Origin of the sequence: Salegentibacter maritimus, assembly GCF_016236975.1 — a bacterium.
In the GTDB taxonomy this organism is placed as follows: domain Bacteria; phylum Bacteroidota; class Bacteroidia; order Flavobacteriales; family Flavobacteriaceae; genus Salegentibacter; species Salegentibacter maritimus.
The window spans coordinates 57,672-141,198 of record NZ_JAEHNY010000013.1; the positions used below are offsets into that span (position 1 = coordinate 57,672).

75 protein-coding genes and 3 tRNA genes (1 of these 78 running past the window's edge) are annotated in these 83,527 nt (G+C 36.8%); 42 read left to right on the plus strand and 36 right to left on the minus strand.

Features of this window, described 5'->3' with window-relative positions:
- The 4 genes from I6U50_RS13610 to I6U50_RS13625 all read right to left on the minus strand — a co-directional run.
- Positions 1–712 carry the 5' portion of an oxygenase MpaB family protein gene (locus I6U50_RS13610; RefSeq protein WP_198639251.1) on the minus strand. It extends 53 nt beyond the left edge of the window, so only the first 712 of its 765 coding nucleotides appear in the window; it begins with the start codon at positions 710–712; the stop codon falls past the left edge of the window.
- Between the two features lie 32 nt (positions 713–744).
- Complete coding sequence (locus I6U50_RS13615; RefSeq protein ID WP_198639252.1) at positions 745–1,029, minus strand: hypothetical protein; 285 nt, start codon at positions 1,027–1,029, stop codon at positions 745–747.
- Positions 1,030–1,098: 69 nt separating this feature from the next.
- Entirely contained in the window at positions 1,099–1,407 is a 309-nt protein-coding gene (locus tag I6U50_RS13620) for a winged helix-turn-helix domain-containing protein (protein WP_193712185.1), read from the minus strand.
- Positions 1,404–2,036, minus strand: coding sequence for a hypothetical protein (locus tag I6U50_RS13625; protein WP_198639253.1), 633 nt, complete (start codon positions 2,034–2,036; stop codon positions 1,404–1,406). Before I6U50_RS13625 ends, I6U50_RS13620 begins: the two co-directional genes overlap by 4 nt.
- A gap of 119 nt (positions 2,037–2,155) precedes the next feature.
- Here I6U50_RS13625 and I6U50_RS13630 point away from each other — a divergent pair, with 119 nt between their 5' ends.
- On the plus strand, positions 2,156–2,986 hold the full coding sequence (locus I6U50_RS13630; RefSeq protein ID WP_198639254.1) for an endonuclease/exonuclease/phosphatase family protein: 831 nt from the start codon (positions 2,156–2,158) through the stop codon (positions 2,984–2,986).
- Positions 2,987–3,171: 185 nt separating this feature from the next.
- Here I6U50_RS13630 and I6U50_RS13635 read toward each other — a convergent pair whose 3' ends face one another.
- The 4 genes from I6U50_RS13635 to kdsA all read right to left on the minus strand — a co-directional run bounded on the left by I6U50_RS13635 (position 3,172) and on the right by kdsA (position 7,977).
- Positions 3,172–4,029, minus strand: coding sequence for a universal stress protein (locus I6U50_RS13635; protein ID WP_198639255.1), 858 nt, complete (start codon positions 4,027–4,029; stop codon positions 3,172–3,174).
- Between the two features lie 12 nt (positions 4,030–4,041).
- Positions 4,042–5,667 carry a BCCT family transporter gene (locus I6U50_RS13640; protein WP_193712189.1) on the minus strand — a complete coding sequence of 542 codons (1,626 nt, stop codon included), beginning with the start codon at positions 5,665–5,667 and terminating at the stop codon, positions 4,042–4,044.
- Between the two features lie 23 nt (positions 5,668–5,690).
- Entirely contained in the window at positions 5,691–6,845 is a 1,155-nt protein-coding gene (locus I6U50_RS13645; RefSeq protein WP_227740427.1) for a hypothetical protein, read from the minus strand.
- Between the two features lie 313 nt (positions 6,846–7,158).
- Positions 7,159–7,977: a 3-deoxy-8-phosphooctulonate synthase gene (gene kdsA, locus I6U50_RS13650; protein ID WP_193712190.1), complete on the minus strand. Its 819-nt coding sequence runs from the start codon at positions 7,975–7,977 to the stop codon at positions 7,159–7,161.
- 146 nt (positions 7,978–8,123) lie between these two features.
- On the opposite strand from kdsA, the gene I6U50_RS13655 reads away from it, so the two are divergent.
- The 3 genes from I6U50_RS13655 (at position 8,124) to I6U50_RS13665 (ending at position 11,188) form a co-directional block, all read left to right on the plus strand.
- Positions 8,124–8,609 (plus strand): DinB family protein, encoded by a 486-nt coding sequence (locus I6U50_RS13655; RefSeq protein WP_198628407.1) that lies wholly within the window; start codon positions 8,124–8,126, stop codon positions 8,607–8,609.
- 373 nt (positions 8,610–8,982) lie between these two features.
- Positions 8,983–10,782: a translational GTPase TypA gene (gene typA / locus I6U50_RS13660; protein WP_193712192.1), complete on the plus strand. Its 1,800-nt coding sequence runs from the start codon at positions 8,983–8,985 to the stop codon at positions 10,780–10,782.
- A 145-nt stretch (positions 10,783–10,927) separates the two neighbouring features.
- Positions 10,928–11,188, plus strand: a complete 261-nt coding sequence (locus tag I6U50_RS13665) for a YgjV family protein (protein ID WP_193712193.1) — start codon at positions 10,928–10,930, stop codon at positions 11,186–11,188.
- Between the two features lie 124 nt (positions 11,189–11,312).
- On the opposite strand, the gene I6U50_RS13670 is transcribed toward I6U50_RS13665, so the two are convergent.
- On the minus strand, positions 11,313–11,996 hold the full coding sequence (locus I6U50_RS13670) for a cell division ATP-binding protein FtsE (protein ID WP_193712194.1): 684 nt from the start codon (positions 11,994–11,996) through the stop codon (positions 11,313–11,315).
- Between the two features lie 160 nt (positions 11,997–12,156).
- Here I6U50_RS13670 and I6U50_RS13675 point away from each other — a divergent pair, with 160 nt between their 5' ends.
- The 5 genes from I6U50_RS13675 (at position 12,157) to I6U50_RS13695 (ending at position 21,156) form a co-directional block, all read left to right on the plus strand.
- Positions 12,157–15,174 carry a tetratricopeptide repeat protein gene (locus I6U50_RS13675; RefSeq protein ID WP_198639256.1) on the plus strand — a complete coding sequence of 1,006 codons (3,018 nt, stop codon included), beginning with the start codon at positions 12,157–12,159 and terminating at the stop codon, positions 15,172–15,174.
- Positions 15,175–15,208: 34 nt separating this feature from the next.
- Complete coding sequence (locus I6U50_RS13680) at positions 15,209–16,939, plus strand: TonB-dependent receptor (RefSeq protein WP_198639257.1); 1,731 nt, start codon at positions 15,209–15,211, stop codon at positions 16,937–16,939.
- Positions 16,940–17,337: 398 nt separating this feature from the next.
- Complete coding sequence (locus tag I6U50_RS13685; protein WP_198628410.1) at positions 17,338–18,465, plus strand: hypothetical protein; 1,128 nt, start codon at positions 17,338–17,340, stop codon at positions 18,463–18,465.
- Between the two features lie 78 nt (positions 18,466–18,543).
- The gene (locus I6U50_RS13690; RefSeq protein WP_198639258.1) at positions 18,544–20,172 is read left to right on the plus strand and encodes an amidohydrolase; all 1,629 of its coding nucleotides are present in this window, start codon (positions 18,544–18,546) and stop codon (positions 20,170–20,172) included.
- A 51-nt stretch (positions 20,173–20,223) separates the two neighbouring features.
- The gene (locus I6U50_RS13695) at positions 20,224–21,156 is read left to right on the plus strand and encodes a peptidylprolyl isomerase (protein ID WP_198639259.1); all 933 of its coding nucleotides are present in this window, start codon (positions 20,224–20,226) and stop codon (positions 21,154–21,156) included.
- A 249-nt stretch (positions 21,157–21,405) separates the two neighbouring features.
- On the opposite strand, the gene I6U50_RS13700 is transcribed toward I6U50_RS13695, so the two are convergent.
- Both I6U50_RS13700 and I6U50_RS13705 read right to left on the minus strand, forming a co-directional pair.
- A complete protein-coding gene (locus I6U50_RS13700; protein ID WP_198628413.1) occupies positions 21,406–22,047 on the minus strand; it encodes a peroxiredoxin in 642 nt (213 codons plus the stop codon).
- Between the two features lie 127 nt (positions 22,048–22,174).
- On the minus strand, positions 22,175–22,744 hold the full coding sequence (locus tag I6U50_RS13705) for a thioredoxin family protein (protein ID WP_198639260.1): 570 nt from the start codon (positions 22,742–22,744) through the stop codon (positions 22,175–22,177).
- A 170-nt stretch (positions 22,745–22,914) separates the two neighbouring features.
- Here I6U50_RS13705 and I6U50_RS13710 point away from each other — a divergent pair, with 170 nt between their 5' ends.
- Positions 22,915–23,250, plus strand: a complete 336-nt coding sequence (locus tag I6U50_RS13710; protein ID WP_193712202.1) for a tRNA-binding protein — start codon at positions 22,915–22,917, stop codon at positions 23,248–23,250.
- 356 nt (positions 23,251–23,606) lie between these two features.
- On the opposite strand, the gene I6U50_RS13715 is transcribed toward I6U50_RS13710, so the two are convergent.
- From I6U50_RS13715 to I6U50_RS13725, 3 genes are all read right to left on the minus strand, one after another.
- On the minus strand, positions 23,607–26,129 hold the full coding sequence (locus I6U50_RS13715) for a M14 family zinc carboxypeptidase (protein WP_198639261.1): 2,523 nt from the start codon (positions 26,127–26,129) through the stop codon (positions 23,607–23,609).
- A gap of 81 nt (positions 26,130–26,210) precedes the next feature.
- Positions 26,211–26,591, minus strand: a complete 381-nt coding sequence (locus I6U50_RS13720) for a PUR family DNA/RNA-binding protein (protein ID WP_193712204.1) — start codon at positions 26,589–26,591, stop codon at positions 26,211–26,213.
- A gap of 75 nt (positions 26,592–26,666) precedes the next feature.
- Positions 26,667–28,424: an ABC transporter ATP-binding protein gene (locus I6U50_RS13725; protein ID WP_198639262.1), complete on the minus strand. Its 1,758-nt coding sequence runs from the start codon at positions 28,422–28,424 to the stop codon at positions 26,667–26,669.
- A 135-nt stretch (positions 28,425–28,559) separates the two neighbouring features.
- On the opposite strand from I6U50_RS13725, the gene I6U50_RS13730 reads away from it, so the two are divergent.
- The 4 genes from I6U50_RS13730 (at position 28,560) to yajC (ending at position 31,533) form a co-directional block, all read left to right on the plus strand.
- On the plus strand, positions 28,560–29,663 hold the full coding sequence (locus I6U50_RS13730) for a Glu/Leu/Phe/Val family dehydrogenase (protein WP_198628418.1): 1,104 nt from the start codon (positions 28,560–28,562) through the stop codon (positions 29,661–29,663).
- A gap of 82 nt (positions 29,664–29,745) precedes the next feature.
- A complete protein-coding gene (nusB, locus tag I6U50_RS13735) occupies positions 29,746–30,690 on the plus strand; it encodes a transcription antitermination factor NusB (RefSeq protein ID WP_198628419.1) in 945 nt (314 codons plus the stop codon).
- Between the two features lie 48 nt (positions 30,691–30,738).
- Entirely contained in the window at positions 30,739–31,203 is a 465-nt protein-coding gene (locus I6U50_RS13740; RefSeq protein WP_198639263.1) for a DUF1573 domain-containing protein, read from the plus strand.
- Between the two features lie 3 nt (positions 31,204–31,206).
- Complete coding sequence (yajC, locus tag I6U50_RS13745) at positions 31,207–31,533, plus strand: preprotein translocase subunit YajC (RefSeq protein WP_198639264.1); 327 nt, start codon at positions 31,207–31,209, stop codon at positions 31,531–31,533.
- A 183-nt stretch (positions 31,534–31,716) separates the two neighbouring features.
- Here yajC and I6U50_RS13750 read toward each other — a convergent pair whose 3' ends face one another.
- On the minus strand, positions 31,717–32,310 hold the full coding sequence (locus I6U50_RS13750) for a YdeI/OmpD-associated family protein (RefSeq protein ID WP_198639265.1): 594 nt from the start codon (positions 32,308–32,310) through the stop codon (positions 31,717–31,719).
- Positions 32,311–32,438: 128 nt separating this feature from the next.
- Positions 32,439–33,680, minus strand: a complete 1,242-nt coding sequence (gene pepT / locus I6U50_RS13755; protein ID WP_198639266.1) for a peptidase T — start codon at positions 33,678–33,680, stop codon at positions 32,439–32,441.
- 98 nt (positions 33,681–33,778) lie between these two features.
- Between pepT and ggt the strand changes: the two genes are divergently transcribed.
- From ggt to guaB, 12 genes are all read left to right on the plus strand, one after another.
- On the plus strand, positions 33,779–35,479 hold the full coding sequence (gene ggt / locus I6U50_RS13760) for a gamma-glutamyltransferase (RefSeq protein WP_198639267.1): 1,701 nt from the start codon (positions 33,779–33,781) through the stop codon (positions 35,477–35,479).
- 70 nt (positions 35,480–35,549) lie between these two features.
- Positions 35,550–36,575, plus strand: coding sequence for a quinone-dependent dihydroorotate dehydrogenase (locus I6U50_RS13765; RefSeq protein WP_198639268.1), 1,026 nt, complete (start codon positions 35,550–35,552; stop codon positions 36,573–36,575).
- A 10-nt stretch (positions 36,576–36,585) separates the two neighbouring features.
- A complete protein-coding gene (locus tag I6U50_RS13770; protein WP_198639269.1) occupies positions 36,586–37,200 on the plus strand; it encodes a LysE family translocator in 615 nt (204 codons plus the stop codon).
- A 121-nt stretch (positions 37,201–37,321) separates the two neighbouring features.
- Positions 37,322–38,185, plus strand: a complete 864-nt coding sequence (locus tag I6U50_RS13775; protein ID WP_198639270.1) for a hydroxymethylglutaryl-CoA lyase — start codon at positions 37,322–37,324, stop codon at positions 38,183–38,185.
- Between the two features lie 129 nt (positions 38,186–38,314).
- A complete protein-coding gene (locus I6U50_RS13780) occupies positions 38,315–39,517 on the plus strand; it encodes a DUF4856 domain-containing protein (protein WP_198639271.1) in 1,203 nt (400 codons plus the stop codon).
- Positions 39,518–39,577: 60 nt separating this feature from the next.
- Positions 39,578–40,690 carry an imelysin family protein gene (locus tag I6U50_RS13785; protein WP_198639272.1) on the plus strand — a complete coding sequence of 371 codons (1,113 nt, stop codon included), beginning with the start codon at positions 39,578–39,580 and terminating at the stop codon, positions 40,688–40,690.
- Between the two features lie 3 nt (positions 40,691–40,693).
- Positions 40,694–42,058 carry an HTTM domain-containing protein gene (locus I6U50_RS13790; protein WP_198639273.1) on the plus strand — a complete coding sequence of 455 codons (1,365 nt, stop codon included), beginning with the start codon at positions 40,694–40,696 and terminating at the stop codon, positions 42,056–42,058.
- Positions 42,039–44,471 carry a TonB-dependent receptor gene (locus tag I6U50_RS13795; RefSeq protein ID WP_198639274.1) on the plus strand — a complete coding sequence of 811 codons (2,433 nt, stop codon included), beginning with the start codon at positions 42,039–42,041 and terminating at the stop codon, positions 44,469–44,471. Before I6U50_RS13790 ends, I6U50_RS13795 begins: the two co-directional genes overlap by 20 nt.
- 138 nt (positions 44,472–44,609) lie before the next feature.
- Positions 44,610–45,656, plus strand: coding sequence for a Fe(3+) ABC transporter substrate-binding protein (locus tag I6U50_RS13800; protein WP_198639275.1), 1,047 nt, complete (start codon positions 44,610–44,612; stop codon positions 45,654–45,656).
- Entirely contained in the window at positions 45,637–47,301 is a 1,665-nt protein-coding gene (locus I6U50_RS13805; protein ID WP_198639276.1) for an ABC transporter permease, read from the plus strand. The genes I6U50_RS13800 and I6U50_RS13805 overlap by 20 nt, the downstream gene beginning before the upstream one ends.
- A 1-nt stretch (position 47,302) precedes the next feature.
- Positions 47,303–48,289 carry an ABC transporter ATP-binding protein gene (locus I6U50_RS13810; protein ID WP_198639277.1) on the plus strand — a complete coding sequence of 329 codons (987 nt, stop codon included), beginning with the start codon at positions 47,303–47,305 and terminating at the stop codon, positions 48,287–48,289.
- Positions 48,290–48,385: 96 nt separating this feature from the next.
- On the plus strand, positions 48,386–49,858 hold the full coding sequence (gene guaB, locus I6U50_RS13815) for an IMP dehydrogenase (RefSeq protein WP_198639293.1): 1,473 nt from the start codon (positions 48,386–48,388) through the stop codon (positions 49,856–49,858).
- A 170-nt stretch (positions 49,859–50,028) separates the two neighbouring features.
- Here guaB and I6U50_RS13820 read toward each other — a convergent pair whose 3' ends face one another.
- Both I6U50_RS13820 and I6U50_RS13825 read right to left on the minus strand, forming a co-directional pair.
- Positions 50,029–50,556: an OmpH family outer membrane protein gene (locus I6U50_RS13820; RefSeq protein WP_198639278.1), complete on the minus strand. Its 528-nt coding sequence runs from the start codon at positions 50,554–50,556 to the stop codon at positions 50,029–50,031.
- A 68-nt stretch (positions 50,557–50,624) separates the two neighbouring features.
- Positions 50,625–51,074 carry an SRPBCC family protein gene (locus I6U50_RS13825; protein WP_193712225.1) on the minus strand — a complete coding sequence of 150 codons (450 nt, stop codon included), beginning with the start codon at positions 51,072–51,074 and terminating at the stop codon, positions 50,625–50,627.
- A gap of 220 nt (positions 51,075–51,294) precedes the next feature.
- Here I6U50_RS13825 and I6U50_RS13830 point away from each other — a divergent pair, with 220 nt between their 5' ends.
- The 6 genes from I6U50_RS13830 (at position 51,295) to I6U50_RS13855 (ending at position 58,426) form a co-directional block, all read left to right on the plus strand.
- Positions 51,295–52,158, plus strand: a complete 864-nt coding sequence (locus I6U50_RS13830; protein ID WP_227740429.1) for a peptidyl-prolyl cis-trans isomerase — start codon at positions 51,295–51,297, stop codon at positions 52,156–52,158.
- On the plus strand, positions 52,121–53,578 hold the full coding sequence (locus tag I6U50_RS13835) for a peptidylprolyl isomerase (RefSeq protein WP_198639294.1): 1,458 nt from the start codon (positions 52,121–52,123) through the stop codon (positions 53,576–53,578). The genes I6U50_RS13830 and I6U50_RS13835 overlap by 38 nt, the downstream gene beginning before the upstream one ends.
- Before the next feature lie 10 nt (positions 53,579–53,588).
- On the plus strand, positions 53,589–54,542 hold the full coding sequence (locus tag I6U50_RS13840; RefSeq protein WP_198639279.1) for an AAA family ATPase: 954 nt from the start codon (positions 53,589–53,591) through the stop codon (positions 54,540–54,542).
- A gap of 134 nt (positions 54,543–54,676) precedes the next feature.
- A complete protein-coding gene (locus tag I6U50_RS16175; RefSeq protein WP_394370626.1) occupies positions 54,677–54,850 on the plus strand; it encodes a PLDc N-terminal domain-containing protein in 174 nt (57 codons plus the stop codon).
- Between the two features lie 533 nt (positions 54,851–55,383).
- Complete coding sequence (locus I6U50_RS13850; protein WP_193712228.1) at positions 55,384–57,651, plus strand: aconitate hydratase; 2,268 nt, start codon at positions 55,384–55,386, stop codon at positions 57,649–57,651.
- Positions 57,652–57,862: 211 nt separating this feature from the next.
- Positions 57,863–58,426: a TlpA family protein disulfide reductase gene (locus tag I6U50_RS13855; protein WP_198639281.1), complete on the plus strand. Its 564-nt coding sequence runs from the start codon at positions 57,863–57,865 to the stop codon at positions 58,424–58,426.
- A 1-nt stretch (position 58,427) separates the two neighbouring features.
- Here the strand turns inward: I6U50_RS13855 and I6U50_RS13860 are convergent, their stop codons facing one another.
- The 5 genes from I6U50_RS13860 to I6U50_RS13880 all read right to left on the minus strand — a co-directional run bounded on the left by I6U50_RS13860 (position 58,428) and on the right by I6U50_RS13880 (position 63,340).
- A complete protein-coding gene (locus tag I6U50_RS13860) occupies positions 58,428–59,564 on the minus strand; it encodes a lycopene cyclase family protein (protein ID WP_198639282.1) in 1,137 nt (378 codons plus the stop codon).
- A 121-nt stretch (positions 59,565–59,685) separates the two neighbouring features.
- A complete protein-coding gene (locus I6U50_RS13865; RefSeq protein WP_198639283.1) occupies positions 59,686–60,135 on the minus strand; it encodes a sterol desaturase family protein in 450 nt (149 codons plus the stop codon).
- A gap of 1 nt (position 60,136) precedes the next feature.
- Entirely contained in the window at positions 60,137–60,976 is an 840-nt protein-coding gene (locus I6U50_RS13870; protein ID WP_198639284.1) for a phytoene/squalene synthase family protein, read from the minus strand.
- 3 nt (positions 60,977–60,979) lie between these two features.
- Complete coding sequence (locus I6U50_RS13875; RefSeq protein WP_198639285.1) at positions 60,980–62,440, minus strand: phytoene desaturase family protein; 1,461 nt, start codon at positions 62,438–62,440, stop codon at positions 60,980–60,982.
- A 6-nt stretch (positions 62,441–62,446) separates the two neighbouring features.
- On the minus strand, positions 62,447–63,340 hold the full coding sequence (locus I6U50_RS13880; RefSeq protein WP_193712234.1) for a MerR family transcriptional regulator: 894 nt from the start codon (positions 63,338–63,340) through the stop codon (positions 62,447–62,449).
- 105 nt (positions 63,341–63,445) lie between these two features.
- On the opposite strand from I6U50_RS13880, the gene I6U50_RS13885 reads away from it, so the two are divergent.
- Positions 63,446–64,243 (plus strand): SDR family oxidoreductase, encoded by a 798-nt coding sequence (locus I6U50_RS13885; protein WP_198639286.1) that lies wholly within the window; start codon positions 63,446–63,448, stop codon positions 64,241–64,243.
- A gap of 10 nt (positions 64,244–64,253) precedes the next feature.
- On the plus strand, positions 64,254–65,630 hold the full coding sequence (locus tag I6U50_RS13890; protein WP_198639287.1) for an aldehyde dehydrogenase: 1,377 nt from the start codon (positions 64,254–64,256) through the stop codon (positions 65,628–65,630).
- A gap of 12 nt (positions 65,631–65,642) precedes the next feature.
- Here I6U50_RS13890 and I6U50_RS13895 read toward each other — a convergent pair.
- The 3 genes from I6U50_RS13895 to I6U50_RS13905 form a co-directional block, all read right to left on the minus strand.
- Positions 65,643–65,726 (minus strand) — tRNA-Leu (locus I6U50_RS13895).
- Between the two features lie 85 nt (positions 65,727–65,811).
- Positions 65,812–65,884 (minus strand) — tRNA-Lys (locus I6U50_RS13900).
- A 33-nt stretch (positions 65,885–65,917) separates the two neighbouring features.
- Positions 65,918–65,990, minus strand: a tRNA-Lys gene (locus tag I6U50_RS13905).
- A gap of 125 nt (positions 65,991–66,115) precedes the next feature.
- Here I6U50_RS13905 and I6U50_RS13910 point away from each other — a divergent pair.
- Positions 66,116–66,634 (plus strand): shikimate kinase, encoded by a 519-nt coding sequence (locus tag I6U50_RS13910; protein ID WP_193712237.1) that lies wholly within the window; start codon positions 66,116–66,118, stop codon positions 66,632–66,634.
- On the opposite strand, the gene I6U50_RS13915 is transcribed toward I6U50_RS13910, so the two are convergent.
- The 3 genes from I6U50_RS13915 to I6U50_RS13925 all read right to left on the minus strand — a co-directional run bounded on the left by I6U50_RS13915 (position 66,629) and on the right by I6U50_RS13925 (position 68,183).
- Positions 66,629–67,129 (minus strand): phosphoribosyltransferase family protein, encoded by a 501-nt coding sequence (locus tag I6U50_RS13915; RefSeq protein WP_193712238.1) that lies wholly within the window; start codon positions 67,127–67,129, stop codon positions 66,629–66,631. The genes I6U50_RS13910 and I6U50_RS13915 overlap by 6 nt on opposite strands.
- Before the next feature lie 78 nt (positions 67,130–67,207).
- The gene (locus I6U50_RS13920; RefSeq protein ID WP_232805948.1) at positions 67,208–67,804 is read right to left on the minus strand and encodes a methyltransferase domain-containing protein; all 597 of its coding nucleotides are present in this window, start codon (positions 67,802–67,804) and stop codon (positions 67,208–67,210) included.
- The gene (locus I6U50_RS13925) at positions 67,791–68,183 is read right to left on the minus strand and encodes an RNA-binding S4 domain-containing protein (RefSeq protein ID WP_193712239.1); all 393 of its coding nucleotides are present in this window, start codon (positions 68,181–68,183) and stop codon (positions 67,791–67,793) included. Before I6U50_RS13925 ends, I6U50_RS13920 begins: the two co-directional genes overlap by 14 nt.
- 80 nt (positions 68,184–68,263) lie before the next feature.
- Here I6U50_RS13925 and I6U50_RS13930 point away from each other — a divergent pair, with 80 nt between their 5' ends.
- On the plus strand, positions 68,264–69,169 hold the full coding sequence (locus I6U50_RS13930) for an FKBP-type peptidyl-prolyl cis-trans isomerase (protein WP_193712240.1): 906 nt from the start codon (positions 68,264–68,266) through the stop codon (positions 69,167–69,169).
- Between the two features lie 221 nt (positions 69,170–69,390).
- On the opposite strand, the gene I6U50_RS13935 is transcribed toward I6U50_RS13930, so the two are convergent.
- The 3 genes from I6U50_RS13935 to I6U50_RS13945 all read right to left on the minus strand — a co-directional run bounded on the left by I6U50_RS13935 (position 69,391) and on the right by I6U50_RS13945 (position 72,188).
- Entirely contained in the window at positions 69,391–69,987 is a 597-nt protein-coding gene (locus I6U50_RS13935) for an outer membrane beta-barrel protein (RefSeq protein WP_198639288.1), read from the minus strand.
- 269 nt (positions 69,988–70,256) lie between these two features.
- Complete coding sequence (locus I6U50_RS13940) at positions 70,257–71,210, minus strand: transketolase family protein (protein WP_193712242.1); 954 nt, start codon at positions 71,208–71,210, stop codon at positions 70,257–70,259.
- Between the two features lie 129 nt (positions 71,211–71,339).
- Entirely contained in the window at positions 71,340–72,188 is an 849-nt protein-coding gene (locus I6U50_RS13945) for a transketolase (RefSeq protein WP_193712243.1), read from the minus strand.
- 364 nt (positions 72,189–72,552) lie between these two features.
- Between I6U50_RS13945 and tgt the strand changes: the two genes are divergently transcribed.
- The 6 genes from tgt to I6U50_RS13975 all read left to right on the plus strand — a co-directional run bounded on the left by tgt (position 72,553) and on the right by I6U50_RS13975 (position 79,465).
- Positions 72,553–73,683 (plus strand): tRNA guanosine(34) transglycosylase Tgt, encoded by a 1,131-nt coding sequence (gene tgt / locus I6U50_RS13950; protein WP_198628442.1) that lies wholly within the window; start codon positions 72,553–72,555, stop codon positions 73,681–73,683.
- 3 nt (positions 73,684–73,686) lie between these two features.
- The gene (locus I6U50_RS13955; RefSeq protein WP_198639289.1) at positions 73,687–74,763 is read left to right on the plus strand and encodes an LptF/LptG family permease; all 1,077 of its coding nucleotides are present in this window, start codon (positions 73,687–73,689) and stop codon (positions 74,761–74,763) included.
- A 98-nt stretch (positions 74,764–74,861) separates the two neighbouring features.
- Positions 74,862–75,815 carry an acetyl-CoA carboxylase carboxyltransferase subunit alpha gene (locus I6U50_RS13960; protein ID WP_193712246.1) on the plus strand — a complete coding sequence of 318 codons (954 nt, stop codon included), beginning with the start codon at positions 74,862–74,864 and terminating at the stop codon, positions 75,813–75,815.
- Positions 75,816–75,983: 168 nt separating this feature from the next.
- Positions 75,984–77,549 carry a replicative DNA helicase gene (gene dnaB / locus I6U50_RS13965; RefSeq protein ID WP_198639290.1) on the plus strand — a complete coding sequence of 522 codons (1,566 nt, stop codon included), beginning with the start codon at positions 75,984–75,986 and terminating at the stop codon, positions 77,547–77,549.
- Positions 77,518–78,861: an asparagine synthetase B gene (locus I6U50_RS13970; protein WP_394370627.1), complete on the plus strand. Its 1,344-nt coding sequence runs from the start codon at positions 77,518–77,520 to the stop codon at positions 78,859–78,861. Before dnaB ends, I6U50_RS13970 begins: the two co-directional genes overlap by 32 nt.
- 181 nt (positions 78,862–79,042) lie before the next feature.
- Positions 79,043–79,465 (plus strand): secondary thiamine-phosphate synthase enzyme YjbQ, encoded by a 423-nt coding sequence (locus I6U50_RS13975; protein ID WP_198639291.1) that lies wholly within the window; start codon positions 79,043–79,045, stop codon positions 79,463–79,465.
- 231 nt (positions 79,466–79,696) lie between these two features.
- On the opposite strand, the gene rplT is transcribed toward I6U50_RS13975, so the two are convergent.
- The 4 genes from rplT to thrS form a co-directional block, all read right to left on the minus strand.
- Positions 79,697–80,044, minus strand: coding sequence for a 50S ribosomal protein L20 (gene rplT / locus I6U50_RS13980; protein WP_193712249.1), 348 nt, complete (start codon positions 80,042–80,044; stop codon positions 79,697–79,699).
- A 133-nt stretch (positions 80,045–80,177) separates the two neighbouring features.
- Entirely contained in the window at positions 80,178–80,375 is a 198-nt protein-coding gene (rpmI, locus tag I6U50_RS13985; RefSeq protein ID WP_011708523.1) for a 50S ribosomal protein L35, read from the minus strand.
- A 35-nt stretch (positions 80,376–80,410) separates the two neighbouring features.
- A complete protein-coding gene (gene infC / locus I6U50_RS13990; RefSeq protein ID WP_289024626.1) occupies positions 80,411–80,962 on the minus strand; it encodes a translation initiation factor IF-3 in 552 nt (183 codons plus the stop codon).
- A gap of 23 nt (positions 80,963–80,985) precedes the next feature.
- On the minus strand, positions 80,986–82,932 hold the full coding sequence (gene thrS / locus I6U50_RS13995) for a threonine--tRNA ligase (protein WP_198639292.1): 1,947 nt from the start codon (positions 82,930–82,932) through the stop codon (positions 80,986–80,988).
- Between the last annotated feature and the right edge of the window lie 595 nt (positions 82,933–83,527).

Genomic DNA, 83,527 nt, shown 5'->3' on the forward strand with positions numbered 1-83,527 from the left:
GAATAAGCCATTTAAAGAAAACATCCAGGGATATAATTTTACCAATTTTGTAAATAGGAAGTACGGGGCTTAGCAGCGAATTTTTTTTCAAATGTAAATATATACAAACCTTGTTGGGAGTGATAAGACTTTGTGTTTCCAATAATAACCTGTACCGAACAATTCCCAAGTGATGCCTGTATTGTTTATAAAGGTCTTTGGTGTAGATACTATATTGCAGGTTTTGATGAAGATGATCTTTTCTCATAATTTCAAACTCTTCAAAATCTTTAGGAAGATCTACTAAATTCATTCGTTTTCCAAGCCGTAAAAAGACATCAAAGACTTCTTGTTTTTCAAAATATTTAAGCTTGCGTTCCAGGATTTCAAAAGATCTTATAGAATAATCTATTAACATAAATAATACATCGCGATAGGCCCAATCGGAAATGCGTTTTCCCCTGTTAGTTTCAACTAATTGATGTATTTCACTTATGCTATCTATAGCTTTAAAAGCCGCGCTTTTTTCAGCAAAAACTATTTCACGCGCATAAGAAACCGTAGAAAAAAGCCTTCCCAATGGGTCATTGGGTAAGCGGCCCGTAGAATATAGCCAGTCTACCGCTTTATTAAGCGCAAACTCGGCCGAGGCACCGGCGAAAATTAAGAGAATTGTGTCGCTTTTACCCCAAATTTCTCGTACAATAGAATTTTTCCCTACAAAATACTGCATTATTCGATTTCAGGATGTTTTATACCAGATCCTTAGCTGCCTGCAAAAGGAGTTCCAAAAATACCCACAGCTAATTCTGCCCAAATTAATAGAAATACAATAAGAATAATGGCACTTAGTATAAATCGGTTTCGCCTGGCAGAAACTTTTACAAAAGTCATATTAATTGCAAGGCCTGTAAGCAGTAGCAAAATGCCCATGATAACAAAATCTGAAGCCGTCCAAACCACTTCGTTGTTAAACTGCATTGCGATAAAGGGAATTAATAAAAGGACGCCCACTATAAATACAGTAATTAGAATTCGGTTAGTTTTCATAAAAAAAGTTTTTAATTATTAGTTATTTAAGTGCTTTGAAATTCAAAGTGAATTCATAAAAAAAGAGTGTTATATTTTTCCGCCGTTTGGGCTCAATAATTTTTCAATGGCATTAATATGTTTTTTAAAATCCTTCCTTCCGGCAGGGGTAATGCTATATCTTGTATTTGGTTTTCTATTTATAAAAGATTTTTCAACTCTTATGTAATCTTTCTTTTCCAAAGCTTTTATATGGCTTGCAATATTACCGTCGGTAACCCCCAATAATTCTTTTAAGCTCGTAAAATCGGCATAATCATTTACCATTAGAACACTCATAATTCCCAGGCGCACCCTATGATCAAAAGCTTTGTTGATATTGTTGATTATATTTTTCATTCGGCGTTTTTCCTGTCATACTTTTTGTACACCCAGATACCATAAACAATATGAAAAAGTCCAAAACCTGTGGCCCAGAAATATAAACCATAACTTAAAAACTGTGTGGCAATAAGTCCCAGTATTGTCTGGATATATCCTAAACTTTTTATATCAATTGCAGCATATTTATCGGCATGAATAAGTGCCAATCCATAGAAAATAAGCATCACTGGAGCTATTAGGCCAATAAGGCTATATTGCAATAGCACCAGGCAAAATAAGCCTCCGACCGTTAAAGGCACAAAAAAATTGATAAGTAAACGTTTACTGGTACTGTTCCAGGCATTTTCAGAAAGTTTTTTGGCTTTTTTAATGCTGAGTAAAATAGCGGTCCCAATAGCCAGAACAAGAACTGCCAGGGCTATAAAAAATAACTGCGTCAATACTTGTGAATCTATGGGATGGGGACTTAGCGACGCGAATACTGCCTGGTGTTTCCATAATAAAACCTGGGCAATGACTGCTCCAATAAGAGCATATATGCCGGCAAATACTCCCGCAAGCCCACTTAGAGAGCCAAAGCGGGAAGACCTACTCATCATAAACTTAATGTCGGATAAATCTTTTAGATACTTTTTATTTTTCATTTTAAAGTACTTTGAAAAACAAAGTAAATAAAAAAATATTATTATTTATACATTTAGGGGAAATTTAAACTGAAATCGGAAACAATTGTTTTCGGAACTTTGTAAAAACTATTCTTTATATGCGTATCTTTTTTAGTCTTTTTATCCTGCTGCTTAGCCTGACGCTTTCAGCCCAGGAACTGGAAGTAATGTCTTACAATATTAAATATGCCAACGAAAATGATGGTGAAAACTCATGGTCTCAGCGCAAAGAGCATATTACCAACCAGATAAAGTTTTACAAACCCGACATTATGGGGGTTCAGGAAGCTTTGCTGGGGCAGTTAAAGCATTTTCAAACTGAAATAGATACTTATAAATATGTTGGAGTAGGACGGGACGATGGTAGGGAGGCCGGAGAGTTTAGTGCCATTTTTTATAATAGCGAAGCTTTTGAAGTTGTGGAAGAAGATACTTTTTGGCTTTCAGAAACACCACAAAAAATATCTGTGGGTTGGGATGCTTCTATGGAGCGTATATGTACGTTTGCTAAATTTAAAGAGCTCAATTCAGGTAAAAACTTTTGGGTTTTTAATACACATTTTGACCATATTGGGGAAAAAGCAAGAGAAAATAGTGCGAAGCTTATTTGGGAGAAAATTTCAGCTTTAAATAAAGAAGGCCTGCCCGTTATTTTAATGGGAGATCTTAACCTGGAGCCACAAAGTAGTGCAATTCAATTTTTATCAGAAAAGATGAACGACACTAGGGTAGTGGCAACGCTTCGTTTTGGTCCAGAAGGTACTTTTAATGCTTATAATTTTAAAGAAGCAGTAACACGTAGAATAGATTATATCTTTACTTCAAAAGATAATATTTACGTAAAGAAATACGCTGTTTTAAGCGATTCCAAAGATTTAAAATATCCCTCAGATCATTTACCGGTTTTTGCGGTACTAGAAATTAAGTGAATTTAAAAAGGAATTCCTTGTGCTGGCATTATTTAGGGGTATACTTCTTATGAATTTAAAATTTGCAAGCCAAAAAAATACCTCATGGTAGGACACGAGGTATTACTTTGTATGTTACTAACAGTTACCTGGCATTAAACTTTGTTTAGTACCTAAGAATTTTCCCGTATCACTATTTATCACCTTTATTTAGAAATCCATAATGGAATTTCTGGCCTTTCTCCAAAAAGTTCTTCGGTTACACTTCCTACCAATAAGTTTGAAATATTATTACTTCCTTTATCGGCAACAATTAAAATATCAACCTTATTATTCTTTGCGAATTCCAGTAAATTGCTGGCTATACTAGAATCCCTTCCGGGGATAATAAGTGAATTTATTCCCTCTTTATTTGTTAGTTTACTTAGAAATTTTTCACTTTTTTGTTTGATATGTTTTTCAATTTTAGGCTCCATGGATTCCTTAGGAATATATGGTGAAAACTGCACCGGCACCGAATAAACATGGGCAGCAGTTATAGGCGATGATGTTGCTTCCCGAAGCATTTGTGCTATGTTGAATATCTTTTTAGACTCCCGGGAAAAATCTGTTCCTACCCAAATATTGTTTACTTGCGCAGAAAAATCTCTTGGAATGGACAAAATATCACACTTAAGCAGCCTAAGGAGTTTGCTGCTAACTATTCCTGTGCCTTTTGTTTTCTTTTTATTTCCAACAATAACCAAATCAATATAATATTTATTGGTAATATAATTGATTAGGGATTCAGTATAGGGGTCTTCAGAAATGAGGACTTCCCAATCTACTTTGCTGGTAAATAGGCTTTCTACTTTTTCATTAAGTTCATCCCCAATAATTTCATCGAGATTAATATCTTTTAATTGTTCCTGAAATAATGCGGTTATTTCGTACTTTTTTATGTTATGCACAAAATATACCTTTTCAACCTTTAAAGTCTCTGCCAGAAACGCGGCGTATTTGATAAGGGTATTATCAATATCTGAAAGGTCTAAGGCAACCAGAATATTATTGAATTTCTCCATAATGCCTGTTTTTTAATGTTGTTCTTTGTTTTTATCTAAATTTCTTTTCTTCACAATCTCATTTACAATTTCTTCGTAGTTTTCCATCTCTTTTTGCTCTTTCTTTTCCTGCAGTTCTAAATGATCTTCTTTTAAACCTTTGTAAAGTGAATAGCACATTACCAGCAAAATAAAGGCAAACGGGAGCCCTGTTACAATGGTGGCTGTTTGTAATGCCTGTAAACCACCGCCTATAAGTAAAACAGCGGCTACAGTACCTTCGGTCACGGCCCAAAATACACGTTGGCCTTTTGGGGCGTCTATTTTCCCTCCCGAAGTTAAACTATCAATTACCAATGAACCGGAGTCGGAAGAGGTAATAAAGAAACCTGCAATAAGAATAACGGCTACCACATTTATTACCATAGAAAGGGGGTAATCTTCAAAAAATACAAATAGCGCTGTGGCTATATCATCGTTAACGGCGTTTACAATGTTCATGTCACCACCTATGGCATCTTGTATTGCTACACTTCCAAAAGCCGACATCCAGAAGAATGTTACCAGGGAAGGAACAAGTAAAACCCCTAATATAAACTCTCTTATGGTTCTTCCTTTAGAGATACGGGCAATAAACATTCCCACAAATGGAGACCATCCAATCCACCAGCCCCAATAGAAAACAGTCGAGTCATTTTGCCAGGAAGTATTGGTAAAGGTTTCGCTCCAGGTAGAAATTTCAATAAAATTATATAAATAGCTGCCTGTATTTTCAACAAAAGATCTAAATATAAAAATGGTAGGGCCTAATATGAGTGCCAGACCTAATAAAATTAAAGCTACACGCATATTCCATTCGCTTAAAAACTTTACTCCTTTATCTACACCCAGTACTACAGAAACCGTAGCTACCAGGGTAATTCCTGCAATTAAAATCACTTGAGTGGTAATCCCGCTGGGAATATTAAAAACATAAGCCAAACCTGAAGCAATTTGTTCTACTCCAAAACCAAGCGAAGTGGCCAGTCCAAAAAGAGTTGCCAAAACAGCAAAAATATCTATAGTATCACCTATTTTTCCGTAAATTTTATCGCCTAAAAAAGGGTAAAAGATAGAGCGAATAGTTAACGGTAATCCTCTTGTATAGGTGAAGTATGCCAGGGCAAGACCTACCAGGGCATAAGCTCCCCAGGCGTGAAAACCCCAGTGTAAAAATGTAAAGTTCATTGCTTCTTTAGCCGCGGCAACAGTACCGGCAGCTTCTCTTGGCGGTTCTGTAAAGTGCATAATAGGTTCTCCTACACTAAAAAATAGTAAGCCAATTCCCATTCCGGCACTAAATAACATAGCAAACCAGGATAGCACTTTAAATTCTGGTTTGGCTTTTTGTCCACCTATGCGCATCTTTCCAAAAGGACTAATTGCGAGATAGAAGAGGAAAATTAAAAATAAATTTACGCATAGTATAAAAAACCAGTCGGCATTATTAGCCACGGCATTTTGGATGTTGGTAAAAGCACTTTCGGCTTTCTTTTCAAATACCAGGGTTAAAACTATACTTGCAATAATGATAAAAGAGGAAATAAAGAAAACGGGTCCGTTTACTTCTAATCCAAAGATTGATTTTTTTTCATCGCTTCTTGTAACTTTTTTAGCCATATAATTGGTTTTCAGAAATTAAATTAAAAATAGTAGCCTATATTTATATTGAATCTTGCTTCCCATTTAGCATCGGAAACGCCTGCTGCAAAATCATCTACAAAATCGCCTCCCAACCAGGAATGGTTATAACCTGCTGCATAATCAATATAGGTATAAACCTGGCCGGCGGTAACCAAAACACCCGTTACGTTCATATAGGAATCGGTAAAATTCTTATGATGTTTTTGCATATACCCAAAATCATTATAGAATTCCAGGTTCGAAATAGGGCCCAGGTTAACAGGTACATTTCTTGAAATTGCCAGGGAATACAGGTTAAAATCGGCGGCAACCTGGTATGGGGCGCCGTAAGCTCCAAAAGCCAGGGCATCTCTACTTTCTCCTTCAGCGTTTTCGGGATTATGCGACGCGGTTAGTGCCTGTGCTTTTAAATTCCATCGATTTTGCGTTATCTCATAATGCGCAGCCAGGCCATAATGGTTTCCTGTTTTTTTGGTGTCTAAATTATAAAGACCGCCATATTGCCCCGAAACTCCCAGTCGATTTGCTGCTTTCTCGCCAAATTTGTAAACAAATTTTCCGTTAAATTGGTTTATTTCCTTGTTTCTTCCTACAACATCATAAGAATAGCGGCTGGTAGAAGATTCGGTATTACTCCCAAATTGTAATTCTTCTGCACCTTTAAAGAATGCTAAATGATATTCATATTTTTTACCGGCGTGAATATATTTTACACCCATATCGTGGTCATCCTCAAGGCCTACATAATAGGTGAGATTAAAAAACCAATTGTGGGAGTTATATTGTTGAATGCCAAATGGTACCTGGGTTAACCCAATTTGTATTTCGTCTAAATCGTTAAATTTATAACCCATCCAGCCTTGTTTCATCACACCACCTCCAAAAGCATCTGAATACAAACGATATTCAGCATTTAGATAAATTCCTTTATATTTTGCATTAAAATTTATTCTGAATATATCATATCCAAAATCTCCACCCCGGGCTTTTTGGCCAGATTTCCAGGAAGATAGGTTGTAATTGTATCGTAGGGCACCACCCACAGAAATTTCGGGTTCTTCCTGCGCAGATAAAGGAGCTATTATAAAAAGACAAAAAATAGCTAATACTGAATTGGAAGAGAAGAAACTCTCTAACATTCGTTGGGTTTTCATTAAGGTTATTTTTGCTTGGTTTGGCATCAAATTAACTTAAATTAAAATGAAAACTCCTAATAACCAATTAGATTAACTTTTATTTAATTTAATAAAAGTACAGTTAAGATAGCTATGGGTTTTGTTTAACCAATCATCGCTACTTAATCTTTCGGGGCTTGCCTTAGAGGATTTATTTGTAAAAGAAAGACTTATATTCCAAATTGAAGGTTGGAAATCATTTTATAATATATCTTATGGCTTTATTACTATAACAAGCCGGGAAAGTTGTTTTAATAATTTTTTTAGCAAATAAATTCCGGCAAATTTTAGATTATAATTTATTGACCGTCTTCCTTATAGCTACCAGGTTACTTAAAAGTTTTTCCAGGTGTTTAAGGTCTAACATGTTGGCACCGTCGCTTTTAGCATTGGCAGGATCAAAATGAGTCTCAATAAATAAGCCGTCTACATTATTTACCACTCCGGCGCGGGCAATGGTTTCAATCATATCCGGTCTTCCACCGGTAACGCCACTGCTTTGGTTGGGTTGTTGTAAAGAATGGGTAACATCTAAAACAGTAGGAGCAAACTCTCGCATGGTGGGGATTCCCCTAAAATCTACGATCATATCCTGGTAGCCAAACATGGTTCCGCGGTCGGTAATCATAACCTGTTCATTATTGCAGTCGGTAACTTTTGTTGCCGCGTGCTTCATACTTTCAGGACTCATAAATTGCCCTTTTTTCAAATTGACTACTTTTCCGGTTTCTGCAGCGGCCACAACCAAATCTGTTTGCCTTACCAGAAAAGCCGGAATTTGAAGCACATCTACATATTCGGCAGCTAATTTCGCATCACTAACCTCGTGAATATCAGTGATAGTTGGGATTTGAAAAGTTTCTGAAACTTTTCGTAAAATTTTTAAAGCTTTTTCATCGCCAATTCCGGTAAAACTATCAATTCTGCTGCGGTTTGCTTTTTTAAAAGATCCTTTAAAAACGTAAGGAATTTCCAGCTTATCAGTGATTTTCACCACCTTTTCGGCAATTCTTAGTGCCATTTCTTCGCCTTCTATGGCGCACGGCCCGGCAAGTAAAAAGAAATTATTGGAGTCTATATGTTTTAACTGCGGGATTTTGTCAAGTTTCATAAAAAAAGAATTGGTTTTGCAAATATAGTGGAATTAAGCGGTAGGAGCAATTCAAAAAATACGCGTTTTCCCGAGTGAATTTAATTGGCTGAACCTGAACTAAAAACGAATTTTTATTGTAATTTTCTATGTTAATTTTTTAAACTATGGAACTTCAAAACATCCTTATATCAGAGCTGCAGCACGAAGTGGTGCTTACCGAGAAATTTTTAAAAAGAATACCTGAAGATAAGATGGGTTGGCGACCACATAAAAAGTCTATGTCTATAAGGCAACTTGCCAATCACCTTGCTGAAATTCCCAGTTGGATTACCGGAACTATGGAAATGGACGATATGGATTTGTCAGGCTACAAAGCTCCAGATTTTGGGACTGTAGAAGAAATTCTAGAAGTTTTGCAAAATAATACCGCAGAAGCTGAAGCCTCTTTACGTAAACCGGACAAAGAATACGAAAAGAATTGGAAAATGATTCAGGATGGGAAAGTTTTAATGGATATGCCAAAATATAGTGTGCTAAGAATGATGGTGTTTAACCAATTGCCCCACCACCGAGCGCAATTAGGAGTGTATTTTAGACTTTTAGATATTCCCGTGCCGGCTACCTATGGCCCATCGGCTGATGAAAGTTAAAGACTGGTTTTAAACCCTGTACTTTCAGAAAAAAAATGGCTGGTATTAGGGAATAATTTAGTAATTGTTACACAATCAGGCGTTTCCTGTTAAATGCAATAATAATGGTGTCTGCCACCGTTTTCTTTATTTACCAGAGACCCGAAGAACCTCTATTGGCTATAGGTTTTGGGACAATTTCTGTGATCTATTTTGCCTTTTTCTTTTGCAGAAAAATGAAAGCCAATTCCTAATTATAGGATACCTGTTTTTAAATGAAGCTTTGATTTACAGTTGGTTTGCTATTAAATATTTTATTTGAATAAGTGGTGTAAGTTAATTATATCTTTAAAAATTGCCGTACATTTGCAGCCTTAAAAAATTAGGCGCTTATATGACAGCTATCAAAAACATCGCGATTATCGCACACGTAGACCATGGTAAAACTACCCTGGTAGACAAAATTATGTACCACTGCCGTTTATTTCGGGAAAATCAAAATACAGGAGATCTTATTCTTGATAATAACGATCAGGAAAGGGAGCGTGGTATTACCATTACTTCTAAAAACGTATCTGTAGTTTATAAAGACACTAAAATTAATATTATTGATACTCCCGGTCACGCCGATTTTGGTGGAGAAGTAGAGCGGGTTTTGAATATGGCCGATGGGGTTTTACTTTTAGTAGATGCTTTTGAAGGCCCAATGCCACAAACACGTTTTGTTTTACAAAAAGCTATTGATTTAGGTTTAAAACCTTGTGTGGTGGTGAATAAAGTAGATAAGCCTAATTGTACGCCAGATGAGGTACACGAAAAGGTTTTTGATTTAATGTTTGAATTGGGGGCTGAAGAATGGCAGCTTGATTTTCCAGCGGTTTATGGTTCTGCCTTAAACAATTGGATGAGCAACGATCCAAATGATAAAACAGAAAATATAGAGCCACTTCTTGATATGGTTTTGGAACATATTCCATCACCGAAGATCGAGGAAGGAACACCCCAAATGCTTATTACTTCTTTAGACTTTTCTTCTTTTACCGGAAGAATTGCTATTGGAAGATTGCAAAGAGGAGAATTAAAAGAAGGAATGCAGGTTTCGCTTGTAAAGCGTGACGGTAGCCTTAAAAAAACAAAAATTAAAGAACTATTTACTTTTGAAGGTCTTGGCCGTAAAAAAGTAGAAGCAGTTCAACCAGGTGATATTTGTGCTTTGGTTGGTCTGGAAGGATTTGAAATTGGTGACACTGTTGCTGATTTTGAGAACCCTGAAGGTCTTGAATCTATTGCTATCGATGAGCCTACAATGAGTATGCTTTTTACCATTAACGATTCGCCTTTCTTTGGGAAAGATGGGAAATTTGTGACTTCAAGACATATTAAAGAAAGACTTACCAAGGAGTTAGAAAAAAATCTTGCATTAAGAGTTGAGGAAACCGATAGTGCCGATAAGTTTTTGGTTTATGGACGTGGGGTAATGCACCTTTCGGTTTTAATAGAAACTATGAGAAGGGAAGGTTATGAGCTTCAAATTGGTCAACCACAGGTTATTATCAAAGAAATTGATGGTGAGAAATGTGAGCCTATAGAAGAGTTAACCATAGATTTACCTGAAGAAGTTTCAGGGAAAGCTGTAGAGATGGTAACCACAAGAAAGGGCGAAATGCTTAGCATGGAAACCCGTGGCGAACGAATGATTATTCAGTTTATGATTCCATCTAGAGGAATTATAGGTTTGCGTAACCAATTGCTTACTGCTACTGCGGGTGAGGCAATTATGGCACATAGGTTTAAAGAATATCAACCATTAAAAGGTGGGATTCCAGAACGTCTTAATGGTTCTTTAATTTCTATGGAACGCGGAAAAGCAATTCCTTATTCTATAGATAAACTTCAGGATAGAGGTAAGTTTTTCGTAGATCCGGGAGAAGAAATTTATGAAGGGCAGGTAATTGGTGAGAACTCCCGCCAGGATGATATGGCTGTGAATATTACCAAAACCAAGAAACTTTCCAATGTGCGCTCTGCCGGTGCAGACGATAAAGCGAAGATTGTTCCTGCAAGAAAGTTTTCTTTAGAAGAAGCTTTAGAATATATTCAAAAAGATGAGTATGTAGAAGTAACTCCCAGTCATTTAAGATTGCGTAAAATTTATCTTACCGAAAACGAACGTAAGAGAAACAAAATAGTATAATTATCTGGTATTAAAGAGTTTGTTTAAAAATTTTCAATAATCGTTATTCTGAATTTAATACCTTAGAAGCTGAAACATGCCCGCCTGAAAGCTTGGGCAGGTTCAGGTTGACGTTTAAAGAACTTTTAAGCAAACTCTTTTTTATATGGAATTTTTAGGGATTAGTCTTACAGAGTGGATTGGTTATCTTTCTTCCTTTTTTATTGCTATTTCTTTCTTTATGAAAAATATCATAAAGCTTAGAATTATAAATACACTGGGCTGTATTTTATTTGTTATCTATGGAATTTTAATAAAATCCTGGCCTGTAATTATTGCCAATGGTATAATTGTTTTTGTAAACTTTTATTACCTCGTTATAGATAGAAGGCCGGAAAGGCTTAAAGAAGATGAGGTGAAACCTTAATCGCCTACTTTTGTAACGTAGAATTCAAGATTTTTTAAAATTGTTTTATTTATTATTTAGGGAGCCTTTCTTAATTAGGGTTTAATAGAACATCAATATATTCCCTCTCTGATTTTAGGTAAGCTTAAACCGATTTTTGAACCACTTCAAAAACGCGCTGTCCATCACATTTTAAAGTCTTGGAAGGATATTTTAATAGTAGCGCATAATCATGCGTGGCCATAAGAATAGTTTTTCCGTTTTTGCTTATATCCTGAAGTACCTCCATTACTTCCACCGAGGTTTGCGGATCGAGGTTCCCGGTAGGTTCATCGGCAAGAATAAGCTCGGGATCATTTAAAAGCGCTCGAGCAATAGCTACTCGCTGCTGCTCGCCTCCAGATAACTGATAAGGATATTTAAAGCCTTTAGATTTCATTCCTACTTTATCCAAAACTTCATCTATTTTATGATCCATAGCTTTTTTGTCTTTCCAGCCGGTGGCTTTCAGAACAAAAAGCAGGTTGTCTTTTACATTTCTATCGGTTAAAAGCTTGAAATCCTGAAAAACCACACCCAGTTTTCTTCTAAGAAAAGGAATATCTTTTTCTTTAAGTGTTCGCAAATTAAAATCAACAATATTCCCTTCACCTTCGGTAAGTGGTAAATCTCCGTAAAGTGTTTTCATAAAACTACTTTTTCCTGTACCGGTCTTACCAATAAGATAAACGAAATCACCTTTATTGATTTCTACATCAACTTCAGATAAAATTAGGCTTTCACGCTGATAAATGGCAGCATTTTTTAATTCCAGGACGGTATTGGACATAAAAATCTAGGCTTTGTTTGGGTTAAAAATATAGGTAAATATACATTTTTCAAAAGCTGCCGGTTCACTTTTTTTTACATTAACATAATTATCACTTTATATGGGCGTTAATAAAGGAAGGTTTAAATTATCTTTGAATCATCAACTTAAAAATTTATAAATGACACCTAACAAAATTTTACTGTTTGTTGTTTTAGTATGTTTCTCTTTTACCGGCATTTCTCAACGATCGGCCAATTTTACACACGATCTGGCCGAATTCAATAAAGCACTTGAATTGTACAATAATCAGCAGTTTCTGGCAGCTCAAAATTTATTTGAAGAAGTAAAAGAGCAAACCAAAGACGAGAAAATTGAAGGAGATTGTGCTTACTATATCGCCAATGCCGCAGTGCGCTTAAACCAACCGGGAGCCGATAGGTTAATGGAACGTTTTGTAAGTAGGTATCCTACCAGTACAAAGACCAATTCTGCTTATCGCGATGTTGCCGATTATTATTTCCAAACCGGAAAATATTCCCTGGCCCGTAAATGGTACAATAAAGTTAATGAAAATAGTATGAGCCGCGCCGAAAAGCAGCGCTTCTACTTTAATAATGGCTATGCTTACTTTAGAGCTAAACAATACGACCAGGCTCGTAAATATCTAGAAAGGGTGAGAGACTCTAAAGAATTTGGCTCCCAGGCTAAATATTATCTGGGCTATATGGCCTATGAGGGCGATGATTATGAAGAAGCCAATAAAAATTTTGAAGCTGTAAGTGGCAACGATAGGTATAGTGAAGACCTTTCTTATTTCCAGGCCGACATGAACTTTAAACTGGGTAAGTTTGAAGAAGCTATAAAATTGGCAAAGGCACAATTACAAAGCTCTAATCGTATAGAACGCTCTCAACTTAATAAAATAATTGGCGAGAGTTATTTCAATTTAGAACAATATGAACAAGCCTTACCTTATTTAAAAGAATATGACGGGGAAAGAGGAAGATGGAATAATACCGATTATTATCAATTGGGCTATGCTTATTATAAACAGGGCGATTATGAAAATGCCATCTCTGAATTCAATAAAATTATAGATGGAAAAAATAAAATTGCCCAAAATGCATATTACCACCTGGCGCAGTCTTATTTAGAATCCAATCAAAAACAGCAGGCTTTAAATGCTTTTAAAAATGCCAGCGAGATGAATTTTAACCCGCAAATTCAGGAAGATGCGTATATGAATTACGCTAAACTGAGTTACGAGATTGGGAATAGCTACGAAAGTCCGTCACAGGTATTAATTAATTATATAGAAAAATATCCCGATTCTGAGAATAGACAGGCTATGGAAAGCTTGCTGATTGATTCTTTCCTTACTTCGGGCAATTTTGAAGAAGCCATGCGTTTGTTGGAGAACAACCGTAACTTTAGCGATAAGCAGGCCTACCAGAAAGTTGCTTACTACTATGGTCTTCAGCTTTATGAAGAAAGCGATTATGAAAATGCTATCTTAAATTTTGAAAAAGCACTTTCTGAACCCAGGGACCAAAAAATAACAGCCAAAGCTACTTTTTGGAAGGCTGAAAGTGAATACAACATCAATAGAATTGACGATGCCATTCTTGGATATCGCGAATTTTCAGGGATGAGTGCTGCAAGAGGAACAGAAGAATTGAACAACCTTGATTATAACCTTGGTTATGCCTACTTTAAAAAGAATGAATACGCGCGAGCTATAGAATTCTTTAAGCGTTATGCTGAAAATAGTTTTAATGAGGTAGCCCGTAGAAATGATGCTTTATTGCGTTTGGGAGATACTTATTTTGTAAGCAGCCAGTATTGGCCGGCAATTGAAGCCTACGATAAGGCACTTTCGTTGAGTGGAACTAACCATTATGCTGCTTTCCAAAAAGCTATGAGTTATGGTTTTATAGATAGAAGGGATACTAAAATTTCTGAACTTAAAAACTTTATAAATCAATATTCACGTTCTTCTTACAGAGATGACGCTATGTATGAATTGGGAAACACCTATGTTTCAGCAAATAATACCAGCCAGGCTTTATCGGCTTACGATAGGCTTATTAGAGAAGTTCCTAAAAGTGCTTTTGTGCCTAAAGCCATGTTGCGACAGGCCTTAATTCATTATAATTCCGATAATGGAAACCGGGCTTTAGAAAGGCTAAAGACAGTAGTGCAGAATTATCCGAATACACCCGAAGCTATGCAAGCAGTATCTACTGCAAGAATGGTGTACGTAGATCTTGGGCGTACAGATGAATATGCAAACTGGGTACAGAACATAGATTTTGTGGAAGTAACCGATGCCGATTTGGATAACACTACCTACGAGTCGGCCGAAAATCAATATTTCAATAATGAGTATGACAGGGCAATTAGCGGTTTTGAAAACTACCTGCAACGTTTCCCTAACGGAATTCATTCCATAAATGCTAATTTTTACTTAGGTCAGTTATATTTCCGAAACGGAAATAAAGCGAAGGCAGCAACAAATTATAGGGTTGTAGCCGATAAACCTAAGAATGAATTTACCGAGCAGGCCCTTTCAAGATTATCTGAAATCTTGCTTGAAAATGAAAATTACCGTGAAGCCGTTGGTTATTTAGAGAAGCTAGAAAAACAAGCCAGTTCTGAACAGAATATAATTTTTGCTCAATCAAACCTGATGAAATCCTATCTGGAATTAGACCAGCCCGGGAAAGCGGCAAATTACGCCGACAAAGTTTTGGCTAATTCAGAGTCAGATTCAGAGGCCCGTAATGATGCCAGGGTAATTGTGGCCCGTGCGGCATTTGCGTCTGGTAATATGAGTAAAGCCAAAAGCGCGTATGCCGAAGTACAAAAAACGGCTAAAGGGGAACTGGCGGCTGAAGCTTTATATTATGATGCCTATTTTAAAAATGAAAGCGGTAACTACGAAGCTTCTAACGCTGCGATTCAAATTTTAGCCAAAGATTTTTCGGGTTATAAACGCTGGGGAGCTAAAGGTTTGGTATTAATGGCCGATAACTTCTACGAGTTAAACGACACCTACCAGGCTACCTATATTTTGGAAAATGTAATTAAAAACTTCCAAAACTATCCTGAAATTGTACAGGAAGCAAAGCAAGAGCTAGCCAGAATAAAGACAGAAGCGGCCAAAACCAATTCTTCGGTAGAAGCAAACAATTAATTCAACTTTCAATCTAACATTTAAGAATTTCTATATGCAAATGATTTCAATAAAAAAGAGCCTTATCCTAAGTATGTTTTTAATTGGCGGGGTTCTTTTTGCTCAGGATCCTATAGATAGTGAAACCGTAACTGTAGTAAAACCCTATACACCTACGGTAAAAGACGCTAATAAGATAAAGCAAACCCCAAGTAGGTCAGATTCTGTTAGAACCCAAAAGAGACCGGTGAAATACAGTATTTTCTCGGTACCTGTAGCCTCAACTTTTACACCTGCCAAAGGTCGTGCAACCACCTTAAAAAGAGAAAGAAGAATTAAGGTGTACGATAATTATGCAAGCCTTGGCTTTGGAAATTATGGTAATTTATTAGCTGAATTCTACAGCAACCTGGAAGTAAACCGCAGCGATAATTTTGGGGTTTATGTAAGCCATAATTCATCCCAGGGCGGTATTAAGGATGTTATTTTAGATGATAAGTTTTATGATACCGAGCTAAACTTAAGCTATAACTCTAAAAATCGCGATTTGGGCTGGAAAACTGAAATTGGTGGCCGTCACCAACTTTTTAATTGGTATGGTTTGCCTTTAAGTGAAGACTTTAGTAACGACGAATTAAATGCTATAGATCCTTCTCAAAATTATTTTTCTGTATATGCTGGTGGGGAAATAGAACTTTATGATTCATTTTTTGATAATGCAAGTGCAAAGTTTAGACATACCGGAGATTCTTATTCAACTTCAGAAAATCATTTTAACGCCAGCGGTAACTTTGAGGTAAATATAGCCGATGAACTTATAACCACTAATATTTATGCAGATATAGTGCAGGGAGAGATGGGGGAACAATTTCTGGCTTCTGAAAACTATAATTACGCTTTTATGAATTTTGGTATTAACCCGAGCTTATTAATCTTAAGGGACGACCTTACTTTAGATCTTGGCGTGGCTTTCTTTTATAGCCAGGATGTAGAAAATAGCGATGGCAATTTCTATATCTATCCAAAAATTACTGCAAGCTACAGGCTTGGTGGCGACTATTTTACCCCTTACGCGGGTCTTGAAGGTGGTTTGCAACAAAATACATACTTTAAATTTGTACAGGAGAACCCCTATGTTTCCCCAAGTTTGGAAGTAAAGCCAACCGATAATGAGTATAATGCCTATGTTGGCGCTAAAGGAAAATTAAGCAATGCTGTTTCTTATAATTTCAAAACCGGGTATCAGTCGCAGTTTAATAAGGCTTTGTTTAAGCGCAATCCGCAGGCCAATACCCTAATCACCGAAAACTATGCCTTCGGAAATTCTTTTGAAATGGTTTATGATGATGTAAACACCCTATCGGTTGCCGGAGAGCTTAATGTTGATGTAAACCAAAACTTTAGACTGGGAATTAATGCCGAATATTTTAATTATAATACAGATGATGAAGCTGAAGCCTGGAACCTACCCGATTTTAAAGCTTCTTTAAATGCCGATTATCAAATTAGTGAGAAGTGGTTTGCCGGTGCTAATTTATTTTATGTGGGAGAACGTTACGACCAGGAACGTGTAGTTGCAATAACTACCGGAGAACCATCTTTAAATACCATTAGCCTGGACAGTTATTTTGATGTAAATGCAAATTTGGGTTACCGTTTTAATGATAGACTTTCGGTATTTGTGAAAGGAAGTAATTTATTGAATAACGATTACCAGCGCTGGACCAACTTTAGGGTTCAGGGATTACAATTGCTTGCCGGGGCTACATATAAGTTTGACTTTTAAAGATTAATTTTTTTGATTAACTATTTAAGTGGCTGTTTAAAAGGTTTTAAAATCGTCTCTTTTAAATTATTTTCAGTGCTTTTCTCAATTAAAATTGGGGTCTAATATCTTGCTGATTAAAATTGTGTTAGAAACTGAAAATGAGTTTATTTTTGATGAGAACAAACTTTTTAAACAGCCACTTTTTTGTGCTTATATAGGTTGTATGTTACCAATATTTTTTTAAGTGATTGTGAATCAGTATTTTTAAATTTATTTTTATTAAAGATTCCTTAACAATAACACAACATTGGAAATTCAAAATTAAGCGTAGAACTAATTAATATTGTACCCAATTTTAAGGAAAAACAATTTATCCCTTAAATTATAATTTTTTACAAATTTAAAAGAGCTAATTAATGGCAAAAGGTAAAAAGTTTCAACGAAGTGACCGTTCCCGTCCATATTTGAATATTCTGGATTATATGGTGCAGGAAAAAGCCTTCCTTGCAATAGTAATTGTAGGTATAATTATGGCCGGAATATTTACCGGTAACCAAACAGCAGCAATGTGGCTTGGTTTTTTCTTTGCAGCCTATGCCACCGTTGCAAATGATAGTATCCAATCTCTTGGAACATTTATTGAGAGTAACAAAGCCAAGCGTTGGTGGATTTTGTGGTTGTATGTAGGCTTCATTTTTTTGGGTGTAGTTAGTTTTAGCTGGTTTTATTTTGATGGGGATGTAACCTATCAACGGCTTTTAAAACCAGATGGTAGTTCTCCTTACCCACATCCGGAATCCTTTAGCTTTTTTCAGATTATAGCACCACTGGTACTGCTTATTTTAACCAGGTTAAAAATGCCGGTTTCTACTACATTCCTTATTTTAAGTGTATTTAGTGCTGATACTTCGGGTATTACATCGGTAGTATGGAAGAGTTGGACAGGCTATATAATGGCGTTTGTACTTTCATTCTTAGTATGGTACCTATCCTATAATTTTATTAAAAAATATTTTAAGAGCCGTAAATTCAATAATAGCTGGACTGCCGTTCAATGGCTTGTAAGTGGTACGCTTTGGGGAGTTTGGGTAATGCAGGATGGTGCTAATATAGCGGTATTCCTTCCTCGTAGTCTAGATACTTTCCAGTTTATAGTGTTCGCTCTTACTATTTTTGGAGGTTTAGGCCTGTTGTTTTACCTAAGGGGAGACAAAATCCAGGAAGTAGTTAGTGAGAAATCTAGAATCTCAGATATTCGGGCAGCAACTCTGGTAGATTTAACTTATGTAATTCTACTTATCTATAAACTATTTATTAGTACGGTACCTATGAGTACTACCTGGGTATTCCTTGGTATTATTGGAGGTAGGGAAATAGCCATAAGCCTGGCTAGAAACAAAAAAGGTAAAAAGCACCGTAAGAAGGCCGGTAAGATGATCTTTAAAGATTTCTCTTACGCTATGATTGGGTTATTCGTTTCGGTAGCACTTGCAGCTGCAGCTAATAAAAGTATACGGGATCAAATTATTAATGCAATATTCTAAATTTGCACAAGTAAATAATTCAACAAAATGCGCCTTTACCGGGCGCATTTTTTATTTTTATATAAAATTATAATCTAGATGAAAAATATATTAATTGCTTGCTTTCTGGGCTTTGCTTTGATTTCGTGTAATTCTGAAAATAAAGCAGAAGTGGATCTCATGGTTTTTAATGCCGAAGTTTATACCGTAGACGAAAATTTCAATACCGCTGAAGCTTTTGTGATAAAAGACGGGAAATTTGTTGAGGTAGGAAATGCTGATGAACTTCAGGAAAAATACAATAGCGCCGAGAAACTTGATGCGGGAGGAAAAAGCGTTTTTCCCGGTTTTATAGATGGACATGCCCATTTTTACGGATTAGGCTTACAGCAACAACGGGTAGACCTGTCAGGCACCAAAAGTTTTGAGGAGGTGGTACAGCGCATTGTTGATTTTCAAAATAAAAGAGATGTTCCATTTATAACCGGTAGGGGATGGGACCAGAACGACTGGGAGAGAAAAGAATTTCCGAACAAAGATACTTTAGATGAATTATTTCCAGATACCCCAATAGCCCTAACCAGAATAGATGGCCACGCACTTTTGGCCAACCAGGCTGCATTAGATAAAGCCGGAATTACAACAGAGACTTCTTTTAATGGTGGGGATATTGAACAAAAAAATGGAAAATTAACCGGTATTATTGTAGATAATCCTATGCAGCTTATTGCTGAAGCACAGCCTGAACCTTCTACAAAAGAACGGGTAAATGCTTTGCTAGATGCTCAGAGGCTATCTTTCAAGTATGGCTTAACCACAGTTGTAGATGCCGGAATTGATAAAGAAATTATACAGCTCATGGATAGCCTTCATAAAGACGAAAGTCTTAAAATAAGGCTATACGCAATGATTAGTAATACTAAAGAAAACCTGGATCACTATCTAGATAAAGACCCTATTAAAACCGAAAGGCTACATGTGCGTTCAGTAAAATTTTATGGCGATGGTGCACTGGGTTCAAGAGGTGCTGCTTTAAAGGAAGAATATAGTGACCGTGCCGGGCATTTTGGAGCCTTGCTCTCACCTGTTGAAGATTTTAAAGCAACTGCAGAGCGGGTAGCGAATTCAAGATTTCAACTGAACACTCACGCTATTGGCGATTCAGCCAACTATATGGTTTTGGAAACTTACGATAAACTTTTAGCCAACGATGAAGACCGTAGATGGAGAGTAGAACACGCGCAGGTAATTGATGAAGAAGATCTTAAATATTTCAGTAAAAATATTATTCCTTCGGTTCAGCCTACACACGCAACCAGCGATATGTATTGGGCAGAAGATCGTTTAGGGGATAAAAGAATACAAGGTGCTTATGCCTATAAGAAGTTATTAGACCAGGCTGGAATTATTGCCCTGGGAACCGACTTTCCGGTTGAAGAAGTAAGCCCTTTTCTTACTTTTTATGCAGCGGTAGCAAGACAGGATACTAATAATTTTCCCCAGGAAGGTTTTATGAAAGAACAGGCCTTATCTCGTGAAGAAACCTTAAAAGGAATGACCATTTGGGCGGCCTATGCGAATTTTGAAGAAGAAGAAAAAGGAAGTATAGAAGCCGGTAAATTTGCCGATTTTATAATTTTAGATAAAGATATTATGAAAGTTGAGCAATCTGAAATTCCCGGAATTAAAGTTTTGGAAACTTATGTAAATGGGGAGCAGGTATATTAAAACCATTAAACGAAAAATAGATATCTTTGTGAATCGAAAAAATATAAGAAAATGAACGACGGATTATACGCTAAATTTTATACCACTAAAGGTCAGATTTTAGTTGAATTGGAATATGAAAAAGTACCCGGTACAGTTGGGAATTTTGTAGGGCTCGCTGAAGGTAAGCTTGAAAATGACGCCTTCCCACAGGGGAAACCTTATTATAACGGACTTAAATTTCATAGGGTGATTCCTAATTTTATGATTCAGGGGGGAGACCCACAGGGTACCGGTGTAGGTGGTCCCGGTTATAAGTTTGAAGATGAAATTCATCCCGAGCTAAAACACGATGCCCCTGGAAAGCTATCTATGGCCAATGCCGGTCCCGGAACTAACGGAAGCCAGTTTTTTATTACACATACCGAAACTGCCTGGTTAGACGGAAAACATACTGTTTTTGGTAGTGTGGTTAAGGGCCAGGAGATTGTAGACAGCATTCAGCAAGGTGATGAAATAGAAAAGTTAGAGATTATTAGAGCCGGAGAGAAAGCAGAAAGCTTTAATGCAGTAGAGTCTTTTAGGCAATTTAATGGGGCTAAAGCAGAAAGAGAAGCAGCAGCAAAGAAAAGAGAAGAAGAATTACTGGGAGAAATATCACAGGGCTTTAAAACCACAGAAAGCGGACTTCGCTATAAAATTGAGAAAAAGGGAGAAGGAGCAAAACCTGAAAAAGGACAAACTGTTTCTGTACACTACAAAGGAATGTTGACTGATGGAAGCGTTTTTGATTCTTCCTATAAAAGAAATCAGCCGCTGGAATTTCCTGTGGGAATGGGCCACGTGATTAGTGGTTGGGACGAAGGTATTTTGCTTTTAAATGTAGGAGACCAGGCCCGCTTTGTGATTCCATCGCATTTGGCGTATGGAGAGCGTGGTGCGGGTGGTGTAATTCCACCAAATGCAGCATTGGTTTTTGATGTGGAGCTTGTAGCGGTAAAGTAAAAGCCCCCTAACCCCCGAAGGGTAATTTAATGATAAAAAATACCTCACAAGTTTCAGAGACCTGTGAGGTATTTTTTTAAGAATGAGTCTAAAAAGCTTGTTTTCGTCAAGCTGAAATTATTCAGACTTTATCCCGCATTAACTTCGGGATTCTAACATGAATAGATTGTCAATATCTTAGATCTCCGAATAAATTTCGGAGCAGGCTCTGAAACAAGTTCAGGATGACGGGCTTAATAGAAGTTAGTTTTATTTAGAATCCGGCTGTGGCGTCATTCTAAGATATGGTTTTACTTCTTTAAAACCTTTAGGGAACATCTCTTTGGCATCTTCGTTAGATACAGAAGGACTAATTACTACATCTTCCCCGTGTTTCCAGTTGGCTGGAGTGGCTACTTTTTGGTAGGCGGTAAGTTGCAGCGAATCTATAACCCTTAATAATTCATCAAAATTTCTACCGGTACTTGCCGGGTAAGTAATCATTAGCTTAATGGTTTTATCTGGTCCAATAACATACACCGAACGCACGGTAAGCGTATCATCGGCTTTTGGATGAATCATGCCATACAGGTTAGAAACCTTCTTATCTTCATCGGCGATAATAGGAAAATTTACCGTGGTATTTTGGGTTTCATTTATATCATCTATCCAGCCTTTATGAGACTCCAGGCCATCTACACTTAATGCCATCACCTTTGTGTTGCGTTTTTCAAACTCATCTTTATATTTTGCAACGGTGCCAAGTTCGGTGGTACAAACCGGGGTGTAATCTGCCGGGTGTGAGAATAAAATCCCCCAACTATCTCCTAAATAATCATAAAAGTTGATTTTCCCTTCCGAAGTTTCAGCATCAAAATTTGGTGCTTTATCCCCTAGTTTTAACTCGCTCATAGTTTTGTTTTTTAGTGATTAGAACTATAAAATTAAAGAATTTTTATTCTAAACAACCTATTAAGTCAATAGGTTTTACTTGGTTTAAGATAAGATTAACTGATAACGCTTATAATAGATTTAGGAATTAAGGTTCTGGTGTATATTTCCATTTAATGTTGCATCCAATGCTCGGTTTTTGGTTTTGCGATACTTTTTTATTGGCAAGAACGGCATCCATAGCATCGCGAAGATGCCTGCCATTAACCGGAATGCCATTTCCCGGTCTTGAATCGTCTAATTGGCCGCGGTAGATTAACTTCAATTCATCGTCAAAAAGATAAAAATCGGGTGTGCAGGAGGCTTTATAAGCTCTGGCCACTTCCTGCGATTCGTCGTAAAGGTATGGGAAAGAATATTGATGTTTTCTTGCTACCTCGTTCATATTATCAGGATGGTCTGCCGGATAGTTTTCTACATCGTTGCTCATAATCGCGGCAAAACCAAAACCCAAAACTCGGTAGTCTCCGGCAAGTCTAACTATTTCTTCATTTACGTGCTTCACAAATGGACAGTGGTTGCTTATAAACATAATTAAAGTCCCCTTGATGCCTCTAATATCTTCGAGTGAATATCTATTGCTTGTTATTACATCTACAAGATTAAAATTTGGAGCCGGTGTTCCTAAAGGAATCATATTTGACGCAGTTCTGGCCATAATGTTTTATAAGTTTACTCGATAATCGAGATTTTTCCTAATAGTTATTGCAACTCCGAGGCATTCCCCGAAGTCAAAAAAACCTTTTCATTTAATTCCTCATTGGCTTACCATGAGGTAATTCCCTTCTGAATATAGTGTTTTTTTCTATTTTTGTTGAAAAATACAATATGGAAATTTCCTGGAAGGATTTTGAAAAAGTTGAAATGCGAGTTGGAACAATCACTGAAGTTTCAGATTTTCCCGAAGCCAGAAATCCTGCTTATAAAATGCTTATTGATTTTGGTGAAGATATTGGCCAGAGAAAGACTTCGGCCCAAATTACCAAACGCTATAAAAAAGAAGAACTATTAAACCGCCAAATTGTGGCGGTTGTTAATTTTCCAAAGAAACAAATCGCAAATATTATGAGTGAATGCCTGGTGTTGGGAGCAGTAGGAAAAGAAAATGATATCGTACTACTAAACCCCGATTTTAAGGTTGAAAATGGACTTCGGATAGGTTAATCATTATTCTATTTTCTCGTATTTACTGCTACAAGCTTCAATACAGGCCGGGCTATATTGATAAAAAAAAGCTGTTTTCATTTAGTTTGTAAGTGAGGCTAATTTTTAAATTTGCGCAATGTGGGCTAATCGTTTTGTTGTAAACATTATAAGAAGCCTCATTAATAGCTTCACCATAACAGAAACTGGTGGTAGGTTTCTATCTTTATAGAGTTTTAGGAGTTCGCGGTTTTATATAGGTTGCCCGGAGATGTCTAAAAAAATACCGGGATTTGCCAGTTTTATCTAATTATTGGCATTTCCCGGTAATTTTGCTTTCTAAAACCTTAGGGCTCTCTATGTGATATAACTAAAATTTACATCTCGTCACCAAAAAAGATAGCATTCATTAAAAGTTTATTGGTACCATACCAGAAAGCGCGAAAGTTCGTATTATCGGTAAATAGTATTACATTTCCGCGACCCAATCCAGTATATTTAAAAGGAACTGTACCGGCAATATCTTCTAAGCGCGGATCACTAATATATCCACTTAGCAAAGGATTTTCCGTGTACCGGATAGGATTGTTGTAACTTTGCTTATCGGCTTCTACAAAAATTGTAGTATTTCTAAACAAGGCAAGTTTATCATTGGTATAACCGAAATTTACCGGATGTGAGCGATCTATCTTTGCTTCAAAAATAGCACCTCCAATACCCTGTGCACCTCTAAAATCTCTTTGTTCCTCAAAGCTAATATCCTTGGCTACCAGGCTGTCTTTTTTGATTTCCAGGTCCATAAAATCTTCCTTTTCAAAAAAGCGCGCGGCATTGCGGTAACCAATTAAAGTTCCGCCGTCACGAATCCAGTCTTTAAGTTTTTCTATGTCTCTTTTTTCCAGAGCACTTCCGCGGGAATTGGGCAAAATTATATCGGTATAACGACTTAAATCTGTACGCGAAAATCTCCTGGTGTCCAGTTTGGTGATTTTCATATCGTAGCGCTGGTCAAATAAATGCCAAATTTCACCGGCATCATAAGGAGTGATTCCGTCGCCAACAATTAAAGCTACTTTTGCCGGTTCAAGGGCTTCAAACTGGTTGCTTCCCAGATTTATTCCTTCGGTTAAACCAGTGTTTATAGCATCAATTTGAACATTCGACTTTTCTACTACATTTTGTAGAAATTGATACATCTTATCTGCATCCAACTTTTGATTTTGAACCGGGATTAGAATGGTGCCGTAATCGTACTCCCTATCGGCTAAAGAAAAAGCTTGCATTCCCACTTTTGCTCGAAGCCCTTCTTCAAGAATCATATTGAGGGCTTTAGGTGAATAATAATCGTGCCACTGCATTACATAAGCGTAATTGCTTTTCTCTAAAGTTTCAATTTTTGGTGCGGAAAGTTCTTTTATTTCTTCTCCCGCATGTTTTAGTTTAACATCCTCAGCAAAATCCAGGTTAAAGGCCAGGGGCAGGGTCCATGCCGAAACATCATAAAATAAACTATCTTCAAATTCGGTACGGCGTTCAAACATTGCCTTTACAAGTCTGTGTTGGCGCTGATTTTTTGGGACCACATAAGCTGAATGTTTTTTGAAACTCTTTCCTTCGGCTTCGAAATCTTCCTTTAAGCTATGAATTTCAACCTGATGCTTTTTAAGGATTTTCGCCAGCTCGTAAGCCGAAGCAGCATCTTTTTCACTTCCAAAAACATAAGCACCATCTTTGGCAGAGTTACGGGCGTTTTTATAGAAATTACGCTGATAGTTGAGGATTTTTTCACGCATATTTTTAGCAGCTTCTAAAGTAGAAAGTGCTGCAGTAAACTGGTTGCGTATGGTGAAGGGAAAGGTTAAAATACCATTGTCGGTTTCCTGGGCGTGGCCACGAGAACTTCCCTGTTCAAAAAGAATTCCAATACTTCCGTTAATATCGGGGAAGGTAGAACCTTTTCCGTAGTAAAAATCGTCGTAATTTTCTTCGGTATAATAAAAAGAGCCTAGCTCGTCAAAAGCCTCAGCATGGTAGTTTCCTATTTCTTTGGTAAGTTCCTGGTTAATTTCTGGCGTTAATGGGTGCGTTCTTGAAGGAATTCCCGGCTGAAAGAAAAAGCTGGAATTAGAACCCATTTCGTGATGATCGGTCAAAATATTGGGCATCCATTTATGGAATGTTGCTATACGCGCCTGAGATTCGGGCAATTGTACCGGTAACCAATCGCGGTTCATATCAAACCAATAATGATTGGTTCTACCGCCCGGCCAAACTTCGCTATACTCTCTATCTTGAGGGTCGGGATTTATATTTTCACTTTTATTGGTGTTGGCCCAGTACGCAAAGCGCTGCAGTCCATCTGGATTAAATGAAGGATCAAATAGAATTATAGTATTGTTCAACAAATCTTTTACTTCTTCACTTTCGGCAGCAGCGAGGTAATAAGCTGCTAAGAGAGCAGCGTTAGAGCCGCTGGCCTCGTTTCCGTGAATAGAAAAACCCTGGTTTACCACTATAGGCATTTCTGCTACATTTAGGGAAGAGGCATTCTCTTGCGTTAATGCCAGATGTTCTTTGCGAATCTCTTCTAAATTTTCGTGGTTTTCTGGAGAAGTTATGGTGAGTAATATAAGTGGGCGACCTTCATAAGTTTCGCCACGATTTTCAATAGCTATTCTTGGTGACACACGGGCAAGCTCACGCATATAATTTACGAGTAAATCGTGTGTAACATGCCATTCCCCGGGAATGTATCCAATTATATCCTGAGGTTTTGGTATGTCGTCGTTATAGTTTATATTCTGGGGCAAATAATAATCCAGGCCAAGCTCTTTATTTTCTTGTTGGGCAAACGAGTTTAAACAAATACAGAAAATTAGAAAGGGTAGAAATTTTTGCATATTTTTTTTATTTGGGATATAAATATAAAAAAACCGTCCTGATTATCTCGGGACGGTTTATAAAATCTTAAAAGCAATAATTTAAATGTCGTCAAAACTTACATCGGTAAATTTCTTTGGTGTATTGTTTTCCTGACTTTCATCTTCAGAAGTTTCATACTCCTTTTTGAAATCTTTTTGATGACGCTCGCTAATTACCTCTTCTCCTTTTTCATTCAAGATAAAATCTGTCATCTCTTGAAGAATTTCGTGGAAACCGGCAAAATCTTCTTTGTAAAGGTAAATTTTGTGTTTCTTGTAGAAGAAAGAACCATCATCGTTAGTAAATTTTTTACTTTCGGTAATTGTTAGGTAATAATCGTTTGCACGTGTTGCCCTAACATCAAAAAAGTAAGTTCTTCTTCCGGCTCTCAGCACTTTAGAGAATATTTCTTCTTTCTCCATCATTCCCTTGTCACTCATAAAATAGATTCTTTAAATATTTTGGTTTAGTACTGCTCAAAAATCTAAAAATTTTTAACATCTAGCAAAAAAATTTCACATTTCTTTTTCATTTAACTGTTTTGCATATAATTCTTTATAATAGCCTGGCTGGTTTAATAATTGGGAATGAGTGCCTTGTTGTACAATAGCACCGTCTTCCAGAATAATTATTTTATCAGCGTTTTTGGCCGAAGAAATTCTGTGGCTTACAATTATGGTAGTTTTATCTTTTGAAATTTTAAAGAGGTTATTTAAAATAGCTTCTTCGGTTTCGGTATCTACCGCCGAGAGGCAATCGTCAAATAATAAAATTTTTGGGTCGTGAATTATAGCACGGGCAATAGAAACTCGTTGTTTTTGACCTCCAGAAAGGGTGATGCCACGTTCGCCAAGAACTGTTTCGTAAGCTTTGCTGAACCCAAGAATATTTTTATGTACCGAGGCATTCTTTGCAGCTTCAAATATCTCCTGGTCGGTAGCATTTGTTTTCCCGAATTTGATGTTGCTTTTAATAGAGTCGCTAAATAAAAATGCATCTTGTGGTACGTAACCAATACTAGTCCTTAGGCTATCCAGGTTAAGCTCTTCTATATTTTTATCATCTATACAAATTTCCCCCTTTTCTACATCGTATAGCCTACCAATAAGTTCCAGAATTGTAGATTTTCCGGCACCGGTTTTTCCTATAATGGCCAGGGTCTCACCGCTATTAATTTCAAATGAAACATTTTTAAGGGCCGTAATATTGGTGTCATCATAGGTGAAACTTACATTTTTAAAAGCAATACTACCGTGAATTTCATCGGGGGTGTCTTTTTTATTTACAATTTCTGGTTTTTCTTTTAAAAATTCGTTGATACGCTCCTGGGATGCATCAGCTTGTTGTACTAAAGAAGTTACCCAACCTATAGAGGCAATGGGCCATGTAAGCATATTTACATATAGCAGAAACTCTACAATAACCCCAATATTTTCAATTTCCCCATTTATATATTGGTTACCGCCAATGTAAATAACCAGTACATTGCTAATTCCTATTAATAACACCATTAGCGGAAAAAAGAAAGCCTGTACCTTAACAAGGTCAATGTTTTTATCACGGCTCCCGTTGGCAAGATTTACAAAGTCGTGGTTTATTTGCTTTTCCATCCCGTAAGATTTTATAACGGCAATTCCGCTAAAGCTTTCCTGGGTAAAAGTATTTAACCTGGAAAGGTACTGCTGTACTACAGTGCTTCGCTTGTGAATTGCCACACTAATTTTATAGATAGAAAACGCCAAAACAGGAAGGGGTGCCACCGTAAATAAGGTAAGTTTTGGGGCTGCCTGAATCATAAAAATTAAGACCACCACAGTAGATGTAAAAGTGGTTACCGTATACATAATTGCCGGGCCAAGATATAATCTTACTTTGCTAACATCTTCGCTAATACGGTTCATTAAATCTCCGGTGCGATTTTTCTTATAAAAATTAAGAGAGAGCTCCTGGTAATGTTTATAGATTTCGTTTTTTAAATCAAACTCAATATCCCTTGAGACCACAATAAATGTTTGTCTCATTAAAAAAGTAAGAAATGCAGCAATTAGGGTAGCTCCAATTATTAATGCTATATTCATGGCAAGTTCGGTTTTAAGTACCTCGAGTGTACTTATCTCACCATTAATAAATTGTTCTATAGCATCTGTAGAATCGCCAATTAGAGGAATATAATACAGTGCGAAAATACGGGCCACTATGGTTATTACCAGGCCTATCAATAGTTTCCACTTATATTTTACAAAATATTTATTGAGATGCTTAAGGTTCTTCATGTAAGAATAAAAAGATAAATTTTAAGAATATGTTATTTTAACACGTTTTAAAAGTCTGTTTATTGAAATATTCTTTATTTTTGCATAGTGATTTTCAGAAAAATGAAAACACTAAATTAAAAAATGTAACAAGTTATGCAAGTTGATGTTCTAAACGCAAATGAACTAAAGAAGTCTGCACCAGTATTCGGTCAACTTTCTTTTGATAACCACGAACAAGTAGTTTTTTGCAACGACAAAGATACAGGTTTAAAGGCAATTATTGGTATTCATAACACGGTTTTAGGACCTGCACTGGGTGGTACCAGAATGTGGGACTACAGTAGTGAATGGGAGGCCTTGAATGATGTTTTGCGCCTTTCGCGTGGAATGACCTTTAAAAGTGCAATTACAGGACTTAATCTTGGTGGAGGAAAGGCTGTTATAATTGGTGATGCCAGGACTCAAAAAACACCTGAACTAATGAGAAGTTTTGGGCGTTTTGTAGATTCTCTTAGCGGAAAATATATCACTGCAGAAGATGTGGGAATGGAAACTGCCGATATGGATACTGTGCGTGAAGTTACTAAATATGTAACTGGGATTTCTGAAGACAAAGGCGGTGCCGGTAATCCATCTCCAATCACGGCCTATGGTGTTTTTATGGGACTTAAAGCGGCTGTAAAGCATAAGTTTGGTAGTGACGACCTGGAAGGGAAATCGGTATTGGTTCAGGGAATAGGTCACGTGGGTGAAACTCTTGTAGAGCATTTAACCCAGGATGGAGCCAGGGTTTTTATTAGTGATATTAATGAAGAACGACTTGAAGCTGTAAAAAATAAATACGGAGCAGTAATTTTTGAAGGTTCCGATGTCTATGCTGCCGATGTAGATATCTATGCACCTTGTGCCCTGGGAGCAACCATTAACGATGATACGGTAAAGCGTATTAATGCAAAGGTTATTGCCGGTGCAGCTAACAACCAATTAGCCGATGAACTTACACACGGTAAGGTTCTTAGGGAAAGAGGAATTGTTTATGCCCCAGATTTTCTTATTAATGCCGGAGGTATTATAAATGTGTATGCAGAACTTGAAAATTACGGGAAGCAAGAGATTATGCGAAAAACAGAGAATATTTATAACACTACTTTAGAAATTCTAAGTAAAGCCGATAAGGAAGATATGACCTCTCACTTTGCAGCACTTAAAATTGCACAACAACGAATTGATGATAGAAAAAAACAAAATTTGAAGTAATCAATTTCAAAAGTTTGATATTTTTGCAAGGCGAAAGAATATTCTTTCGCCTTTTCTAATTCTAAAAAGTTCTTTTACAATTATGTTGACAAGAAGACATATTCGGGTTAAAGTAATGCAATCACTCTACGCCTTTAACCAAAGCCAAAACAACAACCTGGGGACCGAGGAAAAATTCCTCCTTAAAAGTATGGAAGAGATGTACGATCTCTTTCTGGTGCAGCTAAGCCTCATTGAAGAGTTAAAAGGCCAGGCCGAAAACTTTTTAGAAAAATCCCAACAGAAATACCTTGCTACCAGTGAGGAGAAAGATCCCAATAAAAAATTCGTTTCCAATGCTATTTTTAATATTTTCCAGAATAACGAGAGTTTACAGGACGCACTGGAGTCAAGAAAAATAACCCATTGGAAAAGGGATGATGATTATGTGCAGATTATTTGGGAGGCTTTAAAAAATAGCGATATCTATAAAAGCTATATGGAAACCCGGGAGTCGAGTTTCAAAGAAGATAAAGAGTTTATAATTGCCGTTTTTAAAGAGATTATTGCTCCCAACGAAAAACTTTACGACTATCTTGAAGACGCTAAACTTACCTGGATAGACGATTTGCCAATTGTAAATACCGCGGTATTAAAATTTCTTCAGAAATTAAAACCTCATTCTGCCGAAAGTTTAAAACTGGATAAGCTTTATAAAAATGAAGAGGATAAAGATTTTGCGAAAGATTTATTTAGAAAAACCTATCTAAATGATGATGTGTTAGCAAAAGAAATGTTGGGAAAAACCCCAAACTGGGATAAAGACCGAATTGCAGAAATTGATATGATACTTATGAAAATGGCAATTTGTGAATTCCTTAAATTCCCCTCAATTCCGGTAAAAGTAACCATTAATGAATATTTAGAACTTGCCAAAGAATACAGTACTCCAAAGAGTAGTATTTTTATAAATGGTGTTTTAGATAAGTTATCTAAAGAGTATAGGGAACACAATAAATTAAATAAAGTAGGGCGAGGTCTTATGTAATGAAGAAAATTTCTTAATTTTAAAAATTAAATTATAAAGTTCATGATTATGAAAAATGGAATCTTAATGTTGGCTGCAGTAGGGGCGCTGCTTTTTACTTCGTGTAAAGACAACAACAATAACGCCTCGGAAAAAGTAAAAGCGGAAAATGTAGAAAGTGCTGCAGAACGCGATGCACAGGCTACCGTATATCCAAAGATGGAGTTTGAAACTTCAGAGCATGATTTTGGTACTATTCCACAGGGTAAAAATGTAGAGCATACCTTTACATTTACCAATACCGGGCAGGCGCCATTGGTAATTACAAATGCAAGAAGTACTTGCGGTTGTACCGTTCCATCTTACACCAAAGATCCAATTCAACCGGGAGAAACCGGAGAAATGTTGGTGAAATTTAATGGCTCTGGAAAAGGTCAGGTAACAAAAACAGTAACGGTAACTGCCAATACAGAAGCCGGTACAGAGCGTCTTAAAATTAAAGCCTTTGTAGAAACCGATGAAAACGCTAGCTAATAAATGGATCAATTAACCCAATTTGCCCCAATAATTTTAATGTTTTTAGTGGTGTATTTTTTTATGATACGTCCACAAATGAAAAAAGCTAAACAAGAACGCAACTTTGCTTCCGAATTAAAACGCGGAGACCGTATAGTCACTAAAAGTGGAATGCACGGTAAAGTTGTGGATTTTAGCGAAAAAAACAATGCGGTGATTATAGAAACCGGAGCAGGAAAAATAACTTTTGATCGCTCTTCCATATCTATGGAAATGAGTAAAAAACTTAACGAAACAGCCAAGCCGGAAAAAGAAAGCAAGGCAAAAGCCGTTAAGGGGAAGAAATAATTTTCTGTTATAATTTAGAATAGAAAATCCCCAGCGTTAAAGCCTGGGGATTTTTATTTTTAGGGAGATTTAAGAATTGTAAAAAAATACGTCATTCTAAACTCGTTTCAGAATCTAACATTTTAGAACCTGAAACAAGTTGAGATTGACGTAAAAATGAATTTTTTAAATATTCTTTCTCTATTAGCAATTTTTGTATTTATCATGAAGTCCTTCACCATTCTTAATCATTGGTTTAATCTTTTCCAGTCGGGATCTTTTTGTAGCTTCCCTTTTTGCTTCAGCAATATAATTAGCATATTCCCTTTGTTTGCCTTTAGTTAATTGCAGAAAAGATTTTTCTAAACCTTTATCAGCTTTAAAAGCATCTTTTAATTCTGGTGGTAGTAGTAACTTTTTTAAAACAACCGGTTTTATCTCTTTTCCTTCCCGCTGGTTTTGGATAGCTTCTGCTATATATTTCTGAAGAATTTCGGGTCTTATTTTATCTTCTTTTCTAAATCTTATTTGTCTTAGAGCTTTGGTTTTGCCTTCCTGAGCGTTATAGAGTAGCGCGGTATTCTCTTTTAACAAGGCTCCATTAAAAAACCAAAGGGCACAATGATTTTTAAATGCTGCCATGCCAACCACATTTTTGCCGTTAAGCGTGTAAACCGGTGTTCCCCATTTTATACATTCCTCAAGTTCTGTATTTTGTAATACTGCTCTTAAAGCCTGTAGCTCTTTTTCCCAGGAATTATGGGTTACAATATATTCATCTACCGATTTTACAGCCATTTTCCTTTTGCTTGAATATGGTTTTACTCGATAATCGAGATTTATCCCGATAGTTATCGGAAATCCGGGGCTAGCCTTGAAATAAAAATCTTTTTATGTAATGTCTCTTTGTTTTGCCAAAAGCTAATTTACTTATATTTTTCTGAAGTTATTTCTGCAATTTTTACGATTACTTCAGTAGCTTTTTGCATACTTTCTACCGGTACATATTCGTATTTTCCGTGAAAGTTATGGCCGCCGGCAAAAATATTAGGGCAGGGTAACCCCATATAACTTAGTTGAGATCCATCAGTGCCACCGCGAATTGGTTTCAAAATGGGTTCAACATTTACTGCTTTCATAGCTTCTTTGGCAATGTCTACAATATGCATTACCGGTTCAATTTTTTCCCGCATATTAAAATATTGATCGGTGATCTCTACCGAAATACAATCATTTTCATATTGCGAGCATATCTCTGAAGCCAAATTCTGTATCATCTCTTTTCTGGCATTAAAATGCCCTAAATCATGATCTCTAATTATATATTCCAGTTGGGTTTCTTCTACATCTCCTTTTATATTGCTAAGATGAAAAAATCCCTGTCTATCTTCGGTATGTTCGGGTGTTTCCAGTCTTGGTAAAGAATTAATAAAGTCTACCGCAATATACTGGCTGTTTACCATCTTATCTTTGGCATAACCGGGGTGTACGCTTTTTCCATGTACTTTAACTACGGCCCTGGCGGCATTAAAATTTTCATATTCCAATTCTCCTATTTGGCTCCCGTCCATGGTATATGCCCATTCAGCACCAAATTTTTGCACATCAAATTTGTGGGCACCGCGACCAATTTCTTCATCAGGGGTAAAACCTACCCGGATTTTTCCATGGGGAATTTCAGGATTATCCAATAAATATTGCATCGCCGTCATTATTTCTGTAATCCCGGCCTTATCGTCGGCACTTAAAAGACTGGTGCCATCGGTGGTAATTATAGTTTGACCTTTATACTGTTTTAAATCATCAAAATATTCGGGAGAAAGAATAATGTTTTTCTCTTTGTTTAAAATAATATCCCTTCCGTCATAATTCTCAATAATTTGCGGTTTTATATTGGTAGCGTTAAAATCGGGGGAAGTATCAAAATGAGAAATGAAACCAATAACCGGAACTTTATGCGCAACATTAGCAGGTAGCGTGGCCATCACATAGGCGTTATCGTCTATACTAACTTCGGTCATACCCATTGCCTGCAACTCTTCCGCCAGCTTTTTAGCTAATTCCCATTGCTTTTGAGTGCTGGGGGTAGTCTGGCTTTCGGGATCACTTTGGGTATCTATGGTGATATAGCTAATAAATCTATCTATAATCCGCTGTTTGTTAATCATTTGGTTTCCACTTTTATTATTCAGAATTTTAAGAGTATTTTGTAAGCTCATCTCTTCTAAGCAAATATAATTAACGTGAATAGCTATTCCTTGCACTTATGAAAAAACTATTGTTCCTTTTCGTTATTTTAATCCTTTCTTCCTGTATAAAATCTAAAAACCTTGTTGAGGATAATTTTGGTAAAAAAACTTTAATAGCCGATTCTGCCATGGTGGTTTCGGCCAGGGCAGAGGCTTCCATTATTGGTTTGGAAATTCTAAAAAATGGGGGTAATGCTTTTGATGCTATGTTAGCTACCGAAATGGCACTCGCGGTTAGCTTTCCTTTTGCCGGAAATTTAGGCGGCGGCGGATTTATGGTTTATAGAAAAGCAAACGGCGAAACAGGATCTTTAGATTTTAGAGAGAAAGCGCCATTGGCGGCTTCTAAAACAATGTACCTGGATAAAGATGGAAATGTACTATCAGAAAAAAGTATGTACGGCCCACTTGCCGTTGGCGTTCCCGGTACAATTGCCGGAATTTTTGCAGCCCACGAAAAGTTTGGAACTTTACCCATAAATGAAATTTTAGAACCCGTAGTTGCTTTGGCTAAAAACGGATTTGTAGTTACCGAAAAACAAAGTAAAACTCTGGCTCATTACCGCGAATTGTTCTTACGGGAAAATAAGGATACTATTTTATTTGCTAGAACTTACAGGCCGGGAGATACCATTAAAAACCCTCAACTTGCGAAAACCCTGGAGCGAATAATTACTAATGGAAGAGACGAATTTTATACCGGTGAAACCGGCAGGAAAATGATCGCTTATCTCCGGGAAAGAGGTGGTGTTATGAATATGGAAGATTTGCTGAAGTACCAGGCGCATTGGCGGGAGCCCGTAAAACTGGACTATAAAGACCTAAAAATTATATCTATGCCACCACCCTCAAGTGGTGGGATTGTTTTAGGGCAAATTTTAAAAATGTTGGAAACTTTTCCTTTAGCCGAATATGGTCATAATTCGCTTAAAACTATCCAGGTGGTCACCGAAGCCGAACGTAGAGCTTATGCCGATAGAAGTTTTTATCTGGGAGATCCTGATTTTGTGGATATTCCGGTAGATACTTTATTGAGTGACGCATATCTTTCAGGGAGAATGCAGAATTTTAGTTTTGACCAGGCCACACCTTCTTCCAATATTAGTTATGGTGAAATTCCCGGATACGAAAGCGACGAAACCACACATTATTCTATAGTAGATAAATATGGAAATGCCGTAGCTGTAACCACTACATTAAACGGAGCCTATGGTTCTAAAATGTATATTGAGGAACTTGGTTTTTTTCTTAATAATGAAATGAATGATTTTAGTGCAAAACCTGGAGTTCCCGATATGTTTGGGCTTGTAGGAGCCGAAGCAAATGCTATAGCGCCACAAAAGCGAATGCTAAGTTCTATGACGCCCAGTATTGTTGAAAAAAATGGAGAATTATTTATGGTTTTGGGGTCACCGGGTGGTTCTACCATAATTACCTCGGTTTTGCAAACTATTCTTAATGTAAAAGAATTTAAAATGAATATGCAGGAAGCTGTAGACGCACCTCGTTTTCATCATCAATGGTTGCCCGATAAGGTGCTTTTTGAGCCCAATGCATTTGAAGCCAGTTTGTTAGATTCTTTAAGGTTGAAAGCTTATCATATAGATGAAAATGAATCTCGAATTATAGGGAAAGTAGATGCGATTAAAATATTGCCCAATGGCCGTTTGGAAGCTGGTGCCGATAGGAGGGGAGATGATACGGCAAAAGGGTATTGATACTTAAAATAATCGATTTGGACTTTTTGGGCTGTGTAAATTAGTCTATTTTTGTGAAAACCCAGTTATAATGTATAAATCGCTTTTACGCCCTTTCCTTTTTAGGTTTGATCCTGAATGGGTGCATCATTTCACTTTTAACACTTTAAAGAAATTCGGTAAAACTTCCTTTTTTAAAAGCCTGGTAAAAAAGAAGTTCCAGTTGGAAGATTCGAGATTGGAACGAGAGGTTTTCGGACTTAAATTTAAGAATCCGGTGGGGCTTGCCGCTGGTTTCGATAAAGATGCAAAGCTTTTTCAGGAGCTATCAGATTTAGGCTTTGGGTTTATTGAAATAGGCACTGTTACCCCAAAAGCGCAACCCGGTAACGAGAAAAAACGCCTCTTTAGGTTAAAAGAAGATAATGCTATTATTAACCGAATGGGCTTTAATAATGATGGGGTAGAAGCAGCTGTTGCCCGACTTAAGAAGAATAAAAATGTACTTATTGGCGGGAATATTGGGAAAAACAAGATTACTGCAAACGAAAATGCCGTAGAAGATTACAAGATTTGCTTTGAAGCGCTTTACGATTATGTAAATTATTTTGTGGTAAATGTGAGTTCTCCAAATACCCCTAATTTAAGGGAGTTACAGGATAAAGAGCCGCTTACTAATTTGTTGAATACCCTGCAAAATTTAAATGCCGCAAAGCCTAAGCAAAAGCCTATTTTGCTAAAAATAGCTCCCGACCTTACTGATGCGCAGTTACTGGATATTATAGAAATTGTAAAAGAAACAAAAATCGCAGGGGTAATTGCAACTAACACAACCATTTCCCGTGAAGGCTTAAAATCTGAAAATAAGTTAGAAACCGGCGGACTTAGTGGAAAGCCTTTAACAAACCGGGCTACTGAAGTGATTCGTTTTCTTTCTGAAAAAAGTAATAAAGCCTTTCCAATTATTGGAGTTGGGGGTATACACACCGCCGAAGATGCGTTGGAGAAACTTGATGCCGGTGCTAGTTTAGTGCAATTATACACCGGATTTATTTATGAAGGCCCGGCTTTAATAAAAAGAATTAATAAAGCATTGTTAAATAGAAGTAGGGGCTAAGTTATTTTAAATGATAGACCAGCTCATTCCCTTTTTAACGGCTTCAGCTATTTTAACCATCTCACCGGGCCCCGATATTATCTATGTGATGGTTCAGGGAATAGCAAATGGTAAAAAGCATGGTTTTGTCACAGCCCTGGGGCTGGCCACGGGTATTATTGTTCACACCAGTCTGGTGGCTTTTGGGGTGTCGGCGATTATTAAAAGTTCAGATTCACTCTTTTTGATTATTAAATTGCTGGGTGCTATTTATCTGCTGTATTTGGCCTGGTTGGTTTTTAAGAGCGACCCTAAAATTGCTTATTCTTCAAAAGGAATTCAAAAGAAATCTTTGTTGTCGCTTTTCAAACAGGGATTTATAATGAATGTGCTAAACCCAAAAGTGACCATATTTTTTCTGGCCTTTTTTCCCGGTTTTCTTTGGGATCCGGAAGGAAATACCGTGGTTCAATTCTATATTTTAGGCCTACTTTTTATGGGTATTACAATTCTTATCTTTGGAATTGTAGCTTTATTAGCCGGGAAAACCTCTACTTACTTAAAAAAGCATACACACTCTGCCCTTGTTCTAAAATGGTTGCAGATTGTGGTTTTTATAGGAATAGCAACTTTTATACTGATCTAGTTGTATAAAATTAGACTTAACGGAAAATTAGAAGTTATACTTTTTTACTAGTAGGATGCTAATAAAATGAATTAATATGCATTGGTTTTTAGATATTCCTTAAAATACTATCTTTGATGATATGGATAAAATCAAGCTTATTGAGTGTCCGCGAGACGCCATGCAGGGAATTAAAACCTTTATTCCTACTGAAAAAAAAGTACAGTATATTCAGTCTTTATTGCGTTGCGGCTTTGATACCATAGATTTTGGAAGTTTTGTATCTCCTAAGGCTATTCCACAAATGGTAGATACGGCTGAAGTTTTATCTAAATTAGATCTTTCTACCACAAAAAGTAAACTGCTTGCTATTGTAGCAAATACCCGGGGAGCAAAGGATGCTTCAGCGCATCCTGAAATTGATTATTTGGGCTATCCTTTTTCAATTTCCGAAAACTTCCAAATGCGTAATACCCATAAAACCATTACTGAATCTGTAGATATTTTGGGGGAGATTCTTGAAATTGCAGAAAAATCGAATAAAAAAGTAGTAGCATACCTTTCTATGGGCTTTGGGAATCCTTATGGCGATCCCTGGGATGTGGAGATTGTAGGGGAGTGGACAAAAAAGTTATCGGTTATGGGGGTAAAGATTCTTTCCTTATCAGATACTATTGGAAGTTCTACTCCGGAAATTATTAAATACCTATTCTCAAATCTAATTCCTGAATATCCCGAAATAGAATTTGGTGCCCACCTTCATACCATACCTTCCAAATGGCACGAAAAAATTGATGCTGCCTACCAGGCAGGCTGTAGAAGGTTTGATGGAGCAATTCAGGGCTTTGGGGGCTGCCCTATGGCAAAAGATGAGCTTACCGGTAATATGCCTTCCGAAAAAATGCTTTCTTATTTCAACTCTAAAAGGCTGGACTCAAATATTAAAATGACCAGTTTTGAATCTGCTTATAATGAAGCTTCTAAAATCTTTAATGCTTACCATTAATTGTCTTTATTTAAATTTTGCAGTTGATTAATAAAACCTATTTAAAATTAATCTAAATAAACTTGTTCTAACAAAATTCTGTTTTTATATTTGCTGCTCAATAATTTTAATCAGTCTAAATAAAGTAATATGAAAAAGCTGTTCTTATCAGCAATCTTAGGTGGGTTAACGCTTACCTCTTGTTCATCCGACGATGATGTTTCACCAGAAAACCCCAAGTTGGAGGTCCCTGAAACCTATACTTTTGAAAGAGATGCTAATTCTAGCGTAAGTTACTCAGGTCAAACTACAAGGCTGCAAATGACTTCCGAAATATTGGCTAAGTTTACCGATTTTGAAAATGGAAGCGAAACACTTTTGCTGGATATGTTTGCAAATGAAAATGCTCCTTTTGAGAATGCAAGCCTTAATGAATCCTCCAAAAGTATAAAATCTAAAGTAGCGGCTTCTAAATTATATTTTTCAGCAAATACAGTAGAAAGCGCCGAGATTAAAGGTGACTTTGATTCTTATATTTCTGAGCAATTTACAGCAGTAAAAGCTAATAAAGAAGTTTTGGCCGATACCGGTAAAGCGGGCCAAATAGCCCAGGGAACTAAGGTTAGATATGTTAATGAAAAAGGTTTGGAAATGAACCAGGCTTTTGCAAAAGGCCTTATTGGAGGACTGTTGGCCGATCAAATTTTAAATAACTATCTGTCTCGGGAAGTTTTGGATGAAGGCGATAATCGTGTTAATAATGATGCCGGTATGCTTGAAGAAGGTAAAAGTTACACCACCATGGAGCATAAGTGGGATGAGGCTTACGGATACCTTTACGGAGATCCTTCTATTCCACAACAAGATCCCAACTCGGTTTTAAATGAAAGTGATGATGCCCTTTTGTTTAAATATATGGGGAGTGTAAATGACGATAGTGATTTTGAAGGTATAGCCGAAGAAACTTTTGAAGCTTTTAAAACCGGTAGGGCAGCTATTGTTGCTGGAGATTACCAGGCTCGTGATGCCCAGGTAAAAATTATCCGTGAGAATATTTCAAAAATTATTGCTGTAAAGACAGTATATTATCTACAGGCAGGTAAAGAGCAAATGGCTGAGGGGCAAACCGGAGCTGCATTTCATTCGCTTTCTGAAGCTTATGGATTTATCTATAGTCTTAGTTTTACCCATAACCCGGAAACAGGTGCACCCTATATTTCTGCCGATAATGTTGAAAATTATTTAGGACAGTTAATGAGTGGGGATGGTTTTTGGGAAGTGACACCAGAGACTTTAGATACTATTTCTGAAGAAGTTGCTGCTGCCTTCGATTTTACGGTAGCAGAAGCATAATTAAAAAACTTTACCGGAGCTGAATTATTTTTTCTGCTCCGGTTTTTAATATTTATAGCTATGATTAAGATTTCAAAATTTTTATTGATCGCAATGTTAGCATTTGCCGTTGCTTGTAGTACAGATGATGGTGAGGGTGGCGATTCTACCGGTTCAGATAATTTTGACAGGGGCAAAATGCTGGCCAATTGGGCCGATAATATAATTGTGCCATCTTTTGTGGCTTTTCAAGAGGAGACACAAAAGCTGGAAGATATAGCCGGGGCTTTTGCAGAAACTCCAGATCTTGCGGTATTAAAAACGCTTAGGGCCCAATATAAGGTAGCTTATCAGGAGTTTCAAACGGTGGAGATGTTTCAAATTGGAAAAGCTGAAGAATTAGGTTACAGAAATTTCCTAAATACATACCCAACCAAAACAGAAAATATTGAATCTAAAATAGCTTCTGGAAGTTATAATCTTGAATTGCCTTCAAGTTATGCAGAACAAGGTTTTCCTGCTTTAGATTACTTGTTGTACAGCTACGGAACGGCAGAAGAGACCCTGGGGGCTTTAACTGCAAATCCAGAATCTATCAATTATATACTGTCTGTGGCCGAACATATCAATACATTAACTGCTGAGGTTACAACTTCCTGGCAGGGCGATTACAGAGATACTTTTGTAAATAATACCAGTTCTTCAAGTACCGGTTCGGTAGATAGGTTTACGAACGATTATGTAATGTATTATGAAAAAATACTAAGATCCGGAAAGATTGGTTATCCTGCCGGTGCTTTTACCGGTTCACCTTCACCAGGAAATGTTGAAGGGCTTTATGCCGGAGATATTTCGAAGAATTTATACCTGCAGGCGTTGGATAGCTTTGAAGATTTTTACTATGGGGTTACAGTGAATGGAGGTGAAAATGGACCAAGCTATTCCCAGTATTTGAAGTATATGGAAGATAAAACAGATTCAGAGAGTTTAACGGCTTCTATATCAGATCAGTTTTCGGCTATTAGAAATCAAAGTTCAGACCTGAATGATAACCTTAGGTTACAGGTAGAAACCGATAATTCTAAGATGTTAGCGGCTCATGATGAGCTTCAAAAGCTGGTAATTCTCTTAAAAGTAGATATGATGCAAACGCTTTCAATTAGCGTAGATTATGTAGATTCAGACGGTGATTAATTGATGCAAACCGTGCTAAGTAAATATCTAAAAAAATCAACGGAAGCCGCCCCTTTGGCGGTTTTTCGTTTGTTTTTTGGTCTTATGATGTTTGCGAGTATAGTACGTTTTTGGCTAAATGGCTGGATAGAAAAATTATATATCACACCAAAATTCTTCTTTTCTTATTACGGGTTTGAATGGGTTAAACCTTTGGGAGAATATACTTATCTAATTTTTATACTTTGTGGTATTGCGGCTTTAATGGTAGCCGTAGGTTATAAATATCGTTTGGCTATTGTCTTGTTTTTCCTAAGCTTTACCTATATAGAGCTTATGGATAAAACTACTTATCTTAATCATTATTACTTTATTAGTATTCTTAGTTTTTTAATGATTTTTTTACCCGCTAATGTCTATTTTTCTATAGATGCCCGGCAAAATCCGGCCAAAGCTTTTCAAAAAATACCACAGTGGTGCATAGATGTAATTAAATTATTGCTGGGAATTGTGTATTTCTATGCCGGCCTGGCAAAAATTAATTCCGATTGGCTTTTTAGGGCCATGCCTTTAAAAATATGGTTGCCATCAAAATACGATCTTCCTTTCCTGGGCAATCTTATGCAACAGGAATGGGTGCATTATGCCTTTAGCTGGAGTGGAATGTTATACGATCTTTCTATTCCTTTTTTGTTACTATACAGAAGAACCCGCTTTGTAGCGTTTTTAATGGTAATTGTTTTTCATGTATTAACCCGTGTGCTTTTCCCAATAGGCATGTTTCCATTTATTATGATTGTTAGCGCATTGATCTTTTTTAGTCCGAAAATCCATCATGGTATATTAGGTTTAATATCAAAGTGGTTTAGTATATCGAAACAAAAATTTGACAATCTAAAGACCTACCAGTTTTTAGGGGTAAAGAAAAACCTAAGTCTGGGCGTGATTACAGTCTTTTTTATTATTCAGCTTTTATTCCCGTGGCGATATTTACTGTATCCGGGCGAACTGTTTTGGACAGAAGAGGGCTTTAGGTTTTCTTGGCGTGTAATGCTTATGGAAAAAGCCGGCTATGCTCAGTTTAAAGTGGTAAACGCTGAGACTGGAAAACGATTTTATGTAGATAATTCAGATTTTCTTACACCCTTTCAGGAAAAACAAATGTCTTTTCAGCCCGATTTTATTCTTGAATATGCTCATTTTTTAGCCGATCATTTTACTAAAGATGGTCATGAAAATATTGAAATCTACGTAGAAAATTATGTGGCGCTTAACGGAAGAAAGAGCACTCCCTATATAGACCCGCAGGTTAATTTGCTTAATTTCGCGGACTCTTTTAAACATAAAACATTCATTTTACCATTTAAGGATGAAATTAAAGGTCTTTAGTATATTAGTTTTTTTAGTGTCGTTTAGCTATGCCCAACATAGTCTTAGCGGGAAGGTGATTTCTACTGAAACAGGGGCGCCCATACCAAATGCCGAAGTTTGGAATAGAACAACATCTGATGTAGTGGTTACCGATGAAAATGGAAACTTCGAAATTACCGGGATTAGTCAGGGCACCTATAATTTTGCTGTTTTTAGTTACGAATATGCCATCCTGGAACAGCAAATAAGCATAAATGGAGATCTTGTAATGGAGTTTAGCCTCTCGCCATTAGCCGAAAGTCTTAGCGAGGTGATGATTACTAATAGAAGAGAGCAATTATTTGCTTTAAGAAAGCTTAGAAAGGTAGAAGGAACTGCTATCTATGCCGGTAAAAAAAGTGAAGTGGTTCTTATGGATAAAGTTTCCGGAAATCTCGCCGCCAATAATGCCAGGGAGATTTATAACCAGGTGGTTGGTTTAAATATTTATGATAATGGCGATGCGGGGCTTCAATTAAATATTGGTGGGCGCGGCCTTGACCCTAACCGAACCCAGAATTTCAACACCCGGCAAAATGGTTACGATATCTCGGCCGACGTGCTGGGATATCCCGAGAGTTATTATACCCCACCGCCTGAGGCGCTAAGGGAAATTCAAGTAGTGCGAGGTGCAGCTTCCTTACAATATGGGACACAATTTGGCGGTCTCATTAATTTCAAATTTAAAAAGCCTCCGCGCGATAAAAAAATAGAATTGGTTTCAAGGCAGTCGGTAGGTTCTTATAACCTTTTTACTAGTTTTAATAGTTTGGCAGGTACTATTGGTAAGTTTAGCTACTACACTTATTACAACCACAAAACCGGAGAAGGTTTTAGGCCTAATTCAGAATATACCTCTAATAATTTCTTTTCTCATTTTGGATGGGATTTTAGCGATAAAACCAGGCTTAGTTTTGAGTATACTTATTTAGATTATGTAGCCCAGCAACCTGGCGGCCTCACCGATGCACAGTTTTATGAAGACCCTACATTTAGCAATAGGAAGCGAAACTGGTTTGATGTAAACTGGAATTTATATGCGCTAAAATTTAATCATCGCTTTTCTAATAGAACAGACTTTAGTTTAAACCTGTTTGGGTTGGATGCATCGCGTAAAGCCGTTGGTTTTAGGGAAAACCGTGTCTCGCAACCTGATGATCTTTCGGCACCAAGGGAATTATTGGTAGACGATTTTTCTAATTGGGGTGCAGAGGCCAGGTTATTAAGCAGGTATAATTTATTTGATGGGGAATCGGTTTTTTTAATTGGAAGTAAATATTACGATGCCAATAATTTTCAAAAACAAGGTCCGGGAACAGTTTCGGCTAAGCCCGAATTTACTTTTACCAATAATGAATACCCAAATTACCCAAGGCAATCTGAGTACAAATTTCCAAATAAAAACCTTGCCATTTTTGGAGAAAATATCTTTAACCTTACCAATAAATTGTCGGTTACACCCGGTTTTAGGTTAGAGTATATAAATACAAAGGCCAATGGTTTTTATAAAGAAATAGTGTTGGACCTGGCCGATAATCCTTTAATTAATAGAACCAAAGAAGAGGATAAAGACCTGGAAAGAAGCTTTGTGTTATTAGGAATTGGAGCCAGCTATAACCTGGATTCATCTAATGAATTATATGCTAATTTTTCCCAAAATTACAGGTCGGTTACCTTTAGCGATATTAGAATTGTAAATCCGAGTTTTGTGGTAGATCCAAATATTTCAGAAGAACGCGGCTTTACCTCAGATTTTGGAATTAGGGGGAATTTAAAAAACTTCCTGTCTTACGACGCCAGTATATTTGGTTTATGGTATAGAGATAGGATCGGGGAAGTTTTGGGAGTTGAAGATGGCTTTATAGTTAGAAGGCGTGGAAATATTGGAGATGCGTTTATTTATGGTTTAGAAACTTTTGCCGACTGGAACATTAAGAATACTTTTTTTGAACAAGCTAAGAATTACCGATTAAACCTTTTTCTAAACACCGCTTTTACAAATTCTGAATATACCGCCTCAGAAGAAACTAATGTGGAGGGGAATCAGGTAGAGTTTATTCCCTACGTAAACCTAAAAACAGGTTTAAATTTTGGTTATGCTAATTTTCTGGCCGGTCTTCAATATACCTATTTGTCTAAGCAATATACAGATGCTACCAATGCCCCTCAAGATGTTGATGATAACCAACGAGGTATAGAAGGGAGTATTCCGGCTTATGGGATTTTAGATTTTTCGGCTTCCTATAGTTTAGGTAAGTTTAAGTTAGAAACTGGGGTGAATAATCTTTTAGATAACTCCTATTTTACAAGACGAGCTACGGGTTACCCCGGTCCGGGGATTATTCCGGCACAGCCCATAACCTGGTATACAAGTCTTCAATTTAAATTTTAAAGCTTAGGTGGTAGAAATGAATAATTAAAGCCTACTTAGCCTGAATCAAGAATATTATTCGGCTTAAAAAAGTACTTGTTTTTTATTTAAACCTATTCTAAATAATTATATTTGAACAAAATTTTAAAAAAGATAGCAATGAAGAAAACATTAATTGGTCTTCTGGCATTAAGCTTAGTCTTTTCCTGCAAAAACGCAGAAGAGAAAGATAAAAATACTGAGGAAGAAAAAACTCAAGAAGTAAATGTTTATACTCATAGACATTATGAGTCGGACCAGGAGTTGTTTAAACAATTTGAAGAAGAATCAGGGATTACTGTAAATGTAATAAATGCCAACGCCGATGAGCTTATACAAAAAATGAGCATGGAAGGAGAGCAATCTCCCGCCGATGTGCTTATTACTGTAGATGCAGGTAGATTAGAAAGAGCTAAAAGCGGTGGGCTTTTGCAAGCGGTATCATCGAAAACCCTGGAAGAAACCATTCCGTCTCATCTTAAAGATGCCGATAACCATTGGTTCGGACTTACCAAAAGAGCAAGGGTTATAGCCTATGCTAAAGATAGGGTAGATGAGAGTGAATTATCTACTTATGAGGATTTAGCTTCAGAAAAATGGAAAAATAAGCTTTTAATACGTTCTTCCGGGAATATTTACAATCAGTCACTTATGGCTTCTATTATGGTTCATAATGGGGAAGAAGAGGCGAAAAAATGGGCTGCGGCAATCGTTGAAAATATGGCGCGGGCTCCTAAAGGGAATGATCGTGACCAGGTGAAGGCGGTAGTTGCAGGAGAAGGTGATCTTGCTGTTGTAAACACTTATTATATAGGTAAACTTTTAAATTCTGAAGATCCCGAAGAAGTAAAAGCAGGAGAGAGTATTAAACTTTTCTTTCCAAATCAGGATGGTCGTGGCACACACATTAATGTAAGCGGGGCTGGGGTGGCAAAATATGCTCCTAATAAAGAAAATGCTATTAAATTTATAGAGTTTTTAATTTCTGAAAAAGCTCAAAAAGTTTTTGCCCATTCAAACTATGAATACCCGATAAACGAAGCGGTAGCACCTGCAGCATTATTACAGGAATGGGGCGAATTTAAAGAAGATACCCTTAATCTTTCTAAACTTGGCGAAAATAATAAAAAAGCAGTAATGCTATTTGATGAAGCAGGCTGGAAATAATAGTGACATATTCTCAATAAAAGCCAGGTTAAGGAGGCTTAAAAGAGATACAAATCGATGGTCAATTTTTACATTGGCCATCGTTCTTTTTATCACCTTACCGGTAATTGCTATTGCAGTAAAACTATTGGAGGGACCCGGGGAAACCTGGTGGCACCTTGTAGATAATCTATTGGTAGACTACATAGGGAACTCCTTTTTTCTGATTTTTGCCTGTAGTTTGTTAGTGCTTATCACCGGGGTGGGTGCAGCCTGGTTGGTAGCGCGTTTTGAATTCCCCTTTAGAAAACAACTGGAGTGGTTGCTTATACTTCCATTGGCTATTCCATCTTACATCGTAGCCTATGCCTATGCCGGGGTGTTTGATTATGGCGGAAGCCTTGATCTTATTTTTAGATTTCTAAACCTGGAGTTTATTCGAATAGATATTATGAATAAATATGGGCTGGCCTATGTATTAAGTATTTCCCTTTTTCCTTATGTTTATGTTAGTTCGCGTGCCTTTTTCTTAAACCAGGCAGGAAACTTACTGGAAGCTTCAACGATGTTGGGGGTGGGAGAGTTTAAATCTTTTTTTAGACTTATGTTGCCATTAGCAAGACCTGCAATTATTGCGGGGCTCATTTTAGTACTCATGGAGGTTTTAAATGATTATGGTGCGGCACAGTATTTTGGAGTTAATACTTTTACAACCGGTATTTTTAGGGCCTGGTTCTCTCTGGAAGAACCGGAAACTGCTGTTTACCTTTCAGCATTACTCATCTTTATAGTTTTTGCATTAATTTTAATCGAGAAATGGCAGCGAAAAAGTGTTCAGGTTTCCGGAAATAGGGCTTCCAGATATATTCATAGAAAAACCGGTACCCGACTAATGCAAAACCTAAAGTTTTTATTGGTATTAATTCCCGTAATCTTAGGCTTTTTTATTCCTGTGGCGCAATTAGGCTATTGGGCATTTTTAACGGCCGAACAAGTGTTCGATTTTAATTTTATTCAACTTTCATTACAAAGTTTTGGGATAGCTTTCATCACCTCTTTGGTAACGGTGCTTTTTGCTACCTTACTCATTTATTTTGCTAAATGGAGTAATACCAGCGGAATTAAAAGTATATCTAAATTTGGGGTTTTAGGTTATGCAATTCCCGGAGCTGTTGTGGCCATTGGCATTATGATCCCTACGCTTGCTTTTGATAAATGGTTTATAGTTACGATGGATTCACTTTTTGGAATTAAAACCGGATTTTTATTTAACGGTACCCTGGTGGCACTGGTCTATGCCTATAGCGTTAGATTTATGGCCGTAGCGCATAACCCAATAGAATCTACCGCTTTAAAAGTAAGCAATAGTATACCAGATTCGTCTAAGATGCTGGGTGTGGGAAACTTTAAGACCTTTTTTAAAATAGAGTTTCCACTTATTAAAACCGGGATTTTAAGTGCGATGATATTGGTGTTTATTGATGTATTAAAAGAACTACCGCTTACGTTAATTTTAAAACCTTTTCATATTAACACACTCGCAGTGAAGGCTTTTGAATATGCAAGCGATGAAATGGTTATGGAGGCTGCTATTCCTTCATTATTTATTATCTTCACGGCAACAATTCCGGTGATATTTTTGAATAAATTATTGATAAAAGACTAGTATGCTAAGCCTGGACTCCATTTCTAAAAGCTTTGATAAAGGTAGAAATTTTGCCTTAAAGGAGGTTTCTTTTAATTTAGAAAAGGGAAATGTTTGTGCTATTGTTGGTGAAAGCGGAAGCGGAAAAACAACCCTGGTTCGGCTTATTGCGGGCTTGGAAAGGCCAGATCACGGTAGCATTGTGCTAAATGGTAAAGAGCTGTCTTCGGTCAATAAACTAGTGCCGCCCGAAAAACGGAAAATAGGTTTGGTTTTCCAGGAATATGCTTTATTTCCCCACTTTAACCTTTTAAAAAATGTAACCTACGGGATTTCTAAGCTTAAGAATAAAAAAGAACGCGCCCTGGAGATGTTGGATTTGGTTGGCCTAAGCGGATTGGAAAAACGTTATCCGCATCAACTTTCAGGAGGGCAGCAACAACGAGTTGCTCTGGCCCGGGCTTTGGCGCCAGAGCCTTCTTTGTTGATTTTAGATGAACCCTTTAGCAATCTTGATGCGATGCTAAGAATGCAGTTGCGTAGCCAGGTGTTTGAAATTATAAAGAAAACTGGCGTTACCGCAATTTTTGTGACTCACGATACGCAGGATGCTCTTTCTGTGGCCGATGAAATTCTTATTCTTCAACACGGAAAAGTAATTCAAAAAGACCAGGCTTCAAATTTGTATACAAAACCTAATTCGGTGTATGTGGCTTCTCTTTTTGGAAATACTATTCAACTAAATAAAGAATTACAAACCGCTTTTAATTGTCCTTTAAACCCCAATTGTAATCATGCTATACGCAACGAAAATCTTAGTATTAATGAGGAATGCGAGTATATTACCCATGCCAGGGTTTTGAAGAAAACCTTTATGGGGAATACCACCCAATTGTTGTTAAAGTTAGACAACGGTCATCAGGTTTCGGTGGTTACTCAAGAGACTCATGTGGCCGATAGGATAAAGATTGGCTTTAATTCTACCGATGTACTTGAATTTGGTAGCTAAATTTCCCCCAAAGTAATTTTCTGATAACTAATAGGTTTTAAACCTATTTTTTCTATAAAAAACGTATATTTGCACGCAATTAAATCTTTAATTGCTATGATCGCACACGAATCCAAAATTTTAGGAGAAGGCCTTACTTACGATGATGTATTGCTTGTCCCTGCTTATTCTGAAGTACTACCACGGGAAGTAAGCATCCGTACAAAATTCACTAAAAATATTTCTATAAACGTTCCTATTGTATCGGCAGCGATGGATACGGTAACCGAATCCAGAATGGCCATTGCTATGGCCCGTGAAGGTGGAATTGGTGTGCTGCATAAAAATATGACTGTAGAGCAACAAGCTCTAAAGGTACGAAAGGTGAAAAGAGCTGAAAGCGGAATGATTATAGATCCCGTAACCTTGCCTATTAATGCAAGTGTGAGCGATGCTAAAGCAAGTATGCGCGAGCATAGTATTGGGGGAATTCCAATTGTAGATGAAGATGGGAAATTGTTGGGAATTGTAACCAATAGGGATTTGCGTTTCGAGAAAAACCTTAAACGCCCAATCGCTGAGGTAATGACTTCAGAGAACCTGGTAACTGTAGCTGAAGGGACATCCCTGGAACAGGCTGAGGATATTTTACAGGAAAATAAGATTGAAAAACTTCCGGTAGTAAACAATAGCAATAAGTTAGTTGGGCTTATTACTTTTAGGGATATTACTAAACTTACCCTTAAGCCCAACGCCAATAAAGATAGTTTTGGAAGGCTTCGCGTAGCAGCAGCGGTAGGAGTTACTGCTGATGCTGTAGAGAGAGCTGAGGCTCTTGTGAATGCTGGAGTAGATGCCATTATTATTGATACTGCCCATGGCCATACCAAAGGGGTGGTAACAGTGCTAAAAGATGTAAAAGCCAAATTTCCAGACCTGCAAGTGGTTGTAGGAAATATCGCTACCGGTGAGGCTGCAAAATATTTGGTAGAAGCTGGTGCAGATGCGGTTAAAGTAGGAATTGGTCCTGGTTCTATTTGTACTACCAGGGTAGTTGCCGGAGTTGGTTTTCCACAATTTTCAGCGGTACTTGAAGTAGCTTCAGCCCTAAAAGGCAGTGGTGTTCCGGTTATCGCCGATGGAGGAATTCGTTATACGGGAGATATTCCGAAAGCATTGGCTGCGGGAGCTGATTGTGTGATGCTAGGTTCTTTACTTGCCGGGACCAAAGAATCTCCGGGGGAAACTATTATTTACGAAGGAAGAAAATTTAAGTCATACCGCGGAATGGGATCTGTAGAGGCCATGCAAAAAGGATCTAAAGATCGTTATTTCCAGGATGTTGAAGACGATATTAAAAAATTGGTGCCTGAAGGTATTGTGGGACGTGTTCCTTACAAAGGTGAACTTGAAGAAAGTATCCACCAATTTGTGGGAGGCCTAAAAGCGGGAATGGGCTATTGCGGTGCAAAAGATATTGAGACCCTTAAAGAGACAGCAAAGTTTGTGAAAATCACGGCTTCTGGAATTCACGAAAGTCATCCACACGATGTAACTATCACTAACGAATCGCCTAACTATAGTAGGTAGATACGTTTACTTTTATCACAATAAAAAAGTCCCCGTAAGTTTTAAAACTTACGGGGACTTTTTATAAGGAGTAAAGTCTTTATTAAGTTAAAGCTTGTTTCAACCTGTATCACCAATTAAGTGTCATGTTGAAAGCAGGTTGTAACAAACTTCAATTATTTTAAAAGGCACTATTCTTCGTTTGTGCCGGCCGCTTTGGGTTCTACTCCCATTTTAGACATCACTTTTTCGGTAATATCATATTCTTCTGCCGAAAATGCGAGGTTGTTGCCACCTGCGTGAAAGATTTGGGTGAATCCTTCTGCGGCAATTACCTGGCGCATTGCGGCGTCAATTTTCTCATAAAGTGGTTTGGTAAGCTCGTTTCTTCGCATTTGCATCATTAATTGTGCTCTTTGCCTAAACTGCTTTATTTGGTTTTCGAGTTCAATAATTTCAGATTCGCTTTCCTGGCGGGTTTCAGCAGCAAGGCTTTCGGCATTGGCCTGGTATGTTTTTACGAGGGTGTCGTATTGTTTTACATTAGTTTGGAAGTCTTGCTGTAATTTCTTGTCGTAGGCTTCCAGTCCTTTATTTACTTCTTCCATTTCAGGCATTTGGGAAAGAATGTAATCGGTATCTATAGTTCCTATCTTGCTTTGGGCACTAGCAAAAATGCTAAAAGTTAAAAAGGCAATTATTAAACTGCTTCGTATCATAATAAAATTGTTTTTGGCAAATATAATAGCAGCTTTTAATTATTCATATTAAAATGTGAAACTATTTCTTAATCTAACACGCTTTGGTTGTTTTCTACAAAATTTTTAAAATCTTTCATATATTGATTAGTCTGTTTTTTAAAAGCGCCCGGCATAAATAAGCCCATGAGCTTCATAAAACCACTAAAAATAAACTCGTTTTGTGATATCCAAAGCGTATGGTTCTCTTCAGTTTCTTTAAAACTATTTTTCTGAATATTATAGACGCCTTTGGCTGAATAGTTTGCGTGAAAAATAGCCGGAAGCTTATTTTCTACAATGGTCTCTACCATTTCAATTTCTCGCTTTCCCATTTTATATATTAGCATATTTTTGGAGCCTTTATCTCCTAAATTTCCGGAAATAGGTGTCATAGAGATAAATCCGCGCTGCCAATGCTTCATGTTATCTGGATTGCTAAATTTTTTAATTACTTCGGGCAGGGGCTTTTTAATTTTAATTTCACTGGTATATTTCATATTAAAAGCTTTTTATGGAACTTGAATAAAACAATTAATAAATACTTCATTTAAAGATACTTAAGAAAATTCAATTATATACTTATAATTTTTGCTTACTTGTAATCGTTTAAATATAAGCTTGTAGAACCTAAATGAATTCTTATTTTTGCTTACCGGCAATTTACAGGCTCTTAGATATTTAATAATGGTATGTATATTGTTAGTGCAATAATTGAAAATGTTGAAAATAGTACCTGTATTTATAGTTTTTTTACTAAGCGGTTTTATGCTTGCGGGTTGTTCCTATCTTGAAAAAGAGGATGATAGGGAAGTTGTGGTAAGGGTTAATGATACTTATTTGTATAAGGAAGATATTAATGCCTTAATCAATGAGAATACTTCTGCAGAAGACAGTGCAATTATTGTTTCTAATTATATAAATAATTGGGCCACACAGCAATTGCTTATAGATAGGGCACAATTAAATCTTCCGGAGAGTCAACTTAGGGAATTTAAAGACCTAATAGAAAACTATAAGAATGAGCTTTATACCAGTGCCTATAAAGATGCGGTGGTAAGTAGGGAGTTAGATAGTACTTTGTCTATTGAAGAAAAGCAGTCATACTTTGAAGAGAATAAGGGAAATTTTAAGCTTTCAGACGATTTATTGAAACTAAGATATGTAAGCCTGGCTCCAAAAAATACCAAAATAGATGAAATAGCCTCTTACTTGACTAGCTTTGAAGAAGAGGATATAGAGGAACTTGAGAAAATTTCACTTCAGTTTAAGAATTATTCTCTAAACGATTCAGTTTGGGTAAAGTTAAAAACGGTATACAATAAAATTCCTGCGCTCACCATAGAGCATAGAGATAAACTTTTAAACAAATCTAATTTTCTTCAGGTAGAAGATTCATTAGGCGTATATTTGATTTTTATAAAAGATGTGTTGGAGCGTGGGGAAGATGCGCCCTTTGAATATGCCGAGCCAACAATTGAGAAAATTTTGCTGAATAAGCGAAAATTAAACCTGATAAAAGAACTTGAAAAAGATATTACAAAAGATGCAATTAAAAATGAAGAATTTGAAATCTATAATTAAAACCACCGGCTTGCTTTTAGCCATTTTATTTGGCTTTACCGGTTATGCTCAGGATGTAATTGTTACCGATAGTACGGCCATTCAGCCAGAAGATGAAATTGCAAAGAATACTGTTGCCCAGGAAAACAGTTCAGAGCGCAGAAAGGTAGATGGAATTGCCGCAGTAATTGGTGATTATATTATTCTGGACAGCGATGTAGATATGATGTATAAGGATATGCAGAGCCAGGGAATGTCTACCGCTGATGTTACCGATTGCCAACTGGCAGGTTCTTTAATGGAAAATAAGTTGTATGCACACCACGCTATCCAGGATAGTATTATTATTATGGATGCCGAAGTAAATAATTATATAGACCAACAAATTTCTGAAATGGTTCGCCAGGTAGGTTCCATGGAAAAAGTGCTTGAGTTCTATAACAAAGAAAATGAAGCTGAATTTAGAAGTGAGTTGTTCGAGCTAAACAAAGAGCGCCAATTGGCCAGTCGTATGCAGCAACGAATTATTGAAGAGGTAGAAATTACCCCAGAAGAAGTGAGAGCTTATTACGAAAATATTCCTGAAGACGAACGCCCGGTTTTTGGAGAAGAAATAGAGCTTAGTCAAATTGTGATAAAACCAGAAATTCCCGAAAGTGAAAAACAAAAAGTTATAGATCGTTTAAATGAATTTAGGGCAGATGTTTTAGATAATGATGCGAGTTTTGCTACCAAGGCAGTTTTGTATTCACAAGATCCCGTGAGTGCCAGGGAGGGTGGCGCAATTTCGCTCTCCAGAAAAGATAATTTTGTAAAAGAGTTTAAAGATGTTGCTTTTAGTCTTCAGGAAGGTGAAGTAAGTGAGCCTTTTGAAACCGAATTTGGGTATCATATTATTCAAATAGATAGAATTAGGGGACAAAATGTAGATTTAAGACATATACTTCTTATTCCTGATGTGACCAATGCTTCGGTTGAAGAAGCCAAGGCTAAAATAGACAGTATTAGAAAAAGAGTAGATGAAGGTGTTTTGGATTTTGCCGAGGCTGCTCGTGAATTTTCTGATGAAGAGGAAACAAAAAGCGATGGCGGAAAACTTATTAACCCAAGAACCGGTGATACTCGTTTTGAGTTATCTAAAATAGATCCAAAACTTTACGACGAAGTAGGGGATTTGCAAGAAGGGGAGCTTTCCTTGAGAATGCGCGACCAGGATAGAACAGGTCGACCATTTTTTAAAATTATAAAAGTGAACAAAAGAATTGCAGAGCACAAAGCTAATTATGCAACAGATTTTTCTAAAATAAAAGAGTTGGCATTACGAGATAAACAACTGGAAGCTATTGAGGAATGGCAGAAAGAAAAAATTGGAGATACTTACATTAAAGTAAACGGTAAGTTTAAAGATTGTGAGTATAGTAGTAACTGGTTAAAAAAATAGTTTTTTATTAATGTCAGATGTTGCTCTTGTAGAAAATATGGTGCGTAAACACCGCGATTTAAAAAACGAAATTGCTAAAACTATTGTAGGGCAGGATGTGGTTGTAGACCAAATCCTGCTTTCTGTTTTTTCAGGAGGGCATTCTTTGCTTGTGGGTGTTCCCGGTTTGGCAAAAACGTTAATGGTAAATACCATTGCCAGGGCGCTGGGCCTGGATTTTAAAAGAATTCAATTTACACCCGATTTGATGCCCAGTGATATTCTTGGTGCCGAAATCCTGGATGAAAACAGAACCTTTAAATTTATAAAAGGCCCGGTTTTTTCCAATATAATTCTTGCCGACGAGATTAACCGAACTCCGCCCAAAACTCAAGCAGCTTTACTGGAAGCCATGCAAGAAAGGTCTGTAACCGTTGCCGGGCATCATTACCGCCTGGCCAATCCTTATTTTGTACTGGCTACACAAAATCCAATTGAGCAGGAAGGGACTTATCCGTTACCAGAAGCACAATTAGACCGGTTTATGTTTTCTATCTTGTTGGAATATCCTAGTTTTAAGGAAGAAGTAGCTATTGTAAAAAGTACCACAACAGATACAACCCAAAAAATAAACGCCTTATTTACTGCGGAAGAAATTGTGGAAATTCAGCAATTAATTCGTAGAATACCCGTGGCCGATAACGTGGTAGAATATGCAGTGAAACTGGTAGGAAAAACCAGGCCTAATACTGCCGAAGCTCCTGAACTTATAAGAAATTACCTCGATTGGGGAGCAGGACCAAGAGCTTCACAAAACCTAATTCTTGCCGCAAAATCTCACGCTGCCGTAAATGGAAAGTTTTCACCAGATATAGAAGATGTGCAGGCAGTAGCTATAGGTATTTTACGTCACAGAATCATTAAAAACTATAAAGCTGAAGCCGAAGGTATTTCTGAAGAAAAGATAATTCAAAACCTCTTATAATGATTCAGCACTTTATTAAATATAGAGTACTGGTTAGTATTGTTTTCTATATTTTATGGGGGAGTGATTTTATTACAAATGTGCTGGAACTAAGTAAAGAAGTAAGTACTTACTTCAATTGGACTGCACTTGGGATGCTTTTTATATTCTGGTTGTTTATTTTATTTGATATAAGTAAGCAGAATTTAAAAGGTAAAACTTTTTGGATACTCTCTATGTTTCTCCTGCCTTTCTTTTCTCCAATAGTTTATTTATTCAAAAGAAAAAATTTGATACACCTTCGAAACAATAAGTTTAGAAGTTTTTAATGATAAAATACGTTTTATCGTCATTTAGGCCTTGTTGTAATATCATCTGTAAATTGGGGGTGATTCTATAACAGTTGTTATAATTCTGTAGTTTGCCAATTTCCATTCCGGGATTTTAAAGTTTCGCTTGTAATAGTCCTCGTTCCTCTAAATAAGTAAAGTACTTCACTTAGAGCTACCAGTCAAATTTAGAAAAAACTTAGACTTTTAAAAGATATCAGGGTGAAGCCACTTTCAATTTTAAACAAATAAACTTAAGGAATTGCTTTTTTAATCTCGCAGAGCTTATCAAGAATGGGTTTAAATTTTATTTTCTTCCCGGCAACGGATTATATTTTTTTTAATCTTATTAAGTTAATTTATTAAATTCATAAATTTCAACCTAATTATTAGTTTTAGTTGAATTTTAACTATCTATAATTGCGAAATGAAAAATTATTTTCATTAAATTTTGATAATCACTTCTTATTTTCAAAATCCACTCGAAATCCTTATTTTTGCTAGACTTTTTTAGAACTAAAATACATAATAATATGGCATACGATATTGATATGATCAAGAAGGTTTACAGCCAAATGGCCGAGCGTGTAAATACAGCGCGTGAGGTTGTTGGAAAACCTTTAACCCTTTCAGAGAAAATCCTTTATTCGCATTTATGGGATGGTGCGGCCAAAGAGGCCTACCAAAGAGGAAAAGACTATGTAGAATTTGCGCCAGACAGGATTGCCTGCCAGGATGCAACTGCCCAAATGGCTTTATTGCAATTTATGCAAGCCGGGAAAAAGCAGGTTGCAGTACCTACTACAGTGCATTGTGATCATCTTATCCAGGCCAAAATGGGAGCTGCTATAGATTTGCAGGCTGCCAATAAATCCAGTAGTGAGGTTTTTGATTTTCTGGAATCTGTTTCAAATAAATATGGAATAGGATTTTGGAAACCCGGTGCAGGAATTATTCACCAGGTAGTATTAGAAAATTACGCTTTCCCTGGAGGGATGATGATTGGTACCGATTCGCATACGGTAAATGCCGGTGGTTTAGGAATGGTTGCCATTGGTGTTGGTGGAGCCGATGCCGTAGATGTAATGGCCGGAATGCCCTGGGAACTTAAATTCCCTAAACTTATTGGAGTTAAATTAACCGGAAAACTTTCTGGTTGGACGGCTCCTAAAGATGTTATTTTAAAAGTAGCCGGAATACTTACCGTAAAAGGTGGAACCGGTGCAATTATAGAATATTTTGGTGAAGGTGCCCGCTCTATGTCGGCTACCGGAAAAGGAACCATTTGTAATATGGGGGCTGAAGTTGGCGCAACCACTTCAACTTTTGGGTATGATGAGTCTATGGATCGTTACTTGCGTGCTACCAACCGCGCCGATGTTGCTGATGCGGCAAACGAAGTTAGTGAGCACCTAACCGGAGATGATGAAGTTTATGCAAATCCAGAGCAGTATTTTGATGAGTTAATAGAGATTAACCTTTCAGAATTAAAGCCACACCTTAACGGGCCATTTACTCCAGATTTGGCAACGCCTATTTCTGAGATGGGGGCTAAAGCAAAAGAGAACGACTGGCCAATTAACGTAGATTGGGGATTAATAGGTTCGTGTACCAACTCTTCTTACGAAGATCTTACCCGTGCAGCATCTATTGCAAAACAAGCAGTAGAGAAAAAAGTAAAAGCAAAATCTGATTTTGGTATTAATCCGGGGTCTGAGCAAATTAGATATACCGCAGAGCGTGACGGCTTACTTCAAATATTTGAAGATTTAGATGCAACTGTATTTACAAACGCCTGTGGACCTTGTATTGGTCAATGGGATCGTAGCGATAGAAAAGGGGAAGAAAAGAATACCATTGTACATTCTTTTAACCGTAACTTCTCTAAACGTGCCGATGGTAATCCAAATACCCACGCTTTTGTAGGTTCGCCAGAGATGGTGGCAGCAATTGCTATTTCTGGTCGTTTAGATTTTGATCCTACCCGCGATAAGTTGATGAATGAAGATGGGGAAGAAGTAATGCTAGACGAGCCAACGGGAATAGAATTACCCACAAAAGGCTTTGCAGTAGAAGATGCAGGATATATCGCACCAAAAGAAGATGGAAGTTCAGTTGAAGTGAAAGTAGCTAAAGATAGTGAAAGACTTCAATTATTAACTCCTTTTGAGCCATGGGATGGTAAAAACCTTACCGGAGCTAAATTGCTTATTAAAGCCTTTGGGAAATGTACTACAGACCATATCTCTATGGCCGGGCCATGGTTGCGTTATAGAGGGCATCTAGATAATATTTCTAATAACTGCCTTATTGGAGCGGTTAATGCTTTTAATAAAAAGACAAACTTTGTAAAGAATCAACTTACAGGGGAATACGATGGCGTTCCTGCCGTGCAACGTGAGTATAAAAAAGAAGGCGTTCCAACGGTAGTTGTGGGAGATCATAACTATGGAGAAGGTTCTTCAAGGGAGCACGCGGCTATGGAGCCTCGTCATTTAGGAGTAAAAGTGGTATTGGTAAAATCTTTTGCCCGTATTCACGAAACAAACCTTAAAAAACAGGGAATGTTAGGTTTAACTTTTGATAATGAGGCCGATTATGACCTTATTCAGGAAGATGATACCTTTAACTTTATAGACCTTGAAGATTTTGCTCCAGACAAGCAAATTACAATTGAAATTGTACACGCCGATGGTAGCAAAGATACGATTAAAGCAAACCATACGTACAACCAACCTCAAATTGAGTGGTATAAGCATGGTTCTGCACTTAACTTAATTAAGAAGCAAAACGCAGCTTAATTAGTTAAGAAATATATTTTATAGAGAGGCTGATTATTTGATCCTCCCGTCATTCTGAACTTGTTTCAGAATCTACAATTCTTAGGAGTTTGACCCTGAAACCAGTTCAGGGTGACGCGGAAAGAACATCAATTAATCAGCCTCTTTTTTATGCTTTAAATTGAGATGTTAAGTATCTTTGCCTTTTACGTCTAAGCATTAAAAAACGGCAATGAAGAAGCTTTTCAAGAATCAATGGAGTAATATTATTTTTATTATAATCATTTTGGCAATGATTATTCCCCAAACCCGAAAACCTATTCAAATTGTAGTAAATAAAATATTTGCTTTTAGTCCTTCTGCCACCGATGAGGAGGATAGGAAACAGCTAGAAACCTATAGCTGGACCCTGGAGACAGAATCTGGAAAAAAAATAGATTTTGCTGAATCTAAAGGAAAAGTAATCCTGGTAAACTATTGGGCTACCTGGTGTCCTCCTTGTATCGCTGAAATGCCAAGTTTTCAGGAGCTCTACAATGATTATAAAGATGAAGTAGCGTTTTATTTTATTTCCGGCGAAGATCACGAAACCACTAACAATTTTCTTAAACGTAAAGGTTACAGTTTTTCTAGCTATAGAATGCTTTCTAAAGATCCTAAGCCTTTAGATGGTTATACCTTGCCTTCTACCTATGTAATAGACAAAAACGGTACTATTGTGGTAGATAAAAAGGGTGCCGCCGATTGGAATAGTCAGAGTTTTAGGAACCTGTTGAACCAGCTTTTGGCCGAGTAATTTAAAAAGCTTTTCTAAAAAAAGATTTGATAAAGTCAAAGCTGTAAAGAGAAAACATAATTCTAAGGTCCTCTGAAACCGAAGTTTCTTCATCTAAATATTTAAAAATATCCTGTGGTGTATTTTTAGTATAGAATTTTGTGAAAATCTCTTCGCCTTTTTGGTTGTTTTGTGAGAGTACATCCAAAAATATGGCATCATATTTTCTAAACCTGTTATTGATTAGGTTTTCTCCAGGAAGTTTGCCGGCTTTAATATTTTCAATAATTTTTGAAATGCGTTTTTCGGTGTTTTTAAAGGAATAGCCTGTTGAAGGTTTTACCCAACCACCACCGGTACCAATTTTGGTGATTTGTATGCTATTTTCCTTGTCAAATGGAAAATCGGTCATAGGGATGACGCCAGATTCGGTGCTTTTAATCTCATAATCTTTAGTTTTTAATATCTTATCAAAATAATGTCGAAGTTTTTCGTCGTATACTTTGTCCTCGGTTAAAAAAGGTGAAAAGAAGGTATATTCAACTAAAGCTTTTGTTTCTGTAAAGGGGAGAATGTAAGTAAAGGCAGTGGCGTTTGGATACTTAATTCTATAATCCATCATAGTAAAAGAGCCTGGTGTAAAAACCGGGTTTTTTGTTTCTACTTCCCAGCCCTTAAAATGTTGAAAAATACAGGTGTATTTCTCACTCTCCAGATAAGATGGATCTACTCTGCTGTCGAAAAAATGAGTGGCTGTATAGGTTGTGTTTTGTCCCCTGGCCTTCATGGTAACGGGATCTATATGCTGAATATCATCAGTAATAAATTCAATGTCCTCAGATTTTTCTATTTCATTTCTTAGGTGCTGATGATAATCTGCAGCTTTTATCATTTTATATGAGTAGGGGGGGAGTTTTAAATCTATATCTGCTTTAGAAGAAATAAATTTACCTTCTTGCCAGGATGCAAAAACCAGATTATCCCATTTGCCTGAACCTTTTTCCCAAAAACACCAGGTTTTGATAGGTGTGGCAAAATCTGAATCTATGATGGCGATCTTTTTTCCTTTAAAAAAAACATCCCGGCTAAGTTGCCGGGCAAGCTGAAGACCTGCAAGACCTCCTCCAATAATTGCATAAAAATAACTGGGCCCTAACATAGACTAATGTGTGTATACGCTGTTTTTACTAATGTAACCAAAGGGTGTAATATCCTGTGGCTTGCCTCAAAATTAAAAATTTGTTTCCAACCAATTCCTCGTGGGCTTGCCCCGGGCTAATTTACTTTTTAAAATATTTAAAAGGAACGAACAGCATACCAAAACATTCCCCATCGTCTTTTCCAAGGTGTTTGTGATGCATTTTATGAGCCCTTCTTATGCCTTTTGCATATTTGTTATTGGCATTTCTAAACATTTTAAAACGTTGATGTATAAAAATATCGTGAACTGTGAAATAGGTTATACCATAAGCCAGGATTCCTAAACCAATAGGCAGTCCAAACCAAACACCTTCATATCGCCAGAGTAAAAAGAATCCTATACTCACCAGAGCATAGAAAATAAAGAAGAGATCATTTCGCTCCCACCAATGGCTATGATCTTTATGGTGGTGATCTTTATGTAAGCTCCAAAGGAGTCCGTGCATAATGTACTTATGTGTAAACCAGGCCATGCCTTCCATAGCTATAAAAGTACCTAGAAAAACAAAGAGCCATAATAAAATGTTCATGCTATATAAGTTTTAATCTATACGAAATATAAGATTTGGCCAGTAAGCCGGCTTTTTCATAATCTGGAACTCTAATCCTACTATTTTTAATCTCCAAAGATGGGACTTTCTTTAATTTATGTAATAACTTTCTATAATAAATATAAGCAGTATATACCCCAAATTTAGCTTCTACCGGTAAGTGGGAAATTCCACTTAAACCATTTTTAAAATCCTCTTCAATTTCAGCGATAATTCGTTGCTTACTGGTTTCATCTAATTGTGCCAAATTTGTCCCCGGAAAATAACTTCTGGCCAATTCTTCATAATCGGCCTTCAAGTCTCTTAAGAAGTTTACTTTTTGAAAAGCAGAACCCAAACTCATAGCAGATTCTTTTAAAGATTCATATTTTTCCTGATTTCCGTTTACAAAAACCTTTAAGCACATTAGGCCAACTACATCGGCACTTCCATAAATATACTCTTTGTATTCGGCCACACTAAGATAATCAGATTTATGCAAATCAAGGCGCATACTTTTCATAAATGCGCGATAAAGGGATTCTTCAATATTATATTTGTGTATAGTTTCCTGAAATGCATTTAAAATAGGATTTAAACTAATTTTATTTTCAATCGCTTTATAAAGATCTGCCTCAAAATCATTAAAAAGTTTTTCTTTATCATAATCGTGAAAAGTATCAACTATTTCATCGGCAAAACGTACAAAGCCATAGATATTATAAATGTCCTGACGTATAGAGGGCGCAAGCATCCTGGTTGCCGTAGAGAACGAGGTACTGTAATGATGGGTTACAGTTTTGCTGCAAACCCTTGAAACCGTATCAAAAATGGCTTTCATAATTTAATCTTCTTTTTGAATTAAACCGGCTGCAAGCTTTCCTGAGATAAGGGAAGGTGGCACCCCTGGTCCGGGAACACTTAGCTGTCCCGTAAAAAATAATTTATGTACTTTTTTACTCTTCAATTTAGGTCTTAAAAATGCAGTTTGCAAAAGGGTATTTGCCAAACCGTATGCGTTGCCTTTGTAAGAGTTATATTCTTCTTTAAAATCTTTTACACAAAAAGATTCCTTGAAAAGAAGGTGATCGGTTACATTTTGATTGGTTAAACTTTCAAAACGCGTTATAATTTTTTTAAAATATTTTTCTCTAATTTCAGGAGTATCCTCAATATTCGGTGCTAAAGGAATTAAAAATATTCCAGCCTCTTTACCTTTCGGGGCCGCAGAATGATCTGTGATAGATGGAAAACTTGCATAAAAAAGTGGCTCTTCAGGCCATTGGGCATCGTCGTAAATGGCTTTTGCATGTTTTTCAAAATCGGTATCGAAAAATAATGTATGGTGTGTTATATTTTCTAATTTCTTATTAAAACCCGCGAAAAATAATAGAGCTGAAGGAGCAAAGGTCTTTTTTTGCCAATAAGACTCTTTGTATTGTCTTTTAAATTCCGGTAATAAAGTTTCAGTATGATGATAATCGGCACCGCTTACGACATAATCCGCTTTAATTTTTTCTTTGTTTACCTGAATTGCAGTAGCTGTATCATTTTCTACAAAAATTTTAGAAACCGGGGCATTCGTGTTTATTTTTATTCCCAGTGATTTTGCCAGGCTTTCCATGCCTTCAATCACTTTGTACATACCGCCTTTGGGATGCCAGGTGCCCAGGCCAAAATCGGCATAGTTCATAAAGCTGTAAAAGGCCGGAGTATTGCTTGCTTTGGCACCTAAAAAGAGCACCGGAAATTCTAAAATTTGAACCAGTTTTGTATTGTTAAATTCTTTTCGAACTTCTTTGGAAATAGTACTGAAAAACTGCCCAATTTTACGAGCGGTAGCTGGTGTTATTAACTCTAAAGGGGAAACACCCGGGCGGTATACAAGATCTTTAATTGCAATGTCATAGTTGTTTTTAGCTTCTTCAATAAATTCTCTTAGCTTTTTTGAGCTTCCCGGCTCTTCAGCTTCAAAAGCAGTACAAATCTTTTCAAGGCTATCTTCTATGGTTATAGCATCTTCTTTTCCGAAGAAAACTTTGTAGGCCGGACTTAACTTTTCCAGTTCATAGTAATCAGAAGGTTTTTTCCCGAAATCGGCAAAGAAACGTTCAAAGACATCGGGCATCCAATACCAGGTAGGACCTATATCAAAACAGAAGCCGTCTTTTTTTAACTGGCGTGCACGACCACCAATATCAGCATTTTTCTCAAAAATTTCAACTTCATATCCATCTTTGGCCAAATAGCAGGCAGCGGCAAGAGAAGCAAAACCCGAACCAATAATAGCAATTTTGTTTTTCATATATTTCTAAAGCTTATCTATAAATTGATTTAAACTTGTATGGGTTTTTACAAAAGTTGGTAACTCTTTATGCTGAATGTCCCTAATTTTGTGTCCAAATAGTAATAATTCGTAAGTTTCTTTTTCGCAAACCCTTTCCTCGAATTCATTTATAAAACCTTCAACATCTCCGGGAGCCGTGGTAAAATAACTTACAAAGCTGATATTATTATGACGTTCCAATAAATAATCGAGGTCACTTAATGGAAGACTTGGGCCTAAATAAATGGCTTTATTACCGTGGAATAATAATTCATAATATAAGTAAATAATACCAATATCATGAATTTCATTTTCTGGAAGGAAAAGAACATACAATTTATCGGAGGTAGGTTTGAGTTCTTTTTTTATTTCCGCTAGATTAAAATATAGCTTTTGTTTAATGAGGTCTACTATATAATGTTCATGAATTGGCTTTATAGTATCGGTTTGCCATAACATGCCAATTTGCTCTAAAAGCGGAAGAAAAACCTGATTAAAAATCTCTCTAAAACTTTTATCCTTTTGTAAGTTGCTGTATGTGGTATTAAAAAGCTCTTCATCGAAATTCATCATGGAGAGCTTAAATGAATTCTGAGCACGATTTTCCTTACTGGAACGAGCAGAAATACTGCGTACCATTTTTGATATTTCCTCTTCACTTAGTTTGGAAATCCTTGAAATTTTGTAACCGTGTTCATTTAAAAAAGCTACGTTTAAAATTTTTTGCAGATTAGCGCTATCATAGGTTCTAATATTTGTAGAAGTACGGTCGGGAGTTAAAATATTGTATCTTTTTTCCCAAATTCTTATGGTATGCGCCTTAATTCCGCTTAAATTTTCAAGGTCTTTTATGCTGAAATTTTGTTTTATTAGTTCCATAATGTAATTAAGATACACCAAATCTAACTAAATTTGAACATTAAACACTTTATGGAATTGTTAAAATGTTTAATTTTTTAGTTAAAAGGTTAAACAGTAAGATTTATGACGAATTTTTCTTCTAAAATTGTACTAATTACCGGGGGAGCGTCTGGTATAGGTAAAATAATGGGGCGTGAAATACTACAAAAAGGTGGAAAACTGGTAATATGGGATATAAATAAACTTAGTTTGCAACAAACTTTAAAAGAGTTTGAAGTTATTGGGGAGGCTTATGGCTATACTTTAGATATTACTAATACCAATTGGGTTCGGGAAATTGCTGAACAGGTAGAGTTGGAGATTGGTGCTGTAGATATTTTAATTAATAATGCCGGAATAGTATTTGGGGATTATTTTCATGAGAATTCTTCCGAAAGTATTGAAAAAGTTATGAAAGTAAATGCTATTGCTCCCATGCAGCTTGCGCTTATTTTTTTACCGGGTATGATTAAAAGAAAGCAAGGTCATATTTGTAATATTACTTCGTCTGCAGGCCTGGTTTCAAATCCTAAACTTGCTGTCTATGCGGCTAGTAAATGGGCTGCCACGGGTTGGTCTGATAGTTTGCGTCTGGAGATGAAGCAGCTAAAAACAGGAGTAGGAATTACCACGGTTACTCCTTATTATATAAATACAGGAATGTTTGATGGGGTAAAATCTACTATTCCTATCCTGGATCAGGATAAAGTGGCAAAGAAGGTGATTAAAGCTATTGAACGTAATAGAATTTATTTAAGCATGCCCTGGAGTATACGTTTTGTAAGGTTTTTTCAGGGGCTTTTTCCAATTTGGTTTTATGATTGGTTTGTGGGAAAAGTGATTGGCGTATATAAAACTATGGATGAATTCAAAGCTCGTTAAAAATAAGAATATGAAAGAAACTTCAGTAAAAGATATCTCTAAAATTTTTAAGGTCCAAAGAGCTTTTTTCGGTTCTCAGGAAACAAAAAGTATAAATTTTAGACTTGAACAATTAAAGAAACTTAAAAAAGCTATTCTACAATATGAAGATAAAGTAAATGAGGCATTATGGAAGGATTTGCATAAATCTAAAGAAGAAGCTTTCCTAACAGAGGTAAGCCTTCTAATAGAAGAGCTTAATTATCATATTAAAAATTTAAAGAAATGGGCGAAACCAAAAAAGGTTAGTACTCCCTTGCAAATAAAACCTTCAAGTTCAAGAATTCTCTATGAACCTTTAGGGGTTGCTTTAATAATAGCGCCCTGGAACTATCCATTTCAATTAAGCCTTAATCCTTTAATTGGTGCAATTTCTGCCGGTTGTTGTGCGGTTTTAAAACCTTCGCCAGATACACCAAATGTTGCGCTGGTAATTGAAGAATTGATAGCAGAGCATTTTTCGCCAGCATATATTACGGTAGTTCAGGGTGGAAAGGAGGCAAACCAGGAGTTATTTAAATTTCCTTTTGATATAATGTTTTTTACCGGGAGCCCAGGCGTTGGTAAAATAGTGATGAAAGCCGCAGCTGAACATTTAAGTAGAGTGGTATTGGAATTAGGAGGGAAAAGTCCCTGTGTGGTAGATAAGGATGCAAATATAAAGGCTGCAGGAAAACGCATTGCCTGGGGTAAAATAATGAATGCCGGACAAACCTGTATTGCGCCAGATTATTTATTGGTTCATAAAGAGGTGAAAAAACAGCTTCTAGCCGAAATCTCTGCAGCCTTTAAGGATATGTTGGGAGAGGATTCTCAGAAAAGCGATTACTACGGTCGAATTGTAAATACTACGGCTCTAAACAGGTTGAAGAAGTATTTAAATGGGGATGTTTATTCAGGAGGGAGTATGGATGCAGCAGAAAAGTACATCTCGCCTACAATTTTAGATAATGTAACGCCTGAAGATGAAATTATGCAAGAAGAGATTTTTGGGCCTATATTACCGGTAATGGAGTTTAAACAATTAGCGGAAGCTTTGTCCTATATTAATAGTAATGAAAAGCCGCTAGCACTTTATTATTTTGGAAATAAAAAAACTGCAAAAACAGTTTTGCAGGAAACCAGCTCTGGTGGTGCCTGTGTTAATGATACGCTTATACACGTGGCGAACCATAAATTACCGTTTGGCGGGGTAGGGCATAGTGGTATGGGTAAATATCATGGTAAAGAAAGCTTTCTTGCATTTACGCACGAAAGAGGGGTGGTAAATTCTACAACAAAAGTAGATATACCTTTAAAATATCCACCTTATAAGTTTTTTGGTCTAATTAAGAAAATAATAGGATAAAAGATTTGTAAGTGCCCGGAGCGGGAGTCGAACCCGCACGCCCTAATGGACACATGGCCCTCAACCATGCCTGTCTACCAGTTCCAGCACCCGGGCTTAAAACAAGTCTGGAAATAATGAAGTTTCCAAGGGCTGTAGTAAAATTGAATTCTACGAGTTAAGAATTCAGAACTTAAAAAAGTGATCTGGCTGGGGCTCGAACCCAGGACCCTCTCCTTAAAAGGGAGATGCTCTACCAACTGAGCTACCAGATCTGGTTTGTTATATTTTAATCAGAACTTAAAAAGTGATCTGGCTGGGGCTCGAACCCAGGACCCTCTCCTTAAAAGGGAGATGCTCTACCAACTGAGCTACCAGATCAATAAAAGGCAATCATCTTTTTGCGATTGCGGGTGCAAATATACACGCATTAATTTATTTTTCAAGCCTAAATTGAGATAAATTTATATTAGTTTTGGATTCTCCTAATAATAAGTACTTTAACGATGAAAATTTTTTTAACGGGCTATATGGGCTCCGGTAAATCGGTTGTAGGTAAAATGCTTGCTAAAAAGCTGAATTACAAATATGTAGATCTTGATGATCAAATTGAAGTGATGCAAGGGAAGAGCATCAACGCTATTTTTGAAGAAAAAGGCGAGTTGTATTTTAGAAAGCTAGAATCACAGGCATTAGATGATATTTTAGAAAATAATTCGAATATGATCATTTCATTGGGGGGTGGAACGCCTTGTTATGGAAATAATCTTGAAAGAATTTCTGCTCAAAAAGATAGCTTAAGTATTTATTTAAAAGCTTCTGTTGAAACTTTATTAAACCGACTTTTTCCTGAAAAAATTCATCGCCCGGTTATTAGCCACCTCGAAACCCGGGAAGCTTTGGAAGAATTTATAAGAAAACATCTTTTTGAGCGTGCCTACTACTACAATCAATCAGATTTGAATGTTACGGTAGATGACAAAAAACCTGAAACGATTGTAGCTCAAATTATAGAGAAACTATAAAAGTTCAGCTTTATAGGTATTGGGTTCAAATGAAACTTCTACCATTTCGTTTAAAGAAGTGGAAAGGGAAATTCCTTTAAAATCGGCTTTTACGGGATATTTTTTATGATTCCTATCAACCAAAACAGCAGTTTTAAATTGCTTGAGTGGAACATCTAAAAAGTGTCTTACCCCGTAAATTAAGGTGGTTCCAGAATTTAAAACATCGTCTACCAGGATAACCGATTTGTCCTGGTATGTCTTAGGTGAAAGCGATGTATCGATTTTTTCTAGCGGATTTTTTTTGTCTATTTGTACTTTACAAAGTTTTATCTCAAGTGGGGAAATAGCTTCCAGGGCTTCTTTTAATAGTGTAGCCAATTGATAGCCTTTTTTGGCGATGCCTGCCAGGATTATTTCCTGTTCATTAATATTACTTTCATAAATCTGGTAAGCTATTCTTTTTATTTTATGCTGAATTTGGTCGTGATTTAATATAAGTACACTTTCTTTCATTTGGTACAATTTTATCCCTTTTAGGGAATTCGTTAGAGTTTTTAAAATATTGTCAGACTTAATCCGGTCTGGATTTTATTATAGCTTTTTTCTGAATTTGAAGAATAATTCGTTTCCCTGTCTTGGCGTAATAGAATTATAGCAGTCTTCCAGAACTTCAATTTTAAAATACTGACTAAAATACGTTAAATATTCTTCTTTATTTCCGCCAAAAGGTGGACCATTTTCTGTAAGCGGAAAACTAAAAAGTAAGCCTACTAGTAGCCCCTGGTCTTTTAAAAGTACTGACATTTTTTTTGCGTACTCCGGTCTTGCTTCTACAGGAAGCGCACAAAAAAAGGTTTGTTCCAGAATAAGATCGAATTGCCCTTTTATATCAAAAAAATTAGTGTGCAGTAATTGATCTTCAGGAAAGCCGTGAACCCGTGATTTAAAATTTTGAAGTGGCTTTTCGCTAATGTCGGCAACGAAAACATTGCTAAAACCCTTCCTGAATAAATATTCGGCCTCATAGGCGTTACCTGCACCTGGGATTAAAATTTTTAATTCCCTGTTTGTAAACTGGTCTATATAGGTTTTAAGAGGCCTGGAGATCTCACCAAGATCCCAGCCCGTTTTATGCTGCTTATAACGCTGAGACCAGAATTCACTGGAAAAACTACTATTTGACATCATCTGGATTGGGATCTGTGTTTTCAAACCAATCGTCTATATCGCGCCGATCTTTTTTAGTGGGCCTACCTGTACCTTTTTTACGGTAATAATCTTTAGAATACTTTAAAAGTTCCAGCTTTTCAAAAGCTTCTTTTGGTGTAACATCAATAAGGTAAAGATTTACCAATTTGGCTCCAACCCTGCTAGGAGGGAGGTCTAATACTTCAATTTGATAATCTATTTGGTTCTTTCGTACGCTAAGTTTATCGTTAGGAAACACTTCTTTAGAAGGCTTTACACTGGTACCATCCATTTTCACTTTTCCCTGCTTACATGCATTGGTAGCAATGCTTCGGGTTTTAAAATATCTTACGCACCATAAAAACTTGTCAACTCTCATAAAATCTCTACTTTAAAACTGCGTTAATCTGTAAACAAAAATACAAGAATATTGTATCTTGCGCGCCAAAAATATAGACAATGCAATTAAACAAATTTTTTATTCTAAGCTTTATTTCCGCTTTAACATTGATTTCATGTAAGGACGATGATAACGGAAATTCTTCTGAATTTGAAGAAAGAGACCCTGAAGAGCAGGCCATAGCTGATGAAGATTCTATTCATAACTTCCTGGAAACGCATTTTTACAACTACGAAGAGTTTGAAAATCCTTCAGATGATTTTGATTATATGGTTCGTTTTGATACTATAGCAGGTGATAATGCCAATAAAACGCCACTTTCTGAAGAAGAAAATTTAATCACAAAAACAGTGGTAAGCAATGATGTAGAATATACCATGTACGTGCTTAAAGTAAGAGAAGGGGAAGGACAGCAGGCAAGGTTTACCGATTCCACATTGGTTACTTATCGTGGGGAATTATTAAACCTTAATTCGTTTGATAATGCCAGTACTCCGGTATGGTTTGATCTGCCTTCGCTCATAAAAGGTTTCTCTCAAGGAATTGTTGAATTTAAAGGTGCAACAGGATATACCACAAATTCTGATAATACCGTAGAGTTTAATGATGATTATGGTATAGGAGCGCTTATTTTTCCTTCAGGATTAGGGTATTTTTCAAGTTCACAAGCCAGTATACCGCCTTATAGCCCTTTAATTTTTAATGTGCAATTATTAGGTGTAAACGAGGCCGATCATGATAAGGATGGTATACCAAGCTGGATGGAAGATCTTAATGAGAATAATAATGTTTTAGACGATGATAGTGATGGGGATAAAACTCCAAATTTTGCCGACCCTGATGATGATGGTGACGGAACACCAACCAAAGATGAGATAATTATTAATGAAGATGGGAGTATAGAGTTTCCAGATACTAATGGAAATGGAACTCCAGATTATTTAGATCCTGATACCTTTCAATAGGTCAGGTCAATTATTAAAAGGGAAAAGGCTGTGCGAAAAGTCTAAGCTCGTCAAGCTGAACTTGTTTCAGCTTCTAAATTGTTTGCTTTATTAACATTTTAGATTTTGAAGTAAATTCAGGATGACGATTCAAAAAACTTTTCGAACAGCCTTTTTTTGTACCGCCAAAGATCATAACACCTACAAGGTGGTTTACTTTCTGCAGTTCTGGCTAAGCCGGTTTAAAAGGCATAAGATAAACTCAAAATCCATTGAGAAGGCCTTGAATCAATTCGGAAGCTTTCAGAAGCTTCTTCGCTAAAAGCTGTGTTTTCGGTAAATGCACCTTCATACCTTACATCAAACCCAAGACGTCCAAGATTGATGCCCGCACCCAACTGGTAGCCTACGGTAATGTCTTTTTCAACATCGCCAATTTTAAGCGTAGTGTCTTCCAATTCATTGTCTATAATATATTGAAAAGAAGGTCCGGCTTTAACATTAAGAGGCCCAAAAACATTTACACCCAGCAAAATAGGAGCATCTATTTTATCTATTTTATAATTAAAAGTTTCGTATTCGGTATTTAATCGGGTATACATTAATTCGGGTTGCAGAAAGATACCCACAATTTCAAAGCGGCTAAAAAGTCCAATATGGTAGCCTGATTTTTCTTTTCCTTTTATTATTTGATTAAAATCATCGGCACCTTCACCGATACTCTCATAATCTCCTGTAGCTCCATAATTGAAACCACCTTTAATTCCAAAATCTGCTTCCTGTGCCATAAGCCCTGCAGAGGAGTACAAAAAAACAGCGATAAACATTAATTTCTTCATAGTAGATTGTTTTATTATTAGATGTAGATAACGCATTAATAATGCCTATTATTCTATATAAAATAAAAAAGAGGCTATTTGAAAAGTCCTGTATCGTCAAGCTGAACTTGTTTCAGCTTCTAACATGTTTTAAAAATAAACATATTATATCCTGAAATTACTTCAGGATGACGATTTTAATAACCTCAAAAATAGCCTCTTAAAATACTTAAAAAGAATTTTTACTCGATAATCGAGATTTAATAATCTATGGCTTGCCAATAATTTATTTACTTTCTCTTTAATACTTTTTCGGTAGCCTTGATAATAGCCTCTGCATTAAGACCGTATTTAGCCATTAATTGATCTGGTGTGCCGCTTTCTCCAAAAGTATCTTGTGTTGCCACAAACTCTTGTGGTGCTGGATTATTTTCAGCTAATGTACGTGCAACACTTTCCCCAAGACCGCCAAGGAAGTTGTGTTCTTCAGCAGTAACCACACATCCGGTTTTTTTAACCGAATCGATTATAGCTTTTTCATCTAAAGGTTTAATGGTGTGAATGTTGATAACTTCAGCACTAATACCTTTTTCTGAAAGTTGTTGTGCAGCTTGTATTGCTTCCCAAACTAAATGGCCGGTAGCAATAATAGTTACGTCTGTTCCTTCGTATAATTGAACTGCTTTTCCAATTTCAAACTTTTGGTCTTCCGCAGTGAAATTAGCTACTTTAGGTCTTCCAAAACGAAGATAAACCGGTCCATCATGTTCTGCTATGGCAATGGTAGCTGCTTTGGTTTGATTAAAATCGCAGGTATTTATTACCGTCATTCCCGGTAACATTTTCATAAGTCCTATGTCTTCCAGGATTTGGTGGGTAGCACCATCTTCTCCTAAAGTAACTCCAGAGTGAGAAGCACAAATCTTTACATTTTTCCCTGAATATGCAATAGATTGACGAATTTGATCGTAAACTCTACCGGTAGCAAAATTGGCAAATGTTCCGGCAAAAGGAATTTTACCACCTACGGTTAACCCGGCAGCCATTCCCATCATATTGGCTTCAGCGATTCCTGTCTGGAAAAAACGATCTGGATTTTCGTCAATAAAATCCTGCATTTTAAGCGATCCTATAAGATCGGCACAAAGTGCCACTACGTTTGGATTGGTTCTACCAAGTTCGGTAAGGCCTTCCCCAAAACCAGAACGGGTATCTTTCTTTCCTGTATCTATATATGTTTTCATTCTTTTATTCTTTGTCGTTTCCGTAGCCTGTGCTGAATTCATTTCAGTATAGGTGGAAATCTATATTATTGTATGTCAATTCCCCTAATTTTTATATGCCTCCCTTTTTGAGGGAAGCTAAATGGGGCTTTAATAGTCTCCTAAAGTTTCAGGGTTTTGGGCAAGACCTGTTTCTAATTGCTCGTCGTTGGGAGCTTTTCCGTGCCATGCGTGTGTATGCATCATAAAATCTACGCCGTTACCCATTACGGTTGTCATAAGAACACAAACAGGTTTTCCTTTTCCGGTGCGGGACTTGGCTTCATTTAAGCCATCAATTACCTGTTCCATGTTGTTACCATCTTCAATCTCCATAACATCCCAGCCAAAAGCTTCAAATTTAGCTTTCATGTTGCCCATTGGTAAAACGGTTTCTGTACTTCCGTCAATTTGCTGCCCGTTAAGGTCTACGGTAGCGATGAGGTTGTCTACATTATTTCCGGCGGCATACATTATAGCTTCCCAATTCTGTCCTTCCTGCAATTCACCATCACCTAGAAGGGCAAACACTAAATGATTATCTTTATTAAGCTTTTTAGCTTGAGCTGCCCCAAGAGCTACAGATAGTCCCTGGCCCAGTGAGCCCGAAGCCATGCGAATTCCCGGTAAACCTTCGTGTGTGGTAGGGTGACCCTGCAACCTTGAATCTATTAGACGAAAAGTATTAAGTTCGTCTACAGGGAAGTAACCACTGCGGGCTAAAACGCTATAGAATACCGGTGAAATATGGCCATTAGACAGGAAGAAAATATCTTCGTCTTTTCCATCCATATTAAATTCGGGATTGTGTTCCATAACTCCGCCCTGGTACAAAGCGGTGAAAAATTCTGTACAACCAAGCGAACCTCCGGGGTGCCCCGAGTTCACCTTGTGAACCTGCCTTAAGATATCCCGGCGAACCTGGGTGGCAAAATCTTCTAATTCTTTGATTTTTGACATTAAAGTAAAATTGTGTTGTTAAAATAATAGCCACAAAAATAGGTTTTTATAAGGCTTTGTCAAAGTGCTTGCCAGGCAGTTATCAAGAAAACTTATGAAGTAACTAACATTTTCCTGTTTTAAACTTTTTTATTGGCAGCGCCAAAGGGTTTAATACTCCGAGGCTTGCCTCGAAATTAAAAATTTGTTTCCAACGAATGACTCGTGGGCTTGCCCCTCGGTAGTTTACTTGTTATTTACTCTATAATCTAGAATTATATGTTTTGTTCAGGGAAATAGAGGTACCTTGAAAACAAAAAAATACCTCGCGGGTTTGCCTAAAGGTAGTTTACTTGAGTATCTTTGCGCTCACTTAATAAGCACTATGAAATTTGATTTGCTGAGTACCGACGCCGGTAGTAAAGCCCGCGCCGGGACTATAACAACCGATCACGGTAAAATTGAAACCCCTATTTTTATGCCTGTTGGTACCGTTGCTTCGGTAAAAGGAGTTCATCAACGGGAATTAAAAGAAGAGATTAATCCCGATATTATTTTAGGAAATACCTATCATCTTTATTTACGGCCTCAAACAGAAATTCTTAAAAAAGCCGGTGGCTTACATAAGTTTATGAATTGGGATCGTAATATCCTAACCGACAGTGGTGGGTACCAGGTTTATTCACTTTCTGCCCGAAGAAAAATTAAGGAGGAAGGTGTTAAATTTAAGTCGCATATAGATGGTTCTTATCATACATTTACACCAGAAAATGTTATGGAGATTCAACGTGCTATTGGAGCAGACATCATTATGGCTTTTGACGAATGTACACCGTACCCGTGTGATTATAAATATGCAAAACGCTCTATGCATATGACTCATAGATGGTTGGATAGGTGTGTAAATCATTTAGAGAAGGTAGATCCTTTGTATGGGTTTAACCAAACTTTGTTTCCAATAGTACAGGGAAGTACTTATAAAGATTTAAGAAAACAATCTGCAGAATATATCGCTTCAGTTGGAGCAGAAGGGAATGCTATTGGTGGGCTTTCGGTTGGGGAACCAGCTGAAGAAATGTATGCCATGACCGAAGTGGTTACCGAAATTCTTCCGGAGGACAAACCAAGATATTTAATGGGCGTGGGAACTCCTATAAACATTCTGGAAAATATAGCTTTGGGAGTAGACATGTTTGATTGTGTGATGCCAACCCGAAATGCACGTAATGGAATGCTTTTTACGGCCCATGGAACGATTAATATTAAGAATAAAAAATGGGAAGATGATTTCTCTCCAATAGATGAAATGGGAATCACTTTTGTTGATAGAGAATATAGCAAAGCTTATGTAAGACATTTATTTAGTGTGAACGAGCTTCTTGGTAAGCAAATTGCTACTATTCACAATCTTGGATTTTATTTGTGGTTGGTACGTGAAGCCAGAAAACATATCTTAGCAGGAGATTTTACCACCTGGAAAAACATGATGGTGAAACAAATGGATAAAAGACTGTAAACTTTGAAAATATTAGATTGGTACATTTTAAAGCGCTATTTAGGAACTTTTTTCCTGATGCTTTTACTATTTATACCAATTGGTATTACGGTAAACCTTGCTGAAAAAATTGGTAAAATACTGGATAACGAAGTGCCTTTTATAGAAGTGGCGCTTTATTACGTAGATTTTACCATCTATTTTGCTAATTTATTATTCCCGCTGTTTCTATTTTTATCGGTTATCTGGTTTACTTCTAAGCTTGCTAATAATACCGAGATTATTGCTTTTTTAAGTAGTGGTGTTTCATTTTGGCGGTTTTTACGGCCTTATTTAATCGGTGCGAGTATTGTTTGTATTTTAGCCTTAATTCTTGGTATGTTTCTGGCTCCAAAGGCCAGTAAGGGCTTCAATGAGTTTAAGTATGAGTACTTAAAAAAGAACGTAGAAACACAGGAAACCAGGGACGTTTACCGGCAAATAAATGATAATGAGTTTATTTATGCGAGTCATTTTCAACCCCTGGGAAAATCTGCCCGTAATTTTACTTTAGAGCATTTTGAAGGAAATAGGTTAAAGTTTAAAATTAGCGCTTCAAGCTTAAGGTTTAATGAGGAAGATACAACCTACTCGTTAACTAACGTAAATAAACGTATTATTGGTGTGGATGGCGATTCAATTTTTCACCAAAACAAGTTAGATACCATTCTCCCTTTCGAGTTTGATGAGTTAACCCCTGAAACCTATATCGCCGAGACCTTGAATTATACCGAGCTTAATAAATTTATAGAACAAGAGCGGCGTAGAGGCTCAGGAAATATTAATAGATATCTGGTGGTGGCTTATAAAAGATGGAGTATTCCGGTTTCAGCCTTTATTTTAACCATTATTGCAGTGGCCGTATCTTCTATGAAGCGTCGTGGAGGTATGGGGGTTAACCTGGCTGTAGGCATTACCTTGGCATTTATATTTATTTTCTTCGACAAAGTTTTTGGGACTATGGCCGAACAATCAACCTTCTCTCCTTTAATTGCTGTATGGTTCCCAAATATTAGTTTTGGCCTTTTGGCTATTTTTCTACTATATAGGGCTAAAAGATAGCGTCAAAAATTTGTCGAAAATTAATGCTCTTTCTTCATAATTCTTCCTTTTAAAGTTTGTTATATTTGTAAGCTAATAAAAACAAACCATAACAACTTATGGAATATTTAGAATTTGAATTACCCATTAAAGAGTTGGAAGAGCAATACAATAAAGCTTGTAATATAGGGCAAGAGAGCGATGTGGATGTTACGGCTACTTGTAGGCAAATTGAAAAGAAATTAAGGGATACCCGAAAGGAGATATATAAGAATTTAACGGCCTGGCAGCGGGTTCAACTTTCAAGACATCCCAATAGGCCTTATACTTTAGACTACATTAATGCTATTTGTGGTGATACGTTTTTGGAACTTCACGGAGACAGAAATGTAAAGGACGATAAGGCGATGATTGGTGGTCTTGGTAAAATAGAGGATCAGAGTTTTATGTTTATAGGCCAGCAAAAAGGCTATAATACTAAAACAAGGCAGTATAGAAATTTTGGAATGGCAAACCCCGAAGGTTATCGTAAAGCTTTGCGCTTAATGAAGTCTGCCGAAAAATTTGGACTTCCTGTAGTGACGTTTGTGGATACTCCGGGAGCTTATCCAGGTCTTGAAGCCGAAGAACGTGGCCAGGGAGAAGCCATTGCTAGAAATATTCTGGAAATGACAAGGCTGAAGGTTCCGGTAATTGTTGTTATTATTGGAGAAGGTGCTAGTGGAGGTGCTTTAGGTATTGGGGTTGGAGATAAAGTGATGATGCTTGAAAATACATGGTATTCGGTGATTTCTCCAGAATCTTGTTCTTCGATATTATGGCGAAGCTGGGAGTATAAAGAGCAGGCAGCAGATGCTTTAAAGCTTACTGCAAAGGATATGAAAAAACAGAAGCTAATAGATGAAATTGTAAAAGAGCCAATTGGAGGCGCGCATAGCAATAGAGAAGAGACTTTTGCTACCGTTAAAGATGCAATTCTTGAGGCTTATGAGGAATTTAAAAACTTATCACCAACAGATTTGGTTAATCAAAGAATGGATAAGTATTTGAATATGGGGGTTTTTAAAGGCTAATACCCCCACATATCATAACCCATTTAATTTCCGAAACCCTGGTTTCGGTTTTTTTTGCACTTATCAACACTAATATATAGTTTTCAACAGGTTAAATGTTGACTATCTGTTGATTAACTAGTTGTCGTAAAATTAAGATGCTCTTAACAAATTTTATATTTTCGTAATATGGATAAAATGATCGCCCCGCAGCAATTTTCAGCTAAAAAAAGTAATGTTATTAGTCTTGAGAAAGGTAAGCTTCCGCCTCAAGCTGTTGATTTAGAAGAGGTTGTGTTGGGTGCAATGATGATAGATAAAAAGGGAGTGGATGAGATAATTGATATTCTTAGCCCCGATGCTTTTTATAAAAATTCCCATAAATTAATTTTCGAAGCCATACATAAGCTCTTTGAAAATACTGAAGCGATTGACTTATTAACCGTTTCTAACCAGTTAAAGAAAGATGGTAATTTTGAAAAGACAGGAGGAGATTATTACCTTATTCAACTAACTCAAAAAGTATCTTCATCTGCGCATATTGAATTTCATGCGCGTATTATTCTTCAAAAGTATATTCAGCGAAGCCTTATTAAAATTTCAAATGAGATTATTGAAGAAGCATACGACGAATCTACCGATGTTTTTGATCTTTTGGATAGTGCTGAGGCTAAATTATATGAGGTAACCCAGGGGAATATTCAAAAATCTACAGAGACAGCACAAAGCCTCGTGATTCAGGCAAAAAATAGAATTGAAGAGATTTCTAATAAAGAAGGTTTAAGTGGTGTACCTTCCGGCTTTGATAAATTAGATGAGCTAACTTCCGGCTGGCAGCCCAGTGACCTTATTATTGTGGCAGCACGTCCCGGTATGGGGAAAACCGCTTTAACCTTATCGATGGCAAGAAATATTGCGGTTGGGCAAAATATGGCCGTGGCATTTTTCTCTCTGGAGATGTCGGCAGTGCAGTTAATTACGCGATTAATTTCTTCAGAAACCGGTCTTTCTTCCGAGAAACTTAGAACCGGAAATCTAGAAAAACATGAGTGGGAGCAACTAAATGTAAAGGTTAGAGATCTTGAAAATGCCCCCTTATTTATAGATGACACACCTTCACTTTCAATTTTCGACCTTAGGGCAAAAGCGAGAAGACTGGCCTCGCAACACGGTATTAAACTTATTGTAATTGATTATTTACAGTTAATGACCGCGGGCGGAAGCCAAAAAGGAGGAGGTAACAGGGAGCAGGAAATTTCTACAATATCCCGTAACCTTAAAGCCCTGGCCAAAGAATTGAATATACCGGTAATTGCGCTTTCTCAGTTATCTCGTGCGGTTGAAACCAGGGGAGGTAGTAAAAGACCCTTACTGTCTGACCTTAGGGAATCTGGAGCTATTGAGCAGGATGCCGATATTGTTTCCTTTATTTACCGTCCAGAGTATTATAAAATTGAAGAATGGGATGACGAAGAACGCACACCTACAGATGGGCAGGGAGAATTTATTGTTGCCAAGCACAGAAACGGTGGCCTGGAAAATATACGTCTTAAATTTATTGGTCATCTTGGTAAATTTGATAACTTAGAAGAGTTTGATTCACCTTTCGAGTATCATTCTAAAATGAATACCGGGGAGAATGAAGAGAATGAGTTTGGTTCTCCAAACCTGCCTAACCCGAGTGCGAATGAAGCCTTTGGCAGTTCTATGAATAGTGGGTTAAATAATGAAGATGATGACGAAGTGCCGTTTTAAAAAAAATAAAATTCAAATATTAAGTCTTAAAGACCGGAAAAGGGGAAAAACAAACCCTTTTCTGGTCTTTTTTATTTTCCTGGTTTTAAACTCTTTTTCTGCGACAGCATCACAACTGTTAATTCCCATGGATGAAGATTCCCAGAAGAATCATTTAAAAGCTTACGGGGTAACTTACTTTGCCCTGGAAGAAAAATTAGAAGTTAGATGGTTATTGAATTATAGAGGTGGATCTTTTTTAATTTCAGACACAGATTTATTGCGTAAAGAATGTAAAATTAGAGGGGTTTCTTTTGAGGTAATTAGTGATGCTAAAACCCAGTCTATCCTCGAAGATATTAGTAGTCCGTCGCAAAACCAGGAAGTCGTATTATTGGAAAAAGCTCCAAAAATTGCAGTGTATTCACCACAGGGAAACAAGCCCTGGGATGATGCGGTAACCATGGCGCTTACCTATGCTGAAATTCCCTATGAAACCATTTATGATGAAGCTGTTCTTAATGATGCACTGGTTTTATTTGATTGGCTGCATTTACATCACGAAGATTTTACCGGACAATACGGAAAGTTTTATAGGACTTTTAGAACCACTCCCTGGTATATTCAGGAAAAAGAAGAAGCAGAGGCTCTGGCTAAAAAGTTGGGCTATAATAAAGTTTCAGAGGAGAAACTGGATGTAGCTCTAAAAATTAGGAATTATGTAGTTGGTGGTGGGTTTATGTTTGCCATGTGTAGTGCTACCGATAGTTTTGATATCGCACTGGCGGCAGAGGGAGTAGATATTGCTGAAACTATGTTTGACGGCGATCCCAGTGAACCGGGTTACCAATCTAAAATAGACTTTAGCAATACCTTTGCTTTTACAGATTTTACTTTAGAACGAAGCCCTATGGTTTACGAGTTTTCTTCTATAGATATGACGGCTAAAAGGAATATTCCGAAGGAATCTGATTATTTTACATTGATGGATTTCTCCGCTAAATGGGATGTGGTACCAACTATGCTAACTCAAAATCATACGCGATTGGTTAAAGGATTTATGGGGCAAACAACCGCTTATAATCCTAAAAATATTAAACCAAATGTTTTGGTGATGGGAGAGAGTAAATTAAATGGTGAAGCTCGATATATTCATGGAATAAAAGGGAAAGGATTTTTTACTTTTTACGGAGGCCACGATCCTGAAGATTATCAGCATAGGGTAGGGGATCCAAAAACCGAACTTGATTTGCACCCCACTTCACCGGGTTATCGCTTAATTTTAAATAATGTACTTTTTCCGGCGGCGAAGAAAAAGCCTCAAAAAACTTAAGATGAACAGAAATAACCTGGTTAATTTGTAAGTATATTTAATTTGTTAATGGTTATTTTTCTTGCCTTAGGTTTAAATGAAATACATTCTTAATCAAATTCAATATCTTCAGTCTTATTTATTTCGGCTGGAATATTGGCTTTTATTAAAATTCATCTAAAGAAAATAATATGCAGTAACTATGAAATATTTTCAGAAGGAAATAAAATTAAAGGCCAGGTCTAGAGGCTTTCATTTGGTAACAAACGAGATAGAAAGCCAATTACTGGAATTAAAAGAAATAAAATCGGGTATATTACATGTGTTTATAAAACATACTTCAGCGGGAATAACAATTAATGAAAATGCCGATCCTACGGTGCTACAGGACTTTGAAAGTCATTTTAATAAGATGGTTCCGGAAAATATGCCGTATTATAAACATACAGTAGAGGGGTCAGACGATATGCCGGCGCACATTAAAGCATCTTTGTTGGGGAGTTCGCTTCAAATTCCAGTGACCAATGGAAGACTTAACCTGGGAACCTGGCAGGGAATTTATTTAGGAGAACATAGAGATTTTGGAGGTGCCAGAAAATTGGTTCTAAGCCTATATGGAGTTTAATTTATTTGCGGTATGGGTGGTAGTAGGGAATCGTGAAAAAACTTAAGGAGCCACGAATTCATCAATAAATCTTAAAAAAATCGTGTATTGCTGGCAAGATGAACTGTCATTCGTTTAGAGCAGAAATTAAATCAACTCTTAGTCAACTCATTCGTTATCGAAAAATGAGAACAAAAAAATCCGGCTCAAAAGAACCGGATTTTTAAATAAGAGAGTATAATTAATTTGTAATTACTTTTTTACTTTATCTACAATTGCTTTAAAAGCTTCTGGATGGTTCATTGCCAAATCGGCAAGGACCTTACGGTTTAAACCTATTCCACCGGCTTTGGCAGCTCCCATAAATTGAGAATAAGACATACCGTGTTCACGGGCTGCAGCGTTAATACGCATTATCCACAGCGAACGGAAATTACGTTTTTTGGCTTTGCGGTCTCTATAAGAGTAAAGCATTGCTTTCTCAACCGCATTTTTTGCTACTGTCCAAACGTTTTTACGACGTCCGAAGTAACCTTTTGCTTGCTTAAGAACCTTTTTTCTTCTGGCTCTTTTTGCAACTGAATTTACTGATCTTGGCATATTTTTATGTGTTTTGTAGCAGGCGGCCCATAATAGACACTTTTAACTTAACTTCAAACATCACACTGAGCGAAGTCGAAGTGTTGCCCAACTCCAGGGTTTTTAAATTAATTAAACCGTTAAGAGCTTCAACCTATTTTAAACGAAGTTGAAGTTTAACATTGTCCTTATCTGCATCGTGTACTAATGTACTATGAGTAAGGGCAAGCTTACGTTTTTTAGACTTCTTTGTTAAGATATGACTTTTAAACGCGTGCTTTCTTTTTATTTTCCCAGTACCTGTAAGCTTAAAACGCTTTTTAGCACTAGATTTGGTTTTCATCTTAGGCATGTTATCCTCTTTTTATATATAACTCTCTTATTATTTTATTTTGCTTTCCTGGGAGATAAAAACATGGTCATACGTTTTCCCTCCAGTTTTGGCATCTGCTCTACTTTTCCAAGCTCTTCAAGATCCTGAGCTAACCTAAGTAGTAGTATTTCTCCTTTATCCTTAAAAACGATAGAGCGGCCTTTAAAAAATACAAAAGCTTTTAATTTGGCTCCGTCTTTTAAAAATTTCTCTGCGTTACGCTTTTTGAATTCGTAATCGTGATCATCGGTATTCGGACCAAAACGTATTTCTTTTACAACAACTTTACTCGCTTTAGCTTTCATAGCTTTTTCACGCTTCTTTTGTTCGTAAAGAAACTTCTTATAGTCCATTGCTTTCACCACCGGGGGTTTAGCATCTGGAGATATTTCTACCAAATCCAGGCCTAATTCTTCTGCTATAGATAATGCCTTTCTTGTGGGATAAACACCCATTTCTACATTATCACCAACAAGACGAACTTCTTCTGCCCTGATTTTTTGGTTAATCCTGTGTTGATCTTCTTTGACTGCTCTAAGCGGTCTTTTCGATTTTTTTCTACGTATTGCTATGGCTGATCTATTTTTGGTTAAACTTTAAACGTCTTTAACGTTTCTTTAATTTCTTTATTTATTATTTCGGCAAAGTCTTCTACTGACATTGTGCCAATATCGCCTTCCCCTCTTTTTCGTACAGAAACCGTACCATCCTCTGCTTCCTGTTCCCCTATAATTAACATATATGGGAATTTATTCATTTCGGCTTCCCTAATTTTCTTTCCTATAGTCTCGTTTCGATTATCTGCTAGGGCGCGAATTTCGTTATTTTCCAGCAAAGTTAAAACTTTTTGAGCGTATTTTTCATATTTCTCACTGATTGAGAGCACCATAGCTTGTTCTGGCATTAACCATAAAGGGAAATTTCCTCCGGTATGCTCCAGTAAAATAGCAATAAAACGTTCCATACTGCCAAAGGGGGCACGATGAATCATTACCGGACGATGTGTCTCATTGTCACTTCCTTTATAAGAAAGTTCAAATCTTTCTGGCAGGTTGTAATCTACCTGAATGGTGCCAAGCTGCCAGCTTCTGCCAAGCGCATCTTTTACCATAAAGTCTAACTTAGGTCCATAAAACGCAGCTTCACCGGTTTCAACAACATAATTAAGACCTTTTTCCTTTGCGGCATTAATTATCGCAGATTCGGCTTTCTCCCAAACATCGTCAGAGCCTATATATTTTTCTTTATTTTCCGGGTCTCTTAAAGAAACCTGAGCAGTAAAGTTTTCAAAACCTAAAGAATCAAATACATATAAGGTAAGATCTATTACTTTTTTAAATTCTTCGTCCAATTGGTCTGGAGTACAGAAAATGTGGGCGTCATCTTGAGTGAAGCCTCTTACCCTGGTTAAGCCATGTAATTCGCCGCTTTGCTCGTAACGATAAACAGTGCCAAATTCGGCAAAACGTTTTGGAAGATCGCGATAACTCCATGATTGTGAATTATAAATTTCGCAGTGGTGAGGGCAGTTCATAGGTTTTAATAAAAACTCTTCCCCTTCATTTGGAGTATGAATGGGTTGGAAGCTGTCTTCGCCATATTTTGCATAATGTCCTGAAGTTTCATAAAGTTCTTTTTGACCAATATGCGGACTTACCACCATTTCATAACCTGCTTTCTTTTGAGCATTTTTAAGGAAATTTTCCAGTCTTTCCCTTAAAGCTGCACCTTTAGGAAGCCATAATGGAAGTCCCTGTCCAACTTTTTGGGAAAAGGTGAATAGCTCCAATTCTTTCCCGAGCTTACGGTGATCTCTTTTCTTAGCTTCTTCAAGCAGTTCTAGATATTCCTTTAATTCTTTTTGCTTCGGAAATGAAATTCCGTAAACACGAGTTAACTGCGGATTGTTTTCGTTACCTCGCCAGTAGGCGCCGGCAACACTCATTAATTTTACCGCTTTTATAAAACCGGTATTTGGAATGTGGCCACCACGGCAAAGGTCGGTAAAGCTGTCATGATCACAGAAAGTGATATCGCCGTCTTCCAGGTTTTCTATAAGCTCTACTTTAAACTGGTTGTTTTGTTCTTTATAATAGGAGAGGGCGTCAGCTTTAGAAACTTCACGAAGTTTAAAGTCATGTTTTTCACGAGCAATTTGAAGCATTCTATCTTCAATCTTCTTAAAATCATTTTCAGAAATTTTGTGTTCTCCAAAATCTACATCATAATAAAAGCCATTTTCAATGGCCGGTCCAATAGTTAATTTAGAACCGGGGTACATTTCCTCTATAGCCTGGGCCATTACGTGGGAAGTAGAGTGCCAAAATGCTTTTTTACCTTCGTCATCTTTCCAGGTGAATAAGGTTAAACTGCCATCTGTAGTTAATGGTGTAGAAACTTCTACAGTTTTATTATTGAATTTTGCTGAAATTACGTTTCGTGCCAATCCAGCGCTTATGCTGTTAGCAACATCCATTGGAGTAGATCCTTTCTCAAATTCTTTTATACTGCCATCGGGCAAGCTTACCTTAATCATGTATATGTAGTTTTAATGAGCGCAAAGATAATAGGTTGATTTTGCCTGCGCAATATACATATATATAAAGGAGAATAATTATTGCTGAAAAATAAAAATAAGCCTTTATAATTATCTCTGAAATATTAACTTTTTCAATTCTAAAATTTTCTTTAAAATTTTTTATCTTACAAGTTCCTTTTTTAGAGGCTGTTATAATTTTGTTTTAAGTTTTCTTTAAAAAAATGTGAAGTTGAGCTTGTGGGAGTAAAAAACAGCAGTATATTTGCACCCGCTTTGCGCCACAAGAGGTTTGGGGTTCTAAGTTAAGAAGTTCATTACATACTGGGATTACGATGTTTTTAGGGTTAAGAAAGCTCAAAAAAATAAAAGTAAAAAAACTTTATTTTTTGCTTGTCAGATTCAAAAGAGGTTGTATATTTGCAGCCGCAAAAACAGCGAAGGTTTTTAGTAAAAATTGTTGTTGTTTTTAAGTTCTTTTAATCGGGTAGGTCTTTCGAAAAAAAAACTTAAAATTTTTCTAAAAAATATTTGGTTGATAAAGAAAAAGCATTGTATATTTGCAGCCGCTTACAGCGGAAACAAGTTCCCAAAA

Coding starts and splice junctions, on each gene's coding strand:
- I6U50_RS13645 (WP_227740427.1), bottom strand. CDS start 6,845: ATGAAAACCCAACGAATGTTAGAGAGTTTCTTCTCTTCCAATTCAGTA.
- I6U50_RS13690 (WP_198639258.1), top strand. CDS start 18,544: ATGAAAAATATATTAATTGCTTGCTTTCTGGGCTTTGCTTTGATTTCG.
- pepT (WP_198639266.1), bottom strand. CDS start 33,680: ATGATTAACAAACAGCGGATTATAGATAGATTTATTAGCTATATCACC.
- guaB (WP_198639293.1), top strand. CDS start 48,386: ATGATCGCACACGAATCCAAAATTTTAGGAGAAGGCCTTACTTACGAT.
- I6U50_RS13960 (WP_193712246.1), top strand. CDS start 74,862: ATGGAATATTTAGAATTTGAATTACCCATTAAAGAGTTGGAAGAGCAA.
- I6U50_RS13805 (WP_198639276.1), top strand. CDS start 45,637: ATGAAGCAGGCTGGAAATAATAGTGACATATTCTCAATAAAAGCCAGG.
- I6U50_RS13715 (WP_198639261.1), bottom strand. CDS start 26,129: ATGCAAAAATTTCTACCCTTTCTAATTTTCTGTATTTGTTTAAACTCG.
- I6U50_RS13910 (WP_193712237.1), top strand. CDS start 66,116: ATGAAAATTTTTTTAACGGGCTATATGGGCTCCGGTAAATCGGTTGTA.
- I6U50_RS13930 (WP_193712240.1), top strand. CDS start 68,264: ATGCAATTAAACAAATTTTTTATTCTAAGCTTTATTTCCGCTTTAACA.
- I6U50_RS13680 (WP_198639257.1), top strand. CDS start 15,209: ATGCAAATGATTTCAATAAAAAAGAGCCTTATCCTAAGTATGTTTTTA.
- I6U50_RS13860 (WP_198639282.1), bottom strand. CDS start 59,564: ATGTTAGGGCCCAGTTATTTTTATGCAATTATTGGAGGAGGTCTTGCA.
- I6U50_RS13855 (WP_198639281.1), top strand. CDS start 57,863: ATGAAGAAGCTTTTCAAGAATCAATGGAGTAATATTATTTTTATTATA.
- I6U50_RS13695 (WP_198639259.1), top strand. CDS start 20,224: ATGAACGACGGATTATACGCTAAATTTTATACCACTAAAGGTCAGATT.
- I6U50_RS13615 (WP_198639252.1), bottom strand. CDS start 1,029: ATGAAAACTAACCGAATTCTAATTACTGTATTTATAGTGGGCGTCCTT.
- I6U50_RS13750 (WP_198639265.1), bottom strand. CDS start 32,310: ATGGCTGTAAAATCGGTAGATGAATATATTGTAACCCATAATTCCTGG.
- I6U50_RS13675 (WP_198639256.1), top strand. CDS start 12,157: ATGACACCTAACAAAATTTTACTGTTTGTTGTTTTAGTATGTTTCTCT.
- I6U50_RS13865 (WP_198639283.1), bottom strand. CDS start 60,135: ATGAACATTTTATTATGGCTCTTTGTTTTTCTAGGTACTTTTATAGCT.
- I6U50_RS13810 (WP_198639277.1), top strand. CDS start 47,303: ATGCTAAGCCTGGACTCCATTTCTAAAAGCTTTGATAAAGGTAGAAAT.
- I6U50_RS13915 (WP_193712238.1), bottom strand. CDS start 67,129: ATGAAAGAAAGTGTACTTATATTAAATCACGACCAAATTCAGCATAAA.
- I6U50_RS13655 (WP_198628407.1), top strand. CDS start 8,124: ATGGAACTTCAAAACATCCTTATATCAGAGCTGCAGCACGAAGTGGTG.
- I6U50_RS13820 (WP_198639278.1), bottom strand. CDS start 50,556: ATGATACGAAGCAGTTTAATAATTGCCTTTTTAACTTTTAGCATTTTT.
- I6U50_RS16175 (WP_394370626.1), top strand. CDS start 54,677: ATGCTTTTTATATTCTGGTTGTTTATTTTATTTGATATAAGTAAGCAG.
- I6U50_RS13850 (WP_193712228.1), top strand. CDS start 55,384: ATGGCATACGATATTGATATGATCAAGAAGGTTTACAGCCAAATGGCC.
- I6U50_RS13785 (WP_198639272.1), top strand. CDS start 39,578: ATGATTAAGATTTCAAAATTTTTATTGATCGCAATGTTAGCATTTGCC.
- I6U50_RS13800 (WP_198639275.1), top strand. CDS start 44,610: ATGAAGAAAACATTAATTGGTCTTCTGGCATTAAGCTTAGTCTTTTCC.
- I6U50_RS13935 (WP_198639288.1), bottom strand. CDS start 69,987: ATGAAGAAATTAATGTTTATCGCTGTTTTTTTGTACTCCTCTGCAGGG.
- I6U50_RS13890 (WP_198639287.1), top strand. CDS start 64,254: ATGAAAGAAACTTCAGTAAAAGATATCTCTAAAATTTTTAAGGTCCAA.
- I6U50_RS13685 (WP_198628410.1), top strand. CDS start 17,338: ATGGCAAAAGGTAAAAAGTTTCAACGAAGTGACCGTTCCCGTCCATAT.
- I6U50_RS13625 (WP_198639253.1), bottom strand. CDS start 2,036: ATGAAAAATAAAAAGTATCTAAAAGATTTATCCGACATTAAGTTTATG.
- kdsA (WP_193712190.1), bottom strand. CDS start 7,977: ATGAAACTTGACAAAATCCCGCAGTTAAAACATATAGACTCCAATAAT.
- tgt (WP_198628442.1), top strand. CDS start 72,553: ATGAAATTTGATTTGCTGAGTACCGACGCCGGTAGTAAAGCCCGCGCC.
- thrS (WP_198639292.1), bottom strand. CDS start 82,932: ATGATTAAGGTAAGCTTGCCCGATGGCAGTATAAAAGAATTTGAGAAA.
- I6U50_RS13665 (WP_193712193.1), top strand. CDS start 10,928: ATGGAATTTTTAGGGATTAGTCTTACAGAGTGGATTGGTTATCTTTCT.
- I6U50_RS13620 (WP_193712185.1), bottom strand. CDS start 1,407: ATGAAAAATATAATCAACAATATCAACAAAGCTTTTGATCATAGGGTG.
- I6U50_RS13880 (WP_193712234.1), bottom strand. CDS start 63,340: ATGGAACTAATAAAACAAAATTTCAGCATAAAAGACCTTGAAAATTTA.
- I6U50_RS13920 (WP_232805948.1), bottom strand. CDS start 67,804: ATGATGTCAAATAGTAGTTTTTCCAGTGAATTCTGGTCTCAGCGTTAT.
- I6U50_RS13945 (WP_193712243.1), bottom strand. CDS start 72,188: ATGTCAAAAATCAAAGAATTAGAAGATTTTGCCACCCAGGTTCGCCGG.
- rpmI (WP_011708523.1), bottom strand. CDS start 80,375: ATGCCTAAGATGAAAACCAAATCTAGTGCTAAAAAGCGTTTTAAGCTT.
- I6U50_RS13975 (WP_198639291.1), top strand. CDS start 79,043: ATGAAATATTTTCAGAAGGAAATAAAATTAAAGGCCAGGTCTAGAGGC.
- I6U50_RS13720 (WP_193712204.1), bottom strand. CDS start 26,591: ATGAGTGACAAGGGAATGATGGAGAAAGAAGAAATATTCTCTAAAGTG.
- I6U50_RS13875 (WP_198639285.1), bottom strand. CDS start 62,440: ATGAAAAACAAAATTGCTATTATTGGTTCGGGTTTTGCTTCTCTTGCC.
- I6U50_RS13705 (WP_198639260.1), bottom strand. CDS start 22,744: ATGGCCAGAACTGCGTCAAATATGATTCCTTTAGGAACACCGGCTCCA.
- I6U50_RS13640 (WP_193712189.1), bottom strand. CDS start 5,667: ATGGCTAAAAAAGTTACAAGAAGCGATGAAAAAAAATCAATCTTTGGA.
- I6U50_RS13825 (WP_193712225.1), bottom strand. CDS start 51,074: ATGAAATATACCAGTGAAATTAAAATTAAAAAGCCCCTGCCCGAAGTA.
- nusB (WP_198628419.1), top strand. CDS start 29,746: ATGTTGACAAGAAGACATATTCGGGTTAAAGTAATGCAATCACTCTAC.
- I6U50_RS13790 (WP_198639273.1), top strand. CDS start 40,694: ATGCAAACCGTGCTAAGTAAATATCTAAAAAAATCAACGGAAGCCGCC.
- I6U50_RS13885 (WP_198639286.1), top strand. CDS start 63,446: ATGACGAATTTTTCTTCTAAAATTGTACTAATTACCGGGGGAGCGTCT.
- I6U50_RS13780 (WP_198639271.1), top strand. CDS start 38,315: ATGAAAAAGCTGTTCTTATCAGCAATCTTAGGTGGGTTAACGCTTACC.
- I6U50_RS13870 (WP_198639284.1), bottom strand. CDS start 60,976: ATGAAAGCCATTTTTGATACGGTTTCAAGGGTTTGCAGCAAAACTGTA.
- dnaB (WP_198639290.1), top strand. CDS start 75,984: ATGGATAAAATGATCGCCCCGCAGCAATTTTCAGCTAAAAAAAGTAAT.
- I6U50_RS13740 (WP_198639263.1), top strand. CDS start 30,739: ATGAAAAATGGAATCTTAATGTTGGCTGCAGTAGGGGCGCTGCTTTTT.
- ggt (WP_198639267.1), top strand. CDS start 33,779: ATGAAAAAACTATTGTTCCTTTTCGTTATTTTAATCCTTTCTTCCTGT.
- rplT (WP_193712249.1), bottom strand. CDS start 80,044: ATGCCAAGATCAGTAAATTCAGTTGCAAAAAGAGCCAGAAGAAAAAAG.
- I6U50_RS13725 (WP_198639262.1), bottom strand. CDS start 28,424: ATGAAGAACCTTAAGCATCTCAATAAATATTTTGTAAAATATAAGTGG.
- yajC (WP_198639264.1), top strand. CDS start 31,207: ATGGATCAATTAACCCAATTTGCCCCAATAATTTTAATGTTTTTAGTG.
- I6U50_RS13795 (WP_198639274.1), top strand. CDS start 42,039: ATGAAATTAAAGGTCTTTAGTATATTAGTTTTTTTAGTGTCGTTTAGC.
- I6U50_RS13770 (WP_198639269.1), top strand. CDS start 36,586: ATGATAGACCAGCTCATTCCCTTTTTAACGGCTTCAGCTATTTTAACC.
- I6U50_RS13670 (WP_193712194.1), bottom strand. CDS start 11,996: ATGTCCAATACCGTCCTGGAATTAAAAAATGCTGCCATTTATCAGCGT.
- I6U50_RS13835 (WP_198639294.1), top strand. CDS start 52,121: ATGCAATTAAAAATGAAGAATTTGAAATCTATAATTAAAACCACCGGC.
- I6U50_RS13830 (WP_227740429.1), top strand. CDS start 51,295: ATGTTGAAAATAGTACCTGTATTTATAGTTTTTTTACTAAGCGGTTTT.
- I6U50_RS13775 (WP_198639270.1), top strand. CDS start 37,322: ATGGATAAAATCAAGCTTATTGAGTGTCCGCGAGACGCCATGCAGGGA.
- I6U50_RS13630 (WP_198639254.1), top strand. CDS start 2,156: ATGCGTATCTTTTTTAGTCTTTTTATCCTGCTGCTTAGCCTGACGCTT.
- typA (WP_193712192.1), top strand. CDS start 8,983: ATGACAGCTATCAAAAACATCGCGATTATCGCACACGTAGACCATGGT.
- I6U50_RS13635 (WP_198639255.1), bottom strand. CDS start 4,029: ATGGAGAAATTCAATAATATTCTGGTTGCCTTAGACCTTTCAGATATT.
- I6U50_RS13730 (WP_198628418.1), top strand. CDS start 28,560: ATGCAAGTTGATGTTCTAAACGCAAATGAACTAAAGAAGTCTGCACCA.
- I6U50_RS13940 (WP_193712242.1), bottom strand. CDS start 71,210: ATGAAAACATATATAGATACAGGAAAGAAAGATACCCGTTCTGGTTTT.
- I6U50_RS13710 (WP_193712202.1), top strand. CDS start 22,915: ATGGAAATTTCCTGGAAGGATTTTGAAAAAGTTGAAATGCGAGTTGGA.
- I6U50_RS13840 (WP_198639279.1), top strand. CDS start 53,589: ATGTCAGATGTTGCTCTTGTAGAAAATATGGTGCGTAAACACCGCGAT.
- I6U50_RS13925 (WP_193712239.1), bottom strand. CDS start 68,183: ATGAGAGTTGACAAGTTTTTATGGTGCGTAAGATATTTTAAAACCCGA.
- I6U50_RS13700 (WP_198628413.1), bottom strand. CDS start 22,047: ATGAGCGAGTTAAAACTAGGGGATAAAGCACCAAATTTTGATGCTGAA.
- I6U50_RS13765 (WP_198639268.1), top strand. CDS start 35,550: ATGTATAAATCGCTTTTACGCCCTTTCCTTTTTAGGTTTGATCCTGAA.